The sequence below is a fragment of the Mycobacterium sp. IDUB_1 genome, assembly GCF_055419625.1.
In genome coordinates this window covers 1-114,384 of the sequence record NZ_JBVAYA010000005.1, presented here as the reverse complement: position 1 = coordinate 114,384, position 114,384 = coordinate 1, and the positions used below count along the sequence as shown (strand labels likewise).

General features: G+C 66.0%; 105 protein-coding genes and 1 tRNA gene (1 of these 106 only partly in view). 45 read left to right on the top strand and 61 right to left on the bottom strand.

Translation table 11 applies throughout. From position 1 onward, the window contains the following. The 5 genes from ACZYYX_RS24620 to ACZYYX_RS24600 form a co-directional block, all read right to left on the bottom strand. Positions 1-26, bottom strand: partial view of a DUF732 domain-containing protein gene (locus tag ACZYYX_RS24620; RefSeq protein ID WP_463817343.1) — the 5' end (the start) only. It extends 259 nt beyond the left edge of the window; only the first 26 of its 285 coding nucleotides appear in the window; its start codon is at positions 24-26; its stop codon lies beyond the left edge, outside the window. A 4-nt stretch (positions 27-30) separates the two neighbouring features. Then, positions 31-237: an excalibur calcium-binding domain-containing protein gene (locus ACZYYX_RS24615; protein ID WP_463817342.1), complete on the bottom strand. Its 207-nt coding sequence runs from the start codon at positions 235-237 to the stop codon at positions 31-33. Positions 238-494: 257 nt separating this feature from the next. After that, positions 495-1,073, bottom strand: coding sequence for a RipA family octameric membrane protein (locus tag ACZYYX_RS24610; protein ID WP_463817341.1), 579 nt, complete (start codon positions 1,071-1,073; stop codon positions 495-497). Beyond that, on the bottom strand, positions 1,070-1,384 hold the full coding sequence (locus ACZYYX_RS24605; RefSeq protein ID WP_463817340.1) for a DUF7701 domain-containing protein: 315 nt from the start codon (positions 1,382-1,384) through the stop codon (positions 1,070-1,072). The genes ACZYYX_RS24610 and ACZYYX_RS24605 overlap by 4 nt, the downstream gene beginning before the upstream one ends. Then, the gene (locus ACZYYX_RS24600; RefSeq protein ID WP_463817338.1) at positions 1,363-1,743 is read right to left on the bottom strand and encodes a TIR domain-containing protein; all 381 of its coding nucleotides are present in this window, start codon (positions 1,741-1,743) and stop codon (positions 1,363-1,365) included. Before ACZYYX_RS24600 ends, ACZYYX_RS24605 begins: the two co-directional genes overlap by 22 nt. 416 nt (positions 1,744-2,159) lie before the next feature. Here ACZYYX_RS24600 and ACZYYX_RS24595 point away from each other — a divergent pair, with 416 nt between their 5' ends. Next, positions 2,160-3,263 carry a hypothetical protein gene (locus ACZYYX_RS24595; RefSeq protein ID WP_463817337.1) on the top strand — a complete coding sequence of 368 codons (1,104 nt, stop codon included), beginning with the start codon at positions 2,160-2,162 and terminating at the stop codon, positions 3,261-3,263. A gap of 18 nt (positions 3,264-3,281) precedes the next feature. Then, complete coding sequence (locus ACZYYX_RS24590) at positions 3,282-3,623, top strand: hypothetical protein (protein ID WP_463817335.1); 342 nt, start codon at positions 3,282-3,284, stop codon at positions 3,621-3,623. Here ACZYYX_RS24590 and ACZYYX_RS24585 read toward each other — a convergent pair. From ACZYYX_RS24585 to ACZYYX_RS24560, 6 genes are read right to left on the bottom strand one after another with little or no spacing between them, the layout of a single operon-like run. Further along, on the bottom strand, positions 3,602-4,822 hold the full coding sequence (locus ACZYYX_RS24585; protein ID WP_463817334.1) for a cytochrome P450: 1,221 nt from the start codon (positions 4,820-4,822) through the stop codon (positions 3,602-3,604). The genes ACZYYX_RS24590 and ACZYYX_RS24585 overlap by 22 nt on opposite strands. A 16-nt stretch (positions 4,823-4,838) precedes the next feature. Continuing rightward, on the bottom strand, positions 4,839-5,579 hold the full coding sequence (locus ACZYYX_RS24580; protein WP_463817333.1) for an SDR family NAD(P)-dependent oxidoreductase: 741 nt from the start codon (positions 5,577-5,579) through the stop codon (positions 4,839-4,841). A gap of 22 nt (positions 5,580-5,601) precedes the next feature. Next, entirely contained in the window at positions 5,602-7,206 is a 1,605-nt protein-coding gene (locus ACZYYX_RS24575) for an ABC transporter ATP-binding protein (protein ID WP_463817332.1), read from the bottom strand. Further along, positions 7,203-8,081 (bottom strand): ABC transporter permease, encoded by an 879-nt coding sequence (locus ACZYYX_RS24570; protein ID WP_463817331.1) that lies wholly within the window; start codon positions 8,079-8,081, stop codon positions 7,203-7,205. Before ACZYYX_RS24570 ends, ACZYYX_RS24575 begins: the two co-directional genes overlap by 4 nt. Next, entirely contained in the window at positions 8,078-9,046 is a 969-nt protein-coding gene (locus tag ACZYYX_RS24565) for an ABC transporter permease (protein WP_463817330.1), read from the bottom strand. The genes ACZYYX_RS24570 and ACZYYX_RS24565 overlap by 4 nt, the downstream gene beginning before the upstream one ends. Continuing rightward, on the bottom strand, positions 9,043-10,584 hold the full coding sequence (locus tag ACZYYX_RS24560; protein ID WP_463817329.1) for an ABC transporter substrate-binding protein: 1,542 nt from the start codon (positions 10,582-10,584) through the stop codon (positions 9,043-9,045). Before ACZYYX_RS24560 ends, ACZYYX_RS24565 begins: the two co-directional genes overlap by 4 nt. A 101-nt stretch (positions 10,585-10,685) precedes the next feature. Between ACZYYX_RS24560 and ACZYYX_RS24555 the strand changes: the two genes are divergently transcribed. Further along, entirely contained in the window at positions 10,686-11,207 is a 522-nt protein-coding gene (locus ACZYYX_RS24555) for a hypothetical protein (RefSeq protein ID WP_463817328.1), read from the top strand. Positions 11,208-11,217: 10 nt separating this feature from the next. Beyond that, positions 11,218-12,303, top strand: a complete 1,086-nt coding sequence (locus ACZYYX_RS24550) for an NAD(P)H-dependent amine dehydrogenase family protein (protein ID WP_463817327.1) — start codon at positions 11,218-11,220, stop codon at positions 12,301-12,303. Positions 12,304-12,305: 2 nt separating this feature from the next. Here ACZYYX_RS24550 and ACZYYX_RS24545 read toward each other — a convergent pair whose 3' ends face one another. After that, the gene (locus ACZYYX_RS24545; protein WP_463817326.1) at positions 12,306-13,388 is read right to left on the bottom strand and encodes a class I SAM-dependent methyltransferase; all 1,083 of its coding nucleotides are present in this window, start codon (positions 13,386-13,388) and stop codon (positions 12,306-12,308) included. A gap of 79 nt (positions 13,389-13,467) precedes the next feature. Here ACZYYX_RS24545 and ACZYYX_RS24540 point away from each other — a divergent pair, with 79 nt between their 5' ends. Further along, complete coding sequence (locus ACZYYX_RS24540) at positions 13,468-14,208, top strand: SHOCT domain-containing protein (RefSeq protein WP_463817325.1); 741 nt, start codon at positions 13,468-13,470, stop codon at positions 14,206-14,208. 7 nt (positions 14,209-14,215) lie between these two features. Here ACZYYX_RS24540 and ACZYYX_RS24535 read toward each other — a convergent pair whose 3' ends face one another. Together ACZYYX_RS24535 and ACZYYX_RS24530 are read right to left on the bottom strand one after the other, a co-directional pair. Further along, positions 14,216-14,839 carry an MBL fold metallo-hydrolase gene (locus tag ACZYYX_RS24535; protein ID WP_463817324.1) on the bottom strand — a complete coding sequence of 208 codons (624 nt, stop codon included), beginning with the start codon at positions 14,837-14,839 and terminating at the stop codon, positions 14,216-14,218. Then, positions 14,836-15,921 (bottom strand): S-(hydroxymethyl)mycothiol dehydrogenase, encoded by a 1,086-nt coding sequence (locus tag ACZYYX_RS24530; protein ID WP_463817323.1) that lies wholly within the window; start codon positions 15,919-15,921, stop codon positions 14,836-14,838. Before ACZYYX_RS24530 ends, ACZYYX_RS24535 begins: the two co-directional genes overlap by 4 nt. Positions 15,922-15,956: 35 nt before the next feature. Here ACZYYX_RS24530 and ACZYYX_RS24525 point away from each other — a divergent pair, with 35 nt between their 5' ends. The 3 genes from ACZYYX_RS24525 (at position 15,957) to ACZYYX_RS24515 (ending at position 18,220) form a co-directional block, all read left to right on the top strand. After that, the gene (locus ACZYYX_RS24525; RefSeq protein WP_463817322.1) at positions 15,957-16,736 is read left to right on the top strand and encodes a dioxygenase family protein; all 780 of its coding nucleotides are present in this window, start codon (positions 15,957-15,959) and stop codon (positions 16,734-16,736) included. A gap of 27 nt (positions 16,737-16,763) precedes the next feature. Further along, the gene (locus tag ACZYYX_RS24520; protein ID WP_463817321.1) at positions 16,764-17,588 is read left to right on the top strand and encodes a serine hydrolase domain-containing protein; all 825 of its coding nucleotides are present in this window, start codon (positions 16,764-16,766) and stop codon (positions 17,586-17,588) included. 119 nt (positions 17,589-17,707) lie between these two features. Next, a complete protein-coding gene (locus ACZYYX_RS24515) occupies positions 17,708-18,220 on the top strand; it encodes a DUF3145 domain-containing protein (protein WP_463817320.1) in 513 nt (170 codons plus the stop codon). Here ACZYYX_RS24515 and ACZYYX_RS24510 read toward each other — a convergent pair. Then, the gene (locus tag ACZYYX_RS24510; protein ID WP_463817319.1) at positions 18,201-19,115 is read right to left on the bottom strand and encodes a diacylglycerol kinase; all 915 of its coding nucleotides are present in this window, start codon (positions 19,113-19,115) and stop codon (positions 18,201-18,203) included. The two genes, ACZYYX_RS24515 and ACZYYX_RS24510, sit on opposite strands and share 20 nt — an antisense overlap. Then, complete coding sequence (locus tag ACZYYX_RS24505; protein ID WP_463817757.1) at positions 19,112-20,692, bottom strand: FAD-binding oxidoreductase; 1,581 nt, start codon at positions 20,690-20,692, stop codon at positions 19,112-19,114. Before ACZYYX_RS24505 ends, ACZYYX_RS24510 begins: the two co-directional genes overlap by 4 nt. A gap of 53 nt (positions 20,693-20,745) precedes the next feature. Here ACZYYX_RS24505 and ACZYYX_RS24500 point away from each other — a divergent pair, with 53 nt between their 5' ends. Together ACZYYX_RS24500 and ACZYYX_RS24495 are read left to right on the top strand one after the other, a co-directional pair. Further along, entirely contained in the window at positions 20,746-21,324 is a 579-nt protein-coding gene (locus tag ACZYYX_RS24500; RefSeq protein ID WP_463817318.1) for a TetR/AcrR family transcriptional regulator, read from the top strand. Next, a complete protein-coding gene (locus ACZYYX_RS24495) occupies positions 21,321-22,865 on the top strand; it encodes a glycerol-3-phosphate dehydrogenase/oxidase (protein WP_463817317.1) in 1,545 nt (514 codons plus the stop codon). The genes ACZYYX_RS24500 and ACZYYX_RS24495 overlap by 4 nt, the downstream gene beginning before the upstream one ends. Before the next feature lies 1 nt (position 22,866). On the opposite strand, the gene ACZYYX_RS24490 is transcribed toward ACZYYX_RS24495, so the two are convergent. The 7 genes from ACZYYX_RS24490 to aceE all read right to left on the bottom strand — a co-directional run bounded on the left by ACZYYX_RS24490 (position 22,867) and on the right by aceE (position 32,436). Then, positions 22,867-24,297, bottom strand: a complete 1,431-nt coding sequence (locus ACZYYX_RS24490) for an acyl-CoA carboxylase subunit beta (RefSeq protein ID WP_463817316.1) — start codon at positions 24,295-24,297, stop codon at positions 22,867-22,869. 15 nt (positions 24,298-24,312) lie between these two features. After that, positions 24,313-25,566, bottom strand: a complete 1,254-nt coding sequence (gene kasB / locus ACZYYX_RS24485; RefSeq protein WP_463817315.1) for a 3-oxoacyl-ACP synthase KasB — start codon at positions 25,564-25,566, stop codon at positions 24,313-24,315. Positions 25,567-25,608: 42 nt separating this feature from the next. Then, positions 25,609-26,859 (bottom strand): 3-oxoacyl-ACP synthase KasA, encoded by a 1,251-nt coding sequence (kasA, locus tag ACZYYX_RS24480; RefSeq protein ID WP_463817314.1) that lies wholly within the window; start codon positions 26,857-26,859, stop codon positions 25,609-25,611. After that, positions 26,856-27,152 (bottom strand): meromycolate extension acyl carrier protein AcpM, encoded by a 297-nt coding sequence (gene acpM, locus ACZYYX_RS24475; protein ID WP_463817312.1) that lies wholly within the window; start codon positions 27,150-27,152, stop codon positions 26,856-26,858. Before acpM ends, kasA begins: the two co-directional genes overlap by 4 nt. Before the next feature lie 66 nt (positions 27,153-27,218). Next, on the bottom strand, positions 27,219-28,142 hold the full coding sequence (locus tag ACZYYX_RS24470; RefSeq protein ID WP_463817756.1) for an ACP S-malonyltransferase: 924 nt from the start codon (positions 28,140-28,142) through the stop codon (positions 27,219-27,221). 143 nt (positions 28,143-28,285) lie between these two features. Then, positions 28,286-29,575, bottom strand: a complete 1,290-nt coding sequence (locus tag ACZYYX_RS24465; protein WP_463817310.1) for a PucR family transcriptional regulator — start codon at positions 29,573-29,575, stop codon at positions 28,286-28,288. A gap of 71 nt (positions 29,576-29,646) precedes the next feature. Then, positions 29,647-32,436 carry a pyruvate dehydrogenase (acetyl-transferring), homodimeric type gene (aceE, locus tag ACZYYX_RS24460; protein ID WP_463817309.1) on the bottom strand — a complete coding sequence of 930 codons (2,790 nt, stop codon included), beginning with the start codon at positions 32,434-32,436 and terminating at the stop codon, positions 29,647-29,649. A 176-nt stretch (positions 32,437-32,612) separates the two neighbouring features. On the opposite strand from aceE, the gene ACZYYX_RS24455 reads away from it, so the two are divergent. The 6 genes from ACZYYX_RS24455 to ACZYYX_RS24430 all read left to right on the top strand — a co-directional run bounded on the left by ACZYYX_RS24455 (position 32,613) and on the right by ACZYYX_RS24430 (position 35,625). Continuing rightward, entirely contained in the window at positions 32,613-33,191 is a 579-nt protein-coding gene (locus ACZYYX_RS24455) for a hypothetical protein (RefSeq protein WP_463817307.1), read from the top strand. Between the two features lie 114 nt (positions 33,192-33,305). Continuing rightward, positions 33,306-33,734 (top strand): DUF3052 domain-containing protein, encoded by a 429-nt coding sequence (locus ACZYYX_RS24450; RefSeq protein WP_463817305.1) that lies wholly within the window; start codon positions 33,306-33,308, stop codon positions 33,732-33,734. A gap of 28 nt (positions 33,735-33,762) precedes the next feature. After that, a complete protein-coding gene (locus ACZYYX_RS24445) occupies positions 33,763-34,224 on the top strand; it encodes a peroxiredoxin (protein ID WP_463817304.1) in 462 nt (153 codons plus the stop codon). A gap of 47 nt (positions 34,225-34,271) precedes the next feature. Further along, positions 34,272-34,346 (top strand) — tRNA-Val (locus ACZYYX_RS24440). 203 nt (positions 34,347-34,549) lie between these two features. Continuing rightward, positions 34,550-35,407: a hypothetical protein gene (locus ACZYYX_RS24435; protein ID WP_463817303.1), complete on the top strand. Its 858-nt coding sequence runs from the start codon at positions 34,550-34,552 to the stop codon at positions 35,405-35,407. 65 nt (positions 35,408-35,472) lie between these two features. Continuing rightward, a complete protein-coding gene (locus ACZYYX_RS24430) occupies positions 35,473-35,625 on the top strand; it encodes a hypothetical protein (RefSeq protein WP_158013700.1) in 153 nt (50 codons plus the stop codon). 165 nt (positions 35,626-35,790) lie between these two features. Here the strand turns inward: ACZYYX_RS24430 and ACZYYX_RS24425 are convergent, their stop codons facing one another. The 3 genes from ACZYYX_RS24425 to ACZYYX_RS24415 all read right to left on the bottom strand — a co-directional run bounded on the left by ACZYYX_RS24425 (position 35,791) and on the right by ACZYYX_RS24415 (position 38,298). Continuing rightward, positions 35,791-37,167, bottom strand: a complete 1,377-nt coding sequence (locus tag ACZYYX_RS24425; protein WP_463817302.1) for a site-specific integrase — start codon at positions 37,165-37,167, stop codon at positions 35,791-35,793. A 133-nt stretch (positions 37,168-37,300) separates the two neighbouring features. Continuing rightward, positions 37,301-37,483: a helix-turn-helix domain-containing protein gene (locus ACZYYX_RS24420; RefSeq protein ID WP_049778127.1), complete on the bottom strand. Its 183-nt coding sequence runs from the start codon at positions 37,481-37,483 to the stop codon at positions 37,301-37,303. A 5-nt stretch (positions 37,484-37,488) separates the two neighbouring features. Next, entirely contained in the window at positions 37,489-38,298 is an 810-nt protein-coding gene (locus tag ACZYYX_RS24415) for a helix-turn-helix domain-containing protein (RefSeq protein ID WP_463817300.1), read from the bottom strand. A 707-nt stretch (positions 38,299-39,005) separates the two neighbouring features. Between ACZYYX_RS24415 and ACZYYX_RS24410 the strand changes: the two genes are divergently transcribed. Both ACZYYX_RS24410 and ACZYYX_RS24405 read left to right on the top strand, forming a co-directional pair. After that, entirely contained in the window at positions 39,006-39,734 is a 729-nt protein-coding gene (locus tag ACZYYX_RS24410; RefSeq protein ID WP_463817298.1) for a hypothetical protein, read from the top strand. Positions 39,735-40,256: 522 nt separating this feature from the next. Next, complete coding sequence (locus tag ACZYYX_RS24405) at positions 40,257-40,433, top strand: hypothetical protein (RefSeq protein ID WP_463817297.1); 177 nt, start codon at positions 40,257-40,259, stop codon at positions 40,431-40,433. Positions 40,434-40,646: 213 nt separating this feature from the next. Here ACZYYX_RS24405 and ACZYYX_RS24400 read toward each other — a convergent pair whose 3' ends face one another. Further along, positions 40,647-40,865 (bottom strand): hypothetical protein, encoded by a 219-nt coding sequence (locus ACZYYX_RS24400; protein ID WP_463817296.1) that lies wholly within the window; start codon positions 40,863-40,865, stop codon positions 40,647-40,649. Between the two features lie 282 nt (positions 40,866-41,147). Between ACZYYX_RS24400 and ACZYYX_RS24395 the strand changes: the two genes are divergently transcribed. The 3 genes from ACZYYX_RS24395 to ACZYYX_RS24385 all read left to right on the top strand — a co-directional run bounded on the left by ACZYYX_RS24395 (position 41,148) and on the right by ACZYYX_RS24385 (position 44,748). After that, the gene (locus ACZYYX_RS24395) at positions 41,148-41,678 is read left to right on the top strand and encodes a hypothetical protein (protein ID WP_463817294.1); all 531 of its coding nucleotides are present in this window, start codon (positions 41,148-41,150) and stop codon (positions 41,676-41,678) included. Next, positions 41,678-44,104, top strand: a complete 2,427-nt coding sequence (locus ACZYYX_RS24390) for a hypothetical protein (RefSeq protein ID WP_463817292.1) — start codon at positions 41,678-41,680, stop codon at positions 44,102-44,104. Before ACZYYX_RS24395 ends, ACZYYX_RS24390 begins: the two co-directional genes overlap by 1 nt. Before the next feature lie 62 nt (positions 44,105-44,166). Then, the gene (locus ACZYYX_RS24385; protein WP_463817290.1) at positions 44,167-44,748 is read left to right on the top strand and encodes a hypothetical protein; all 582 of its coding nucleotides are present in this window, start codon (positions 44,167-44,169) and stop codon (positions 44,746-44,748) included. 358 nt (positions 44,749-45,106) lie between these two features. Here ACZYYX_RS24385 and mobF read toward each other — a convergent pair whose 3' ends face one another. After that, positions 45,107-50,968, bottom strand: coding sequence for a MobF family relaxase (mobF, locus tag ACZYYX_RS24380; RefSeq protein WP_463817755.1), 5,862 nt, complete (start codon positions 50,966-50,968; stop codon positions 45,107-45,109). A gap of 322 nt (positions 50,969-51,290) precedes the next feature. Between mobF and ACZYYX_RS24375 the strand changes: the two genes are divergently transcribed. From ACZYYX_RS24375 to ACZYYX_RS24355, 5 genes are all read left to right on the top strand, one after another. Continuing rightward, positions 51,291-51,761 carry a hypothetical protein gene (locus tag ACZYYX_RS24375; RefSeq protein ID WP_463817289.1) on the top strand — a complete coding sequence of 157 codons (471 nt, stop codon included), beginning with the start codon at positions 51,291-51,293 and terminating at the stop codon, positions 51,759-51,761. A gap of 1,641 nt (positions 51,762-53,402) precedes the next feature. Then, a complete protein-coding gene (locus tag ACZYYX_RS24370; RefSeq protein WP_463817288.1) occupies positions 53,403-54,230 on the top strand; it encodes an RNA polymerase sigma factor in 828 nt (275 codons plus the stop codon). Continuing rightward, on the top strand, positions 54,227-54,667 hold the full coding sequence (locus tag ACZYYX_RS24365; RefSeq protein ID WP_463817287.1) for a hypothetical protein: 441 nt from the start codon (positions 54,227-54,229) through the stop codon (positions 54,665-54,667). Before ACZYYX_RS24370 ends, ACZYYX_RS24365 begins: the two co-directional genes overlap by 4 nt. Before the next feature lie 85 nt (positions 54,668-54,752). Continuing rightward, entirely contained in the window at positions 54,753-54,986 is a 234-nt protein-coding gene (locus ACZYYX_RS24360; RefSeq protein ID WP_463817286.1) for a type II toxin-antitoxin system prevent-host-death family antitoxin, read from the top strand. A 16-nt stretch (positions 54,987-55,002) separates the two neighbouring features. Then, entirely contained in the window at positions 55,003-55,278 is a 276-nt protein-coding gene (locus ACZYYX_RS24355) for a hypothetical protein (protein WP_463817285.1), read from the top strand. 212 nt (positions 55,279-55,490) lie between these two features. On the opposite strand, the gene ACZYYX_RS24350 is transcribed toward ACZYYX_RS24355, so the two are convergent. Both ACZYYX_RS24350 and ACZYYX_RS24345 read right to left on the bottom strand, forming a co-directional pair. After that, a complete protein-coding gene (locus ACZYYX_RS24350) occupies positions 55,491-56,525 on the bottom strand; it encodes an LLM class flavin-dependent oxidoreductase (protein ID WP_463817284.1) in 1,035 nt (344 codons plus the stop codon). Continuing rightward, positions 56,522-57,118: a TetR/AcrR family transcriptional regulator gene (locus ACZYYX_RS24345; RefSeq protein WP_463817282.1), complete on the bottom strand. Its 597-nt coding sequence runs from the start codon at positions 57,116-57,118 to the stop codon at positions 56,522-56,524. The genes ACZYYX_RS24350 and ACZYYX_RS24345 overlap by 4 nt, the downstream gene beginning before the upstream one ends. Positions 57,119-57,186: 68 nt before the next feature. Here ACZYYX_RS24345 and ACZYYX_RS24340 point away from each other — a divergent pair, with 68 nt between their 5' ends. From ACZYYX_RS24340 to ACZYYX_RS24320, 5 genes are read left to right on the top strand one after another with little or no spacing between them, the layout of a single operon-like run. Then, on the top strand, positions 57,187-58,383 hold the full coding sequence (locus tag ACZYYX_RS24340; RefSeq protein ID WP_463817281.1) for a cytochrome P450: 1,197 nt from the start codon (positions 57,187-57,189) through the stop codon (positions 58,381-58,383). Between the two features lie 42 nt (positions 58,384-58,425). After that, positions 58,426-60,003 carry an MFS transporter gene (locus ACZYYX_RS24335; RefSeq protein WP_463817279.1) on the top strand — a complete coding sequence of 526 codons (1,578 nt, stop codon included), beginning with the start codon at positions 58,426-58,428 and terminating at the stop codon, positions 60,001-60,003. A gap of 53 nt (positions 60,004-60,056) precedes the next feature. Continuing rightward, positions 60,057-60,524 (top strand): PaaI family thioesterase, encoded by a 468-nt coding sequence (locus ACZYYX_RS24330; protein WP_463817754.1) that lies wholly within the window; start codon positions 60,057-60,059, stop codon positions 60,522-60,524. A 6-nt stretch (positions 60,525-60,530) separates the two neighbouring features. Beyond that, positions 60,531-60,980 carry a PaaI family thioesterase gene (locus ACZYYX_RS24325; protein WP_276078137.1) on the top strand — a complete coding sequence of 150 codons (450 nt, stop codon included), beginning with the start codon at positions 60,531-60,533 and terminating at the stop codon, positions 60,978-60,980. Further along, positions 60,977-61,867 (top strand): alpha/beta fold hydrolase, encoded by an 891-nt coding sequence (locus ACZYYX_RS24320; RefSeq protein WP_463817278.1) that lies wholly within the window; start codon positions 60,977-60,979, stop codon positions 61,865-61,867. Before ACZYYX_RS24325 ends, ACZYYX_RS24320 begins: the two co-directional genes overlap by 4 nt. A gap of 174 nt (positions 61,868-62,041) precedes the next feature. Here the strand turns inward: ACZYYX_RS24320 and ACZYYX_RS24315 are convergent, their stop codons facing one another. Next, positions 62,042-62,749, bottom strand: a complete 708-nt coding sequence (locus ACZYYX_RS24315; protein ID WP_463817277.1) for a TetR/AcrR family transcriptional regulator — start codon at positions 62,747-62,749, stop codon at positions 62,042-62,044. Between the two features lie 77 nt (positions 62,750-62,826). On the opposite strand from ACZYYX_RS24315, the gene ACZYYX_RS24310 reads away from it, so the two are divergent. Beyond that, entirely contained in the window at positions 62,827-63,702 is an 876-nt protein-coding gene (locus ACZYYX_RS24310; RefSeq protein ID WP_463817275.1) for a metal-dependent hydrolase, read from the top strand. A 242-nt stretch (positions 63,703-63,944) separates the two neighbouring features. Continuing rightward, positions 63,945-64,868 carry a ferritin-like domain-containing protein gene (locus ACZYYX_RS24305; protein WP_463817274.1) on the top strand — a complete coding sequence of 308 codons (924 nt, stop codon included), beginning with the start codon at positions 63,945-63,947 and terminating at the stop codon, positions 64,866-64,868. 585 nt (positions 64,869-65,453) lie between these two features. Here the strand turns inward: ACZYYX_RS24305 and ACZYYX_RS24300 are convergent. From ACZYYX_RS24300 to ACZYYX_RS24290, 3 genes are all read right to left on the bottom strand, one after another. After that, on the bottom strand, positions 65,454-68,453 hold the full coding sequence (locus tag ACZYYX_RS24300) for an MMPL/RND family transporter (RefSeq protein WP_463817753.1): 3,000 nt from the start codon (positions 68,451-68,453) through the stop codon (positions 65,454-65,456). A gap of 62 nt (positions 68,454-68,515) precedes the next feature. Next, complete coding sequence (locus ACZYYX_RS24295) at positions 68,516-68,953, bottom strand: DUF6188 family protein (protein ID WP_463817272.1); 438 nt, start codon at positions 68,951-68,953, stop codon at positions 68,516-68,518. Between the two features lie 103 nt (positions 68,954-69,056). Next, entirely contained in the window at positions 69,057-69,650 is a 594-nt protein-coding gene (locus ACZYYX_RS24290; protein WP_463817271.1) for a TetR/AcrR family transcriptional regulator, read from the bottom strand. A 151-nt stretch (positions 69,651-69,801) separates the two neighbouring features. Between ACZYYX_RS24290 and ACZYYX_RS24285 the strand changes: the two genes are divergently transcribed. The 3 genes from ACZYYX_RS24285 (at position 69,802) to ACZYYX_RS24275 (ending at position 74,964) form a co-directional block, all read left to right on the top strand. Next, positions 69,802-70,422, top strand: a complete 621-nt coding sequence (locus tag ACZYYX_RS24285) for a TetR/AcrR family transcriptional regulator (RefSeq protein ID WP_463817269.1) — start codon at positions 69,802-69,804, stop codon at positions 70,420-70,422. Between the two features lie 978 nt (positions 70,423-71,400). Beyond that, on the top strand, positions 71,401-73,890 hold the full coding sequence (locus tag ACZYYX_RS24280) for an NACHT domain-containing protein (RefSeq protein WP_463817268.1): 2,490 nt from the start codon (positions 71,401-71,403) through the stop codon (positions 73,888-73,890). Between the two features lie 174 nt (positions 73,891-74,064). Beyond that, positions 74,065-74,964: a hypothetical protein gene (locus tag ACZYYX_RS24275; protein WP_463817267.1), complete on the top strand. Its 900-nt coding sequence runs from the start codon at positions 74,065-74,067 to the stop codon at positions 74,962-74,964. Between the two features lie 39 nt (positions 74,965-75,003). Here ACZYYX_RS24275 and ACZYYX_RS24270 read toward each other — a convergent pair whose 3' ends face one another. From ACZYYX_RS24270 to ACZYYX_RS24255, 4 genes are all read right to left on the bottom strand, one after another. Further along, a complete protein-coding gene (locus tag ACZYYX_RS24270) occupies positions 75,004-75,414 on the bottom strand; it encodes an XRE family transcriptional regulator (RefSeq protein ID WP_463817265.1) in 411 nt (136 codons plus the stop codon). Between the two features lie 2,827 nt (positions 75,415-78,241). Beyond that, positions 78,242-79,030 carry a hypothetical protein gene (locus ACZYYX_RS24265; protein ID WP_463817264.1) on the bottom strand — a complete coding sequence of 263 codons (789 nt, stop codon included), beginning with the start codon at positions 79,028-79,030 and terminating at the stop codon, positions 78,242-78,244. A gap of 611 nt (positions 79,031-79,641) precedes the next feature. Then, a complete protein-coding gene (locus ACZYYX_RS24260; protein WP_463817263.1) occupies positions 79,642-80,100 on the bottom strand; it encodes an HNH endonuclease in 459 nt (152 codons plus the stop codon). Positions 80,101-82,233: 2,133 nt separating this feature from the next. Next, positions 82,234-83,184 carry a sulfite exporter TauE/SafE family protein gene (locus tag ACZYYX_RS24255; RefSeq protein WP_463817262.1) on the bottom strand — a complete coding sequence of 317 codons (951 nt, stop codon included), beginning with the start codon at positions 83,182-83,184 and terminating at the stop codon, positions 82,234-82,236. 162 nt (positions 83,185-83,346) lie between these two features. On the opposite strand from ACZYYX_RS24255, the gene ACZYYX_RS24250 reads away from it, so the two are divergent. Continuing rightward, positions 83,347-84,411, top strand: a complete 1,065-nt coding sequence (locus ACZYYX_RS24250) for a sulfite oxidase (RefSeq protein WP_463817752.1) — start codon at positions 83,347-83,349, stop codon at positions 84,409-84,411. Then, the gene (locus ACZYYX_RS24245; RefSeq protein WP_463817261.1) at positions 84,402-85,739 is read left to right on the top strand and encodes an MBL fold metallo-hydrolase; all 1,338 of its coding nucleotides are present in this window, start codon (positions 84,402-84,404) and stop codon (positions 85,737-85,739) included. Before ACZYYX_RS24250 ends, ACZYYX_RS24245 begins: the two co-directional genes overlap by 10 nt. 7 nt (positions 85,740-85,746) lie before the next feature. On the opposite strand, the gene ACZYYX_RS24240 is transcribed toward ACZYYX_RS24245, so the two are convergent. The 14 genes from ACZYYX_RS24240 to ACZYYX_RS24175 form a co-directional block, all read right to left on the bottom strand. Next, the gene (locus ACZYYX_RS24240; protein ID WP_463817260.1) at positions 85,747-86,256 is read right to left on the bottom strand and encodes a CAP domain-containing protein; all 510 of its coding nucleotides are present in this window, start codon (positions 86,254-86,256) and stop codon (positions 85,747-85,749) included. Continuing rightward, positions 86,253-86,591, bottom strand: a complete 339-nt coding sequence (locus tag ACZYYX_RS24235) for a DUF732 domain-containing protein (protein ID WP_463817259.1) — start codon at positions 86,589-86,591, stop codon at positions 86,253-86,255. Before ACZYYX_RS24235 ends, ACZYYX_RS24240 begins: the two co-directional genes overlap by 4 nt. Next, a complete protein-coding gene (locus tag ACZYYX_RS24230) occupies positions 86,588-87,178 on the bottom strand; it encodes a hypothetical protein (RefSeq protein WP_463817258.1) in 591 nt (196 codons plus the stop codon). Before ACZYYX_RS24230 ends, ACZYYX_RS24235 begins: the two co-directional genes overlap by 4 nt. Before the next feature lie 29 nt (positions 87,179-87,207). Then, positions 87,208-87,804 carry an Mce protein gene (locus ACZYYX_RS24225; protein WP_463817256.1) on the bottom strand — a complete coding sequence of 199 codons (597 nt, stop codon included), beginning with the start codon at positions 87,802-87,804 and terminating at the stop codon, positions 87,208-87,210. Next, on the bottom strand, positions 87,771-89,270 hold the full coding sequence (locus ACZYYX_RS24220) for an MCE family protein (protein ID WP_463817255.1): 1,500 nt from the start codon (positions 89,268-89,270) through the stop codon (positions 87,771-87,773). Before ACZYYX_RS24220 ends, ACZYYX_RS24225 begins: the two co-directional genes overlap by 34 nt. Beyond that, positions 89,270-90,391, bottom strand: coding sequence for a virulence factor Mce family protein (locus ACZYYX_RS24215; RefSeq protein ID WP_463817254.1), 1,122 nt, complete (start codon positions 90,389-90,391; stop codon positions 89,270-89,272). The genes ACZYYX_RS24220 and ACZYYX_RS24215 overlap by 1 nt, the downstream gene beginning before the upstream one ends. Further along, positions 90,388-91,662, bottom strand: a complete 1,275-nt coding sequence (locus ACZYYX_RS24210; protein ID WP_463817253.1) for an MCE family protein — start codon at positions 91,660-91,662, stop codon at positions 90,388-90,390. Before ACZYYX_RS24210 ends, ACZYYX_RS24215 begins: the two co-directional genes overlap by 4 nt. After that, entirely contained in the window at positions 91,662-92,966 is a 1,305-nt protein-coding gene (locus tag ACZYYX_RS24205; RefSeq protein ID WP_463817252.1) for an MCE family protein, read from the bottom strand. Before ACZYYX_RS24205 ends, ACZYYX_RS24210 begins: the two co-directional genes overlap by 1 nt. After that, the gene (locus tag ACZYYX_RS24200; RefSeq protein ID WP_463817251.1) at positions 92,963-93,991 is read right to left on the bottom strand and encodes an MCE family protein; all 1,029 of its coding nucleotides are present in this window, start codon (positions 93,989-93,991) and stop codon (positions 92,963-92,965) included. Before ACZYYX_RS24200 ends, ACZYYX_RS24205 begins: the two co-directional genes overlap by 4 nt. After that, entirely contained in the window at positions 93,988-95,334 is a 1,347-nt protein-coding gene (locus tag ACZYYX_RS24195) for an MCE family protein (RefSeq protein ID WP_463817250.1), read from the bottom strand. The genes ACZYYX_RS24200 and ACZYYX_RS24195 overlap by 4 nt, the downstream gene beginning before the upstream one ends. Further along, on the bottom strand, positions 95,331-96,182 hold the full coding sequence (locus ACZYYX_RS24190; RefSeq protein WP_463817249.1) for an ABC transporter permease: 852 nt from the start codon (positions 96,180-96,182) through the stop codon (positions 95,331-95,333). Before ACZYYX_RS24190 ends, ACZYYX_RS24195 begins: the two co-directional genes overlap by 4 nt. After that, complete coding sequence (locus tag ACZYYX_RS24185) at positions 96,179-96,865, bottom strand: MlaE family ABC transporter permease (RefSeq protein WP_463817751.1); 687 nt, start codon at positions 96,863-96,865, stop codon at positions 96,179-96,181. The genes ACZYYX_RS24190 and ACZYYX_RS24185 overlap by 4 nt, the downstream gene beginning before the upstream one ends. A 254-nt stretch (positions 96,866-97,119) precedes the next feature. Further along, positions 97,120-97,686 (bottom strand): rhodanese-like domain-containing protein, encoded by a 567-nt coding sequence (locus ACZYYX_RS24180; RefSeq protein ID WP_463817248.1) that lies wholly within the window; start codon positions 97,684-97,686, stop codon positions 97,120-97,122. Positions 97,687-97,773: 87 nt separating this feature from the next. Beyond that, positions 97,774-98,352, bottom strand: coding sequence for a TetR/AcrR family transcriptional regulator (locus ACZYYX_RS24175; protein ID WP_463817247.1), 579 nt, complete (start codon positions 98,350-98,352; stop codon positions 97,774-97,776). An 84-nt stretch (positions 98,353-98,436) separates the two neighbouring features. Between ACZYYX_RS24175 and ACZYYX_RS24170 the strand changes: the two genes are divergently transcribed. Beyond that, entirely contained in the window at positions 98,437-99,336 is a 900-nt protein-coding gene (locus tag ACZYYX_RS24170; protein ID WP_463817245.1) for an SDR family oxidoreductase, read from the top strand. Between the two features lie 6 nt (positions 99,337-99,342). On the opposite strand, the gene ACZYYX_RS24165 is transcribed toward ACZYYX_RS24170, so the two are convergent. The 4 genes from ACZYYX_RS24165 to ACZYYX_RS24150 form a co-directional block, all read right to left on the bottom strand. Continuing rightward, the gene (locus ACZYYX_RS24165) at positions 99,343-102,156 is read right to left on the bottom strand and encodes a LuxR C-terminal-related transcriptional regulator (RefSeq protein WP_463817243.1); all 2,814 of its coding nucleotides are present in this window, start codon (positions 102,154-102,156) and stop codon (positions 99,343-99,345) included. 151 nt (positions 102,157-102,307) lie between these two features. Beyond that, the gene (locus tag ACZYYX_RS24160; protein ID WP_463817242.1) at positions 102,308-103,231 is read right to left on the bottom strand and encodes a hypothetical protein; all 924 of its coding nucleotides are present in this window, start codon (positions 103,229-103,231) and stop codon (positions 102,308-102,310) included. A gap of 131 nt (positions 103,232-103,362) precedes the next feature. After that, entirely contained in the window at positions 103,363-103,677 is a 315-nt protein-coding gene (locus ACZYYX_RS24155) for a DUF732 domain-containing protein (RefSeq protein WP_463817241.1), read from the bottom strand. A 152-nt stretch (positions 103,678-103,829) separates the two neighbouring features. Then, positions 103,830-105,539 (bottom strand): amidohydrolase, encoded by a 1,710-nt coding sequence (locus ACZYYX_RS24150; RefSeq protein WP_463817240.1) that lies wholly within the window; start codon positions 105,537-105,539, stop codon positions 103,830-103,832. A 36-nt stretch (positions 105,540-105,575) separates the two neighbouring features. Here ACZYYX_RS24150 and ACZYYX_RS24145 point away from each other — a divergent pair, with 36 nt between their 5' ends. Then, positions 105,576-106,544, top strand: coding sequence for a cobalamin biosynthesis protein (locus tag ACZYYX_RS24145; RefSeq protein WP_463817239.1), 969 nt, complete (start codon positions 105,576-105,578; stop codon positions 106,542-106,544). Here the strand turns inward: ACZYYX_RS24145 and ACZYYX_RS24140 are convergent. The 3 genes from ACZYYX_RS24140 to ACZYYX_RS24130 are packed head-to-tail and all read right to left on the bottom strand — an operon-like array spanning position 106,498 to position 108,472. Next, the gene (locus ACZYYX_RS24140; protein ID WP_463817238.1) at positions 106,498-107,304 is read right to left on the bottom strand and encodes an SURF1 family cytochrome oxidase biogenesis protein; all 807 of its coding nucleotides are present in this window, start codon (positions 107,302-107,304) and stop codon (positions 106,498-106,500) included. The two genes, ACZYYX_RS24145 and ACZYYX_RS24140, sit on opposite strands and share 47 nt — an antisense overlap. A 3-nt stretch (positions 107,305-107,307) precedes the next feature. After that, entirely contained in the window at positions 107,308-107,802 is a 495-nt protein-coding gene (locus ACZYYX_RS24135) for a low molecular weight protein-tyrosine-phosphatase (RefSeq protein ID WP_463817237.1), read from the bottom strand. Then, the gene (locus ACZYYX_RS24130; protein ID WP_463817750.1) at positions 107,795-108,472 is read right to left on the bottom strand and encodes an HAD-IA family hydrolase; all 678 of its coding nucleotides are present in this window, start codon (positions 108,470-108,472) and stop codon (positions 107,795-107,797) included. Before ACZYYX_RS24130 ends, ACZYYX_RS24135 begins: the two co-directional genes overlap by 8 nt. A gap of 88 nt (positions 108,473-108,560) precedes the next feature. Between ACZYYX_RS24130 and ACZYYX_RS24125 the strand changes: the two genes are divergently transcribed. From ACZYYX_RS24125 to ACZYYX_RS24115, 3 genes are read left to right on the top strand one after another with little or no spacing between them, the layout of a single operon-like run. Next, complete coding sequence (locus ACZYYX_RS24125; protein WP_463817236.1) at positions 108,561-109,691, top strand: Nif3-like dinuclear metal center hexameric protein; 1,131 nt, start codon at positions 108,561-108,563, stop codon at positions 109,689-109,691. Continuing rightward, entirely contained in the window at positions 109,681-110,418 is a 738-nt protein-coding gene (locus ACZYYX_RS24120; RefSeq protein WP_463817234.1) for a zinc ribbon domain-containing protein, read from the top strand. The genes ACZYYX_RS24125 and ACZYYX_RS24120 overlap by 11 nt, the downstream gene beginning before the upstream one ends. Continuing rightward, a complete protein-coding gene (locus tag ACZYYX_RS24115; protein ID WP_463817233.1) occupies positions 110,415-111,476 on the top strand; it encodes a bifunctional RNase H/acid phosphatase in 1,062 nt (353 codons plus the stop codon). The genes ACZYYX_RS24120 and ACZYYX_RS24115 overlap by 4 nt, the downstream gene beginning before the upstream one ends. Here the strand turns inward: ACZYYX_RS24115 and ACZYYX_RS24110 are convergent. After that, positions 111,467-112,051 (bottom strand): helix-turn-helix domain-containing protein, encoded by a 585-nt coding sequence (locus ACZYYX_RS24110; protein WP_463817232.1) that lies wholly within the window; start codon positions 112,049-112,051, stop codon positions 111,467-111,469. The two genes, ACZYYX_RS24115 and ACZYYX_RS24110, sit on opposite strands and share 10 nt — an antisense overlap. 47 nt (positions 112,052-112,098) lie before the next feature. On the opposite strand from ACZYYX_RS24110, the gene ACZYYX_RS24105 reads away from it, so the two are divergent. Together ACZYYX_RS24105 and ACZYYX_RS24100 are read left to right on the top strand one after the other, a co-directional pair. Further along, positions 112,099-113,016, top strand: a complete 918-nt coding sequence (locus tag ACZYYX_RS24105) for an NAD(P)/FAD-dependent oxidoreductase (RefSeq protein WP_463817230.1) — start codon at positions 112,099-112,101, stop codon at positions 113,014-113,016. Beyond that, a complete protein-coding gene (locus ACZYYX_RS24100) occupies positions 113,013-113,654 on the top strand; it encodes a class I SAM-dependent methyltransferase (protein WP_463817227.1) in 642 nt (213 codons plus the stop codon). Before ACZYYX_RS24105 ends, ACZYYX_RS24100 begins: the two co-directional genes overlap by 4 nt. Here the strand turns inward: ACZYYX_RS24100 and ACZYYX_RS24095 are convergent. Next, positions 113,632-114,255: a maleylpyruvate isomerase family mycothiol-dependent enzyme gene (locus ACZYYX_RS24095; protein ID WP_463817225.1), complete on the bottom strand. Its 624-nt coding sequence runs from the start codon at positions 114,253-114,255 to the stop codon at positions 113,632-113,634. The two genes, ACZYYX_RS24100 and ACZYYX_RS24095, sit on opposite strands and share 23 nt — an antisense overlap. Between the last annotated feature and the right edge of the window lie 129 nt (positions 114,256-114,384).

Here is a 114,384-nt window from a genome sequence, read left to right as displayed (position 1 = left end):
CCCGCGGCGAGCAGCCCGATCTGCACACGACTAGCTTTCACAGCCGATACCGTCGCTGTCCTTGTCCAGCCAGGGTCCGTAGTACGGCGATGAGGACGGGATGTCCTGATAGCCAGCGGCCCGCGCCGCGGTGCAGTTCTTGAACGGCGTAGACCCGGGCTGAGCGTTCGCCGCGGCGGCCCCTCCCAACGCAACCGCACCGATGAATGAGCCGACGATCAATGCGCGTAAAATCATTGTCCCCCCAAGTATTTCGTATGCTTTCCCCGCCCCGCAGGAGAGCTTAGCGCCGACCGAACGCCTTCGTGGCAGAATTTGCCATATTTGCGCTGAGCGGGCTCGATCGCGCAGCAGGTCTCGGCGACGCAGTGGCGATCAACCCCACCGCCCCTACCCGGGGGCGGGTCGGAACTTCCCGAGTTTGGACCGGGGAGACATGCTGTCGCCGGACTATTTCGCCGGGAGCGTTCGAACGACACATGTGCGCGCTTGACTCACCGACAAATCAGCGCTCGGACGATCGCGACAGCGTCAATGACGAACACGATTGAATAGATTGCGATGAATGCCGATGGAACCCAAGTCTCGCGCGAAGTAAAACTGCGGTACTTCTGCGGATTTTTTCCCTCGTCTAGCGCTTTCCACTCTGCCAAATATACGGCTACGGGCAGCAGCTCTTCGATCCGATTAATGACATCAAATTTTCCTTTGTTTAGCTGCCCAAAAGAATGTATGAGGCTCCGCCATGCGATTGCCAGCACTAATCCTGTGACAGTAAGAATGAGAAAACCCCATTTACGGAATTCGGCTGGCGTGCCATTGCCCAGCAATAATCCCGTGGCTGTGAGGACCGCACCGTTGGCAGTCAGAAAGAATGTATTTACGGTTTGTCGACGGTTGACCAAAGACTCCGAGCTCGCGACCATCAGTTTGTAGAGATCGATCGATCGCCCAAGGTCATCGGAAGCGGCCTTCTTTCCGAGCGGAAAGAGTGTTCCGTCAATGGGGTTGTCTCCGGGAGGTTTATCCTCACCGGCGCCGTCGGCCACCCCCGGATTCTCGCTGCCGGTCACTGATGGCAACCAAGCGTCGAGGAAATATGTCGTATTGCCTCCACATAAACGGCATCCTCGGCGGCAGTGGCCGTGTCAAGTTCCCTGTACGGTAGCAACGCGCCGTGTTCGGCATCGATGCCGAGCATCCACGCGACCCACGCATTGTGCACATCGGCCGCGTCCACGAGGTTGCCCTTGGCTAGAGCCAGGACTGCGTAGATTCGAAATAGCGTGTGCGTGTCTTCGTCAGGGAGGTCCGATTTTGGAACCCGCTCACGAATCTGGCGAGCGATTTCATCCAGATAATTTACCCCCATGTCGCCAACCACTTGATTATCTGGTCGAAGTCCCAGCGAATTACATTGCTCGAACTCAGTCCCGCTGGAATTTGATGAGTTTTGTCATGATGAATTTGGATGCCAAAGATTGCATTATTTTGACGAATGGTCTCAGCGATTTCCCACACCACTGCGTCGGACTGGTAGGTAGTCGGGCCGATTAGTACGATGGTGCCGGCGGTGAGCGCTATGCGCGCACTACACTTTGTTTTCCATGAAGAATCCCACGGATTCTGCACCGAGTAGTCAACGAATTCTATGTCGTTGCGTTCATCCTTAGCCTGCTGTACTAAGAATTTGCGTGCCCAATCGTCTTCCATCTGAAAACTTACAAAGGCCCGTGGTGCCATTACTGTGCCTCTCAATCGAGTAACATTTGACCGCTCTCGTTCATGAAGATGATTTGACGAGTTCCGTCGCGGGTTTGCACCCCAGTCATTCGAAACGATAGCGGTTAGAACTATCGTAGTCGCCGCGATGCCGGTCCGATGTACCCCGTCCCCGGAATAAAAGTGTGCTGAAGCCGCGGTTGACCATTGGGGGTAGGAGAGGCGCGAGCCGTAGGGGTCGACGCATCTATAGAGGCCATCAGGTGATGCCACATTTTGCATGTTGGCTCTCCTGCAGGTGCTGCCGCAGCGTTCTCACGATTCGTCTCCTTCCGACATGGCCGTCCGATAACCGTTCCGCACGCAGCAATGAACTTGCTGTCGCTTAACGACCGGGATCACCGGCGAAGGACAGTCTCCGTTGCGATGATGTTCTGGTGACAGAGACGTTGCGACCATTCGAAGGCCACTTCGTGGTCGGCGGTTCAGGCCTGTATGTGACTAACAACTGCTTAGGTCAGGTAATCGAGTCGCGCACGATGAGTCACGACCTCACCATCGGCCTACCGCAAGTCAATAAAAGACCGGACCCATTCCCGCCTGAGGTGCGGCGACATTTAGATACGCCACCCGCGGCGCCGCGAAACCTCCTGCCGCCGGATTGGACCTACGGTCCCCGGGACGCGTCGGAGCGCGCAGAGGAAGAACACATGATGTACCCCGTTTGGGGTGGAGTCCTGGACGACGGCCGGGCCACTGTGGTTTACCCCGAGACCGCACGAGACTGCGCCGTGGTTTTTCGCTGCCGATTTGCCACGAAACTAGCCGCGGTTGGCGACGATGAGTTCGAGACGACCGCACAGACGTTTCTTGGTGAGCTCGATGACTACTGGACCCGCTTTACGTCGTGGGTCGGCATTCTGACTGGGCAGGATTTCGTTGGTCTTGGTGGAGACTCCGGCGGCCTTACTCGCACGCGTCCGCTCTTCACGTGGACGGGTGATGAGGGTCGGCAGAGGATGGACGTCAAATGGCGATACTCTCCGCCACCCAGTGGGGGATTTCCCCAACGCCAGCTTCGGTTGGAGGAGCTGCAGACGTGCGCCTCAATCGCCAGCACTCATACACCTCCCGCCGAATGGCTGCTGATCCGCGATGCTCGTTCGCTCTTGAGGGCCGGGCAGAACCGCCGCGCGATTATTGATGCCGGCACTGCCGCGGAGGTAGCGATGACGACGCTGATCGACAGGTACCTCGTCGCCGACGGTGTCACGGAGCCGGTCAGGAAAGCACTGGCGAAGAAATATGGGGCGTTGGAAGGTCGCGAGTCGCTGATCCGGATATTGAGGCCCGGTGTTCTGTCAGACCAGCTAAAACGAGATTTGATCACCCCGCGCAACAGGGCAACTCATGCTGGCCGTGAATACACCGGTGCGGAGGCAGAGGCCGCGGTCGAGATGTCAACCACAATCGTCGAAGCGGCGCACCCGTTTGCCGGCTTGCTTTCAGGAGACGGCGCGATGGCTATGAAACGTTGTTAAGCAAGCCGTAGACATCATTTGATCAAGACGTTCTACACCGGTGTCAACGGCTGGACCGATGGGCAGCGCCCTGATGGGTCGATCGTGCTCAGGTCGCCGACGGGTCACGTGTACGTCACCGAGGCGTTCGGGGGCCTGTTGTTCCCCGGGCTGGCCACACCGACGGCGACGATCACTACCGCGACGCCGACCGAATCCACCGATCGCGCCGCGATGATGCCGATGCGCACCAGAACCCGCGAACAGGATCGCCGAGCACGCATCAGACAAGAACGGCAACAGCGCCTCGACCTCGACGCCGAACTCGAACGACAACGACAAGCCAGGCTCGCCGAAACCTATGAGCCGGCCCCGTTCTGAACGGACAAGGTCAGCGCCTCCAGGCGCCGCACGAGCAGGCTGGGCAGCCACCGAGCCTGCCCCATGGCGCGCACATCATCCGTGCGCCTGAGCAGGTGTTCGAGCACGAGTCGAGTCTCGAGGCGCGCCAGTGCGGCACCGACGCAGAAGTGTGCCCCGCGGCCGAATGCGAGGTGGCTCTTGCTGTCTTGACGATCGATGCGGAACTCGCCGGGCGATTCGACATGGGCCGGGTCGCGGTTGGCCGCGCCCCACAGCAGAACCAATCGCGCGCCGGCACGCAGCCGATAACCATGGAGTTCGCAGTCGCGTAGCACGTGCCGATAGTGGCCGCGGAATGGTGGCTCGACGCGCAGCACCTCTTCGATGAACGGCGTCATGAGCGCGGGATCGTCGCGGAGCCGCCGCTGCAAGTCGGGCCGGGTGGCCAGGATGTAGGTCGCCGAGCCGATCAATGACGCAGTCGATTCACCGCCCGCGCTGAACAACGTCACCATGATGACCTGTGCGGTGACGGCGTCGACATCGCCTGCCGCGCAGGCCGAAGCCAGGTCGGCCAGCAGCGTGCCCGCCGGTGCCGGCCGGTCGAGCAGGCCCGCGATGTACGTCGCGAGTTCGCCGACGGCTGCGCCGGCCGCGGCCAGTTCTTCGGGGCCGACCAGACCTTCCAGCAGCTGCGTGCTCGCATAGCCCCACGCCGTCAGCCGGTCGACGTCCGAGTCGGGGACTCCGATCAGCCGGCACACCACCATCATCGGTAACCGGTTGGCAATGGCCGACATCCACTCCATCCGGTCCCCGTCGAGCGCCGCATCCCACAACCGCGCGACCGTGGCAGTGACGAACGCTTCGAGCTCGCGGATGCGCTTGGCCGCCAGGTGGGGGACGAGCAGCTTGCGGTGGGCGGCGTGCACGGGATCGTCGGCGATCGCGAGCACCTGGGTCGGACCGCCGATCTCGTCCATGCCGAAGACGCCGACGGTCCCGTCCGGCTGATACAGCATCGTGCCGGTCAGATTCGACGAGAAGTCCTCGTGACGGCTCACCGCCTCGGTGACCGCGGCCCAGGAGCAGACGGCATGGAAGTCGGAGTTCCCGATGCGGTGCACCGGACCGGCGGCGTGCATCCGCGCATACAGCGAATACGGATCCTGGATCGCCTCCTCGCTGAACAGCTCCGCGCCGAGATCGCCGGTCACGACCGGAAACCCTGACTCAGCCCGCGCCCTTGCCGTTGTCGACGCGGTAGACCGCGCCGTGGATCGCGGCTGCGTCGTCGCTGGCCAGGAACGCGATCACCTTCGCGACGTCTTCGGTGGCCATGAATCCACGTGGCGACGCGATGCGCATGATGAGATCCCAGTCGGCGTTCTCGGGCGCCTCGAACTCAGTGGCCTGAGCGGTCGGCATGCCGCCGGGGCACACCGCGTTGACGCGCAGCTTCTCCTTGGTGAACTCGATCGCCAGCGCCCGCGTCAGACCGACCAGTCCGTGCTTGGCCGCACAGTAGCCGGCGGAGTACACCTCGCCCTCGACGCCGGCGATCGATGACACGTTGACGATGTTGCCGCCCGATGCGAGCAGGTGCGGCAGCGCAGCCCGGCACAGCGCGAACGGCGCCGTCAGGTTCACCGCGAGGTCGACGTCCCAGTCCTCGTCGGTCATCGACGCGGTGTGCCGCATCTTGTGAAATCCCGCGATGTTGGCGAGCACGTTGAGGCGGCCGAACCGCTCGACGCAGTTCGCGACCGCCGCCGCGCACGCCTCACGCGAGGAGATGTCCACCGAGGCGAACGCGCTGCCGGGCAGGTCGGCGAACACCTCGCCCATTCGCGTTGCGTCCCTGGCGATTCCGAACACCGTCGCACCCTGTTCGGCGAACAACCGGGCGGTCGTCGCGCCCAAGCCCGCTGACGCACCGGTGACCAACGCGACCTTGCCGCTGAGCTGACCCATGACTGCACCCTCTCACGAGCGCTCACACCGCAGCGCGCGGGCGCACCGGCGGCACCGCTGCCAGCAGCGCCCGGGTGTATTCGTGCTCGGGTTCGGTGAACAGCTGCTCGGCCGGTCGGTTCTCCACCACGGCGCCGCCCCGCATCACCGCGACGTCGTGGCTGAGCCTGCGGATGACCGCCAGGTCATGGCCGATCAGCAGATACGCCAGCCCCAGCTCCGCCTGCAGGCGGGCCAGTAGATCGAGCACACGCGCCTGCACCGACACGTCCAGGGCGGCGGTGGCCTCGTCGAGGATCAGCAGATCCGGTTCGGCGGCCAGCGCCCGGGCGATGCTCACCCGCTGCCGCTGCCCGCCGGACAGTTCGTGGGGATACCGCTGCGCGAACTCGGTCGGCAGTCCGACCAGGTCGAGCAGTTCGGCGACCCGCGTGCGCCGTGCCGCGGCACCGTCGACCAGGTGGTGCACCGTCAGTGGCTCGGCGATCGACGTGTCCACGCGGGCCCGGGGATTGAGCGACGAGAACGGATCCTGGAACACCAGTCCGATCCGCCGGCGCAGCGCCTTGGCCTCGGAACGCTTCACGTTCAGGATGTCGGTGCCTGCGAGCGTCGCCGTGCCGCCATCGGGTGTCACCAGGCCGGTCAGCGCCGCGGCGACGGTCGATTTGCCCGATCCGGACTCACCGACCAGCCCCAGCGTGGTGCCGCGTCGGATGCGCAGCGACACGTCGTCGACAGCATGCACGGTGGACTTGCCCACCGGCGTGGTGACGGTGAACGACACGTCGAGACCGTCGACTTCGAGCAGCGTTTCGGCGTCCGGATTCACCTGCGGCCCAGCGACATCGAGTACGGGGCGGGCGGCCAGCAGGTCCCGCGTGTAGTCGTTGCGCGGCCGATCGAAGATGTCGAGGATCGGCGCCTGCTCCACGACCGCGCCCTCGCGCAGCACCGTCACGTCGTCGGCCACCTGCCCGATGACGCCCAGGTCATGGCTGATCCACACCACCGCCGTGCCGAAGTCCCGCTGCAACGCGCGCACCAACTCGAGGATCTGCGCCTGCGTCGTGACATCGAGCGCGGTGGTCGGCTCGTCGGCGATCAGCAGTTCCGGGTCGCACGCCAGCGCGATCGCGATCATCACGCGCTGCTTCTGACCGCCGGAGAGCTGATGCGGATAGGCGTGCAGACGCGTCGCCGGGTCGGGTAGCCCCACCGCCTCGAGCAGCTCCAACGCCCGCGACCGCGCCTCCCGGCGTGTCACCCGGCGATGCGTCTCGAGTGACTCGGTGATTTGACGTTCCAGCGTGAGCAGGGGATTGAGCGACGTGCCGGGATCCTGGAACACGAACCCGATTCGCGAACCGTGGACGCGGCGAAGGTCTTTGGGCCGCGCACCGATGAGCTGCACCTCCGGATCGCCCGCCAGCGTGCTCGATCCCGACACGCGCGCTCCCGGTGCGTCGAGCAAGCCGGTGGCCGCCAGAACCGTCATGGTCTTGCCCGACCCGGATTCCCCGACGATGCCCACGGTCTGGTCCCGGGCCACGGAGAACGAGACGCCGTCGACGATGGTGCGCGCGCCGATGCGCACCCCGAGATCGTCCACCGCGAGCACGGTCATCGCGTCACCCCGCGGGCCTCGGCGCTGGTGCGCTGTTTCGGGTCCAGGACGTCGCGCAGCCCGTCGCCCACCAGATTGAACGCCAGCACGATCACCACGATCGCGGCGCCGGGGAACACGGCCATCCACCACGCCATCGTCACGAACCCCTGGGAGTCGAAGATCATCCGGCCCAGCGACGGCTGCGGCGGTTGGATGCCCAACCCGAGGAACGACAGCGCCGCCTCGGACAGGATGGCGAACGCCAGGGACAGCGAGGTCTGGACGATCAGTGGGCCGGCGATGTTGGGCAGGATGTGCCGGCGCAGGATCATGTGATCGGGGGTGCCCATCGCATGCGACACCGCGACATAGGGTTCGGTGCGCACACCGAGCGTGCTGGCCCGCGCGACCCGGGCGAAGATCGGGGTGTAGACGATGCCGATCGCAAGGATCGTCGTCGTCAGCCCGGGGCCGAGGATGGCGACCACCGCCAGCGCGAGCAGCAGCACCGGGAACGCGAACATCACGTCAACGACGCGCATCAGCACGGTGTCCAGCCAGCCGCCGCGGTATCCGGCCAACACTCCGACCGTCACCCCGACCACGACGGCGAACGTGACGCTGATGACTGCGACGCGCATCGACGCCTGCGTGGCCACCAGGACGCGCGAGAGCACGTCGCGACCCAGCTCGTCGGTGCCGAACCAGTGCGCCCCACTGGGCGGTTGCAGCGCGTCGGGCACGTCGACGTCGTTGACACCATGCGGCGCAATGGCATTCGCGAATACCGCGATGACGGCGACGGCCAGCAGAACGAGCGCGCTGATCGCGGTGACCGGGTTGCGCGCCAGGATGCGCCAGGACGAGACACGGGTGCTGTCGGTGGTCGTCATGCGAGCCGGATCCTCGGGTCGACCACCGCGTAGAGCACGTCGACGATCAGGTTGATCGCCAGGAAGAGCGCCGCGATCAGCAGGACCGCCCCCTGGATGACGGGATAGTCGCGCGCGGCGACGGCGTTGTAGACGAGCCGGCCAAGGCCCGGCCACGCGAAGACCACCTCGACGACGATGACACCGCCGAGCAGGGTGGCCAGCTGGATTCCGGTGATGGTCAGGATGGGCACCAGCGCGTTGCGCACCGTGTGCCTGAACGTGACGACGCGCGGGGACAGGCCCTTGGAGCGGGCGGTCCGCACGTAACCCATCGCGGCGACGTCCAGCACCGCGGCGCGCACGTACCGCGTCATGATGGCGGCCGCGACGACGCCGACCGTGAGACCCGGCAGGATGATGTGGCTCAACCAGCCCATCGGGTCGGTGAACAGGGGCCGGTAGCCCGAGGTGGGCAGCCAGCCCAGCGTGGTCGAGAACAGCCCGATCAGCAGGATGCCCAGCCAGAAGTCGGGGATCGACACACCGAACTGGCTGGTCACCCGCACGATGGCGTCGCTGAGCCGGCCCTCGCGCAGCGCCGAGTACGTGCCGGCGGGCAGTGCGATCAGCGCGGCGATGACGATGCCGGCCAGGCCCAGCGACAGCGTGGCGGGCAGCCGTTCCATCAGCGTGACGGTCACCGGGTCGCCGTTGCGGAAACTCACGCCGAGATCACCGGTGAGCGCGGAGCCGACATAGCCGAAGAACTGCGTGAAGATGGGCCGGTCCAACCCGCTGGCGCTGCGCAGCGCCTCGTACGCCTCGGGCGTGTAGCGGGTGCCGAGCGCGATGCGGACCGGGTCGCCGGGCACCAGGTGCACGAGCGCGAACACCACCACCGTGACGCCCAGCAGCACGATCAGCGAGTACAGCACCCGGCGGGCGACGAACCGGGTGATCGGGTGAGTCACGATGCTCGTCACGACGCATCCCCGCCTTTGTCCAGCGACGCGCCGCGGAACCGCACGGCGCCGTCACGGCGGGCCTCGTATCCCGTCAGCGCCGGATTCCACGCCTGGATCACCGACGAGTTGTACAGGTAGATGTAGCTGACCTTGTCGGCGATCACCGTTGCGGCACGGGCATAGTCGTCCTTGCGGGCGGCCGGGTCGGTTTCCACGCGGCCGGCGTCGAGCAGCCTGTCCACTTCCGGGTCGGAGAACTTCTGGGCGTTGCTCGAGCCGTCGGTGTGGTGCTGGGCGTAGTAGAAGTCGTCGGGGTCGATGTTGCCCAGCCAGCCGAGCATCAGCATGTCGAAGTTGCCCGAGTTCTGTTCGTCGAGCCAGGTCGCGAAGTCGACGGTGCGGATGTTGACCGTGAACCCGAGCGGCGCCAGGTTGTCGGCGATGATCTGCGCCGCGGTCACGGTCTCCGGATACTCGGTGGTCACCAGCATGTCGAGAGCGCCGGGCGTGACACCGGCTTCGGTCAGCAGCTCGCGCGCCTTGTCCAGCCCGCCGGTGCGATAGCGGTCGTAGGGGGTGTACCAGGGGTTGCCCTCGGGGATCGCCAGTTCGTTGACCTTCGCGGTGCCGTAGCTCGTCGCGGCGACGATCGCGTCGCGGTCGATCGCATAGGCGATCGCCTGGCGTACCCGCACGTCGTTCCACGGCGCCTTGGCCTCGTTGAGCGCCAGGTACCAGTAGTCATTACTCGGGGTGACCGCCAGACGTATCGAGTCGTCGTCGGAGAGTTGGCGGACACGTTGCGGTGGAATCGAATCCGTCCAGTCCACCTCGCCCGCCTGCAGTGCAGACAGCGCCGTCGACGGCTCTGAGATGAAGCGGAACGTCACCCCGGTCACGCCGGGCGGACCGCCCCAGTAATCGGGGTTGGCCACCAACGAGATCGAGTCACCACTCTTCTGGCCCGCGAAACGAAACGGGCCGGTGCCGATGGGATTCGTGGCGATCTGTCCGCTCTCCACGTTGCGCCGCGACACGATCGCCATGCCCTTGAAGCCGCCGATGTTGGTGAGCATGTTCGGCGTCGGCCGGCTGACGCGGATCACCACCGTCGCCGGATCGGGCGCCTCGACCGAGGTCACCGCGCTGAACTTGTCCGCATTGGCGAGCTTCTCGTCGATGATCCGACGATAGGAGAACACCACGTCGTCGGCGGTGAACGGGCTGCCGTCGTGGAACGTCACGCCGGGGCGCAGGTGGAACGTCCACGCCAGCTGATCGGGGGAGACCTCCCACGACGTCGCCAGAGCGGGGCGCATCTGCAGGTTCTCGTCGGGTTCGACGAGGGTGTCGAACACGTTTTCCAATACCTCGAAGGAGAAGTAGGCGGTCGTCTTGTGCGGGTCGAGTTGGTCCGGCTCTCCGGCGATCGCGGCGATCAGCGATCCGGCCGCACCCTCACCCAGATCCACCCGACTGCCCGTCGAACAGCCAGTCAGCGAGGCAACGAGCGCAAAGACGACGAGGACAGCGGTTGACACCGCCGTCCTCGCCATATTCACCACCCCGGTACTCGAGCCAGTAGTTTTGTCCTACCCGATGTCGCGAACGGGCAAACCCGTGACTTTGTCCGCGCCCGGCTGAAATACTCAGCGGCGTGACGATGATGCGCACCCTGGCCGCCCTCCTGCTCGGTGTCTGCGCAGCGGTGGGCGCCGCCGTCCCTGCCCACGCCGACCAGGTCATGGAGGGTGTCTTCACCGTCACTCAGGAGGGTGGCAAGTCCGGTACCTGGACAGTCTTCCCATCGTGCGTGCCGGTGGTCGGTGACCTGCGCGAGGCGTTGTACCTGCCCGTCGGCTGCCGGCTGCACGTGCAAGCAGGCGGGGACCTCGTCGGCGGCGACGCAGTGCTCACCGGCGGTCAGTGGGCCTTCACCACCCCCAAGGACCGGGGCATGCAGTGCCCGGACGGGTCGTGGGCGCCGACGGTGGAGGTCGTCAAGTTCGACGACGTGACGATGTCGGGTGTCCGCCAGACCCAGCACAACGGCAACTGCGGACTGCAGCCGGGCATCATCTACACGCCGTTCACGATGGCCTACAAGGGCCCGCTCTCGACACCGGTCGACCGATATCCGTTGATCTGCGAACCGGGTGGACTACGGCGCTGCTTCTAGGGGGATCGCCGTGACACGCACCGAAGCGAAGCGAATCGTCATCTGGGGCACCGGATTCGTCGGGAAGATGGTCATCGCCGAGGTCGTCGACCACCCCGGCTTCGATCTGGTCGGCGTCGGAGTCGGCAACCCCGACAAGGTGGGCCGCGACGTCGGGGAGATCTGCGGGCTGTCAGCTCCGCTGGGCATCACCGCCACCGACGACATCGAGGCCCTGATCGCGCTGAAACCCGACGCGCTGGTGCACTACGGGCCGACCGCCGCGCACGCCGACACCAACATCGAGGTGATCACCCGTTTCCTGCGCGCCGGCATCGACGTGTGCTCGACCGCGATGACACCGTGGATCTGGCCGACCATGCACCTCAATCCGCCCAACTGGATCGAACCCGTCACCGTCGCATGCGAACTGGGGGAGTCATCGTGCTTCACCACCGGCATCGACCCCGGCTTCGCGAACGACCTGTTCCCGATGACGTTGATGGGCTTGTGTTCTGACGTCCGCACGGTGCGTGCCTCGGAGCTGCTGGACTACACCAACTACACCGGTGACTACGACCGGGAGATGGGGATCGGGCGGCCACCGGAGTTCACGGCGATGCTGGAGAACTCCGACATCCTCGTGTTCGCCTGGGGTGCAACGGTTCCGATGATCGCCCACGCTGCGGGCATCATGCTCGACGAGATCACCACGACGTGGGAGAAGTGGGTGACCCCCGTCGACCGGCCGACCGCCAAGGGCGTCATCGAGGCGGGAAACGTTGCGGCGGTGCGGTTCACGATCAACGGCATCTACCGCGGCGAGACCCGCATCCAGCTGGAGCACGTCAATCGCATCGGCAACGACGCCGCACCGGAGTGGCCGTCGGGCACCCAGAACGACGTGTACCGCGTCGACATCGAGGGCACACCCAGCATCACTCAGGAGACGGCATTCCGGTTCACCGACGGGTCGGGCCGCGACGCCGCGGCTGCCGGATGCCTGGCCACCGGTTTGCGTGCGTTGAACGCAGTCCCCGCGGTCAACTCGCTGTCCCCCGGTTGGGTCACGGCGTTGGACCTGCCGCTGATCCCCGGGGTGGGCACGATCCGCTGACCTCAGCGGCGCTTCTCCAGCACGACATACGCGAGCGGGATCTGGGTGCGTTCCGGGGCGGCGGCCAGCCGTTCGGCGATGCCCTTCTCCAGCTGTTCGTGCAGTTCGGCGGCGCGAGGATTCGTCAGGCCGCCGTCCAACGCTGTCGTGAGCGCGGCGAAGATCGACGCTCGCGCGAAGCCGGCCCAGCGCGCCCCGAACTCGACGGCGTCCTTGTCGACCTGGTAGCGCTCCCAGAACCGGTCCTGCGCGTCGACGATCTCCAAATGCGCGATCTCGAGGCGCTCGAAGATCCCCGACGGCGCGAACGGAGCCGTGAAGTCGGCGGCGTGGCGCGCCACGGTCGGGATGCACATCTGCGCGGACTCCTCGGCGCTGATCACGCCGGCGGCCGTCACCTCGGCGAGCGCGTCGGCCATGGCTGCGAGCAGTGGCCGGAACCCCGCGTCGCCGTCGTCTCCGATGCCCATCGTCGTCACGACCAGCCGGCCGCCGGGACACAGCTCGCGGCCGCGGAACGCGACGAACTCGTGCCAGTCGCGCGCGGCCTGACTGGCGTAAGCCGCCTGCAGTTCCCGGTCGCCGCAGGTGGCGACCTGCAGGTGGGGGCCGAGCATCGGGCCGGGCACCCGGCTCAGCCACTGGATCGCCCACGCGCTCCAGCCCAGATTCACGCTGTTCGACGGCATGATCTGCGAATAGAACGAGCGGCCGACCGCGGAGGCGTAGGCCGCCCGATCCTTGGCCAGGTAGGTGTCCGGGTCTTCCTCGAGTGTCCGGAACAGCGCGGTGAAGTCGTTGTCCGGTCGGTCGGTGTGCGCGACGAACACCGAGTGTTCCGGCCGGGTTCTACTGCGCAGCACCGCGATCGCCGCGCCGATCGGTAACAGCGAATTGTGTCCGGTCGCGGCGCCGTAGTCGGCCAGCACGATCGGCTGCGGCGGGATGGGCAGCGGCACCGCGGCGGCGGCCTCGCTGAAGATCTCGGTCGCCCGCGTCAGCCCGGCAGCCTGCAGCCGCGACCCCGCGGTGTAGGTGCCGCTGTCGACCGGTTCCGGTCGCACCACGATGCTCGACTCGGGCATCTTCGAGACGGTAGTCGTTGGGCGCGGTCCGCGCCGACGAAAAGCGCGGGGTGCGACCCGGCATGCGACACTGTCGCACGTGTTGGGACGGGTCAGGCCCCGCATCGCGCTGATCAGTGCGGTGATGACGCTGATCGTCGGTGTGGCCGGCTTGATCGTCACGCTGGTGCTGAATGCGGTGGTGTTCGACGACTTCGACGCCTACGGCGAGATCCCGGTGCCCGGGTCAGGCCGGGTGGAGCTGCCCGCGGGGGAGGTGACGATCACGTTCCACACCGTGGTGACGGGAGGGATCGACGGCGGCTTCCCGGTGCCACCGCTGAAGCTGGGTGTCGACGCACCCGACGGCGTGGCCGATCCGGTGCTGACCGAAGTCATCAGCTCGACCACCTCGGTGAACAACGATGTGCGCGTGCGGATCTGGACCGCACAGATCGCCCAGGGCGGGGTGTACGACGTGCGCGCGGACGGTCAGGTGGGCGGCTACATCAACCCGCGGCTGGCGTTCGGGAAGGACAGTTCACCCGGCTGGGCGCTGTGGGTCAGCGGCGGCGTGATCGCGCTCGGGCTCCTCGAACTCGCGGTCGCGATCATGTGGTGGGTTCGGTCGGGGCGCCGGCCGCAACCGCTGCCCGGTCCGGTGATCCTCGACGACGCGGTGTGGCCGGGCCCCGTCCCGCCTCCGGCGCACAGTTACCAGCCCACCGACGAGGCGGTGCGCCTGCAGCAGCTCAAGACGCTGGCGGCGCTACGCGACTCGGGGGCGCTGTCGGAGGCCGAGTTCGAGGCGGAGAAGCGCCGCATCCTCGGCACGCTGTAGGCGTGGCTCAGCTGCCGCGGGAGACCCACTCGTCGTAGTGCACGAGCTCGTCGCCCACGGTCGTGGAGTCGCCGTGGCCGGTGTAGACGACCGTGTCGCCGGGCAGCGCGCCCAGGCGTCCCGAGATCGATTCCAGGATGGTGGGGAAGTCCGAGTACGACCGCCCGGTGGCGCCCGGCCCGCCGGAGAACAGCGTGTCGCCGCTGAACACAGCGGTCAGCTCCGGTGCGTGCCAGCAGACCGAGCCCGGGGAGTGACCGGGGGTGTGCAGTGCCCGCAGTTCGATACCGGCCACCTGGAGCGTGTCACCGTCGTTGACCGCGCGAAAGTCGCTGTCTGGGTGCGTCATCCGCCACAGGACGTCGTCGGCGGGGTGCATCAGCACCGGGGCGTCGAGAGCCTTGGCGAGCTCGGGTGCGACGGTGACGTGGTCGTTGTGGCCGTGGGTGCACACCACCGCGATGACGTTGCGGCCGCCCACCGCCTCGATGATCGGGGCCGCGCTGTGGGCGGCGTCGAACACCACCACGTCGGTGTCGTCGCCGACGAGCCAGATGTTGTTGTCGACATCCCAGCTGCCGCCGTCGAGCTCGAAGGTGCCGCTGGTGACGAGCCGCTGGATGGCGCTCACAGCACGACCACCGAACGCAGCACCTCGCCGGCGTGCATCTTGTGGAACGCGTCTTCGATCTGGTCGAGCCCGATGCGTTCGGAGACGAACTTGTCGAGCGGGAACCGGCCCTGCAGATACAGCGAGATCAGCGTCGGGAAGTCCCGTTCGGGCAGGCAGTCGCCGTACCAGGACGACTTCAACGACCCACCGCGGGAGAAGAAGTCGATGAGCGGCATCTCCAGCGTCATGTCCGGCGTCGGAACCCCGACCAGGACCACGGTGCCCGCGAGGTCGCGGGCGTAGAACGCCTGCTTCCACGTCTCGGGCCGCCCGACGGCGTCGATCACCACGTCGGCGCCGAAGCCGTCGGTGAGGTCCTGGATCGTCTCCACCGCATCCAGTTCCTTGGCGTTGATGGTGTGAGTGGCCCCGAAGTGCCTGGCCCACTCCAACTTCCGGTTGTCCATGTCCACGGCGATGATGCGCTTGGCGCCCACCAGCGCCGCGCCGGCGATCGCGGCATCACCGACGCCGCCGCACCCGATGACTGCCACGGTGTCGTCACGGTTGACCGCGCCGGTGTTGATGGCCGCACCCACGCCTGCCATCACGCCGCAGCCGAGCAGCCCTGCCGCGGCGGGGTCGGCGGCCGGATCGACTTTGGTGCACTGACCTTCGTGGACCAGGGTCTTGTCGGCGAACGCGCCGATGCCCAGCGCGGGGGTCAGCTCGGTGCCGTCGGTCAGCGTCATCTTCTGCGCGGCGTTGTGGGTGTCGAAGCACAGGTGCGGGCGGCCGCGTTTACAGGCCCGGCACTGGCCGCACACCGCGCGCCAGTTCAGGATCACGAAGTCACCGGGCTCGACGTTGGTGACACCCTCGCCGACCGTCTCGACGATGCCCGCGGCTTCGTGGCCGAGCAGGAACGGGAACTCGTCGTTGATGCCGCCCTCGCGGTAGTGCAGATCCGTGTGGCAGACCCCGCACGCCTGGATGTCGACGACGACCTCACCCGGCCCGGGGTCGGGGATGACGATGTCCACCACCTCGACCGGCTGGCCCTTCGAACGAGAGATCACTCCGCGCACCGTTTGAGTCATGCCTGAACCCTAATATGTCGTGCACACTTCCAGACATGGCCGATCCCATGCCTGCGGTGTTCCTCTCGCACGGCGCCCCGCCGCTCGTCGACGACGCGCTGTGGGTGTCCGAACTACAGACCTGGTCCGCGGACCTGCCGACCCCGACGGCCATCCTCATCGTCTCCGCCCACTGGGAGGCCGCGCCGCTGACCATCGGGTCCACGGACTCGCGCACTCCGCTGACCTACGACTTCTGGGGATTCCCCGAGCACTACTACGCCACCAGCTACGACGCCCCGGGAGCGCCGGAACTCGCTGTGGCCGTGCAGAAATCGGTGGCATCGCACACCCCCGTACACCATGACGCGGACCGGCGTCTCGACCACGGCGCCTACGTCCCGCTGACCGTGATGTACCCCGACGCGGCGATTCCCGTCCTGCAGATCTCTCTCCCCACACTGGATCCGGAGCAGCTGCTGTCCCTCGGCTCACGTCTGCGGCCGTTGCGCGACGAGGGTGTACTGATCATCGGGTCGGGGTTCACCACGCACGGGCTGCCCTTCCTCGAGGATCCCTCGCCGGGTGCGACCCCTCCCGCGTGGTCGGTCGAGTTCGACCTGTGGGCACACGAACGGCTGGCCGCGGGAGACGTGGACGCGCTCGTGGATTTCGGCCACCGCGCACCGGGCATGCCGTATGCGCATCCGACGGTCGAGCACTTCGCGCCCCTGTTCGTCGCACTCGGTGCCGCGACCGATCCGGCGCTCCCGCCGCGCCAGGTGATCGACGGCTACTGGATGGGCTTGGCCAAACGGTCCGTGCAGCTGACCTGAGCGCCGGCGTCGCTACGCTCATGACCGATGAGCGCACTCGACGCCCTGGCCGACTGGCCCGTCCCCACCGCGGCCGCTGCCGTCGTCGGCCGGGACGGGGCCCTGGCCCACCACGGCGACCAGACGCAGACGTTCCCCCTCGCCTCGGTGACCAAGCTGCTCGCCGCACGCGCCGCACAGATCGCGGTCGAAGAAGGGGTCTTCGAGCTCGACACCCCGGCCGGGCCGCCGGGGGCCACCGTGCGCCACCTGCTGGCGCACGCGGCGGGCTACGAGATGACCTCGGAGAAGGTGCTGGCCGCACCCGGTACCCGGCGGATCTACTCCAACCACGGCTTCGCCGTGTTGGCCGACGTGCTGGAGCGCGAGTCCGGCATCCCGTTCACCGAGTACCTGAGCGAATCGGTGTTCGCCCCCCTGGAGATGTCGGACACCACCCTGGACGGGGGTGCGGTGGCAGCCGGCTACGGCGCGACGTCGACGGTCGCCGACCTGACGGCATTCGCCGGCGAGCTTCTGACGCCCGCTCTGGTGTCGGACCAGATGCACGACTCGGCGATCTCGGTGCAGTTCCCCGGCCTCGACGGGGTGCTGCCCGGCTACGGCCGGCAGAAGCCCAACGACTGGGGGCTGGGCTTCGAACTGCGCGACGGCAAGACGCCGCACTGGACCGGGGCACACAACTCTGTGCGGACCTTCGGGCACTTCGGGCAGTCGGGGACGTTCCTGTGGGTCGATCCAGACGCCGCGCTCGCGCTGATCGTGCTCACCGATCGGCCGTTCGGTGACTGGGCCCATGACGTGATGCCGGCCCTGTCTGATGAAGTTCTGAGAGATTACAGGGCGGACTAGCGCAACACGCGCCTCACAAGGCACAATTGCACCTGAAGAAACAATTTCATCTGCTGACTCACTCGGAAACCACCAGGTCGTTGGGGAAGACGTCCCTCGTGGAGCCGAAGGAGCAACAGATGCGTGCAGCGAATCAATTCGCCGACACGACGACGGGTGTGGTGTACGTGCATGCCTCACCCGCGGCGGTGTGCCCGCATGTCGAGTGGGCGTTGTCGTCGACCCTCAACGCGAGGGCGAATTTGAAGTGGACGCCGCAACCGGCCATGCCCGGGCAGCTGCGTGCCGTGACGAACTGGGTGGGCCCCGTGGGCACCGGCGCCGCGCTGGCCAATGCCCTGCGGTCATGGTCGGTGCTGCGTTTCGAGGTGACCGAGGACCCGAGCCACGGCGTCGACGGGCACCGCTGGTGCCACACCCCCCAGCTCGGGCTGTGGAGCGGCGCGATGAGCGCGAACGGCGACGTGATGGTCGGGGAAATGCGGCTGCGCACGCTGATGGCCTCCGGCGCCGACACGCTCGCGGCAGAACTGGACTCTGTGCTGGGCACCGCGTGGGACGAGGCCCTGGAGGCCTACCGCGACGGCGGCGTGGGCGCCGAGGTCAGCTGGCTCAGCCGCGGCGTCGGATAGCGGGCCTGGTAGCCGGTCCTAGCACCCGCAACGCGCCCGGCACCACGGTGAGCTCCACGGGCAGCGGGCACACATACTCGCCGTCGGCGTAGGCGGTGATTCCCGGGGACTCGACGAGGATGGTCTTGGCTCTGCGCGTCGTCACCTCGTCGAGGTCGACGTGGGTGCCCTTGAACACGGTCGGGAACAGCCGGATCAGCCGCGTGCGTGACGCCGACGCCACCATCGTGACGTCGAACAGCCCGTCGGTCGGGTCCGCGCCAGGGCAGATGAGCATGCCGCCGCCGTAGCTGCGGGTGTTCCCGAACGCGGCCAGTGTGAGCTCGGTCTGCACCACGTCGCCGTCGAAGGTGAGCCGGAAGGGCAGCAACCGCAGCTGCGAGATCTCGGCCAGCATCGCGAAGTTGTAGCGCATCCGCCCGTGCGGCCAGCGCATCCGGTTGGTCCTGTCGGTGACCAGGGAATCGAAGCCCGCCGCCATCACCGTGCCGAACCACCGCCGGGTGCCGTCGGCGCCGGTGATCAACCCGAGGTCGTAGGTGCCGATCGCGCCGTCGACGACCGCGTCGGCGGCTGCCTCGGGCACGGTGGGGATGCCGAACGCGCGGGCGTGGTCGTTGCCGGTGCCCGCGGGGACGATGCCCAGCGGGGTCGATGTCTCGGCGAGAATCTGCAGCGCCAGCGAGACGATGCCGTCGCCGCCGACCACCACCAGCGCGTCCATCTCGCGCTCCAGTGCGGCCTCGACGAGCTCGCGGGCGTGTGTGGGATCACGGCCGACGAGGGCGACGACGTCGACGCCGCGGGCCTGGAAACGGCTGATCGCTCGTTCGGCGGCGTGGCGGGCGTTGCCGTGACCGGAGGCCGGATTGGTCAGGACGACGATCCGGTTCACGGAATCAGCTTGCCCGGGTTCATGATTCCTGTCGGATCGAGCGCCGACTTGACCGCGCGCAGCACGGCGACGCCGAGGTCGCCGACTTCGTCGCGCATCCAGGGGCGGTGGTCCGCACCCACTGCGTGGTGATGGGTGATCGTCGCGCCCACGCGCATCATCGCCTCCGAGGCGGCGGTCTTGGCGGCACGCCACTGCTCGATCGCGTTGCCGCGCTGGGCGGCCACGACGGTGAAGTAGAGCGACGCACCGGTGGGGTAGACGTGCGAGATGTGGCACAGCACCAGCGCCGGCGTTCCCGAATCGGCCAGCGAGCGCGTCAGGGCCTCGGTGACAGCTGCTTTCAGGGCCGAGACGTTCGACCAGGACGTCGCTGTCTCCAGCGTCTCGCACAGCGCGCCGGCCGACAGCAGCCCGTCCCGCAGATAGGGGGCGTTGAACCGACCGTGCTCCCACGCACGCGCCGGACCTTCGCCGAGTGAAGTTCCACCCTTGGCGCTCAACAGCTCTCGCGTCTCGGCGTGCCGGCTCGCGGCATGCGCCTCGGTGCCCTCGAAGGCGGTGATGGCCAGGCAGCCTCCGGTGATCTGGGATTCGCCGATGCTGTCGGTGGTGGCCAGGTTCACCCCGGTCTCCGCCTCGTCGGAGAGCCGGATCACCGTCGGTCCGGTCCCGGTCTGGGCGACGGCCCGCAATGCGGCTGCGCCGGTGGCGAAGTCGGGGAACGACCACGCCTCGTAGCGCGTGGTCTCGGGGACCGGATGGACACGCACCCGCACTTTGGTGATGATGCCGAAGACGCCCTCGGAGCCGAGCAGGACGTGCCGCAGGTCCGGTCCGGCGGCCGAGGCCGGCGCACGACCCACGTCGAGCACGCCCGCCGGGGTCACGGCGCGCAGACCGCGCACCATGTCGTCGAAGCGGCCGTAGCCGGCGGAATCCTGACCCGACGACCGGGTCGCGGCGAAGCCGCCGATCGTCGCGAAACAGAAGCTCTGCGGAAAGTGGCCGAGTGAGAAACCGCGCTGCACCAGCAGTTTCTCGGCCTCGGGCCCGGTCAGGCCCGCCCCCAGTTCGGCCTCCCAGGAGACCTCGTCGAGCGAATGCAGCTCGTCGAATCGGCGCAGATCCACCGACACCACGGCCTTGAAGTCTCCGCGCATCGGGTCCAGGCCGCCGACCACGCTGGTGCCACCGCCGAACGGGACGACGGCGATACTGTGGTCGGCGCAGAACCGCAGCAGCGTGGCGACCTCGTCGTCATCACCGGGCACCAGCACCGCGTCCGGACCGTCCTGCACGCCGAAGTCCCTGCGGCGCAACAGATCCAGGGTCGACTTCCCGCCCGCGCGCAGCAACCGGTCCCGGTCATCGACGAGGACGTGCTCGGCGCCGACGATCGCGGCCAGGCCGTCGCGGTCGCTCGGCGAGAGCGCCGACGGGCGCACCCTGACCTGCTCGAGGGTGGGCTCCGCCGCGGGCTGGGCGTCGATGCCCAGAGCCTGGGTGAGCAGCGACCGAATGCCGGGGGACAGGGGCGTCGCCGCGGCGGGATCACCCCAGGCGTTCCATGCCATCGGGGGTCGTGTGGGCTGGCCAGCGAGCGAAGACATGCGTTACAGTATTACAGATGGTGTCAATCCGTAACTCCGATTCGGGTGTCGAGAAGCGCATTCTCGATGCGGCAGCGGCGTGCATCCTCGCCTACGGCGTCGAACGGACGACGATGACCGAGATCGCGCGACGGGCCCGGGTCAGTCGGCCCACCATCTATCGTCGCTGGCCCGACATCCGCTGGGTGATCGCCGAGCTGCTGACCGTGCGTATCGCCGGCGTCCTCGAGCAGGTGCCCGACCGGGGCCCCGGCAGGGAGGCGACGGTCGAGCGCGTGGTGGCCGTCGCCGAACACCTTCGCAAGGACGAGATCGTGCAGTCGGTGATCCGCAACGCGCCCAACCTGGCCATGGTCTACATCGCCGAACGGCTGGGCACCAGCCAGCAGATCCTCATCGACGCGCTCGCCGCGGCGATCAAGGCCGGCCAGGCCCACGGCAGCGTGCGCCCCGGCGATCCCCACGAGCTGGGCGCGATGTGCCTGCTGATCACCCAATCGACGATCCAGTCCGCGCAGATGGTGGAGAAGCTGCTCGACGGCACGGCCATCAACGTCGAACTGGCCCGCGCGCTCAACGGGTACCTGGCACCGTGAGCCGCCCCGTGACCGCGGCCTTGAACGCCGGTCGACGCTCCGCAGAGCTGCAGGAGCTCGGCGACGGTGCGCCGCTGGACGTGCTGGTCATCGGTGGCGGCATCACCGGCGTCGGGATCGCGCTGGACGCGGCGACACGCGGGCTGTCGGTGGCCCTGGTCGAGAAACACGACCTCGCCTTCGGAACCAGCCGGTGGAGTTCCAAGCTGGTGCACGGCGGGCTGCGGTACCTCGCCAGCGGCAACGTCGGCATCGCCCGTCGTAGCGCCGTCGAGCGCGGAATCCTGATGACGCGCAACGCCCCTCACCTGGTTCACGCGATGCCGCAGCTGGTGCCGCTGCTGCCCGAGATGAACCGTGCCTCGCGCGCACTGATCCGATTCGGCTTCGTGGCCGGCGACGGGCTGCGGGCTCTCGCCGGCACGCCCGCATCGGTGCTGCCGCGGTCCCGTCGGATCGACGCCGCTGCGGCCATCGCGTTGGCGCCCACCGTGCGTCGCGACGGACTGGACGGTGCGCTGCTGGCCTACGATGGGCAGCTCGTCGACGACGCGCGCCTCGTCACCGCGGTCGCCCGCACGGCCGCCCAGCACGGCGCCCGCATCCTGACCCGGGTCGAGGCGAGCGCGGCGTCGCGCACATCGGTGACGCTGACCGACAAGCTGTCGGGCGAGACACTGGACGTATCGGCACGGGCGGTGGTGAACGCGACCGGCGTGTGGGCCGGTGAGGTCGACACGTCGTTGCGGCTGCGGCCCAGCCGCGGGACGCACCTGGTGTTCGATGCCGCGGCGTTCGGCAATCCGACTGCGGCGCTGACGATTCCGATACCGGGCGAGATCAACCGGTTCGTGTTCGCCATGCCCGAGCAGCTCGGTCGCGTCTACCTGGGCCTCACCGACGAAGACGCCCCGGGCGCGATCCCCGACGTGCCCGAAGCGACTCCGCAGGAGGTGCAGTTCCTGCTCGACACGGTCAACACGGCGCTCGCGACCTCGCTCGGACCGACGGATGTGGTCGGCAGCTACGCAGGACTGCGGCCGTTGATCGACACCGGCGCCGGCCGCACCGCAGACGTCTCACGAGAGCATGCGGTCACCGAGTCGCCGAGCGGCGTGCTCAGTGTGATCGGCGGCAAGCTGACCGAATACCGTTTCATGGCAGAGGATGTCGTCGACCGCGCGATCTCGTTGCGCGGACTGGCCGCCAAGCCGTGCCGCACCCGCAACCTCCCGCTGATCGGGGCGCCCTCGAATCCTGCTGCCGCGCAACAAGCGTCGGATCTGCCGGACTCGCTCGTGGCGCGCTTCGGCGCCGAGGCGCCCGACGTGATCGCCCGGGCGACGTGCCCGCGACCCACAGAGACTGTCGCCGAGGGCATCGATGTCACGCGCGCAGAACTCGAGTACGCCGTCACGCACGAAGGAGCGCTGAACGTCGACGACATCCTCGACCGGCGTACGCGCATCGGCCTGGTGGCCGCCGACCGCGAACGCGTCCTCGCCGCGGCGCAGGAGATGCTCGCCGGGAGAACCGGCTAGATCACAGCGGGATGTTCTTGTGGCGGCCGCGGCGCATCGGCGCCTCGGCGAGCGCCTGGGTCAGCTTCGAGCGCGTGTGCGCCGGGTCGATCTTCTCGTCCACCACGCCGATCTCGATGGCCGAATCCACGCCGCCGGCGATCTTCTCGTGCTCGATGGCCAGCGCCTCGTGCAGCGACTCCCGCTCCTCGGGGGCGGCGGCGGCCAGCTTCTTCTTGTGCAGGATGCCGACGGCTGCCTTGGCGCCCATGACGGCGACCTCGGCCTCGGGCCATGCGAACACCTTGGTGGCGTTCAGCGACCGCGAGTTCATCGCGATGTAGGCGCCGCCGTAGATCTTGCGGGTGACCAGCGTGACGCGCGGCACCGAGGACTCACCGAATGCGTGCAGCAGCTTGGCGCCGCGACGGACCACGCCGCCCCACTCCTGATCGACACCCGGCAGGTAGCCCGGCACGTCGACGACCACGACCAGCGGGATGCCGAACGCGTCGCACAGCCGCACGAAGCGGGCCGACTTCTCGGCGCTCTCGGAGTTCAGGCAGCCGCCCAGGCGCAGCGGGTTGTTCGCGATCACGCCGACGGTGCGGCCGGCCAGCCGGCCCAGGCCGACGACGATCGACGGGGCCCAGCGGGACTGGAACTCCTCGAACGGCACACCCTCGTCGAGGAGCGCCTCGATCAGCGGGTGCACGTCGTATGCGCGGCGCGCCGACTCGGGCAGCAGCGCCTTGAGGTCGGTGTCGCCTGCCTCGGCCTTGGTGCGGTCGAAGTGGCCCTGCTGGCAGAACAGGCCGACCAGGCGACGGCCGCGCTCGTAGGCGTCGAGCTCGTCGTCGGCGACGATGTGGCACACTCCCGACTTCTTGTGGTGCGCCTCGGGACCGCCGAGGGAGACCATGTCGACGTCCTCGCCGGTGACGCTACGGACCACGTCGGGACCGGTCACGAAGACCTTGCTGTCGGGCGCCATCACGATGACGTCGGTCAGCGCGGGACCGTAGGCGGCGCCGCCGGCGGCGAAGCCGACCACGACGGAGATCTGCGGGATGTACCCGGACGCGCGGATCATGGCCTCGAAGACCAGGCCGACGGCGTGCAGCGCCTTGACGCCCTCGGCCAGCCGGGCGCCGCCGGAGTGCCAGATGCCGATGATCGGGCTCTGCTCGTCGATGGCGACGTCGTAGGCGTCGACGATGTGCTTGCAGCCGTCGACACCCATCGCGCCGCCCATCACGGTGCCGTCGGTGCAGAACGCGATCGTGCGCACGCCGTTGACGGTGCCGGCAGCCGCCAGGACACCGGACTTGTCGCGCTCGTGCAGCAGCTCGACGCTGCCGTCATCGAAGAACGTGGCGAGCCGCAGCATCGGATCGCGCGGGTCGAGGGACTCGTTGACGTCGGTGGCGGGGCGATTCTCGATGGTGGTCATGGATGTCTCCTGCTTTCAGTATCTTCCGAAGGCGAGTGCGACGTTGTGCCCGCCGAAACCGAACGAATTGTTGATGGCGTACTCGTAGTCACCCGGCCGTGGGCCGCCCGCCACGACGTCGAGGTCGATCTCGGGATCGAGGTTCTTCAAATTGAGTGTGGGGGGAATGACGCCGCTGCGCAGCGCCTGGACTGTGAGAATGGACTCGACGGCGCCTACCGCACCGACCGAGTGGCCGAGCGCCGACTTGGGCGCGTAGACCGCGGGTCGGTGTCCGCCCATCGCGTTGTTGATCGCCTTGCCTTCGGCGACGTCACCGACGCTGGTGCCCGTGGCGTGGGCGTTGACGTGGTCGATGTCGCTCGGCGCAAGACCGGCCAGCTCGATCGCGCGGCTCATCGCGTAGCCGGCGCGCTCACCGTTGGGGTCGGGCGCGACCATGTGGAAACCGTCGGAGGTGATGCTGGCGCCCATCAGGCGCGCCAGGATGTTGGCTCCGCGCGCCTTGGCATGCTCTTCGGTCTCGATGACCATCAGTGCAGCCGCCTCGCCGAACACGAAACCGTCCCGATCCTTGTCGAACGGGCGGCAAGCGCCGGCCGGGTCGTCATTGTTGGTCGACATCACGATCCGCATCTGCGCGAAGCCCGCGATCGGCACGGCTTCGATGCGCTGTTCGACACCGCCGCAGATCGCGATGTCGGCCTCACCGAGCACGATGTTGCGCCACGCCTGGGCGATGCCCTCGGACCCGGACGCGCACGCCGAGACCGGGGTGACCACCCCGGCCTTGGCGCCACGATCCAGACCCACCACGGCCGACGGGCCGTTGGGCATGTACATCTGCACCGACAGCGGGGACACGGCCGAGGTGCCGTGGTCCCGCATGCCGTCGTAGGCGAACACCAGCGCCTCGGCACCGCCGAGGCCGGTCCCGATCGACACCAGCAGACGGCTGGTGTCGACGTCGGGTGACCCGGCGTTCTCCCAGACACGACGTCCGAGCACGGTGGCCATCTTCTGCGGGTAGGACATCCGACGGTTCTCGACCTCGGTCAGTTCCCCGACGAAGTCCTCCAGCAGATGGCCACCGATGCGCACCGGCAGGTCGAACTCCTCGACGAAGGGGTCTTCGAGACGGCGGATGCCGCTCTTGCCCTCCAGCAGCGCCTTCCAGGTGCCTTCGGCATCGGTGGCGACGCTCGTCGTCATGGCCATACCGGTCACGACGACGTCGGGGAGTCCGTTCCCTGTTGTCGGTGCAGCCATACTCAGACGCGTGTCCTCTCGGTTCTCGTGAACTCGTCAGGCCTAGTAACGACCGAAGGCCAGAGCCACATTGTGGCCGCCGAAACCGAACGAGTTGTTGATGGCGTACTGATAGTCGCCATACCGTGGCTCGCCCGCGACGACGTCGAGATCGATCTCCGGGTCCGGCGTCTCGTAGTTGAGCGTCGGAGGGATGACACCGTCACGCAGGGCCAGCACCGTCAGTGCCGACTCCAGCGCGCCCACAGCGCCGATCGAGTGGCCCAGCGCCGACTTCGGCGCGTAGACCGCGGCGTGCTCCACACCGGCGACGCGGAGGGCGTTGGCCTCCGCGGTGTCACCGATCGGCGTGGCCGTGGCGTGCGCGTTGACGTGCGAGATGTCCTTGGGGGACAGGCCCGCGGTCTCCATCGCCCGCTTCATGGCCGACCCGGCACGCTGGCCGTCGGCGGCCGGGGCCACCATGTGGAACGCGTCGGAGGTGATGCCGGCGCCCATCAGGCGGGCCAGCGGCTTGGCGCCGCGGGCCAGGGCGTGCTCCTCGGTCTCGATGATCATCATCGCGCCCGCTTCACCGAAGACGAAGCCGTCCCGGTTCTTGTCGAACGGACGCGACGCGCGCTCCGGCTCGTCGTTGCGGGTCGACATGGCGCGCATCATCGAGAACGCCGCGATGGGCAGTGCCTCGATGCCGCCTTCCACGCCACCCACGACGGCGAAGTCCGCGTCACCCATGACGAGCTGGCGCCAACCGTGGGCGATGGCCTCCGACCCCGACGAGCACGCCGACACCGGGGTGATGACCCCGGCGCGGGCGCCCAGTTCGAGACCGGCGACCGCCGCCGCACCGTTGGGCATGATCATCTGAACGGCGAGCGGGGACACCTTGCGGGGCCCGCCCTCGTTCATCGCGTCGTAGGTCTCGACGATCTTCTCGCCGCCACCCAGACCGGTGCCGATGATCACGGCGAACCGGTCCGGATCGACCTCCGGCGTGCCCGCGTTCTCCCAGAGTCGCTTCGACAGCAGCTTGGACATGCGCTGCACGTACGACATGCGACGCATGTCGATGCGGGTCATGTGGCTGTCGACGTCGTCGACCAGGTGACCGCCGATACGCACCGGAAGGTCCCACTTGGTGACGAACTCATCCTCGAGGACGCGGATGCCGCTCTCGCCCGCCAGCAGGCCCTTCCACGTGCTCTCGATGTCGCCTGCGAGTGACGTGGTGGCCTCGATGGCGGTCACCACGACACTCGGGAACCCGCCGTTAGCAGTGGAAGGACGTGTCATTCTGCGGCGAACTTCTCGCGCAGCGCGGCAGCAGCCTCGGGGTTCTCTTCCTCGAGCTTCTGGATGTAGGCGACGACGTCACCGACGGTGCGCAGACCCGCGAGGTCCTCGTCGGGGATCTTCACGCCGTACTTGTCCTCGGTCTGCACGGCGATCTCGACCATCGACAGCGAGTCGATGTCCAGGTCGTCGACGAAGCTCTTCTCCGGGGTGACCTCAGACGGCTCGATGCCGGTCACTTCTTCGATGATCTCGGCGAGACCGGAGATGATTTCTTCCTGAGAGGCGGGCACGGTGGCTCCTTCTATTTATCGGGTGTTACCTGGGGTGAAACGTTGGTTGTGTCGAGATGTGCCGGCTCAGACGGGGCGCAGTGCCTGCGCGAGTCCGTCCAGGTCGGCGGGGGTCTTGATGGGGTGGGTGGGGGTGCCCTTGAGCTCGCGCTTGGCGATCCCGGACAGCGTGCCTGCGGGCGGGAACTCCACGAGTGCCGTCACCCCGAGCTCACGCATGGTGGCGGTGCACAGATCCCAGCGCACGGGACGCGTCATCTGTGCGACGAGCTTGGTCAACGCGTCGTGCGCGGAGGCGACGGGCCGGCCGTCGGCGTTGGACAGCAGCGTGACCGACGGCTCCGACGGGGTGATCCGGTCGGCCACGGTCGTGTACTCGGCCAGCGCGGGCTCCATGTAGCGGGTGTGGAACGCGCCGGCGGTGGCCAGCGGGCGAACCCGAGCGCGGGCCGGCGGATCCTCGGCGAGCTTCTCCAGAGCACTGACCGCGCCGGCGGCGACGATCTGCCCGGCGGCGTTGCGGTTGGCCGGCACGAGGTCGAGCGCCTCCAGCCGGGCGAGCACCTCGGCTTCGTCGCCACCCAACAGGGCCGACATCCCCGTCGGCTCCACGGCGCAGGCCTTGGCCATCTCGCGGCCGCGGGTCGCGGCCAGGGAGACGGCCTCGTCGGCGGTGATCACTCCGGCGATCGCGTAGGCGGCGATCTCGCCGACGGAATGCCCGGCGGCGACGATGTCCTCGTCCCCGGTCAGCACGCCGCGGCGCGTCAGTTCCTCGTAGGCCAGCAGCGTGGCGGCGACGACGAGTGGCTGCGTGACCGCTGTATCGGTGATCTCCTGCGCGTCGGCGGTGGTGCCCAGGCGGGCCAGATCCAGGCCGCTGATCTCAGACCATGCTGCGATGCGCGCCGGCGCACCGGGCAGCTCCAGCCACTCGGCGAGCATGCCGGGAGTCTGGGAGCCCTGTCCGGGCGCGAGGAATGCAAGCACAGTCTTGTCGGGCACGTCTCTAAGAAAACATTGTGAAGGCGGTTTTGCGCCGTGTAAGAGACTATGAACTCTTTCTTAGGTTTTTGTTGACTCCCCACAAAACCGCATGTGATGGGACGTCATCGAGATGCAAGCGCAACATGTCACCTCGCAGGATGGCCCCACGGTGTGACTGACGCAACAGCACCAACCTGCCCGGATCCCGACGATGACGAGGGCCCGGACTGGCCCTGACGCCGCAAACGACCCACCGTGGAGGCGACCCGCAGCACATACGCGTCTCGCGGAACGGTGGCGTCACGTCCCGTGAAGTCGGCGACGCGTTTGAGCCGGTACCGGACCGTATTTGGATGAACGAACAATTTGCGGGCGCACGCTTCGATCGCGCCCCCGGAGTCCAGATACGCGTCCAGCGTCTCCATCAGCGTGGGGCCTGCATCAGCCAGCGGCCTCATCACCTCCGCTTCGAGGGCGGCCGCGGCCGAGGCGTCGCCCAGCAGAGCGCGCTCGGGCAGCAGCTCGCGGGCCGCCACCGGCCGTGGCGCACCGGCCCAGCCGGCAACGGCGTTCATCCCGGCGATGGCCTCGGTGGCACTCAGATGCGCCGCGCCGAGCGTGGGCGCCATCGGCCCGACTACCACGGGCCCGTCGGCGAAGACCGTCATCAGCTCCGACAGGAACCGGTCGGTGTGCGACAGTCCGCCGGACACCACCGTCACCAGCCAGGTTCCGTGGACGTCGCACAGCGCGGCGCGGCCGTTGCGGGCAGCGACGTCGTGCACGTCCTCCGACGTCAGATCCAGCCGGTCCTGGCGCGGCAGGCCCACGATCACCGTCGCCGCCGCAGTCGCGTCCCAGTTCAGAGCCGCGGCCTGCGACTGCAGATCGGGGCCGATGTCTCCGCGCACCACGGCGTCGATCAGATTCGCCTCCATGCGGGTGTCCCACGCCCCGCGCGCCTCGGCCTGATCCGCGTACGCCATGGCCGCCGCGAACGCCAGGTCGCGGCTGTAGCGCAGGATGCCGGCGGTCAGCGCGGCCAGCTGCTCCTCGTTGCGTGCGAGCAGCGGCACGACCTCTTCGAAGAACTCCATCGTTACGCGCACCATCTCCACCGACTGGCGTAGCGCGATGCGGCGCCGCAGATCCTGCGGCACCACCTCGAAGGCCTGGGCGGTGTAGCTGACATCGCTGTCGGGATGGCGCATCCACTCGACGAAGTTCACCACCGCGGTCTGCACGACCAGCTGCACGCTCGCGCGTTGAGACGCCTCGAGCTCGCCGAAGAAGGGCAGCCGTTCGCCCATTGCCTGGACGGCCTCGGTCGCCAGCCGGCCCGAATACTGACTGAGCCGGCGGAGCACCGAGTCGGGAACGTTCTCCAGCACCTCGACCGTCGACCGGGGCGGGATGAACCGATTGTTGTCGGCCATCCCTAAAATCTACGCCTCAGTTTGGAGAAGTCCTCTAAATCGTCAGGCCACGCTGTATCCGATGTCGTCGGCTACGCGACTCCGGGATCGCTCGTCTGCTCCGGCGCCGCCATCACGTCGTCGATCTCGTACTTGCGCGCCGCCTCGACCGCCACCGCCATGTCGATGTTGCCGTCGCGGGCCAGGCCCTCGAGCACGGCGACCGTGATCGACTCGGCGTCGGTGTTGTAGTACCGCCGCGCCGCCGGCCGGGTGTCGGAGAAGCCGAACCCGTCGGTGCCCAACGTGATGTAGGTGCCGGGCACCCACGGCCGGATCTGCTCGGGAACCGCCCGCATCCAGTCCGACACGGCCACCACCGGACCCTCGGCGTCGGCGAGTGCCTGCGTCACGTACGGCGTGCCGGCAGGCCGGTCCGGATGGCGCAGCGCCTCCTTCTCGATGGCCACGCCGTCGCGGTTGAGCTCACCCCAGCTGGTCACCGACCACACGTCGGCGGCCACGTCCCACTCGTTGGCGAGCATCTCGGCCGCCTTGAGTGCCGACGGCATGCCGACACCGGAGACCAGGATCTGGGCCTTGTTACTGCGCTTCTCCGACGCCTGCTGGTAGCGGTAGATGCCGCGCAGTAGCCCCTCGACGTCCAGGTTCTCCGGCTCGGCCGGCTGGACGTAGGGCTCGTTGTAGATCGTGACGTAGAAGTAGATGTTCTCCGGGTTCTCGCCGTACATGCGGTGCAGACCGCTTTCGATGATGTAGGCGATCTCGTAGGCGAACGACGGGTCGTAGGCCACGACGGCGGGGTTGGTCGCGGCGAGCAGCAGCGAGTGCCCGTCGGCGTGCTGCAGACCCTCGCCGACGAGCGTGGTGCGCCCGGCCGTCGCGCCCAGCACGAAGCCACGGGCCATCTGATCGGCCGCCGCCCACAGGCCGTCGCCGGTGCGCTGGAACCCGAACATCGAATAGAAGATGTAGATCGGGATCATCGGCTCGTTGTGGGTGGCATAGGACGTGCCGACGGCGGTGAACGAGGCCGTCGAGCCCGCCTCGTTGATGCCCTCGTGCAGGATCTGGCCGATTTCGCTCTCCTTGTAGGCGAGCATCAGCTCCGCGTCGACCGAGGTGTAGAGCTGGCCGTTGCGGTTGTAGATCTTCAGGCTCGGGAACCACGAGTCCATGCCGAACGTGCGCGCCTCGTCGGGGATGATCGGCACGATCCGCTTGCCGATCTCCTTGTCCCGCAACAGTTCCTTGAACGTGCGGACCGTCGCCATCGTCGTGGCGACCTCCTGCTTGCCCGACCCCTTCTTCAGGGCCTTGTAGGTGTCGCGGCCGGGCAGCGTGAGCGCCTTTGTCTTGGTGCGGCGTTCGGGCAGGAACCCGCCCAGGGCGCGGCGCCGGTCGAGCATGTAGCGGATCTCCGGCGCGTCCGACCCGGGGTGGTAGTAGGGCGGCAGGTACGGGTCGTTCTCCAGCTGCTCGTCGGAGATCGGGATGCGCTGGGCGTCGCGGAAGTCCTTGAGGTCTTGCAGCGCAAGCTTTTTCATCTGATGCGTGGCATTGCGGCCCTCGAAGTGCTTGCCCAGCGTGTAGCCCTTGATGGTCTTGGCCAGGATCACCGTCGGCTGACCCTTGTGCTCCATCGCCGCGTGGTAGGCCGCGTACACCTTGCGGTAGTCGTGGCCGCCGCGCTTGAGGTTCCAGATCTCGCGGTCCGACATCGGCTCGACGAGCGCCTTGGTCCGCGGGTCACGACCGAAGAAGTGGTCGCGCACGTAGCCGCCGTCGTTGGCCTTGTAGGTCTGGTAGTCACCATCAGGGGTGGTGTTCATCAGGTTCACCAGCGCGCCGTCACGGTCGGCGTGCAGCAGTGCATCCCACTCGCGGCCCCACACCACCTTGATGACGTTCCAGCCCGCGCCGCGGAAGAACGACTCCAGCTCCTGGATGATCTTGCCGTTGCCGCGCACGGGGCCGTCGAGGCGCTGCAGGTTGCAGTTCACCACGAACGTGAGGTTGTCGAGCGCCTCGTTGGCGGCGACCTGGATCAGGCCGCGGCTTTCGGGTTCGTCCATCTCCCCGTCGCCGAGAAACGCCCACACGTGCTGGTTCGAGGTGTCCTTGATGCCGCGGTCGTTCAGGTAGTGGTTGAAGCGAGCCTGGTAGATCGCGTTCATCGGACCGATGCCCATCGACACCGTGGGGAACTCCCAGAAGTCCGGCATGAGCCGCGGATGCGGGTAGGACGGCAGGCCGCCGCCGGCGTGGCTGTGCTCCTGCCGGAACCCGTCGAGCTGCTCGGAGCTGAGCCGGCCTTCGAGGAAGGCGCGCGCGTAGATGCCGGGGGAGGCGTGGCCCTGGATGAAGACCTGATCACCGCCGCCCGGGTGGGCCTTGCCGCGGAAGAAATGGTTGAAGCCGACCTCGTAGAGGGCTGCTGACGACGCATAGGTCGAGATGTGGCCGCCGACGCCGACGCCGGGCCGCTGCGCGCGGTGCACCATGATCGCCGCGTTCCAGCGGATCCAGGCGCGGTAGCGGCGCTCGACGTCCTCGTCGCCGGGGAACCACGGCTCGAGTTCGGTCGGGATGGTGTTGACGTAGTCGGTCGACGTCAGCGACGGGATGGCCACCCGCTGCTCCCCGGCCCGCTCGAGCAGACGCAGCATCAGGTAGCGCGCCCGCGCGGGACCCGACCGCTCAACCAACTGGTCGAACGACTCCAGCCACTCGGCGGTCTCGTCGGAATCGATGTCGGGCAGATAGGACGCGACCCCCTCCCGAATGACGCGAACGCGATCGTGTTCGCCTGTGCTGCTGGAGTTTTGGGCCAGATCCTGGCGCACGAACTCGGTGGTCAACTTCCGCTCCTTGTCAGGCGGTGAAGCACACGCGGTCCGTCGAGTGGGTCTGCTCGCTTCGCGCAGTGCACGGTGGGTTACATCCTCGTCCCATCCTGCCGCAAGTGCAGTGCCGCACGCGAACGGTTGCATTTAGTACACCCGGTGTCGGGGTCGGCCGGTAACGTCTGCAGACCGTGCGTATCGGTGGGCGACGGGCTGCGCCGTTGCGGCTGTCCGCCTTCGCGGCCGGCTCCGCCGCGGTGTTGGCGATGATCGTCGTCGGCTGCACCAACGTCACCGCGGGAGAGGCATCGGCGCCCCCGGGGGAGGCGCCGCAGTACCGCGCGTCGGTGTCGGCGTCCCTGCACGAGTCCGCGGCGAGTTCGTCAGCGCGCGAGTCCGAACGTCAGACGTCGATGACGGTGGAGGCGGTGCACACGTCGTGCGAGGCGATGAGCACCAGCAGCGCCGACGCGATCGCCGCGGTCAACACCTACGTCGATGCGTTCAACACCGACCCGGTGGGCGCAGAGGGTGGGGCGCAGGCGGCGGTCGATGCGCTCAACCAGAGCGCGGACCTGGTGTCGGGCAGCATGACCGACACGCTGCCCGCCGAGCTTCGCGATGCGCTGGGCAGCTGGGTCGACGCTGCTCGCGGGGTTGCGACGGCGATTGCGGGGAACTATCCGGCCGAGGATTTCAACTCCGCGATCGCGGAGTTGAACGACTCGAAGACCACCGCGCTGGACCGTTGCGATGCGGCTTATCGGTGACGGCTCGGGGGCGGATGTTGCCGGGTGGGTTGCCGTGACCCCCAGGCGTGCGACGATAGTGGTCGAACGTGGCACAGCGCACAGCGTGCCGACTAGGCGCAAGGAGGACTGACCGTGGTGTCGGCGGGTGACCCCCCGAACTACGCCCGCATGCTGGGCATCCAAAAAGATCAGGTTGTGCAGGAACTGGGCTGGGACTCCGACGTCGACGACGACATCCGCGCCGACATCGAAGACGAGTGCGGTGGTGAGCTCCTCGACGAGGACTCCGACGAGGTTGTCGACGTGGTGTTGCTGTGGTGGCGCGACGACGACGGCGACCTGGTGGACGCGCTGATGGACGCGATCACCCCGCTGGCCGACGACGGCGTCATCTGGGTGGTGACCCCCAAGACCGGCAAGCCCGGTCACGTCCAGCCCGCTGAGATCGCCGAGTCCGCGCCGACGGCCGGGCTGATGCAGACCTCCTCGGCGAACCTGGGGGACTGGATCGCGAGCAGGCTGGTGCAACCGAAGGCCAAAGCGATCACGAAGCAGCGATGAGCGCTCGCGCGAAGAGCCGACAGCAGCGATGATTGGGGTCGGTGACCCAGCGCCGGACTTCACGCTTGCCGATCAGAACAACCAGCGGCTGACGCTGAGTGCGTTCCGGGGTGCCAAGAACGTGCTGCTGGTGTTCTTCCCGCTCGCGTTCACCGGGATCTGTCAGAAGGAACTCGACGAGATCCGCGACCACCTCGACGAATTCGTCAACGAGGCGACGGCCACGCTGGCGATCTCGGTGGGCCCGTCGCCGACACACAAGGTGTGGGCCGCTCAGCGCGGATTCACGTTTCCGGTGCTGTCGGACTTCTGGCCGCACGGTGCGGTGAGTCAGGCCTACGGCGTCTTCAACGACGTGTCCGGTTTCTCGAACCGGGGCACCTTCGCGGTCGACCGCGCCGGGGTGGTGCGCTTCGCGGACTGCAAGGAGCCGGGGGAGGCACGCGATCAGGCGGTGTGGAACGCAGCATTGGCCGCTGTCCGCGACTGAGAGCGGATTTCGAGTTCGTCACGGTCGCCGATATGCTGCCCGGGATCGGGCGCGTAGCTCAGTGGTAGAGCTCTGGTTTTACACACCAGCGGTCGGCGGTTCGAAACCGTCCGCGCCCACCATCAAAATTCCTGGTCAGAGAGTTACGGCCAAGTTTTTCTCTCGATTTCAAACCCCCGTTGTGCCAAGAGTGTGCCAAGAGCTTTGAACAGGCGCCGGCGCGCCGGCGCCAGGGCGCCGAGGAGGGGTGGCGGAACCGTTTTAAGACTGCGCGAGTAGGGATTCATTATTCGGTTACGTCGACCCTGTGTGAGATGCTGCCGCGGTGGGGGCGGAGAAGACGAAGGCTGTCAAGGATCAGGCGGTCGCCTTCAACTTCGCGCTGACGGCGCTGGCTGTTCTGACCGCGGCGGCCACCTTTGCGGTCAGCCTCGTTCCGCCGGGCAATTGGCTCGTCGCGATCCGCATTCTGGCCGGCTGCCTCGCGGTGGCGACCGCTGTTGTCGGTTTCTTCAAGTTCCGCAACGAGCGCACGTTCAAGCGCCAACAGGAGGAGGAGCGGGTCTCGCTCGACCAAGCCCTCAAGGCAAAGTCTCGTCGCACTTCATTGCTTATCAACGGGGCCATGCTCGGCACTGCCGACAAGCTGCGCCGGCTCTCCGTGTTGGATCAGGCGACGAAGGATGTGGAGATCAGCGGGTTTCGCACGTCAATCGTTAGCAAGGTCTGCGATCTCGTCCAGAGCGAAGCGCCGAGGGCTGCCTACTTTCGGGTGCAAGACCTAGGTGCTCAATCCAGGGTGATGCAGTCGGGCACCTACAGTGACTCCCGAAATCGCGAAGACTCCTTCACCAGCCAGTTCGTCGAGGGCCACGGCAGTGATCAGGGGGTATGGGACCTGATAGATAGTGGCGATGTCGAGTGGAGTAATGACACGAACGCCGCTGTTCCCGCCTCATGGGACGTCTCTAGGAATCGGCAGTACAGGGCGTTTGTGTCGGTCGCCGTCCGCGCGGACAGGCTCGCTTTCGGGATGCTGACAGCCAACACGCTCGAGGCTGACGGTTTCTCGCACTCGGACGTCGCATCCATCAAAGTTCTGGCACACCTGCTTGCCGCCGCCGAAGCGACGACGATGACGCCCGCCCGCATCGCCAAGGCCTCCCAGCAGCGAGGGAACTAGAATGTGCCTAACGGGTTTTGTCGGGGAGCGCAGGTATGCTGGCGTCGTCCGAAAAGGGGTGAGTGATGGCGAAGACTGTGGAGTTCCACGACGCCGATATGCGTCGCGCCTGGGCGGAAGCCGATGCCGCCGAGCGTGACGCCGAGCAGAATCCCGAGCGCATCGCAGAACGCCGTCGCCGCTTGATTAAGTGGGTTGAGGCACGCGCGAGCGCGTAGCGTGCCGGCCTGAGCTTGTTGGGCCAACATCACAAATCCTCAATTGAATTAGGTGATTTGATCGCAGGGCCGCGTCCGGCGTGACTGCGCCAAGGCGGCTATTACAGCGGTTCGCGCTGTTGAGACGGCTCCTTGCGCTGATCGCTCGGCGCCCTGGCGCGAGAATTAGTGGCCCCGAAGCAGTGTGTCGCCCGCCGCCGCAAGTGCGCTGTCATATACGTGCCCGTATACCCGAAGCGTAATCGCTGGGTCATGGCCGAGCCATTTTGCAGTAGCCGAGGGTGTTGTTCCGCGATCGAGCAGCATGGTGGCTGCGGTATGTCGAACGTCGTGTAACCGAATTGAAGGCACACCAGCGTCTTTCGCGTGCCGCATGAATTCGCCTGAATACGTCTCCGGTCGGATAGGGAGGCCAATCACGTTGACGGCGACCAACCCGGTGTCGGGATACTCCGAGCCGATGGCGAGGCGTTCTTCAGACTGGCGGAGCCTAAAGACGCGCAGTGCGGTGAGCACTTCGGCGGGCATCGGTAGTGCCCTGCGAGACCGCTTGGACTTCGGGTCTCCGGTGATAGTGCCTTGGCCTTCTGCAACAACACGACCCTGAGCGATGGTGACCGTTCCGCCATCGAGGTCAACATCGGACCAACGTAGTCCTAGAACTTCCGACCGGCGAAGCCCTGCCAGGGTCAGCAGCCAACATGCGGCGAGCCGATCGCCGCGCACATGCTCGCGAAACCGAACCGCTTGTTCTGCTGTCCAAGTGGCCATTTCGTGATGCTCCACCGCGGGCCTCTTCACTAAACGCGCTACGTTTCGGGCTACAAGGCCCTCCCTCATAGCGTCGTCGAGGGCGGACGACAGCACCACGAGCATTGTCACGACAGTCCGGGAACTAACGTTGCCTGGAATCTTGGACTGCACGGGATCGCTGTCCCGAACGGCAACATATCGGCCGCGGCTAGGCCGTATCACCTCGCCCGAGGCGACCAGCCGATCTAAGGCCTTGACGCCAGGATTGCCGAGTTCGTCACGAACTTCCGCATATTGGGCACCGCCGGATCTTGACCGCAAGTACGCCAATACCTCAGCAGCGCGCCGTCCGCGCCTCTCACGCTGGGAAATGGGCGTGCCATTCAGCCGCAGTGTTACCAGGGCGTCGATGTCGGACGTTCGTAGTTGTTGCAAACCCAAGCCGCCAAGATTGTCGATAACGGGCTTTAACGAATGTCGGTAACCTGCAAGGGTATTAGCCCTGACGTCGCGTCTTCCGTCGAGCCACCTTGCCAAATATTCGGCGACGGTGGTGAGGTCTCTTTTTACGAACGTCCCCGCTGCAACCTCCGTCGAGATTTTTCGGTACTCACGGCGGGCTTCCGCGAACGTGGAGAAAGTGAACCGCTGTCTGTCGCGGGTGCCGTCAGCGTGGGTCCCGACGTCCACTTGGAATGTGTAGCTCACTGCGCCGTTCTTGGCGCTGCGCCGCGTAATTGGCTCAGTGCGGCGGGTGCGCTTAGGGGGTGGTTCTTCGGTCGTCGTCATCCACGCTCCTGCTGGTGTTAGTACTGTGGTCGCTTGCACGCTGTGCCGGGCCGGCGAAAAGACCTGCCGTCAGGGATAACCCGGCGAATACGATAAGCGTGCACGAAACTGCCGTCTCGACTTGGAGAGTTTCTTACGAGGCGATCAGTTGCTGTAGCTCTGAGGTGACGATGTAGACGCGCCCTCCCAATCTGCGTACGGGAAGTTCGCCAGACGCCGCGAGACGGTACGCCGCAGCACGACTGATTCCTAAAATCGCCGCCGCGCGTGGTACGGCTAAGAGGAGCGGAAGCTCATCGAATACGTTCGAATCCATTTGATTCACCTCCCTCCGCGAGCCGTCGATCTGTTGCTGGCCTGAAACTGCTTTTGTGGGCTGCATCGTGGACAGAACTCCGCTGCTTCTGTGCCGTCCGACTTTGTGACTGTGATCGTGCGAGACAAGGGGTCTTCGCACTCGCCACACCACGGTGTCTTTTGTCGTATGGAAAAGGTCGGTGGAGCTGGCAGCTCAGATAGACGCGAGGCGAGAACGGCAGCGGGATTACGGACTCCCTCAGGCCGGGATGAAAGGTGGGCCACCAACGTTTGCGATGTCCAGCCCGCCGCAAAAGCCTCCTCGATTGCCGGTGACAACCTTCTCGCTTCGCTGCTGCTAATTCGCCACGGTGTGGGAAGAGACTCCAGCACGGAGGCCGATGATGGTTCGGATGGTGGTTCTCTTGAAGGGTTCAAGGGGTCCGTGAATTGGACCTCCGGCGGTCCGGGAGGTGAACCTTCCCGGTCTGGAGACTGGACGGGCCCGGTCGCGTTGGCGGACTGGGGGAGTCCGACATCAAGACTGGGGCGCGAGTGCATCGCATCGGGAAGATTGAGATGGTAGTGACTTGGTCGTCTGGCTCCGGATTTGTGGTACTGGGCAACTCGTACAACGAGCCCGGCCTCTTCCAGCTTGCTCAGCGCCTTTAGGACCGTGCTTCGCGCAGCACGAGATTCCGACACGAGCGTACCGAGGGACGGGTAGCAGGAGAGGCTCTCGTCTGCGCGGTTCGCTAGCAGCACGAGGATAAGTCGCTCGATCGGAGTCGAGACCTCGATACTTATTGCCCAGTTGAGTGCCTTCCAACTCATCTATCGCCCCCACTTACCAATGTCATTGCGTCGATCATTCACTTTCCAAACTCTCTCGAACGGCCAAAGGCGAACGCTCGGACGGACGGGGTGCAAGCTCACTCCGGCTGTCACGAGCTGTAGCAATCTCGGTTAACCGGAACGTAGTTGAACAGATGAAACGGCGTCCACCACCTTGGGCGACTTCACCCATATTTCGACGCTTGTCCTCATCCTGCCCGGACAAGGGGTGATTCCGGAACGGCGCGGGGCGCTCCGCCCCGACCGGCCATGTCGTCTGCGCAAAGGGGCATCAGATTGATCTGCGCAAGGACCGCAGATATGCGTCCTCTGTGGTCTACCCGAGCGGACCTGGCAACCCGAAAATGACTCTGCAGCAGCATTGTTGAGCACTAGTTGAGCACTAGTTGAGCACTAGTTGACTAATAGTTTGTGACTTATTGTGCACCGGTAGAACATTCGTTATTCCATGAATATATGCCTCTTGACAGTCGGCTGGGTGCCGACCAGTGCTGTTGTTAGGTAATACCTTTGGATTAGTGGTCAACCACCGCGCTGTACCGGTAGCCTGGGGGTGTGTACCGCACCAGGTCGGCTGCAGGCTTGTGGCGATGGCCAGCTGGCGCCCTTCGGGCGCGCGCGCCTCATCGTTGCGGCGACGGCGACAACAGGTCCGAGAGGCTTCTCCGAAGTCACGGAGGCATCTTGTGAACGATGAACTGAGTCAGGCAAACAGCCGCGGATTCGAGCTCGGCAGGAGACATGCTGCACTTGCGGATGTCATTGGGCAAGCAGCACTCTGGGCACGCTCCTTCGGGGTTTCAACCGCCGAGGTCCTACCTGATGGGTCGGTGTTCATGACATACCCGCTCACGCAGCATGGTGACTACCTGATGGAGCTCTGGAGGCTTCTTGGGGGCGCGTGCGTCGACCTGGCTTCCTCTTTTCAAGGCCGCACGAGCGCCCAGGATGTGTCAGTAATGTCACTCAGTCATGGGGCTGCGATCCAGTCACCGACGTACGTGATCGGCGCAGACTTTGTACACGTCCTTCAATCAAGAAGCGCGCATGGCTCAACTCTGCAGGACCTTTGGCGTAATGAAGTGACAAACGCGGCACTGTATCTCAGTGTTTGCGGTATTCGCACTGACGACCTGGAGCGGTATGCCTCGATCTCACAAGCACTCTTCGACGACGCTTCGACAGTGGTTCGTGAAGCCTACGCACATTCGGTGGCGGTCACGTATGGGCGGATTTGGGCTCGTGCTTCTCAGGCCAATGAGGGGCGGGCACTCATCGCATGGATGAAGGCACTGGCTGACGGAGGGTTCAGCTTCGAGGAGTGCGTCTTGGAACTGCGCGACCTAAGAGTTGCATCGCCCAAGGCCGTGTCCTGTTGCCTCGAAAGCAAGAGTGCTTGGCTGCACGAAGAATGAGCGGCCTGACTCTGGCGGGCATTCATAGTGCGGAGTTTAATGTCCGAGGGTGCTAGCGGCCGCCGCCGTAACTGGCGCTATCGCGAAAAGCGTTTGAACACAGCAATTCTAGCGAAGCGCGTTAGTAAAGAGGATCATGATCTCGTAGTTGCATACGCTAAAAGCCTGGGTATCACAGTCGCAGAGCTCCTGGATCCAGCGGTGACAGAACTCATCGGTCGAGCTACTGCCTACATGGCGAGGGTAACCGTGGACTCGTCTGAACTCGGGGATCGTGAATAAGCCTGTGCCGTCGGGTGTTCAAGGGGGTACCTGACTTCCTCGTAGGGTGGGTGCCGCCGACAGCGTCATCGACTAGCGGACATGGGCGCGCGGGGATATCGACGAGGAGCCGAATAGAGCGGGAGCCGACCGAGTTGTTTGATTTCAGATATCAAGGATGGTGTTGTGTGCGCTGCAGGTAAGGACATTGGAGTTGGTCGGAGCGTCCCTAGTCGAAAGTCTGTCGATATCTTGCTCTCGGTGCCTGAAGAATTGAAAGAGCGCATGGTCAACACCATCGCGTGGACGCGGCCCCATACCGGCATCAGTACTCAACAACAGTTCATTCGCAAAGCAATGGCTGATCTGTGTGACCAGCTCGAACAAGATTACAACGGCAGCAGACCATTTGAACCCCGAGTAGTTCTCGACGAGTGACGGCATTCCTGCAGAATCGACCGCCTGGCTCCCTCGAAGGTGCGCGGTGAGGTCGCCGCAGTCGATGACCGCGGCGCGTTAGTCCGTCATCTGTCCCCTGCGAGACATAGATAGTGGGAATCTCATCCGTTAGAGTCTGACCGCGGTATGCCGTAGCGGGCGCGGATCTCCTCCTCGCTGAGCGTGCTGTCGGCTTCTGACTCTCGCAGCGCCTTACAGGTCTGCCTCATCGATAGGCCAGTCATCGTCGTCGAGTGCAGCGTTGGTGTCCTCGTCGGCCGGGTCTGGCCCTTCCCACACCGCGGCTTCGGTAGGGGGTAGCGGCTCGTCGAAGTCGTCTGGGACAGCAAGGTCGGGCAGTTGACCGAAGCGGCGCGGGGGAGTGGGGGGCGGAGGAAGCTCTGATCCGGCGTCACCGTCCTCGCTTGTCATGCCTCCAGGATAGGGAATTTGGGACTTCTGGCGCGGAACGGACTGGCTCACCGAGTGGGCGACGCGCTCAGGCGCTCGCTTCTGGCTTCCGCCTCGCGGCCGTCGAACCTCGATTCGACGCGCGAGGCTTTTTTCATGCCAAATCTCGACCAGTTCAGGCACACCTCCACCAGCGCTGAATTGCCGAGTGTTATCTATAGGCAACAGAACTGCGTGAAGTCGCTCTTTCGAATGTGCCCGCGGCGGTGGCCCGGTGTCACTCGCTCGCGATACCGTCGTGTCATGACGATGAGGGGCCTGTGGCGACGCCGCACCGGGATCACCGCTTCGACGGCGGCGTTCGCGGTCGCATTAGGTGCCGTGGTGACGAGCGGCCTGGCCCTCGCCTGTCCGATCGAAGCGGCACGGCACACAGTGAACGTGGTTCCGCCGGCCCCACTGACGTACAGCAGGAGCGACACCCAGGCCGCTAAGGCGGCCGCCTGTACGGCGTGGGATCGGGCTGCCCGAGTCATCACTTCGGCTGGAAAACAGCGTGCGTCGATTGCCGCAACAACCGGCAGGTCCAGCGGTGAAACCTACGAAGCGCGAACCGTCGAAAAGCGCACTATGACTTCGCAGGTCGCGTTCCTGCGGACGCAGATAGGCTCGGCGACACCCTTAGAAGTTAGGGCGCCGATCATCGCCTGGATTGGGACTCAGATCGACAGCATGCATGGGGTCAACATGCGCGACTGGAACGCGGCGAATTACGCCATCACGCAGGGCAATGATTTGGTCGACGTGATTGATGCAAAGTGCGGGTTCAGCTGATGCCTGCTGCCGGAGGGTCTGCGGGATCGTATGGGCGACTGATCGTTACGCCGGATTTGGAGCCGCCGGACGCTGAGCATTGGGATGCCCAGGAGCAGACGTACCGGGCTGGTGCAACGTCGTGGGACGGGATCCACCAGCAGATCGTGACTGACAGCGCGAGATTCCGCGATGCGGCCGATTCGCAGGGCTTTGACGAGGTTCACCGGGTGAACGCGGTGTTGGCCGAGGAAGCCAAGACGATCGCCGAATGGCATGCCAAATTGGCTGACAAGTGTGCCGATATCGCCACCGTGCTGCGCGAGACACGGTCAGGTCAGGAGCAGCTTGTCCGTGAGGCGGATGCCAAGATCGCGAGCGCGAAACTTCCAGGCGAAGCCGAAGCCCTGGTGACCCAGTATCACGGCATCGCCCGGTACCGGACCGAGGCGGGAGTAACCGCTGCAATGGCGTCGCACACCTCGTTCAAGAAGAGCACTGAAAATACCAGGGCGCTATATCTTTTGACGAAGTGGGGCGACGCCCCCTCGGCCCCGCCAGTGCAACCGCTCGATAGTCCGTCACCCGGCATCACACAGGGGGACGACAACCCCAAGAAAGCACTTCCCCAGGAGGACGACAGCTCAAAGTCGACACCACTTCAAGAAGGCAGTGATCAATCACCGCCAGCGATGTCGCCAACGGATTCAGCGGGAACGTCCACGACGCAACCCGGGATCAAACCGGCAACCGGTGATGAGGGGATCAAGGTCGTGACGGGACCGGTGCAGCCGACGCCGGGTGTGGCTTCTCCGGCGGCAGGGGCCGCACCTCTGAGTGGTGGCGGTGTGCCGTCGATGGGCGGCATGAGCGGCGGCGGGATGGGTTCCGGTGGTGCGCCGAAGATGCCTGGCGCCCTGGGAAGTGGCGGAATGCCCGGGATGGGCTCTAATCCTCTGGGTAGCGGTGTGGGCCAAACGCCCGATGCTGGAATCGGATTGCCGAGTGCAAGTGGGGTGCCGGGCGCTGGCTCAGGTGCGGGGTCACCCGCTGCAGCCTTTACCCAAGGGATGTCGACCGGCGGGGCTATCGGTGGGGGAATGCCCGCTGCGCCCCCGCCAGCTCCAGCGAGTCCGTCACCGGCCCTGTCGGCTGGCGGGCAGGCGACGCCGGTCTCGGCGACAGCGGGCGGTGGCGTGCCAGCGGCCGCCGCTCATTCAGGCATGGTGGCCGCCGCCGCAGCTCCAGCCTGGGCGGGTATGGGTACCGCCGGCGGCGCGTCGATGATGCTTCCGCCTGGCTCGATGGGACCCCCTGCCGGGGCTGTTCCGCCTCCTGCGGCGACGGTGCCGGCAGGCGCTCTCGGCGCTGGTAGCAATGCCCCATCGGCAGCGCCGGCGGCAGCGGCCGCCGGTGCTGGGCCGACCCTGATTCCGGCGAGCGTGGTGGCCGCGGGCCAGACGGCGGCCGCGCGGGAGCGGCGCGAGTCAGCGGATGCGGCGGCGGCGAAGGAGTTGGTCTGGAAGTTGCAGCATGCCTCCTACATGGCGGGCAATTACCTGACGGGGTGGGCGGTCGGGGTTTTCCGCTCCCCGAGCGGGACCGAAACCGTCATCACGTCCAACGACGGAGCCAGCTATATCCCGGCGGGCGTTTTCGTTCCGCGCTCGGTGCGGGTATTAGCGACAGATCCGTTGATAGACGACAGCTTTCGGCAATTGTGGTTCGGTTGGTCCGATCCAGCACGCGTGCTCGTGGAGTACGCCCAGCGGCGTGCCGAGTGGGGCTGGCGCCTGGTCGCGGCTGCGAGCACACTCCCGACGCCCGTGCTCCGGGACGCGGGGGTGGAACATCCGCCAGCGTGCACGCGAGAAACCAATCCGTTGCTGCAGCCTGGCGTCCAGGTGCCTGCTCCGGTGCTCGACGATATGCACGTGCACCGGCTGGCGGTGCTGTGGCCCGAGGTTTATACGCGTCTTCTGCGGGTCATGGGCGCTGATCCGATCTGTCCGGACAGGATCGTCTCGGGAGTGAGCGCCGCACTGATGGCCGCGGCGACTACTCAGGCCCAAGCTATCGACGGCGGTGTCCCTGATGCGCTGCGCCACATTTGGGTTGCCCGCGGCGGTGACCATGAGCCCAGCACGCAGCAGTGGACCAAATACAACGAGGAAGCTCAAACCTTCAACGGCACCACCGCCATGTCCAGACCCGCGTTCATGATCGGCGGGGCAGGCCACCCCCGCGACAGCAGTGAAGAGCTGGCCAACTATCGGGCGCACTGGCTGATAGCCCGTACCGCCGAACATATTGGCGGCTGGGCTAACCGACCGCTACCGCTACCTGACATGTGTTACGCCGCGGCCGTCACCGGCGACCCTGACGTGCACGACATGATCGTCAAGGCTCTAGTGAGCGTCGAAGACGACCTGGCGGACGGCTCATGAGTTCATACATATGGGAGCTTCAACAACAGGGCGCACGCCACCAGTACGGGTGGGCTCGTTACGTGCTGCTCAAGCCGATACTCATGGACGCGCGTATTGGAACCCTGGATCCAAACTGGCGACACGGCCTGTCGCCAGCAATAGTTGGCGATACCTCAGGCGCGGCCCTTGAGTGCAGCAATAACCTGGCGGTGCATGATATTTTGACCCTCGACGTACAGCCCTGGGAGCCGCAAACCGGATCAGGCTGGAGGGTGGCGCTGGACGCCTGGTACGCGGCGGTGGCCGAGGTGAACGAGACCCGCGAGCGGACAGAACAGTTGATGCCAGGGGCTGACGCCGATGAACCCGAGGTGGTAAGGGAGTTCACCGAGGCCGCCTCGCAGAACCCCGTACTTCGAAGCTTCGCTGAGCGGGCGACTGAAGGCCGCCGTCGATGGCGCGATTGGGAAGGTGCCTGGTACCACGCCGGGTTGGCCGCTGGTGGGCTCGATGTCGATTGGCGTGGCTGGTACCGCGGCCGAATCGCGACCTGGACGAACGGACTCTCGTCCCTCGAAGGGCCCTCGGCCATAGCTGAATTGACCGCGCTGGAGCACGGCGATAAAGACCACATGCAGTCACTGCCCGCCTACTGGACCTAGCGGCCGCTTGGTTCTCCGCGTCGAAACACGCCGGGACAGAGGACGTCCGGCGTGTTGCGCCTGGCACTAACTTCGTTAGGTGACAGTCGTGCGGGGATGGCGCGCGGCGGTGGCGGACACGGATGCGCGGTTTCGGCCGCTTCCGACCGCCGCCGGCGCTAGCAGACGCCGGGTCTTTCCCGTCCGGGTGGGGGCGCTAATCGCCACAAGCGTTGCGCATTGCACCTTCTCGTACTGTTCGTCTTCATTGACTATGAGCCCGCAATAGGGGCTATAGGGCTCGGGGCGCGTGCTTATGGGGTCATCGTCGCGGGAGCGCCCGCCGGCGTCCGCCACCAGAGCCGCATTCGCGGGCTGTTTAGTCGTCGATCCCGGCGCCCAGGGTGCGGTCGCGGTCCTTTGAGGCCGCCAGGTCGGTGCTGCGCCATCCCCGGGCGAGTTGACGACGGTGTGCGGAGCGGACCGCGCGGGTCGCGGTGTCGTAGTGGGTGAGCAGTTGCTGCCATGGTTCGCTGAGGCGCTTGCGGCCGAGGCGGTCGGCCAGCGTGACCGCCGGCGTCGAGGCCAGGAGCGGATCGTCGGGCGCTGACGTGGTGATCGTGAGTGTGTTGTTCCAGGGCAGCGAGTGCGTGAGCAGCTGCACCGCCGACGAGCTGGGCCCGCGGCTGGTGCCGGGATCGAGAAGGACGAGTCGGGCGTCTGCGGCGGCAGCGTGGCGGGCGAGGTCGACGAGCTGGTCGGGCTCAGCCGCCGCGGGGTCCTCGATGACGACGACGGCGCCGGGCGGCAGTGCCCACTGCTGCTCACTGACCTGCTGGTGGGCGTCATCGACGGTGGTGATGGTGTCAGCCAGCTCGGCGTCGTGAGCCGGGGTCGCGCTGGCCTCGGTGGGCGACGCGAGCCAGAGCACCTTGCGGTCTTCGGCGTTGGCAGCGTTGCGCAGGGTGTAGAGCGCGGCGGCGGTTTCGCGGTCGGTGATGTCGGCGCGGATGACGGCGAGCCGATAGGGCTGTGCCGCCAGGGATTTGATGCGGTCGGCGGTCTGGGGTTCGAGACCGGACAGTGCGGCGTCGGGGATGAGCAGCGGAGTGCACTTGGCGTCTAGGTGGCCGGCGACCTGCAGGAGAGCGACTTCCGAACGTGCCGACTCAAGGAGCTGTTCGAGGGTGTCGGAGGTGGCGGTCTGGGCAGCCGCGAACGCGGTGGCAATGTCGCGCTCGGCACGTTCGAGTTCGCGGCGCAGCACCGGGCGCCGTACCCGCAGCGCGTTGAGGGCGGCGATGTCGGCGCGGTCAGCGTCGCCGCGTGCGGCGGCGATGTCCCGCTCGGTGACGATCTTGTCTGCGCCGCCGGCGGCCGCCGCGCGGGCAGCCTGGGCGTCGGCGAGGGCCTGCTGGAACTGCAATGACGGCGGCTGTTCGGGGAGCAGGTCGGTGTAGAAGGCGATCGTTTGGCGGGCCGAGATAATGTCGAGTTCCTCGGCGTCGGGAGTGGCCAGCAGGATATCGAGCTGGCTGCGTGAGTGCTCGATGAGGCCCAAGGTGTCGTTGTAGGCCCTATCGGCGTCGGACCACTGTTCCATCACGTCGGTGATGGCGTGACTGTAGGGACGGTCGGCGTCGACCTGGCGGCGCATGCGCAGCAAGTCGTCGGCGGCGGCGCGCAGCGCCGGGCCATTTCCGGCGCGGATATCGGCGGCCAGAGTTTTGATTTCGTCGCAGACATTCCGGTACTCGGCGCGCCGCGCGATGAATGCCCCCATAGTGATGCCCAATTCGGGTGTAGGGCGATTTGCTGAGAGGTCTTCAAGTTGCAGACCGGCATATTCCTCTGCCCAGTTTTGGAAGGGGTCGATTTCTTCGGGCGGGGCAATGTCGACAGAGTCATCGAAAGGTGAATGCTCCTCGACTTGCGCGTAGGGTCCTTGCGGGTCGGGCGGGAACAGTGCTTCATCGGCGGGATCGATCGGTGCGTGCTCCGGTGTGGGCAGGTCCTCGATGTCCACGCCGAGGCGGGCTTGTAGGCGATGGGTGAAGGCATCGACGGTGTATGTGATCAGCCGGGCGTAATCGCCGGGCGGGATCGGATGGTCTTCGTCGGTGGCGTCGGCGAGCTGCTCGGCGGCGACGTGCAGCAGATCCCGCGGCGTCCACTTCTGCGGATCCGCCGCGCTGATCGCGGCGACCAGCCCAGGCCAGGCGGGATCGGAGGTGATGATTTCGGCAAGCGCGGTCCCGAACACGACGTCGATATCGGTGACCCAGGGCGGGCGCAGCCGCGAATGGGTCGTGGCCAGGGTCGCGGTCGGGGACAGCGCGCCGCAGATGCGCCACCACAGTGCTGCCGCGGGCAGCTCGTCGGGCAGCGGTCCTTGCCGTGCTGCGGTCGTAATGATGTGGCGCAGTTGCGGAGTGATGCGGGCGGCCTTGACCAGCTGGTCGGCCAGCTGTGGCCAGTAGGCGTCCGCGCGTAGGCGGGGGTCGATGGCGTCGATGAGGTCGTTCCAGCGGGTGGTGTCGGCGCTGCGGCGGCCGATGTCGGCGGCGGCCTGGCGTCGCAGTGCGGCCTGGACACCGCGGGTGCGCACGGGGAATTGGCGGGCACCGGTGATGCGGGTGTCGGCTTCGGAGACCCCGATGCTGGCGCGGAACACCGCGATTTCTGCGGTCAGGATCGGGTTCACCGTGATCAGCGGGCGTGCCCAGGCGGGTGAGGTGGCGTTGGTCCAGCCGCGTGCGCGTTCGCGGATCTCCTCGGCCAGGTCCTCGACCAGCTTTTCGCGGCGGGCCAGATAGGCGCCCCATTGCGGGTCATCGGTCAACGCCTGCGGAACGGCGGGTAGCCAGCGCAGCACCCCGATACCGGTGGAATGCGTGCCGGCGGGGTCGATGCGGTGATCGAGCACCGCGGCGGGGTCCGCGGCGTCGGAGACGCTGCCCTTGGCCAGGGCCTTGGTCAGCAGCTCGCGCGGGTCCGCCCCGCGCAGAGCCAGGACAGACAGGTTGCGGCGCAGCACTGGCCAGGCCTCACGCTGGCTCAACTGCGGGATCACCTCGTCGGCGATCGCATCGAGGCGGTCTCGGGCACCGGCCCCGAGGCGGTTCTCGGCCGCCATACCCAGCGCGTCGTAGTACATATCGGCCGCTGCCTGCAGGCGGGCGGCCGGATCGGCGGCCTGGCGGGCTGCGGTGGTCGCCGAGACCTGCGCGCCGTCGCGGGCCAAGATCCTGGTCAGCACATCGACCGCGGTATCGGGGTGGGTGGCCTTGGGGGACAGCAGCCGGTGCGGGTCGCCCTCAGCGGTCGACAGGTAGAGGTGGTTCTCGTCGGTGCCGCGGGTCAACGCGACGTAAAGGTGCTGGCGGGTCAGCATGTCCGAGCCGACGATGTGGCAGGTGCCTCTGGTGTCGCGGCCGCCCGCGGTCAAACCCTGTGCGGAGTCGATGGTGGCCGCATAGCCCAGCGTGACGTGTTCGGCGATGTAGTCCGCCGGCAGCGTCACGATGCGCCCGCTGCGCAGATGGCGGGCTTTCACGCCGCCATCGGCAAGGACTTCGGTGATGGTGTAGCGGTAGCCGTTGCGCACGAAATCGTTGCGCCCGATCGTGATTCGGCGGTTGTTCTTGCGGGTGCGGATGGTGTCTCCGGCGCTGGCGTGGAGCTGGTCGGCCAGCACCACGGTGGGCGCCTTGGCGGCCTCGGGGTCGGTGGCCAGCCGGTCGAGTCGAGCGCGGGCGTTGAGCTCGTTGATGACATCGTTGGTCGGGGCGAGCAGGATCGAATCCCCGCCCGCAGCGAGGTCGGCGCGCCACGCCTGATAGGCCATGTCGGCGGCGGTCTCGTCGGTGCCGACATGGATGCGGTGATGGTCGATGTAGAAGCCGATTCCGGCCGGGTCGGCATCGTGCAGCGCGAGCCCGGCGGCGGCCTCGGCCGGGGACTTGAACCGCACCACTTCGCTCAAGGTGAGGGCGTCGGTGGCCTCGGCGATGTCACGCAGAATGCCGCCGGCCGAGATCGACGAGAGCTGTCCGTCATCACCGACCAGACGCACGCTGGCGCCCTTCTTGAGGGCGTCGCGGATCATCGCGTCCAGCCCGGCGGTGGCCGCTTTTCCGGCCTCGTCGACCACGATCAGGGTGTCGGGTCCGACACGGCTGAACCACTCGGGCACATGTGATGTCGCGGCCTTGGCGGGATTGGCGGACCACACGTACTTGTCCAGGGTGTCGGTGGTGGCGCCCAGGTCCTCACCGAGCACGATCGCCGCGTCGGCGGTGGGGGCCAATCCGATGACGTGTCCGCCTGAGCTGCGCCACGCGTGCGCCAGCGCTGCCATGGCCGTGGTTTTGCCGGTTCCGGCCGGGGCGAGTGCGAGTGCGACACGACGCCCCGCGGTGGCCATTTCGGTGACCAGCGCGGCCTGGCCGGGGTTGAGTGTGCGCCCTCGCGCCGTCGAATCCGCCAGTGCCATTTCGACGTCGGCGGCGCTTGCGACACGGCCGTCGCCGCGGTGCACCGCGTCCAGGATCCGGCGCTCGGCGGCCAGTGTTTCCTGGCTGGTGTAGAGCGCGACGCCATGGCGGCGGTAGACGCTGGCACCGTCGCGGCGACGCAATGCGACAGGCTCACCCAACTCGGCGTCTTCGACGCGGGCGTGCGGCACCGAGAAGCCCTCTCCGAGGGCGGTATCGGTGAGTCTTTCGACCAATGCGACATCGTGCGCCACGTCGTGGCCGCGAGCCATCCGCAGCGCTTCAGCGCGCACATGGTGGCGCTGCCACGTCGAGCGTGTTTCGGCCACCGTGGCGATGAGTTCGCCAGCGCGCGACGCGATCCATTCCTCGTCGATCGTCACGGCCTCGCGGGTGGTCTGCGGTGCGGCCAAGGTGTCGGCCAGCATCTGATTCACGCCGCGTGCTCCAAGGACCTCGACGGCCTGGGTGTGCCACTCCTGGCGCTGCTCGCCCAGCGAACGCGGCTCGTGCTTGGCCTCGCGCGATTCCAGGGTTGCCTTCTGGGCCAGCGCGATGATCTCAACGTTGGTCGGTTCGCGTCCGTGATCGGCCTGAAACTGCTTGGCCAGCTCGGCGGTGCGGGCCTTGATCGCCGCACGGCGACTTGACCACCGCTCCATCAATTTCCCTGACATTCCGACGATTTCACGCACCGCGCGTTTGCCGCGCCCACGGGACTGTTCGGCGAAGCGCACACCCAGCCTGGAGATCAAATGGGCTTCCAGTCGGGTGTTGTACAACTCCGAGGCCGCGACGGTGAGGCGGTGCAGGGGTTGGCCGTCCAGGGCGAGCCAGCGGCGCACGCCGTTGGCGTCGACATAGGACACCTTGTTGGAGATCACGACGTGGGTGTGCAGGTCTGGATCCCCGGCGCGGGAATCGCGGTGGGTGAACACCGCGGCGATGAGCCCTTCGGTGTCGACCTGGGCCACTCCGCCGGCGCCGGTGCGGGTAAACGCGGCCTGTTCTTGCAGCCATTCCAGGACGTCGGCCACGGCCGCATCGTGAGCGGCTTCGATCTGCTCGGACACCGGTAGCGGGGCGATGGCCCACAGTGCCGATACGGATTTCACCGGCGAGAACGTCAGGTCGTAGCCGGCCACAGCGGTGGTCTTTGCGCGGGTGTTCCGGGCGATGAATCCGGACAGTTCGCGATCATCGGCGGGCGGGCGACCGTACTCCTCGCCGAACAGCTCGACTGCGACCCGAGTGCGGATCTGCGAGCGGATCTCGGGGTCGATGGTGGCGTTCCCATGTGCGCCGACATCGGCGTTGTGGTCGCGGAAGGCTACGGCCAAGCGGCGCGCGAACTCTGGCTCGCCGTCGCGGACCTGGAACTCGCGTCCCAGGCGAGTGGCCGCGCGCTGGTTGCCCATATTGCGGCCGGTGACGTAGGTCTGAATGCGCTCTGCGTTGGGGTGCAGACCCACGCCGTACAGGGCACGCATCTGGGCTTCGTTGACCCCCGACCCTTCCTCGACGGTCCAAATCTCTTCGCGGGCAGACGGAGTGACTTCGCATCGGCCGGTGTCGGACAGGGCGGCCAGGCCGCGTCCCATCCAGCGGCCCGGCGATTCACCCTTGGCGGAGTAGTAGTCGGCCAGGGTGGAGCGGCCCCGCTCGGTGCTGTCGGAGGCAGCGACCTGCCGCACCAGGTACAGGTATCCGTCCCCGGCGGTCAGCTTGTGCAGCGTCATCACCATGACGCGCACGCCGGTCTCCGCATGCGCCGCACGCTACGAACTCCGGGGTTGGCGAAGCCACCACCAAACCGGAGGTTCTTAGAAAACTCTTAGACTGCCGGGTTTCCTGAGTGCAAGAGGTGTGTGGTCTGTCGTTGGGCCGTGGAAGGGGGTTGTGAGGGAGTGAGCTGAGTGGGCGGTGCGGCGGCGGTGAGGGAATGGGCTACACGGCGCGTGAGTGAGGTGCGGTGGTGCGGTAGGGGCGGCGGCTGAAAAATTGGTGGATGGCGAATGTGGCTGTGGTGGTGGTAAGTCCGGCGCGGCCCGCTTTAGTGTCTCGGTCATGACAGCAGCAGGAACGTCCAAGTTGGAAGCCCGTCGACGGGCTGTGGAAGCGACCCGGCGCGCCAACGAAGCGCGCGCTGCGCGGGACAAGGCGAACATAGACGACGCCACGAACTTCCTCTACGAAGTCGGCAAGGTCGCCGAAGTCGAGGTCTGGAAGAAGGAGCGCCTGGCCCAGCTCCGCGAGCAGGTCGACGCCGAAGCTGCGAAGCGAGTAGCCACGCACCGGGGGAAGGCAGGCGCGTCGGTTGCGCGCATGCAAGGCCGTGGTGAGACGCTGACGACCATCGCCGCACGGACAGACGTCGGAATCGGAATTGTTCGGACCATGCTGCGGCACGCTCCGAAAGCTGAGAAGGCCACGCCCAGCAACGGTTCGCACGTAGTGGGCGGTGGCGGTGAGGTAGGTGTCGCGCCTGGCGGTGTCGCCTACCCAGGGGCCGCCGAGCCCGACGCGGCCTCGGCCTGATGCAGGGGACGACAGGTGAGCGGCGCAGAGGATGTGACGAACACAGGGTGTTGCGCGACGCGCAGAACTCCGACGACCTCGGCCGCCGGGGATCCGCCGGCCCTCTCGCATCGCGACGATGCGCTGCTGCAGCTGCGCACGGACCCGGCGCTGTTGAGCGCATGGGGATCGCGACTCAGGTGGAGTTGTAGCGGCGCAGAGCGTTGTTCGGCCGTGTCTCAGATGGCACAGCGCAGTGGTGGCTCCTCGAACGCCGTTGCGGCCCTGTCAGTCGGGACGCTGCAGGCGGCTCTGGACAGGCCCTGTGTCAGTGCACGGACGTAGGGTTGGCGGCCATGAGAAGAGCGGGACAGCTGATCGTTGATCGGCTGTTGCACGCCGCTGAGATTGCCCGGTTCTACAGCCACGTCGTCTGTGGGCCAACGCCTTCGGATTAGAACATCTGGACCGGGGCGATCGGTGCCGATGGTTACGGCCGTTTCTATCTCACGCGCGACAGTGTGGGGTTCTCTGTGTGTGTCCGCATCGCTGCGCGTAGGCGATCGCAGGCGGAAGTGTGGCGGCGGGCGTGTTGGGTTTGCACGAATGCGATGACCCGGTGTGCGTGAAGATCGTGGCCGAGGAAGACGTTCAACAGCACGTGGTGTCGGGCTCCCAGGGCGATGCGGTGCGGCACGGCTGGGACGCCGCCGCGGTGCAGGCGGCGCTGCTTGGCGATCGGCCACGCTGTGGTGATCCTGGCGCGGGCGGAGCTGGCGGTGGCTGGTGTCGCGCCAGAGACTCTTGGACGGCGGGTTCGTCGCCCTGGCGGGCGGTGTCGCAGCGTCGAGCTGGACGGGCCAAAGGAGCGGCCGAGAGGGCGCCTTAGCCGCGCTGCAGGAACACCGCGTCGCGCGGCGCGGGCACCTTGTGGCGTCGAACCAAACGGGCAGCGCGCAGACGCCGGCTGTGCGGGCCCAGCAGATGCGGCGCTGGCCGATCGTTTCGCGCTGGCCTTGACCGTTGGCGTAAACGCGCAGCGAGTCGCTGTAGCTCAGCAGCGCCAGCGTTAGTCGGCGGTCCGCCACAGCGAGGTCAACCAACGGCGCATGGCTGCGCGGCGCGGGCGATGGAAGGACTCGTCGAGAAAGGCCGTGACTGCGGGCAGCACCACGGCCCAGTTTCCGGCGTGGACGTCGCCGGGCCGCCGGCCTTAAGACGGGCGAAAGCCAGATCCGAGTGCGTGTGGGCCTCGTTGCTCGGTACCGCCGAGTGCAGCGCGGCGAACGAAGCTTGGTCGGTCCAATAGGAATCGCCAGGTAGGCACTCATCAGTGGTCCTTGCGACCGACCCGGGCTCTTTGCTTTCAAAAGCGTTGCCCGCGGCTGAAAATTACCCTCCTTTCTTGACAGCTGGATGTCGACGACGAGCGACCGCGCCCAGAGAATCCGCGTACGACGCTATTGGCCGACTAGTAGCCCCCTTCTTTCCATGCCGGGGCTTGTCGGCTCGACCTGGGACAATGGTGGCAGCACGGAGCGCGACCGCTCGCCTGGAAAAAACTTTTTCCCGGATTCAGGGGTTCGCGGTGCGCGCGCACTTAAGAGGAAGCGACAACCGTAGGGATCGGTTGTCTCTTTCTCGCCTCCTGGAGATGTAGCCATGGATCGACCGGCACGCCGCCCCGGCCCGCCCGTTGATGCCGCGCGCTTACAACCGGACAACCAGGCCGACACCCAGCACGTCGACCAGCCCATCGACGAAGGCTTGGTCGCTGCCTGGCTCGACGACCCCGACCTCGCCGCCGAACTCGCTGACGAACTGGAACGACTCCGGCGTCTTCAAGCAGACGAGGACCTGCTCCTGACCCTGCAGCTGCACCAGTTCACCGGCCGACCGTGGGACCGGTTCTCCCGCGAGCTGGCCCGCTACGGCCTCGGCGTGCTGCGCGCCTGGATCCGCTACGGAACCATCTACGGCAAGGCCAAAGCGCTGACCGGCTACGGCCTGGGCCGCATCGAGGGCTGGCCCAACGACGAGGTCGTCGAGGACATCGCCGCTGACACCGTGGTCGCCGCGCTGATCTACTTCCGCGACAAGGTGCTCATGACCCACCGTTGGCAGTCCTCGGGAGGCGCGTCGCTAGGTACCTTCTTCGTCGGCCAGTGCCTCTATCAGTTCGCCAACATCTACCGCAGCGCACTGCGCGCCGAACTGGAACGCATCGACCAGGCCACCACTCCGATGGCCGAGCTGCCCGAAGACCGGTTCGACATCATCAAGGGCATCGAGTCCACCATCGTCGCCAACGACACGGTCGCCGAAGCGATGGCGCTGCTGAGCACCGACCGGGCACGTCGAGCGCTGTTCATGCAGGAGCATGGCTTCTCCCAGCGCGAGATTGCCGACGAGCTGGGCCTGCCTGATGCCAAGAGCGTGGAAAACCTCCTCGGCTACCAACTCCGCCAACTCCGAAAGAGGACGTCGTGACCACCATCAAGCACCTCACCGCGCTCATCGACGCCAGCTCGTTGGGCACCCGCTCCGCGCGGGCAGCACGCACGTCGGTGACCGCCGCCGAAGGCGACGCACTGGCCCGGCGCGCCGCTGAGGGTGTGCACGGGCAGGACATCTCGGAGAAATTCAGGGGTCGGGCCGACACGCGCACTTATAGACCGGTATCCGGCTCAATACCGGGCCGGAAAAAACGAGAGGACAAAACAATGGCCAAGGGACATCACCGCAGCGCGGTCAGCGGCAAGTTCGTCAAGGCGTCGACCGCGGCGCGCAACCCCAAGACCACGGTCACCGAACGGGGCGCCAACCACAGCAGTGGAACCCATCACCGCAGCGCCGTCACCGGCAAGTTCGTGAAGGGTTCCACCGCGGCGCGTCACCCCAACACCACGGTCACCGAACGCGGTTGAGCATCAACCGGATTCGGCGGTGTCCTCTCGGTTCGGCAAGCGGGCCGAGAGGACATCAGACCTATCACCTCTGAAAGGCAGTCCAATGATCCGTACCACCGTGGAAGCCCTCGGCGGCGCGCAAGCCGTCCCCAGTGAGCTGATCCCGGCCCGCGAACTGCACCAGCACCTGATCAATCAGGTGGCCACCGGCGCAGGCAACGTCGTCCTGACCGACACCGGCGGAAAGCCCGCGGCCGTCGTCGTGTCCATTCAGCGCTACGAGCAGCTGGTCGACGAGCTGAACACGCTGCGACGCAACAATTCCGACAACACCTGACGGGGAAGGCGATCGCGTGCTGACCGACGACGACGTGCAAGCTCTCGACCGACGAGCCCGTGAGGTCGGCCGCCACATCGGCTGGGATCTGCAGTTCGTCGTTGCCGGCAACCCCGAGTTCGTCGGCCTGGCGGCCGGCGGTGGCGCTGATCAAGCTGAGCACATCATCGTCCTCGGCCCCAGCCGCATAGCCGATCTCGCCGTCCACGAAATTGACCTTGCGCTTGACGCGCTCCAGCGCGGCGATCGGCACATCGTGCTCGACGAAGACGGCGACCCCCGCCTGATCTGAATGCGGGCTCGTCCTCGCGGGACGGTCACCGAGGTTCGGCGACGCGTCCGCCGCCTGCGTCTGGCCTCGTCAAGCCGTAGCGAGCGGGGATCTCTTCCTCACCGAACGTGTGGCCTGCTGCGAGGTCGGCCTCTGACTCCTGCAGCCAAGTGCTTCAGGGGAAGCGGGCCGTTGTGAACCTCGAAGGCGCGACGACGTGCGTCGAGTGTGCACTATTGCGCGGCTTGAGCAATCCCGTGTGGTGAGCATTCTCGGATGAGGCTTTCGAGGTTCTGCTGCACGCGTTTTGGAGTGATGCCGACCGACGGCGAGTACAGCATGATGTGGTCGAGAACGCCTTCGTAGCGGGTGATTCCATCGCGGACTTGTTCTGCCGTGCCGGCTACACCCATGGTGTCGATCATCTCGTCGGACACCGCGGCGAACATCGCTGGGAAATCGCGCCGGCCGAATGCGTCCCGGATTGTTCTGCCCTCGGCGGCGAAGCCGTTAACGTCGAGCACCATCTCATAGGACTTGACCGAAGAGTAGAACGCTATCTGTTGCGCAAGTTCACGTCTCGCGATCTCGGCGTCTTCGTGGATCGAGCACATGACCATGGAGATGACTTCGATGTCGCTGGGGTCGCGGTCGGCGTGCGCGGCGCCTTTGGCGATGGCGGGCCTGACAACTTCCTGGACATAGGTGGTGGTGAAAAGGGGGTGTCCTGCCAGACCGTCGGCGACTCTGCCGGCCGCCTCGCACATTCGGGGGCGCACACCGGCGGTGATGATCGGGATCGGGCGGCTAGGAGGTGACATGTCGCCGGTCGGGGTGAGGTTCATCGTGTAAAAGCGACCCTCGTGGTGGATCGGACCTTCGTGCAGGTTCCAGATGCGGCGCACCAGTGGAACGAGTTCTTCCATGCGCAGAGCGGGTGCGGAGGTGTCGGGCACGCCGTGCCAGTCGCTCATCATCCGTCTGGTGCCGTTGCCGATGCCGAGGACCAGTCGTCCCTGGGAGAGTTCGTCGAGGTCGCGTGCTTCGGTGGCCAGCACCAAGGGGCTCCGTCCCACGCCGTAGAGAATCGAGGAACCGATCCGGCAGTGCTCGGTGCTGGTGGCCATCGCGGCCATCGAGATCGACCCGGATCGGCTGTAGAACTCCGAGGCCCACACCGCATCGAAGCCGGCCGCATCGGCGGCCTGGGCGGTCTTGGCCAGCGATTGCAGGTCCTCGCCGAGAACCGACAGACCGTAGGTGCTCATGTTGCGTCTCCTTCACGAGGGCGCAGCCCGTCGAAAATGACGGCGTAGAGGGTGCTGGCGACCACCGTCTCGTCGAGACGGTGGTCGGTGACCAGGTACATCAGTGCGTTGATGGTGACGGCACCGAACAGTGCGATGGACGTCGATCGCGCGTCGGGCTGCGCGACGAGGGACCCGTCGCGCGCTCCTGCGAGGAGCAGGGCTTCGACGGGTTGCTGGTAGGCGGTATTGACCATCTCGGCGATGACCGGCATCCGAGCTGCGCGCCCGAGTTCGCCGATGAGGGCACGGCAGACCGCGGGCCGCTGGGCCATCGCCCGCAGTTGTGCGCGGATGACGAGTTCGAGGCGTTCGGCGCCGGTGCCGTCGGCGTGCACGATCGCGGTCACGGAATCGGAGATGTCCTTGAGGAGGTCTTCGAGCAGGTAGGCGAGGATTTCTTCTTTGCCGGCGAAGTAGTAGTACAGCGTGCCCTTGGGCACCCCGGTCACCGCGGCGACGTCTTCGATCTTGGAGTCGTTGAGCCCCTTTTCGGCGAACAAGTCCGCCGCTGCGGAGAGTCTTTCAGAGATCTGACGTGGAATTTTGCGCATTGCCCTACCCCATTCTCCGCGTTTAGACTCCCAGTCTAGATCGTCATCATTCGCGGTAGGAGCTCTTTATGGTCGCGGTGCAGATCCGTTATGACCCGTTCGATGCCTCGATCCTCAGCGATCCCTATCCGACGTACCGGTTGTTGCGCGACACGGCTCCGGTGTACCGCGCCGAGGAATCGCATACCTGGGTATTGAGTCGGCATGCAGACGTTCAGGCCGCGGCACTGGATCACGGCACGTACTCCTCGGTGGACGGGATTTTTCCCACCCCGCCGGGGTCGAATTTCATCGGTTCTTTCCTGCCGATGATGATCGTGATGGACCCACCTCGACACGACCAGTTGCGCGCCCTGGTGAGCCGAGCGTTCACTCCGCGCAGGGTTGCTGACCTGGAGGACGCCATCACCAAGATGGCGGCGGAGTTGTTCGAGCGCCTCGACGAGGGGTCGGGGTGGGCGGACTTTGTGACCGACTTCGCCGCCATCTTGCCGGCGGCGGTGATCGCCGATTTGTTGGGTGTTCCCGCCACGGATCGTGATCAGTTCCGAGTTTGGTCGAGCCAGGTGGTGCAGGTCGACGTCAACCACGGACAAACCTCCGACGCTCTGGCCGCCGCCGCGGCGATTTACGCCTACTTCACCGACTTCCTCGCCGACCGCCGCAAGAATCCTCGCGAGGATCTGATGTCGGCGTTGGCGAACGCCGCGGTCGACGGTGTCGTGCTGACCGATGAGGAGGTCCTTGGGTTCTGCGCGCTGCTGCTCGTCGCCGGCTACGAGACCACCACGAATCTGCTGGGGAACTCCGCGGTCGTGCTGGCCCAGCATCGGCAGATCCGTCGGCGCCTGGGCGCCGATCGAACGCTGTTGGGGCCGGCGGTGGAGGAGTTGTTGCGTTACGACTCACCCGCTCAGGGTCTTTCACGAACCCTGACCCGTGATGTCACGCTGCACGGCACGACCATGCGCCAGGGCGAAAAGGTACTGCTGCTGTTCGGGTCGGCCAATCGTGACGAGCGTGCCTTCCCCGAGCCGGACGTCTTCGACATCGAGCGCCGCAGCGAGCACCAGGTGGCCTTCGGTCGCGGCATTCACTTCTGTCTGGGTGCGTCGCTAGCGCGGATGGAGACTCGGATCGCCCTGAATGCGTTGCTGGACAAGGTGCCTGACTGGGAGGTCGACCTGGACTCCGCGCGGCGGCTGCGGTCTGGGCCGATTCGTGGCTACACCTCGCTGCCCATCACATGGGCCACTGCGGTCTAGCCCGTGCCCGTCTTCGACGACATCGACAATGCGTCATATCCCATGCAGGCCGCCCGGAATCTCACGGGAGGCCAGAGATGGACGCTTGTGGTGTCGTGCCTGTCGGTGGCACTGGTCATCGGCTCAATGGCGGCCCTGTACACCTCGCTGCCCGACATCGCAGAGCAAACCGGCGCGACGCAAAGTCAATTGACGTGGGTCGTGGACGGCTACACCCTGGTCTTAGCGGGCTTGGTCCTCCCTGCGGGCGCCGTCGGTGACCGGTACGGTCGCCGGCTGGTTCTGATTCTCGGACTGCTCGTCTTTTCCGCGGCGTCGGTCATTCCGCTGCTCATGGCAGATCCGTGGTGGCTGATTTCGGCGCGAGCCATCGCAGGGCTGGGTGCTGCGTTCGTGATGCCCTCGACGCTGTCGCTGTTGACCGCGGGATTCCCCGAGCATCAACGCGGCCGCGCCGTGGGGATCTGGGCGGGTGTCGCCGCATCGGGCGCCGTCGTCGGCGTCTTGTGCTCCGGGGCGCTGCTGGAGGTATGGACGTGGAAATCGATCTTCGTCGGTCTCACCGTCGCCGGTCTGGCATTGATGATTGCCGCCCTCACCCTGCCTAAGACCGCCCAGGAAACCCATCCACCCCTGGACTACATCGGGTCGCTGTGCATCGCCGCGGCAATCGGTTTCATCGTCATCGCCGTCACCGAAGCGCCTATGCGCGGGTGGACCGACGGGTGGGTGCTCGCACTATTCGCCGCCGGCATCGCCGGGTTGGCAGTGTTCGTACTCGTCGGTCTTCGACGCGAGTACCCGCTGCTGGACCTTCGACTCTTCGCTGACCGAGGCTTCGGCAGCGGCGCGCTCTCACTGGTCCTCCAGTTTCTGGTTATGTTCGGGGCTTTCTTCCTTTTGGTGCAGTATCTCCAGCTCGTGGTCGGCTACGCGCCGTTGCAGTCGGCGCTGGCCCTCACGCCGCTGATCGTCCCGATCGTGGTCATCTCGCTGATCGCGCCGATGCTGGCCGAGCGGTACGGCCTGCGCGTGGTTACCGCCCCTGGCATGCTGCTCATCGCCGTTGGCCTTTACTTGGTTAGCCGCCTCGGCGTTGATGCGACTTACCCCGATTTCCTATGGCCTCTGCTGGCCATGGGCGCCGGGCTGGGTCTAGTCACCGCGCCAGCGACCACAGCGATCGTTGCCGCGACGCCGGTGGAGAAACACGGCGTGGCCGCCGCAGTCAACGATGCCAGCCGCGAGATCGGTGCCGCCATCGGTGTGGCGATCGCCGGCAGCGTGCTGGCCGCCGGATACACCAATCGCATCCAACCCGTGCTTCCCACAGTTCCGCCGCCCGCGCGCGAAGCATTCGCGGACTCGCTGGCCGCAGCACTGCCAATCTCCGAGCAGTCCGGTCCCTCTGCTGCGCATCTCGCTGACATCGCCAAAGAAGCGTTCGCACACGGCAACAGCCAAGCCGCCCTTGCGCTTTCGGCAATCACGGCCATCAGTGCGGTCATCCTCGCGATCTGGGCGCCGGGCCGCCCACCTGCAACCCCACGGCGCCGACCGTCGACCGAGACCAGCACCGGATCGCAGACCGACACCTCTACAGAATCGAGCTCCGCGTGAGTGAGGCGCCAACCCTTGAGCCAGAGCAGTTGCCGCCGCACACCCCCACGTGCATGGGATGCGGCCCCGACAACCCCAACGGCTTGCAGATGACGGTGTTTCGATCTGGACAACACGTCTACACCGACCTGGTCTTCGACGAAAGGCACGGCGGAGCACCAGGTCTCGCGCACGGCGGTGCTATCTCCGCCGCCTGCGACGACCTGTTCGGCTTCACCCTGTGGATCGCGGGCACCCCGGCAGTCACCCGCAATCTGGCTATCTCCTACATCCAACCGGTGCCATTGCATCAACCCCACCGCATCGTTGCGCGCGTCGACAACCGCGAAGGTCGAGCACTGCATGTCAGCGCAACCGGAACGGGAGAGGACGGTGTCGTGCGCTTCACCGCCACCGCGATGTTTGTCGCCGTGGATGTCAAGCACTTCGCCGCACACGGCGACCTCGGCGCGTTCGGCGACATGCTCGAGCGGTTCGCCGGCTCACGGCGGTCAACCGATGACGACGAAAGCGAGGGGTGACACGCCATGGTGACCGTGAAGTATGCGCAGTTCGATGAGCAGATCGCAACGCAGTTGCTGAAAACGGCGAACACAGCCGGAGGACTGTCGACGTTTCTGAACTTTCGGCATACCGAACTGACCGCCGGTCGGCTGGTGGCGGAGATGGAGACCCGCGACGATCTGCTGACACCGTTCGGCAACCTGCACGGCGGGTGTTTGTCCGCGATGGTCGACCACTGCCTCGGGGTGGTGTTCTATCCCGTCATTCCGGCAGGATCATGGGTCGCCACCACCGAGTTCAAGCTGAACTTACTCAGACCTGTATCCAGCGGAGTGTGTGTCGCGGTCGCCGACATCGTGTCACTGGGCAAGCGCAGCGGGGTGGCGAGGATCGACATCACCAACGGCGACAAAGCCGTTTGCGCCGCGCAGGGCACCGTCACGATCGTGAACACCATGGGCAACGCGTCGTGACCTCCGCCGTGCAGCATCGGGTACGCACCGGAGACGGGATCACCCTGGCCGCCGACTACTACCACTACGACGGCAACCGTCCCGTCGTGCTGCTCCTGCACGGCGGCGGCCAGAACCGGCACGCCTGGAGCACTTCGGCGCGTCGGCTCCATTCGTGCGGGTACTCGGTGGTCGCCTATGACACCCGCGGTCACGGTGATAGCGACTGGGACCCCGCCGGCCGCTACGACGTTGACCGGCTCGCGAGCGACCTCATCGCCGTCCGTGAACACTTCAGCGCCGATACTCCGCCCGCCGTCGTGGGCGCCTCCCTTGGCGGCATGACTGTCTTGGGTGCGCATCTGCTTGCACCCGCGGACTTGTGGGGGGCAGTAGTCCTGGTCGACGTCACGCCGCGGTTGGAGTTTGCGGGCGCTCGTCGTGTCGTGTCGTTCATGGCCGCCCGCCCCGAGGGCTTCGGCACCCTCGATGAGGCCGCCGAGGTGATCGCCGCCTACAACCCGCATCGCGCGAGACCCGACAACATCGAGGGCCTGCGCAAAGTACTACGTCAGCGCCACGATGGCCGCTGGGTCTGGCGATGGGACCCGGCATTCATCCATTCCAACTTTGACTTCCTCCACGATGATTCGGCCGAGGGAACCGAGCAGTTCGACGCGATCAGCAATCTGCTGATCGATGGTGCCCGACGCGTCACCGCGCCAACACTTCTCGTCCGCGGCCTCTTGTCCGATGTAGTCTCCCAGGCCACCGTCGAGGAGTTCACACACCTGGTACCTCATGCCGAGACCGTCGACGTATCCGGTGCCGGTCACATGATCGCCGGTGACGACAACGACGCCTTCACCGCCGCCGTCACCGATTTCCTCGACCGCAACACGCCGTGAAGACCCGACTGACTGTTGCGATGGGGTTAGCCAGGCGCAGTTGGCCCGAGGCTTTGAAAGTAGACGTTGCTACCGCCACCAGTGCTGTCGGCATCCCACCATGAACCCGCGCGGTCGAGTCGGATGAAGGGTCACCGGTTCCGATCAATCGTGCAGCACTAGTCAGGCGATACGTTAAATTTCTTTGGCGCGATCTGCGGTTCGACCTGCGCCACTGGCGGTCGTCGCCGCGACAGGGGTGTGCGCCTCCGCTGCATTCTGCAACAACACGTAACCTCCGAGGCTGCCCAGAAACCCTGCACAGTGCCCGACGAGTTCGTCAGTAGTGAAACTCAGCTCGCCGTCGAGTCGGCGGCGCAGAATTTCGAACAGCCCTCCAACCCCCAGTGTGGAGGCCAAGTGGGCAACGCCCACTGCCGAGTCGGCAATGTCGAGGTGGAGTCTGGCCTCGCGCAACACGAGGTCAGTGAATCCGGCCAACATCTCACTGCGCAACTCCCTGAGCAGTGGCTCGGTCGCGGATTCAACGAACAGTATCCGGGCAAGCCCAGGGTCGTCGTCGATCATCCGGATTAGGGCGCTGATCGGGCCATACGCCAAGACTGCGGGTTCGGCGTCGGAGTCGGGAATTGCTTGCTCTATGACGTCGTAAAACGTGCCGTAGACCTGCCGATAGACCGCCCGCAACACCGCGTTTCGGTCGGAGAAGTGTTGATAGAAGTAGCGTGACGTGACGCCGGACTTTGCGCAGATGGCAGTGACGGTGGCGGCTGCAACACCACGTGTGCCGATTAAGTCAACAGCCGCATCGATGAGACGTCCTCGCCTGTCTTGGCGCCGCTCGTCAGCAGACATCCCGCTGTACACCCGCTCGGAACGCATGAGTCAAAGCTTGCCATCCCAATCTGACTAGGCATAAAGTCACATGGTCAGGCTGTCCATGACGACGGGAGCTATCAATGAGCAGTGAGCCGAATGCACGACCACCGGCGCGGGTGCTACCGAAGCCTCGACGCGTCCGTTTCGCGATGCCCGTAGCGACCAAACGTCAGCACTTCGTCGACGGCGACTTGGTGATGAGTCATTTCGTATCGACCTTGTCGGCGACATTCCCGGAGGGGGAGGATTTCTTTATCCGGTCAGTGCGCGAGTTCCGGGACCAACTCAGCGATGCCGATCTACGTGAAGCGGTGAAGGGATTCATCGCGCAGGAGGCGACCCATCGGCATCAGCATCGACTTCTGAACGATCGACTCCAAGCGATGGGCTACCCAACAGGCGGGATCGACCGTCACACCAAGAAGTTGGTCGGCCGACTTGAGAAGCGCTTCTCTCCTGCGATGCGGCTGAGCGTGACCGCGGCCCTGGAGCACTACACCGCCACGTTTGCCGAGATCATCCTCACCAGTGACGAGGCTCAGGGACTGATCGGCCACACCGAAGTCCGGCCGATTCTGCTCTGGCACGCATTCGAAGAATGCGAGCACAAGGCAGTCGCTTTCGATGTCTACACGGCCATCGGAGGAAGCGAACGCACCAGAGTCTGGGGAATGCGGCTCGCCACCGTAATCCTGTTCGCGGAGTTGGTTGTCCAGACGATTCGCTCGTTGGTGGGTGACCCAGCCGCATACAACCCGAGACGCATCCTGACCAGCCTTCGAGCTTTCCGTCGTTCTCCACTTTTCAGCTCGGCCGCCATTGAACGTTTTCGTTCGTACACCCGCGCCGGATTCCACCCCGACGACTGGGACAGCACCGAAATTCTCGAACGCTGGACCAGAGAACTATTCGACGCCGACGGAACGCAGCGAGTGACCACCGGCGCAGGCCCGTAGCCCGTCAATGGCTGAATGAATTCCCCGCTGCGGACGCCATGGTGACCTTTTCGGCCAGCCGATTCCGGGCATTGGTGCGTCATCGGATTCTTTGGCGCGCAGGCTATTTCGTGTCTTTTTCTGATCGGCGCCAAGATCCCGTCGTTCTTCAAACGCGCGGTGTCTGCAAGTTGTACCGCGCACTCGGGCTGGGCGAGCGTATCGCCAGCTAAGCCTTTCCACGAGTCAAGGAGACATGTCCAATGGCATTCAAGTACAGCGACATGCTGGAGACGATCAAGAATCGGCAGTGGGCGCTGGCCGACATCGATTGGGATGCGCCGGGCGCCGATATGATCACCGACGAGCAGCGGCCCACCCTGAAGCAGTTCATGTCTGACGTGGTGTGGATAGAACACGTCGGAGCACGCGCTTTCGCCGCTATGGCGCCGAAGGCGCCGTTCGATGCCCTAGGTGACATTTACAAGTACTTTCACGCGGAGGAGCAGCGGCACGCTAACGCGGAGCTCGCCCTCATGAAACGTTGGGGAATGCTTGACCATGGCGAAACTCCTCAGCCGAATAAAAATATTCGCCTCGTCATCGAGTGGCTCGACAGATACGCCGAGGCCCTTCCGCTGACAGTGATCGGAGCGGCGATTCCCGCGTTGGAGACTGCGCTTGACGGAGCACTGCTCAAGTTCCTGCTCGACGAGGTGGAGGATCCGCTGTGCGCCGAGGTCTTCAACAAGGTCAACAGCGACGAATCGCGACACCTAGCAGTCGGATTTCAAGTCCTGAACGACCTCGGCGCCAGCCCTCTGCGCATTCATGCGATTCAGACAATAGGGGCGCTTGTCGACCCCAGAGTTCTTGTCGGCGGCGTCCTGTACGTGCCGCTGCTTACTAGGATGCTGACGAATCTCAACGCCATGGGACTGTCGGAGGAGAAGTTGTACAGCGCGGTGATGCGGTACGAGAACGTAGGGGACCGTAGTGAGTACACGCGCCGCGTTCCCGGCTACCACATCCTAAAGGCCCACATGTCCGCGAGCATAAAGCGTTCCCAGCCATTGCATTACATTTCACAGCGATTGGGCACCGCGATCGACCACTTCCCCACGGCGGTGCTCGGTAAGCCTCCATCGTGGACCGAAGAGCTGACCTATGAACCGGTGGCTAGATGACGACACCACGACCGTGGCGATAGTCGTTTGCGGGTTTCGACGGCTTGGGTACCGCAATTCGCCTGCTAGAGCCAGGCATTGAGGTTTCGTTCTACTCGAGCCTGCGGGCCTGGCGGGACGCCACATATCCCGGCGCTGCGTGTGATATCCCATCGCGCGCGCTTCAGAGTACGGGCGATGTGCCGGTAGTAGTTTCTGGTCAAAAAGCCGTTGGACGCGTATGGATGTCGCCAGCACCATCAATGGCGCCAAGGTTCCACCGCCGTTGGGCCGTCGCGCGTGGGTCCGGTAACCGTAAAGTGCAGACCTTTTCGTGTCGCCACGAACTGTTACTTTGCCCCCAGTCGTGTCGCTATACAGCGCCGTTCGCAATTCGCTGCCCGCCAAAGCCAAATGTGCAATCGTCCGCTTTCGGCACCTGGCCATCGGGGCGTTGCAACCACACCTCGCACGCTCGCGCGGCCGTCCTGTGGGTGGGTTTGGACCCGAGGTGTCCTTGTAGTCCGTTCACCAGCTACAAGGGCGGATGCGACGGCGGGGTAAGAACACATCTACTGTCAGCGGCCGGATTTCCGATTGTAGGCGCTAGTGGGATCGTGTGGCGGTGCGGCGTTGCGGCCACCAGCTGGCCTCGCGGAGCAGGACGGCGATGGCGGGAACGGTGAGCGTGCGCACGACGAAAGTGTCGAGCAGCAGTCCACAGCCGATGATGAATCCGGCTTGGATCATGATGGCGATGGAGCCGACCATCAACCCGAACATGCTGACCGCGAAGATGATGCCAGCTGAGGTGATCACCGATCCGGTGCTGGCCACGGTGCGAAGGACCCCGACGCGGATGTTGCGGGTGGACTCCTCCTTGAGACGCGAGACCAGGAGCATGTTGTAGTCAGCTCCTACGGCAACCAGAATGATGAACGCTAATAGGGGTACGGGCCAGGCGATTTCGTAGCCCAGGCCCCACTGGAAGACCAGCACCCCGATGCCCAGCGATGCGGTGTAGTTGAGTACGACGGTACCCAGCAGGTAGAGCGGGGCGAGCAGTGCGCGCAGCAGCAGCACCAGGATCAGGCCCACGATGAGTAGGGTCGCGGCGGCCAGCTGGATGAAGTCGGCGGTCAGGAGGCGCTGAATGTCGGAGTTGACCGCGGGAAATCCGGCGACCGAGATGCGGGCTTGCGCCAGGGTGGTGTTAGGTCGGGCGGCCTCGGCTACGGCGACGATCTGGTGGGACAAGTCCATGGCTGCTGCGCTGTAGGGGTCGTTGCTGGATTCAATGAGGAACCGGGCGGTCTTGCCGTCGCGGGAGAGGAATTGTTTGGCGACGTCGGCGAACTGGCGGTTCTCGAAGGCGTTGGGGGGCAGAAAGAAGCCGCTGGAGGTGTCGGAGCCGGTGCTGGCGCGCGCCGAGTTTTGCAGTTGGGTGGCGATCTGGCTCATCCCGCTGAGCATTTCGATGTTGCTGTCGGCCAGGGTGTGCACACCGGTGGCCAGTGCTTGTGCGCCGGAAGCGAGTTGGCGGATGCCGTCTTGGAGTCGGCGGACGTTACCGGCCAGGTTGGCGGGGTCACCGAGCGCACCGAACGCCTTGTCCAGTGAGGTGACAGCGGTTTGGACGTCGGCCAGAGTGTCGGCCACGGATGCGTTCTGGCCGACGGTGTCGCCGAGCCCGGCGACTTGGGTGAAGAACCCGGCGTTGCGCAGCGTCGTGAGGACTTGGACTTGGTCGCGGATCTGTGCGCACTGCGGTGTGGTCGAGCACCACGGCGAGGTGTTCAGGGCGCCCACCAGGGGGTCGATGGTGGCGATGGCACCGTCGGCCTGCTCGGCGAGTGGGCGCAGCCCAGGGCCAGAACGCAGCGCCTGGTCGACGGCAGGTGCGGTGGCCGAGAGTTGCTTCAATAGGGGCCGGAACTGGTCCACCTGTTGTCCGGCGGTCTGGGCTTGGTCGAGGATTCCCGTCAGTGGTGTCAGGGCGGTCCGCAGGGTGGTGTCGAGTTGGGCGAGGCCGCCGGCGAGTTGGTCCGCGCCGCCGGTGAGCTTGGCCAGGTCGTCCTTGCGGGCGTTGCCGTCGTCCACTGCGCCGGCCATTTTGTCGCCGATTTGTCCGTTCTGCCAACCCAATTGGGCTTGCTCCAGGCGTGCTCCCGCGGGGCGGGTGACGCCGGAGACCTTCGTCACGCCGGGGACTTGCGCGATGCGCGAGGCCATCTCGTCGAGGTCGGCCAGTCCCTTGCCGGTGCGCATGTCGGTGGGGGACTCCACGACGAGGAATTCGGAGATGACGATGTCCTTGCGGAAGTGCCGGTCCAACAGTTGGTAGCCCTGGTTGCTGGCGGTGGTGTCGGGTTGTCCTTTGCGGTCGTCGTAGCTCAACGTGATCGTCGTGGCGACCGCTGAGAATGCCAGCAGGATGGCCAGGCTGACGAGCAGCAGCGGCACTGGCTTGCGCACTACCGCCACGGCTACCGAGTTCCAGTAGCGGCGCGTGCGGTCGGACTTGGGTTCACCGATACCGCGTTTTGCGGCCAGGGACAGCACCGGCGGCAATAGTGTCACGGTCGCCACGAACCCGACAAGCACAGCCACCGCGCAGGCCGGTCCCATCCCGGCGAACACGCTCAAGTTAGCGAACACCATGGCGGCGAACGCCAACGCGACCGTGGCGGCCGAGGCCAGGATGACGCGTCCGATGCTGGCGGTGGCGTGCTCCACCGCCTGATCGGGGGCGACCTGCGCCCTGCGCTGTTCGTGGTAGCGGCTGATCAGGAAGACGGTGTAATCGGTGCCAGCGCCCAGCAGGATCGCCGTCATGAAGGCCACGGTGAACTGCGACACCGGCATACCCAGCTCGCCCAGTACGGACAGCACCCCGCGCCCAACAGCCAGACTGATGCCGATCACCAGCAGAGGCAGCAGCGCGGTGAACACCGACCGGTAGACAATGAGCAGGATCAGCGCGATCAACCCGGCGGTGGCGATGGAGATGAACAGCAGATCGTGTTCGGCCTCGGCGATCTGATCGCTGAACGTCGACGGCGGACCGGTCACCTTTGCCGTCGTCGACGAACCGTCGAAGGCCTGGGCGACGATGGCGCGGACCGCGGTGACCGACTCGGCGGCAGCGGGATCACCAAGGGTGCCGGCCACCCCCACCGGCAGATACCAGGCCTTGCCGTCCTCGCTGAGCGCCTGAGCGGCGGTCACCGGATCGGCCAGCAGGTCCTGAACGAGAAGCACATGGTCGGTGTCGGCGCGCAATTGCGACACCAGGTCGGTATACCGTTGCCGCGCAGAGGGTGTCATGCCCGCCGGGTCTTCCATCGCCACGAACAACATGGTCTTGGAGCCCTGCTCGCCGAAGGCCTCGCTCATCCGGTCGATGGTCTGGAAGGACCCGACGTCGCGCGGGATCAGCTGCACCGACTGCTTCTGGACCACCGTCTCCAGTTGCGGAAACAGCAGGGCCAGAATCACTGCCAGTCCGACCCAAGCGCCAATCACTAACGCCTTGTGCCGCACCGTGAAACGGGCCAATGCCCCGAGACGCTCGCTGTACTCCCCGGAAGTCCTCGCAGCCGAAATGGCGCGTTCGCGGACCCGAGTAGCAGCGGCGTCGTGCGGGTCCGCCTCGTTGCCGTCGACGCTCAAGGGCGCACCACGGGGCGCTCGGAAACCAGGTCATCCTCGGGTAGATCATGACGCACGACGCGAACCCGGCCACCAGGTAGACAGGCCATATAACCGTGGCGCTTGCCGTATAACTCCCACGCCGTGAAGCGCTCATCGGCGGCCACAGTGAAGCCATAGCCGTTGGAGAACTCGACACGCAGAGTGCCGTCGTCGTCGTCGCAGCTGGCGAGCGTGCACACGCTACCGGCAAAGTTGAGCAACGGACGCTGATGATTCGGCACGTCATTCGGATCGACGATCACGTCTTCTGCCGGATACGCCCCCGCCGGAGGTAGTGACAAGCGTAGTGGTCGTGTAATGACCAACTCGTTGTAGTCCTCCAGATTGAGCACCAGACCGCCGACCAAGCTGACGCGCTGGACCTCGCAGGCTTCGATCCACTGGGTGATCATGAGACCTCTCTCCGCCGAGCCGATTGCCCAACGATACCATTAGTATCGCTGCGCTACCGATAGTAGCGTTCTGCAGGAATCGTCCTTATCGATCGAGCCGCGGCTAGTCCTCGTCGCTGACGATCAACCCGATGCTGCGCACCAGTCGTGCGGCAATATCGTCGGCGGAAGTGTTGTGCCGGACCCATGCGATCAGGCTGGCCAGCCAGATATCAGAGACAAGGGCGGCGAGCCGCAGTTGCCTCGAACTCGGTTCGCCGCCGGCGATCGCCAGCCCGATCAGGTGCTCGATGACCGCCGCCGCGCGCTCGACCTCTGCGCTCGCGCTGCCATCAGCGAACGCGAATGCGCGGGTCACGGCCTCGGTCAGCGCAGGTCTGGCACGCCACTCCTGGTAGAGGCGGGTGTTCAAGTGCTCCAGCCGCAGGCGCGGAGATCCCGCCGAGGTGGACCAATCTCGTTCAGCGCCAATACGTTCGAATTCACGCGCGAGGACGGCTACCAGCGCGTGCGGCTTGGACGGGAAGTAACGATAGAGAGTGCCGACCGCAATGCCCGCGCTATCGGCAACTGTGCGCATCTTCACCGCGTCGTAGCCGCCGCGCGTGGCGATCGTTGCGGTGCAGTCAAGAATGATCTCGCGCCTGCAAACCGCCTCGGCGGCGCAATCTGCGCTGATCGATCCGGTTGTCAACATCAGCGATCCTCAGCCTTGGGGGATAGGCCAGTCAGAAGCGGGGCACTGCCTGAGCCAAGTCTCGGCACACGGTACGCACAGTATCGCTACGCTACTGTTGGTACCATATCGTGATGAGCGTGGGAATGGCCAGACAATCCGGTTCGCGGATATGGCGTTGAGCGAATACCCATCGCCCGACAGTGACGACGCCGATCCGCGTCGGGCGCGATCACGAACGCGACTCCTCGACGCCGCCGCCCATCTGCTGAGCACGGGCGGAGTCGAGGCGGTCACGATCGACGCGGTCACCAAGGCCTCGAAGGTCGCACGAACCACCCTCTACCGCCATTTCAGCAGTTCCTCTCACCTTCTGGCCGCCACCTTCGAGCGACTCCTGCCCCAAGTGACCCCACCGCCGCCGAGCTCAGTTCCCCTGCGAGAGCAGCTGATTGAACTACTCACCCGTCAGGCGTCCTTATTCGCCGAGGCGCCCCTGCACCTCACCACGCTGGCCTGGCTCTCACTAGGACCTACGTCGCCCGATGGTGACGACACCGGCCACACACAGTCACTGCGAACGAGGGTGGTCGACCAATACCGACAGCCGTTCGACGCCATCCTGCAGAGCCCCCTGGCTTGCAACGAGCTTGACCACTTCGACGTCGAGCTCGCCATGTGTCAACTCGTCGGCCCCCTAGCGTTCGCACGCATGACCGGACTCCGCACGATGAGCCGTCACCAATGCGAAACCATCGTCGACGACTTCCTCAAGGCCCACCGAATAGTGTGAAGAGCCGTTTCTTAGGTTTTGACGACGGGAACACTGTCGTGGCGCCGTCTAACGGGCGTCCAGATCCCCCACGGATCCAGGTGGCATTCAAGGCAAGCCGCCGTCTAAAACCTTCTGGCCGTCCCATCGCTGCTCTGCTGATGCATATCGCAAGACTCAGCGCTACTTACCAGAATTTGCAGCGGCCCGTACCAGGAAGGCGCAACCCCAGTCGCTGACGCGAGACCGGCGGCCCGGGCCTGAGAGGACAATGCGCAGTCTGCATCCTTGGGACTGCGGGAAACCGGCGTGCCCGCGAACCGTCTCTCCATCGACGTCTAACCGTGTACTGCTCTGCTTGTGAACGGATCTGTGAACGAAACAGAGTGAAACGTGTGGGATCCTGCGCAACGCGACGCAGCGCCGAAGACTGCTGTTGGCCCCTGACCTGCACGTTAGCGACGCAGGCAGATGTGTAAGACCGCAACCGGCCGGCTCATAACCAGAGGTCGCAGGTTCGAATCCTGTCCCCACTACCAGGTAAAACGGCCCTCGGAGCTAACTCCGGGGGCCGTTTTCATGGGCTTTGGGAACACTTTGGGAACATTAGCTCAACTAAGGAGTCCGTCGTCCGCGCTCCGCCGCCTATGATGCCAGCGAGACCGCGCCGTGGCAGGTCGTGCAGGCGTTAAGAATGGGTCGAGTGAAGAGCTAATGCGCCACTGCTTTTTTCGACGGTCTGTTGCGCGGAGGCCGAATTGATCGCGCTCTAGGTTGAGCGCCTGCCTGTATTTGGCACGCCGACTGCGGACTGCGGGAAGCGTCGCTCGTCGGAGGAATTAGGAGGACCAGGGCTCCGACGCGACTCGCCAAGTCCCTGCACGTTCCAGCTGCTCTGGGTTGTCGTCTCTATTTGGTAAGGATGAGAGCGTGTCAGGATGGGGTAATCAGTCCGGGATTCTGTACCAGCAGGCCCGTGCAGTCCTTACTTGTCTCAGCATGCTGGACGGGGGGCAGCCCGATCTCTTCGGTGTCCACGTTGAGAGTCGGCAAGATTTGTTTGATCTGGAACTGCTAGACAACAGCTTGAATGTCATTGCCGCCATACAGATTAAGAACCGGCAGCTAGAGAATGTGTGGGCCCCGAGCGACATTTACCCGCTCTTGGTGGAATGGGCCGAGCTGACAGAACGCCCTCCAGGGGGCCTTGAACTGTTGCTCGGTGGCCGCTTGGGTCCAGCTGGTTTGAAGCTGCAGCACGCCCTTCGTTCCGCTCATATCGGAGATCTCACGAGCCTACGAGACCTTGCGGGCGATCGGCTCAATTCGGTTCAGTTGGAGGCCGCGACCGGCGTTCGCTTGGTGGTCGATCCGACACAGGTCGCCAGTTTGATGACAGCCGGCATTCAACAAGGGATGGCGCTCCTCCCTGACCCGCGAACTGGGCCAGATGCCCGAGCTGAGGCCGACGCCATTCTTGGCAGCCTCAATCTCTTAGTGCAACGACGGGCAAGTCTGAGTGAGGATTCAGAGCGTGTCGTAACGCGCCTAGAAGTAGCTGAATTATTCGGAATTGATCCTCAGAGATTCAAGGACATTTGGGACGCTTCGCTGCGGAGCGACTACAGAGAGCGGGTCCTGAATCTGGGTGAGCCGAAGACTGTCAGCGAGGACATCCGCAGTCAGGTATCGCCTATTCAGCGAGCTGCTGGTCACAGCGATGGGCAGGAGACCCAGTTGGCCGACCTGCTAGCGCGTCGAGAGCACATCTTGCTCTCCGGGCAGTCGGGAACGGGCAAGTCCACTGCAGCAGTCAAGCTTCGGTATGAAGCTTGCACCGTCGACAAGCTGGTCGTGATCGCGAATGCAGAAGCGTTCATTCCGGGCCGGCTAGCTGCTCTCATAAGCAATGCCCTCGCTATCATCCTGAACCGCCCGATTGGCGTGTCCGCTGGTCGGGCTGTCCTCGCAGATCCATCGGTGACGGTTGTGTTCGATGGTGCGTCAGAAATGACAGTCGATCAGCGCCGGTCCTTCGTAGATGAGCTTTCCTCAAGGATTCAGTCCCCAAGTGCGTGCCGAGCTGTGCTCGTAGGTCGCGATCCTGCCGTGCTCAATTCCCTTCTACCGCGTGAGGTTTCGCGATCCGCATTCGTGCTGCGAGGGATCCTGGCTGATCAGCGTGAGCGGCTAGTGCTGGAGACCCTTACGTCGAAGGGACGCCCCACGGCGGATGCGAGCGGAATTGCGGCCAGGGCGGCACATGCCCTAAAGGATGCGGCCTCAGTGCCCTATCTACTTTCGATGGCTGCAGAGCTCATCTCATACGGATTCGATATCAAGAGTCGAGCGCAAATGTATTACGCGTTCACCGAGCAGATGGCCGAGCGTCAAGGAATCGTGCGACTGCAGTTCTGCACTCTTGCCTTGGGGATTGCCTTCAGTGAGCTCTTAAATGGAGGACGGCGCCAATGCGACCAATTTGAGTGGGCGCAGTTGTTGGCGAAGTCGAGTGGCTCGCTATCCCTTGCCAACGTGCACATGGACGCGGACGAAATCGAGAGCACTGCGCGCCAAGGCGGGTTCGTGTCCTACGAGAACTACGATCAGACTGTCCGACCTGTCCACGACTCTGTGGCGGACTATTTTTCAGCCCTCGCCATGAGCAAAGATTTGACGTCCATTCCCGCAGAAGTAACCGAGAATGACGCGCTTCGACTGCGGTTTCTTGCTGAACTGGTTGGCGTATCCCAGCCGCTGGCGCACCTGGTCACTTCCGGCATCCCATTCGCGAGTGTGGGAATCTCTCAGTTCGATCAGAGCTCGCTTTCAACCGCCACCCCAGCGTCTGTGCAGCGTTTGGTGGAGAACGTACTTGTTGGAACAGCTGTCGCGCCGCCCTCCGTGCAGATTGGATCTACCACCGACGAGCGAGTCTTTGTCTTTCGGAATGCGGGTGACGCCTCTCGTCTCCTGGATCCCCCCGATGTCGCTCAGTTGATCCTCAGGCACGGAGCACGGGAGACGCGACCAGGCGCGTTGCAAATAGCAGTGACTCTTTGGCGTCAGATCCTAGAAGAGCTGTTGCAGCCTGACCGGGTTAGCGGGCGCATTCCAGCCACCGAGTCCGAAGCTGTCGCAGCTGTGAAGGAACATAACCAGGAGACTGAGTTAGCAGTGAGATCACTTGCGGCACATATTTTTCCACCGACATGCCACCCGCACATCTTGCAAGTCGCACTGCCTGAGCCTCTCGATATCGCAATCCGGCCCGCTGGCCGTGCCGAGGAGCCGTACTGGCCCATGATCTGGCGAAGTTCTGATGTATGGAGAATCCGCGCCATCGAGTTCGAAACTTGGAAGGCCGATGGGAAGCATTCTGGTTGGGGGAGCGTGGATTCAATTGTCCGAAAGTCACCGACGGACACAGCAAAGGAGTCGATTATCAAGGCTGTCAACGAACTTGTCGACATGCCGTGGCTAAACTAGCGAGCTGGAGGTTGGCCGAACGTGAGTACGCATGAACTCTGGGCAGCGACGCGGGCCTTGGCGGATTGTTGGAGCAGTTCGCCAATCGTCGTTGGCGTTCGTAAAGAACTCAAATTGATCGTTAGAGATCTAGATAACCCAGCAGCGCTGCCAGGTCTCCTTCGTATAACTCGCATGGGCTCTCACGAATTCTATTCGCGACCAATACATCTGTACAAGGCGTTCCCGCACATGGAAGTGAACTTGACTGCACGAGAGCGTGACTTCTCACACAATTCGGCGAACATTGAGCGATCTGTGTCGTACCTAACGTGGTGGATAAGGTCGAGACTGCCCGGATTCCCGACCATTCCTGCGCCTCAGCTGGCCAAGGACTCTTATCACTCCAAGTTCGACCCCGAAATGCCGTGGACGAGAGACGGCTTGTCGGCCGGGCTGCAGTATTCGCGTCGGCCCGCTCAGTGTGACTACTTCATGGGAGTGGAGTCTGGTTCCAGGCCAGACGAATTGGCTCAAGCCTTCATGAGTCTGCCATCATGGCTCGAGTTCGCGGCTATCAGTCAACAGCTCTATGATGCCACGCGTAGCGAACTGCTGGCGGCAAAGCGCACGCTAGCTGATCGGGCGGCAGCTGCTGGGACGGAGAGCGGTAATGACTTCGGTGACCCACGGGTCCAATGGGGCAGAGCGCGCGCCATGACATCCGCGGTCGTTGCCGACCTATCACCGTTCGCGGCGAAATTCGCGGCGGCGTTTGAGTCGGTAAATGCGGAGATAAATCGGGCGTTGCAATGTGTACTTGTCCAGCTCATTGCGTTTGGTCCACCCCGTCGTTTAAGCGGCGTGACAGACCTTGACGTAAGAGCCACGGACCCGCCGACCATCTCGTTCCAGGTGACTTCAGGTGCCAACACAGGCTGCCTTTACTGGACGGACGATAGTCTGATCAAAGACGCGGTATTGATTGAATCCTTTGGTTTCGGAGGCAGTCAGGTTCATGGCAATCGCGCTAACGGAAGTGCCGTCGTGCTGCTCGGAAGTTCGACTGCTTGGTCCGAGTGGCTGCATGCTTGAAGCCGTGCGGAAGCCCGAATACCTTTGAGAGCGCGTGGCTCACGCATCAAGGTCTACTCTGTGTTCGTCGAATTGGGCGGTAATGCGAAGCTGTCCACCCAGCGCGGCAACATATGACTGCAGCGTCCCGATCTCGGTGTGCGACAGATCGCCGCTTTCCAACTTTGACACCCGAGCCTGCCAGACGCCCATCAGGGCGGCGATGTCTGACTGCCGCTGACCGTGCGCCTTGCGAATGTCGGCAAGTCGCTGAGCCCGGACGGCCTCGAAGCACTGCAACAGGTGGGCAGCTCCGCTCGCGGGCCAAAGTGGTCCGCATTTGCCGCGGAGTAGATCGGCGACACTTGCAGTTCGGCGGCGATCAGGTCGCCGGTCCGCCGGATCCGCCGCACCGCCGAAAGCGAACAGTAATGCCAGGACGAACTCATGCAGGGTCTCCGTGCCAACCATCCCTCCGACCGTGCGCCGACGACACCGACACCGACACTAGAGGGCCACGTGAGTATCTGTAGGGGAATGGCTGCCCAACCCGCAGATGGTACGCAGCCGCGGTGGTTGTCCCGTTGGCCATGACTCATTACCTATCGCTACTCGCATCGCTTCGACTGTGGATGTGTCCCAGCTTATTTGTGTTGTGCCCAACAGAATTTCGTCAACACAAAGAACCTTCGCTGCAAAGACGCGTTTACGCGCAGTGGCGGATCGTTCTCTTCGACCGCCGAAGTGATTCGAGGATTTCGCCTCGGCAAGGATAAGCTGCCTATCCACCAGGGCGAGTAAGTCGTTCTCAGTGACCGGATTACGACCCTCGTCAAGAAGTTGAAACTCGGACGCATCCGTGTAGCTAAGCTTCGCCGTCCGACGCAGGTACTCCGCGAGAAGCAGTGGAACGTCGCCGTTTTCGCGAACCAGCCCTCTAGCAATCGGGTGGAGATCGTAATACCAAGTCGGTTCATCCAGGGGCAGTCGCCACAAACGCTGCTCGAACGGATGTGAGGCAAGGCACCGCTGACAACTGATCGTCGAGCCAATTCTGTTTATGTGAACGAATGAGGAATGCTGACAAGTAGGACACTTGAGAAGAAGCCCCCGGCTCAAAACCTCCGTTTTCAATAGCTCGTCGACGCCCCCTCGCGCGTGCAAACCTTCTTCCATCTCAGAGACCATGCATATACCCCGGAAAGAGAGGAAGCCTTCGCCGTTAACTACGCAGCCCTCGTTCTGCGGGTATGCATCTGCTGTCGATCCAGTGCGTAGGAAAGCTTTGAGGACGGAGTGCATTTCTCCTGCAACAAGATTCGCCAAAAATTTCCGACCGCCGAGCATGGTTGCGAGTACGTCCGTCTGCTTACCTGCAGGCGACAGTTGAGCCGACAATCTGTGCGTACTCGCCCGCGCCGACGCCCAGTCGAACAACGATGGGAAGTTCAAGAGTGGCCGTGTCAAAGACTGGGCAGGTGACGCACCCGCGGGGACGAACCATGTCTGTTGCGCTTGATAGGACAGGCCGCTTCTTCCAACTCGTATTCGAGTTGACTTGGTATCGCTAGCTTGAGCAAGCAGCGCAGCATCTGGCACTGTGACAGTCGCGGGAAGCTCGTGGCCTTCAAGGCTTACGTCTACGTACCAGCACCCATTCCGCTCAAGCTGGTCTAGATCGCGCGCGCCGACTGAAGGCAGCGGGGGCAGCATCGCGAATGCGGCACTCCCACCGCTTAGGTTCACCGCTGTTGACCACTCATTCGATATGTGATCGCCGACGACGTGATGTGTCTTCCAATACCGCGAAAAATGTAGGTCACTAGCTTCGACGATTTTCCACCGCACTCTGCTAGGCGATGTAGTCCCGAGGGGTGATTTCGACCACCAATCGTCGACGCGTCCGCGCAACTCGTCGGTGCTCATAGATGCGGACGTGAAGAGCATTGTCCGCAAGTTGCTTTCGGCAGCACGAGCTAACCGATCTAACCCTAGCCTGACGTAAGCAGATAGTGTGTTGTCTTGCCACCACTCGTCAGGAAGCCAGCGGCCGAATCGATAGGTCTTGTCCCATAACGTCGACAGTGCAAAGTCTGCTGGAGAGTCACCCCAAACTACGAGTGCATTCGCGCGGTCGACCCCGAAAGAGGAAACTTCACTCAACCCGAAGAGGGTTCGGGAGAGGCAGGTTCCCAGTTGGGGGTCCGCTTCGTCGGTGATTCCAGGTAAAGCGGTTGGGTCGCGAGGCGGTGGCGAGAGCAGGCGGTGGACGGCCATCCGTCTGGCCTCGTCTGAGACGGGCGCGACTAGTTTGCTTGCGGCCGGAGTTTCACTGAGCCCCCAATGAGTTGCCGCGGCCAGGCCCAACGTGCCGTCAAGTCCGGGGTTTGCCCCGATGTGGCCTGCCTGGTCGGCAGCGAGTGACAGAGCGGATAAAGGCGTTGGCTGTCCTGAGCTAGGGACTGGTGAGTCCTCAGGTGAAAAGCTGAAGTTCCACAGCTCGGCGTGGCTCGGAGTGGCGACACTTGTTGGATCCAACCCCGGACTGCGAAAGTTGGCACATGCCGCTGAGATTGCAGCCTGCGCATTCCGAAGTGCATCGAAATCGGCGTCAATGGTTGCTGGATCTGTAAGTTCAGTTGAAAGGATTGAGTCGGGGTCGTACTCACGTGAGGCACGCAGCACCGTTGGGTGCAGTCCTGCCGAATCGACAGGTATTACGGCAAAACCGGCACCTGCCCATACGTTTGATACGTGATGCATGATGTTTTGGGCTCGATGATGCCAATCGGCGCAGGCGGCCACCAGGAGTATCACCCGAGGCGCGCGCAGCTGCATGTGTGCAACAACATGACTTGGTGGCTGTGAATTGGTCATCAAGACCACACCGTAATACTCGGACGACAAGGTAGAGCGGCACTTGGGCCATCAGTCGTCAAGCGCAGCACTCACGTCGAGTTCGTCGATCCCTTCCACGGTCTGTTTAGCGGAGGGCTGATTACGCGGAGCTGGCTTCGAAATCGGCCTGATCGACAGTTATGTGCCTCGGGGTCCGGCGCCGCAGTCCAACACGGTCGAGGCGTTGTGGCCGAGGGAACACGCCAGGAATTGCAAACGCGGCCAACGCATCTTGGCCGAGGCCCCTCGGTCGACAGAGACCCCGTTACGTGATCGATGGCCGGCGCCCAAGGCGACTCAGCACTGACCGCACGGCGGCTCAGCCAGATCTCTGACCAGTTTCACAATAGCCAGGCATCGCTGCTCGAAGACAGCACGCAGCACCACCTTCCATCCGGGATCAGTAATGATCACCCAGATCCACTGCCCACTCCTGCTGTGAACGCAGAATGCCCGTCACCATCATCACCGACTTCAACGCGTTCAACGGGTTCAGGTGATCGTTAGTAGGCGCATGAGCGACCACATTGCGTGACAGATGCTCAGGTTCCACCCCGCCCGGGTTGAACCCCACAAAGAACGCGTGCAGCGGCGCAATCAACACCAAGTGCGGGAACTCCCAAGCCTGCCCAAGCCTGCCAGCCACCTGCGCGAGCCTCTCGTGCTTCTTGTTCTCCCTATCCCACCGGGACTTCCACTGCTCGTAGTCGTATTGTGATGAGAAGCCGATCACCCGTGGCTCGATCGCCCACATCGCCAACTTTTCGCCGACTGCGACCGCCAACGACATCCCTGCGGCGTGATGACCGTCTTTGACCGCGCGCACCGCGGCTCCGACCAACGTGCGCGACTCAGCCACGCCGGGATGATCACACTCTTCGACGACGGCGATGCACGCTTCGAGAATGGCGTCTCGCGCGCCGAGCAGCATCGACTTCCGCTCAGCGGCGCTAGTTGCCGCATCGAGCCGGCGTATGACATCGGCCGGTGGAACCCAGGCGAGGGGAAGCGCTTCGGCCTTGGCGGCGTCCAGCAGCGCGGTGGAAGCGCCGGTGCCCTGCCAGTTCCGCGGCCGGCACATGTCCAAGGCGATCCGCAGGGCCGTGTCGGTCTGGGCAGCGACGAGTACGTTCGCGTCGTCGACACGAAGGATCGCCGCGTTGATATCGGCGAAGCTGGTGGTCGTCACCGGTGGCAGTTTACAAGCTGGTCCGGAGGTCGATCCACACATTTTTAGTGGCGCTGACGAGGGCGGTGTGCCGAGAAAGCGGTGGGGCGAGTGCGACAAGGGGGCTAGGGCGACGTCCAGGGCCGTGGAATCCGCGCCGGGCCACGTCGTGGCCTGCGTGAGCGGAGGTCAGCAGATCGCCGCCGCGTCGCAGCTTTGATCTGATCTCTGTCGGCGGCCGGCGCATCGAGGGGTAGATAGGTTCCCGGGTGATGCGAGCGAATCCGCCGGCGTACGCGCCGCGGCAGAGCCCCGGCGGGGCATCGTGCCCCGAACCCAATCATTCTTTGATGCCTAGGAATCCGCTGTCCGAAGCCAGCGAGCGCGACACAAATGCGGACGCGTTCGGATTGTCGGAATTCATGCATCTGACGTAGAACGGGGAGCTTGTCGGTCCGGACTTGTCGGTGTTCGGCTCCGGTGAGAGACCTACATACGTGCCGCTTCGCGTCAACGAATATTCAACATCAATGATCGAGAACTGACCGGAATCGGTGGAATCGGCCGAGGTCTTATATCAACAAAAGCCACTGCGTCACGGCAGGGGTGCTCGGGTCACGACGGTGGACACGTCAGGCGCAGGGGTCACCGGGATCGGGCCCATCGGACATCCACTCATCGACCAGCTTGTTGTTCTTGCGAACATTGCACTGCCAGCAGGCAAGTCGGCAATTATCCCAGTCGTGGGCGCCCCCAATCGACAGCGGGATGACGTGTTCAATCGTCGCTTTCTCGGGAAGGAACTTCCGCCCTACGGCAGTCTCGAAACTCATTGCGACGCCGCAGTAGCAGCACTGGTCGCCGTGGAGCTTGCGAAGCGCGCGGACGGTGATACCACGTACCGGCGTGCCGAGTTTCGCGAATCGTTGGCGCCGCGCATGTGTGGCCTCGACTGCGAGTGCGATTCGCTTGTCACGGTCGCGTTCGTAGCGCTCGCGATCCCGCTGGCGGAGCGCCTCGGCATCGTCCAGACGGTACTTCTTCATGCGGGCGTTGATGCGTTCTCGGTTGTTCGCGTGGAATTGCTTCATTTGCGTACTGCGACACGCTTTACACCGGGACTTACGGCCGCCAGAAGCATTCGGGTCACGGTCAAACTGATCAAGGGGGAACCGTCCGCCGCATCCTCGGCACAGCCGGGTGTCATCGTCATAGTCCACTGCAAGGTCATGCCGCAACTTCGGGGTAACCGGATCACCGTTCGCTCGCCAGCGTTGCCAATGACGCCTACACCACCCCCGAGCTACAGCCGACTCCCCGCAACCTTCGACAGCGCATGCTGTCGCGCCAGCCTTGGGCCGCACCCAATTGACGTCTCCGAATTGCTTGAGCCGCTTATGGTGCTGTCCGCAAAGCCCCGCGTGATGTACTCGGGTCTCACAGTTGTCGACCGAGCATTTTGGTCGTTCGAATTCGGGATCGCCGGTCTTCTTCCAGCGGCGGTAATGTCGATCGCACCACCCGCGCGCTATGACGGATCGATCGCATTCCTTCATCGAACACTCGACGCCGTTCATGGTCGGCGTCGCACCTTCCGTCGCGGTCGAGTCGCCGCACTCCTTCCAGCGCCTGTAATGCGAGGCGCACCACCCGCGCTTCTCGGCTATGTTGTCGCAACCTTCGACTGAGCAGGCAATCTCGGGATGGCATTGAGCTTTCGGGCGGACATACTCGGGATCACCATGGAGTCGCCACCGCGAGTAGTGAGTTTTGCACCAGCCGCGGGTGCGAGCGACCGCCTCACAACTGGGCACAGCACACACAACGGAAGTCCGAGGGGGTGGTGGGGATTTGGGCGGGGATACGCCTTCGGGATCGCCAAATCGCCGCCAGCGATCATAGTGATGGGAGCACCACCCACGGGCGATAATCTTTCCGCTGCACTCGTCGACTGAACATCGCGATTTACGGGGCGGTCGGACCCATAAGGGATCACCGTGCGTCTGCCAGCGGTTGTAATGCGTGCTGCACCATCCCCGCGCGATCGGAGGCTTGCCGCAGCTGTCGATGGCACAGTCGCTACGCGGTGGCCGTGGGGGAGCGACATACTCGGCATCGCCGTTGACGCGCCAATTTTGGTAGTGGGTGTTGCACCAGCCCCGCGCGTAAACGAACCTGCTGCACCCAACGATGTTGCACGTCGCTCGCTCGCCGAGCGTACCGTCCGTGAGTTGTCGACGGTAATGCCTGCCGCAGAGTCTCCGCGCATGCACCTGATCTGTGCAACCCTCGGTGGCGCACGTGCCTGTCCCCACAGACGGAAACTACTCCAAGGCTCCGACAACCGGGCCAGGCCACGGCGCCTGGGTCAAGCGGACCGCTCGATACCAAATTGCCTCAGCCATCTCCTTTACCTAGCCCTCGTAACGCGGTTACGACGTCACCGTGCTCATGCGCGCAGCGGTGAATGTGGTGATGCACATCCGCAATGTCAGGGTCGGGCCGATTGGGCGAAAGAATTTCCCACGGTCGCAGCGGACCCGATATTTGGGAACAAATTTGGGAACAAAACTCTGCGAAACGGGCCCAAACGGGTGCAATCAGACGGAACCGCTCGGAGGGCAAACCGGCACTGAGCTGCACAAATGGGAAATAGGGGGTACCCCGAAACTCCGGATTTCTGTCTCATAACCCTGAGGTCGCAGGTAGCGCCAGCGCACGGCAAGGTCGGCTCCATGGGCCGTGACGACAACCAGCAGGTTGACGCCGATCGTCCAGCAGCCCCTCGCAGGTATTCGTGGATAACAACGGTTATCGATGAAGTGTGTCGGCTGCAGGCCGAGCGGGGAAGTGCCCCTGCGTTCCGGAACTTACCCTGTGATGTGGATAGTGATCTGCGCGTAGTCGATCACCGCTGGGAACCCACCCGCGACTCCCGCCATCCGGCCATCGCCCATTGATGACGGGGACATCGCTCATCCTGAGCGAGCGTGTCATGCAGGCACCGACAGGCGGCTAATTCGGGTCTAAACCGAAGCCCCCGCTGTGCCAGGACTGTGCCAAGACGCGCGAAAACGGGCGAGATGCGAGCGATGCGGTGAGACGCGTGGGATCCGCTGACCCGGACATATACGTACGGAATAGACGTACGGAGACGCTGCAACAGCAGGTGAAAGGCATTTACACACCAGCGGTCGGCGGTTCGATACCGTCCGCGCCCACTGCTACGACGCCGCGGCGGCTCTGTCCTCGCCGGCCTGCTCCTTCCCTGTCTCGGCGATGGAGGAGACGTAGTCCGCGGATTCCCGCTCGCGGTCTTTGAGGTACTCGCGCAGTGAGTACGCGAACGCCGCCGCCCATGCGGTGATGATGACCGCGTAGGTGACGTTGCGGAGCAGCGCGCCAGCGTCGATCAGATCGCTGCGGAGCAAGGTCCTGGCGTTGGTGAGCACGATGATGCCGCCGACGGAAGCGCCCAGAAGCCGCGGCGGGAAATGGCGGACCAGCCAGGCGGCCAGCGGCGCAGCCACCATGCCCCCGGCGAGAATGGCGAGCACCCAGCCGACGTTGATGCCTTGCGAGCCAAGGCTGACCAGGAAGCCGAGGCTCGCCGCGATGGCGATCACGATCTCGCTGGTGTCGATCGAGCCGATGACCTTTCGCGGTTCGATGCGGCCGCTGGCCAGGATCGCCGGAGTGCCGACCGGGCCCCAGCCGCCACCGCCCGTCGCGTCGACGAAACCGGCGAGCAGGCCGAGCGGTGCGAGGAACCGCCTGCGCAGCGGCTTGCCGAGATTGTGGCGCGGGATGCCTTGGAAGGTGAACCGGCCCAGCACGTAGAGGCCGAGGGCGAGCAGGATCAGCGACATTACGGGTGCGGCGGCCTCGGTCGACAACTTCGACAGCACCGTCGCTCCCAGGAATGCGCCGACAGCTCCGGGCACGGCGATCCTGCGGACCACCTGCCAGTCGACATTGCCGAAGCGCCAATGGGAGAACCCGGAGATCAGGGTGGTGCCGATCTCGGCGAGGTGGACGGTGGCCGATGCCGCCGCAGGATTGGTCCCGATGGCCAGCAACAGCGTGGTGGTGGTGACGCCATAGGCCATACCGAGGCTGCCGTCGACGAGCTGCGCGGCCAGGCCCACCAGAGCGATCAGGACGATGGTCTTCACGATGTTTTCTCCCACAGGCAGAGCGCAGTGACATGAAGGGGATTCCCCGCTCGTACCATCGCGTCGGCTTTGCGATCACCGTGAGGTGAACTCAGGGTGCCAGCGCCGCGGTTGGCTACATTTGCCGCCGTGGGAGGCCTGCCCTGGGGTAAACGCGCCGACATGGTCGTTCACGGTCTGTCTCCGTTCAATGCCGAACCGCCACCGACAGCACTGGCCGGCGCCGACATCACACCCATCGACACGTTCTACAGCCGCAACCACGGCGAGGTGCCCCAGCTGGCGCCGCAGGACTGGCGCGTGGATATCTCCGGACTGGTCGACCGGCCGCTGACTCTCGGCATGCACGAGTTGCGCGACTTTCCGGCGCACACGGTCGAAGCGACCCTGCAGTGCGCAGGCAACCGGCGCGCGGGCCTCGTCGATGTCCGCCCGATCGCGGGAGAGGATCCCTGGGGGCCGTGCGCGACGTCGACGGCGGTGTGGGGCGGCGTTCGCCTGGCCGACGTCCTGGCCCACGCCGGGGTGCAGGGCGAACCCGGCCGGCATGTCGAATTTCTGGGACCCGACATCACGGACCTGGCCGAGCCGCCGCAGGCCTACGGGAGTTCGATTCCGCTGCACAAGGCCCTGTCGGCCGAGGTGCTTCTGGCGTGGGAGATGAACGGCGAACCGCTGCCGCCGGTGCACGGGGGGCCCGTGCGCGCTGTCGTGCCCGGCTACATCGGCGCGCGCAGCGTCAAGTGGGTGCGGTCGATCACGGTCCGGGATTCACCGTCGGACAACTACTTTCAGGCGGTTGCCTACCACCTGCTGCCTGCCGACGTCGACCCTGACACCGTGCCACCGCGGACGGGTATCTCACTGGGTCCCGTCGCTCTCAACGGTGACATCCTCAACCCCGCTGACGGTGACCGGGTACCAGCGGGCACGCTCGCGGTCGCCGGTTACGCCTACGCGGGTGACGACCGGACAGTGGCGCGGGTCGACGTCTCGGCCGACGGTGGAACCACTTGGCAGCAGGCCGTTCTCGACCCCCAGACAAGTCCGTGGACGTGGCGGCTGTGGCGAACGACGATCGAGGCCCGGCCCGGGCCCCTGCACCTGCTGGCCCGAGCGTGGGACAGCACCGGGGCTCTGCAACCGGAATCGGCGTCGTCGGTGTGGAATCCCAAGGGTTACGCGAACAACTCGTGGGCGCGGATCTCGGTGACGGTATGCGAGTAGACATCATCGAGACGTCGAGCCTGGGCGATCGCAGCTATGTCGTGAGCGCCGACGGCGTCGCCGTCGTGATCGACCCGCAGCGCGATGTCGACCGAGTCCTCGCTGTGGTAAGGGAGCGCGGTGCCCGCATCACCCACGTCCTGGAAACCCACCTGCACAACGACTACGTCACCGGCGGACTCGAACTCGCCCGCACCGTCGGGGCGCAGTACGTGGTGCCCGGCGGCGAGGAACTGGGGTATCAGCCGCACCGGGTCGGTGACGGTGACCTCGTCGATGCCGGACCTTTCACACTGCGGGTGCTGCACACACCCGGCCACACTCTGGAGCACGTCAGCTATGCCCTCGACGACGCGTCCGGTCGTACGGTCGGCGTCTTCACCGGCGGCTCGATGCTGTTCGATGCAACGGGCCGCACGGATCTGCTCGGTGACGAACACACCCGCGGCCTGAGCGCGGCGCAGTTCCGGTCCATCCGACGGCTGGCTGACGAACTGCCCGACGACGCACAGGTGTATCCCACCCACGGATTCGGCAGCTTCTGCTCGGCGACCGCCGTCGACCGTGACGAGTCGACGGTCGGCGAGCAACGGCAGAGCAATCCGGCGCTGACGCGCGACGAGCAGACGTTCGTCGATGAGCTGCTCGCCGGGCTGTCCGACTATCCGGCCTACTACGCCCACATGGGCGTCATCAACCGAGAGGGCCCCGCACCGGTTGATCTGTCACCGCCGCGCCGCACCGACGTCGACGAGCTGCGGCGGCGGATCGAGGCCGGCGAGTGGGTCGTCGACCTGCGTCACCGGACCGCCTTCGCTGCCGGGCATCTCAACGGCAGCTTCGGCTTCGAACTGTCGGACTCGTTCGTCAACTACCTCGGCTGGCTCTACGGCCGGGGCACTCCGCTCTCGGTCATCGGTGACGACGAGGAGCAGATAGCCACGGCGCAAAGGGAATTGGCCCGCATCGGTGTCGACCGCGTCGAAGGCGCCGCCCCGTTCGACGGCACAGGGCCCGTGCGGTCGTACCCGGTCGCTGACTTCGCGGAATTGGCGCCCCGTCTGGGTGACGACGGTGTCGTCGTGCTCGACGTGCGGCGCACCGACGAATACGACGACAGCCACATCCCCGGCGCGGTCAACATCCCACTGCACGATCTCACCGATCGACTGAACGATCTGCCTGACAAGCAGATCTGGGTGCACTGCGTGAGCGGGTACCGCGCCGCGGTGGCCGCATCGATTCTCGATCGCGGCGAGCGGTCCGTCGTGTTGATCGACGACACCTACGGTCACGCAACGGAACTCGGTCTCACGACGTCGACGTGAGGTTGGCTCATTCCGGCCGGCCGTACACCGCCACGACGACGCTGCGGTCCAGACTGTTGGCCGACCAGACGCCGATGGCGGTGTTGGCGCAGTCCGACATGGTCGACCATGCCTGCGGGTCAGCGTGCCACAGCCGCAGGACCTCGAGACCGCTGATCGCCAGCGCCGGGTTGATCGCGACCGTTTCGGCGACCGGTCCGTGAAATCCGGCAGCGTCGGCGCGGCTCTGCGGAGTGGAGCCGTCGGAGCCGAGGTGCCCGTCGAGCGCGCGGTCGGCGAGCAGGTTCTCGGTGTGCCACTGCGCTGCCAGCCTCAGTTTCGGGTCGATCCGGATATCTGTGCGGCATCCCGTGTCGTAGCGGGCGGCGTAGGCGTTGGCCACGACACTGTCGTTCAGCCGGGAGTTGTCGGCACGCGCGACGGCGCAGGCGCCCGTCGGGAGGGCGCACAGGACCGTGAACACCGCCCACAGGGTGAGCAGGTTCCGCGTCGTCGTGAGGTCGCGGGCGGCGGTCATGGCGGTGGGGGGCGGTAGCCCGCAGCCGAGTTCCGGAGTTGCCAGATCTGAGCGGGGCACAGTTCGTTGACCGCCTGGGTGATGAGGTAGGACGCTTGATAGTCGTCAGGATTGGCGAAGTCGGTCTTGACGTCCCCCATCAACTGGGGATAGGTCCGACCTGCCGTGACGGCGTCGCACAGGCGTCGCCCGTAGGCCAGGGCGTCGTCGGCGTTGGCGAAGTGATACCCCGGCCGCACGGTGACGTTGACGAGATAGGCGACGGCGTCAGCACCCGCCGATGGCGAGAGCACCAGCGCGGCAGCGACAGTCAGCGCGGCCGCGCCCCCTCTCACACCGGTTCGAAGTTGGAGACCAGCCACCGGTCACCGACCCTGTCGAGCGTCACCCGAACACTGGACGCGGTGTTGGTCGGCGCCGCACCGTCGATCGTCAATGCCTGGTTCACCGCCAGCAGGACCACCGCGTGGCCTTCAGAGGCAGACACAGATGCCGCTGCCGGTACCGTCGCCACCGCGGTGATCTTCTGTTGCTTGGCGCCCGGCGCGACGACGTCGGTGACCAGCTTCGTGTACTCGTCGCGGAAGTTGCCGGTGAGCCGATCGGCGGCGGCGCCGAGATCCGCGTCGACGGTGTCCGGTCGGTACGACAGCATCGCGACGGCGCTGTCGGTGGCGGCGCGCACCGATTCGGTCGTGGCCGTCTCCGCCGATCGGACCGTGTGGTCCTGCCACTTGAGGAAGGCAGCCGCCAGGGTCAACAGCAGCGCCAGAGCGGGTAGGAGGCCGTAGGCGAGGAGCCGTGGCCACCGGCGCGATCTGCCTTCTGCGGCAACGGTTTCCGCTGTGTCTCGCCCGTCATCGGTAGTGGCTCCGGTGTCGTCGGTGTCGTCGGCCACCTGCTCGACGATATCCAGGGTCATGGGCGGCTCCTCGCTGATCAGTCGGGTGCTCACGGCACGAACTCGACGTTGGACACCTTGGTGGTGTGATCGACGTCCTGCAGGCTGATGCGCAGTCGCCAGCCCCGGGGTGGCTGCTGCGGCGCGGCGGCAGTCGACGTCTTCATCGACACCGTGACCAGGACCTCGGCGTGATCGTCGGATGCCGAGAGCAGACCGGCTTCTGTGACGGTGCCTTCCGACGACGACTGGACCTTCTTCACGACGTCGACGAAGGGCTGCGACCGCTGCTGGAAGTCGTCGCGGAACGTCCCTGTCGCGGAGTCGAGGATCCGTTGCACATCGGCCTCGGCCTGGGTGTAGCTGATGGTGGTGAAATTGATCGCGGCCTGCCGAGCCACCTGAACGTAGTCATCCCGTCGCGTCTGGGATTCGTGTGCCCGGTGATCCCGGAAGCCGAACCACCCCACCAGAGCACCGGTCGCAGCGACGACGACGATGCCTGCGGCGACGGCGGTCCGGAGGCCGAGCCATCCGGCGCGGGGTCCACCGGTCTCCTGAGGCGGGGAGTCGTCGCGGTCCTCGCCGGGTGCGGTGTCGGCGGCGGTCTCGGTCACGGTGTCGGGGGGATCAGCATGTTCTGCCATGTCTTGCCTTTCGGGCCTTCTGCGAGGTCGGACTGGGTATGGGGCCGGCCATCCGGACCGATGTAGGTCCCGGTGGCCGGGTCGTAGGGCACCAGGGCGACCGGCGGTGCGGACGTCTGCGGTGGCGCGGCCGGTGGCGCACCTGCGGGTGGCGGCGCGTCGGTGCCCGGCCAGGGCACGCCGGGCGCGTACTGCGGCACGCCCTGTCCGGTGATGGTGGCGTTCGGGTCACCCTTCCAGTTGAACCCGTCGTTGAGCGGCACGTACTGTTCGTCGCTCTCGCACATCTCGACCGTCGGGGCGCGCTTGGCGGGATTGTTCTCGCACGGAATGTTGCGCACGCCACGGACATTCAGCGACGAGTCCTGGGGAACGCGGCAGTACAGTTCGCCGGCCGGCCTTTCCGGATAGTCCTGTTCGGCCGGGGAGCGTTGCTGCTGCACCGGCAGGAATCCGGTGTTGCACGGTGGCGGCAGGTTCAGGTTCAGATTGAAGTCCAGATAGATTCCGCGGTAGTCCTGTTTGGTTCCCGAGTTGGGCAGCGCGATCGCCGACATGACCGCCGTCCCCTGCGGATAGAGCACCAGGAGCTGCTCGATGTCGGCCCGATAGGTGACCGCGATCTCGCCGAGACTGACCATGTTGGCCAGCAGCACGGGAAGAGCGGGTGCGACGCGGTCGAACAGCGCCTTGCCCTCGGCCAGCGCCGGACCGCCGACGGTGAGCAGGTCGGCGAACGCGGTGTCCTGGGCCCGCAGCTGCCCGGTGATGGACCGGACCCGCTGGGCCCAGGTCGCGATCGAATCGGCGGTGCGCGCCTGGGAGTTGAGCACCGGGGGTGACTGATCGATCAGCGCGGTGATCGGCTCGACGTTCTTGCCCGCCTCGATCGCCAACGCGCTCGATCCGTCCACGATTCGCGACAGCTCGGGGCCGAGGCCGGCGACCGCGGTGGCGGCCTCGTCGACGACAGTCTTCAGATTGTCGGGCGGAATCGCCCTCAGCGCGGTGTTGGTCGCATCGAGTAGCTGACCGATGTCGGGGGGAACCTGCACCTGCGCGGCGGGGATGACATCACCGTCGCGCAACGTCGCCGGTGCCGCGCCGCCCCCGTCGGAGCGCGGGGTCAATTCGACGAACTGCTCCCCGATGGCCGACCGGCTGTGCACGGCGGCGGACACATCCGCGGGCACGGCCGTGCTGGAATCGAGTGTGAGCACTGCGCGCACTCCGCCAGGGGTCACGTCGATCGAGGTCACCCGCCCGATCTCGGAGCCGCGATACGTCACGACCGACGACTCGTAGAGTCCTCCGGTGGCGGGCATGTCGAGGGTCACTTCGTATCGGCCGACACCGAGCAACGCCGGCACCTGCACGACACCGAAAGCCATGATGCTGCCCGCGACGACGGTGATCGTCGCGAGAATGGTCAGCTGGATCCATACGGTGCGGGGCAGACGGATCATCAGTACGCCCCCCACCGGTACGGAGCGACGAGCGGGTTACCGGCGGTGTAAGGGCTCGGCATCTGACCGATCGTGCGGCCCCACTGCATCTCGAGTTCGGTGAGGTTTCCCTCCCACCTCGTTCCGGTGAACAGGCCGCTGTCCAACCGGCTCAGCGTCAGATCTATGACGAGGGTGATGTTGGCGAAATCGCCCCGAAACCAGTTGGCCACAGTGCTTTTCACCCACGGATACGTCGACAGGAAATCCAGACCCCTGGTCAGGGCAGGGCCTGCATCGGCCAGCTCGCGAAAGACCGGCGCGATACTGCGGAGGTTGGCGACCAGGTCCTCCCGGGTCTGGGTGATCGTGGAGGTGGCGATCGCGCTGAACTTGCCCACGGCGTCGATGGCGTCCACGAGATGGGCGCGCTGCTCGGCGAGGACGGCCAACGCCTGCGGAATGGTGGTCAGCGCACGCTCGACGGTCGGATCCTTCTCGGCGACCTGGCCGGCCAGCGCGTTCAACCGCTCGGTGGCGTGGATGATGTCGTCGGTCTGCGCGTTGAGGCGGGTGACGAAGGTGTCGAGCTGAGTCAGCAGGCTGCGCATCTCGTCCTCGCGGCCGGCGAGCGCCGTGGCGAAGGCCTGGTTGATCTCCTGCAGCTGCCCGATTCCGCCGCCGTTGAGCAGGATCGACACCGAGGCCAGGGTCTGTTCTGTGGTCGGGTACGTGGCCGCCGCGGACAGCGGGATGACCGACCCGTCCTTCAGTTCTCCCTCCGGCCGTGCGTCGGTGGGTGGGGCCAGCTCGATGTGCATGGAGCCCAGCAGGCTCGTCTGCCCGACCTTCGCTGTCGCATTGGCAGGCAGGTGGACGTCACCGTTGATGCGCATTGTCACCAGTGCATGCCAGTCCTGCACCTCGATCTTGGTGACGTTTCCGACGTTGACGTCCGCGACCCGCACGCGGGTGTTCTGCTGGATCACCACGACGTCAGGCAGCTGCGCCTGGATCGTGTAGGTGTTCGCCCCGTCGCCTTCGGTACCCGGCAGGCTCAGCGAGTTCAGTCCGCGCCATTGGCAGCCCGGCACCGCCAGCAGCACCGCGGTGGCGGCCAGAGCCACCAGCACACGGCTCACGGCGATCCGCCCGGGGGGGCGGGTACCGCGAACAGACCCGGCAGGCCGAGCGCCGGATCGGTGGAGATGGCGGGGCCGGGCACCGGCTGCGGGGGTGCATCCGGTCTGAGCCGGTCCTCGCTGTAGGTGATCTCGTTCGGGCGCGCTGCGGCGCCGACGAAGGGGTTCACTCCCAGCGGCGGGAAGTTGTACTGACGGTTCTTGATGATCGGCGCCAGGTACTGCACGCACAGCTTCGACGATTGTTCCCAGCCCCTGCGCGACGCGGCTTCGATTGCGCTGCAGATGAACTGAACTGTGTCGGCGAAATTGACCGGTGCGAGGATGCCGGTGACGGCGCTCTGCGCCGGCTGGTAGATGTTCATGAAGTTCTGGAACACCGTCGGCGCGATGTGCAGGACCTGTTTGACGTCACCGCGGCTGTCGTTGAGAGCGGTGGTGATGGCGGCCAAACGATCGACGGTGACGCCGAGGTTCTCCCGGTTGTCGGCGACGAAGCTTCGTAGGTCGTTGACGGCACCGTCGAGACTGTGGGTCGCGTCGGCGAACTCGTTGGGCGAATTGGACAGCAACGTCGACACCTCGGCGAGATTGGTGTTGAACGCGGCGAGCAGGTCACTGCTCGACGTCAGGGCGGACACCAGTAGTTGCAGGTTGCGTACGGTGCTGAAGATGTCGGTGCTGTGATCCCCCAGGGCCGAGATCGCCTGCGACAGCTTGATGATGGTGTCTCGTGCGGTGGCACCCTGACCGCGCAGGTTGGCCGCCGCGGTGTTGACGAACTCGCCGACCGCGCTGGGGCCTCCCGGGGTCGTGGGCTGCAGCGCGGCGGTCAGCTTCTCCAACTGGTCACGGAAGTCGTCCCATTCGACGGGCACGGCCGTGCGGTCGAGGGGGATCGTCGAACCGGGCGACAAGGTCGGTCCACCTGAATACGCGGGAACCAGTTGGATCGCGCGCGCGGTCACCAGCGATGGCGACAGGATCGCCGCCTTGGCATCCTCGGGCACCGGATAGTCGGAATCGACAGAAAAGGTGACCTTCGTCTGCGTGGGCTGCGGTTCGATGCGGTCGATGGTGCCGACGGCAACACCGAGGATGCGAACCTCGTCGCCGGTGTAGAGACCGTTGGCGTTCGCGAACAACGCGGTGAAGGTGTTCTCGCTGACGCGGTTCCACCACGGCGTGGCCACGACGGTCACTGCGACGGTGAGGATGAGCACCAGGGTGGCCGCGAGCGCGATGCGCGCGGCGCGCATGTGCTTGGTCATCAGTTGCCCCCATCGGGCGCCGGCGGGGGAATCGTCGGTGCCGGTGCGGGACCGGACGCCGCGGGCGGCCCGGGTGGCGGACCGCCAGGAGCCGGTGCGGGTAGCGGCTCGCGATAGGGATAGCGCGGGTCGCCGGGCTTGCCGGTGATCGCGTCGGGCAGGGTGAGATTGGGGTCGCCGCCCTGCCCGGTCCGGGGATACGGCACCGGCAACGGCGGGGTGCCCGGCTGACCGATCGGCGGGTCGACCAGCTGAGACGGGGCGAGCACATTCGGGTCGAGACCGAGGTCGGAGAACGCGGCGTCGATGAAGGGTTGGGCGAACTGGCCGGGCGCGAGGTTGACCACCGAAGCCTTGAAAAACGGGCCCGACCCGAGAACCTCGCCGAACGACATGGCGTAGCGGCGGAGCAGGTAAAGGGTGCGCTGCAATTCCTGCTTGCGATTGTCGAGGATGCCCAGCACGCCGTTGAGCTTGTCGGTGGCGGGCTTGAGCGCCTCCCGGTTGTCGGCGACCAGCCCTGAGATCTCGTGCGAGGCGGCTGTCACGTTCGTCATGAGCGCGTCGATCGAATTCCGCTGGGACAGCAGCTCGGCGAGAAGCGAATTCGTGTTGGCGACGAGTGCGGCGATCTGATCGCTGCGCTTGGCGAGTACGCCGGTGACCGCGTTGGCGTTGGCCAGCAGACTCCGCAACTGAGCGTCCCGGGCGTTGAGGGTCTCGGAGAACCGGGCGATACCGTCGAGCGCCATGCGCAGTTCCGGTGGCGTATAGGCGAAGGTCTGCGCAAGTGTGCTCAGCGACGCCGACAGCTGGGTGGTGTCCAGCCCACTAATGGCGGTGGTGAGGTCACCGAGCGCGGTGGGTAGATCGTAGGGAGACACCGTGCGCTCCACCGGGATCGGACCCGTCAGCGTGCCCTCACCGCGCGGTGTCACCTCGAGCATCTTCGTGCCGAGCACCGTCTCGGTCTTGATGGCGGCTTCTGTGCGGTCACCGAGTTCGACATCGTCGCGAACGGTGAAGTCCACGCGTACCCGCGTCCCGTCGAGCGCGACATCGGACACGTCGCCGACCTGCAGACCAGACACCTGGACCTTGCTGCCCGGCTTGATACCGCCGGCTTCGGCGAAGTAGGCGGTGTAGTCAGATGTGCCCTTGATGAAGGGCAATTTGTCGTAGGAGAAGGTCGCGATCACCGCGGCGACCAGAATCAGAACGCCGACGGCGCCGACGACGTGCCGGTTGCGGTCGGCGAGTGGCTTGAGCCGGGGGACCCTGAGAAGCACTTTCAGACGCGTCATTTCGGTGTGCACCGTCCCGAGACCTGGTCGGCGAGCTTGACGTAGACCGGTTCGCCGCCCTTGCCGTTCACCTTCAGGACCGCGTCGCACAGATAGAAGCCGAAGTAGTCGCCGTAGAGGCCGTTGCGAGCCAGTACCTGGTAGGCGTCGGGCAGGGTCTTGACCAGGTCGTCGACATAGTCGTGATCGGCCATGATCTGGCCGGAGAACCGATCCGTCTGGGTGACCGCCTCCTTGATCGGCGGCCGGGCTTCGGCGAAGAAATCGGCGACGGTGCCGGCGGCGGCGTTGACGTAGGCCGTTCCCGTCACGATGTCGGACCGCCGCTCGGCAAGGGCCTGGGTGAGTTCGGCAAGCTTGCCCAGCCCTTCGGAGAACTGGTCGTCGTGCGCGGCGAACGTATCGAGGACGGTGTTGAGGTTGGTGATCACCTGACCGATCAGCTCATCGCGACCGGCCAAGGTCGACGTGAGCGCCGAGGTCTGCGCCAGCACCGAGGCGATCGTGCCGCCCTGGCCTTGAAAAACCTTGAGTAGCTCGCCGGAGAGGGCGTTGACCTGGTCAGGGTCCAGTGCGCGGAACAGCGGCCGGAATCCGCCGATCAAGGCGTCGACGTCGAGGGCGGGCGATGTGCGGGACAGCGGAATCTGCTGTCCCGCTGACAATGTCCGCGGCGATCCGGGTCCTTCCTCGAGCGCCAGGTACCGGTCTCCGATCAGGTTCTCGTAGCGCACCGCGGCCCGGGTGCCTTCGGTGAGTGTCAGCTTGTCGTCGATCGCGAAATCGACGGTGACGGTGCCGTCTTTGTGCAGGGTCAGGTTCTTCACCTTGCCGACCTCCACACCGGCGATGCGCACGAAGTTGCCGCCTTTGAGGCCTGACACATTGGTGAACACCGCGCTGTAGGTGGTGCGCGGATCGAACCGGAACTGACCGAAGACGGTGACCAACGCGAACATGAAGGCCAGGCACAGCGCGATGAAGAGCGCCACGCGTTTGAGGCCGCGCGGTGTCCTGCGTGTCATGGCTGGCTCCCGTCGGGTGGCGGTGCGGTGGCAGGCGGAGGTGGGGGTGGGCCCGGCGGTGGCAGGGGCCCCGGCGCGGGGCCGCCGGGGTACCGGATGCGCGGTGGTTCGGGGATGGCCTTGGTCACCGGGAAGTAGTTCGCGATACCCGGGAAGCCGATGCCGGGATTCGGTCGCACATCCAGGCCGGTACCGAATCCCGTGTCGGTCACCAGATACTTGACCGGAAAGTTCTTGCTGACGTCTGGCAGCGATCCGCAGCTGGGCCGTCCGCCCGGTCCGCCCGTCGCGTTGACCCGCGGGAGGTTGTCGGGGTAGCGGTAGGGGTCGTCGCCGGCCAGCAGCGCCGCATCCATGACAACGGATTTGCCGTTGCCGCCCAACGCGTCTCGGCCGCCGTTCTCGAGGAACCACTGGGCGCCCTCGAACAGGCAGGTGTAGGTCGCCGAATACTTATCAAGGAGCCCGGTGGTCGGTACGAGCAGGTTCAGCATGCGCACCAGGTTCGGCTGGTTGCCGGCGAGCAGGCTGGTGCCCGACTGTGAGAAGCCGACGGCAGACAACAGCAGGTCGTCGAGGGCCTTCGCGTTCGCGCTGATCGTCGTGCTGGTGGTGGAGAACGAGTCGAGTGCTGCCAGGATGTCCTGTGCTGCACCGGAATAGGCGTCGGCTGTGGCGCCGAACAGCTGCCAGTCCCGCTGGACGGTGGGCATCCGCGGGTTCATTGCGAGCAGCACCCTGTTGGTGTCGGTGATCGCTTGCCCGATCGTGGCGCCCTTGCCGCGCACGGCTTCGCCGACCGCGGAGAGCACCGCGTTGAGCTTCGCGGGATCGATCGCCTGCATCACCGATTGCAGATTCTGGAAGACCGTGTTGACCTCGACCGTCACGTTGCGGGAGTGCAGAACGGAATTGCGCTTCAGGGTCTGGGCGCTGGCTCCTTGAGGCGGCACGATCAAATCGACGTACTTGGCTCCGAATGCTGTGCTGGCCTTGATTTCGGCCTCGATGTTGGCCGGCATGAGCGCAAACGGCTCGGGATCGATCTTCAACGTGAGTGTGGACAGATCCGTGCCGTGCGGGTCGGTGCGAACTCCGATGGCGTCGACGACCCCCACCTGCACGCCGCGCATCTTGACCTTCGCGCCGTTCTCCATCACCAAGCCGGACCGGTCGGAGACCAGGGTGAGTGGGACGGTGTCGCGCAGGGTGCCGTTGAACAGCAGGACGGTCACCGCGACGAGCGCCGTGATCACCACGAGGAGGATGGGCGCAAACCAGATGGGATCGACGGCGTTCCCGCGGCGGGGGGAATTGGTGCGCTCGGTGTTCACGGTCGTCATCCCGACAGATGGAAATTGCCGGACTGTCCGTACACGGACAGCGTGATGGTCAGGAGGATGAACACCCCGGCGGTGATGGAGGTGCGCACGGCCCGTCCGACCGCTTCGCCCACCCCGGCGGGGCCGCCCGAGGCTGTGAACCCGTAGTAGGTGTGTATCGCCATGACCGCCGCCGCCATCGCCAGTGCCTCGGTGAACGACCACAGGAGATCAGTGGGGTGCAGGAACGTCGTGAAGTAATGGTCGTACACGCCGCGTGACTGTCCGTAGATCATGGTCGTGCCGAATCGCGTGGCCAGGAACGACATCAGCACGGCAACGGTGTAAATCGGGATCACCGCGCAGATTCCCGCGACGATGCGCGTCGAGGCGAGATAGGTCACGGAGCGGATCCCCATCACCTCCAGCGCGTCGATCTCCTCGTTGATCCGCATGGCGCCGAGCTGAGCCGTTGCTCCAGCGCCGATCGTCGCGGCCAGCGCGACCCCCGCGGTGGCGGGCGCGATGAATCGGACGTTGAGGAAGGCGCCGAGGAATCCGGTCAGGGCCTCGATTCCGACATTGGACAGGGTGTTGTAGCCCTGGACGGCGATGAGGGCTCCGGTGGTCAGTGTGAGGAAGCCGACGATCACGACGGTGCCGCCGATGACTGCCAATGCCCCGGTGCCCATCCCCATGACCGCGATCAGTCGCAGGACCTCGCCCGGGTAGCGGCGCACGGCGTCCACTGTCGAAACGAGCGCGGTCCCGTAGAACGCGGTCTGCTCACCCAGCCGGCGGGTGGCGCCGACCGTCCTGCCTGCGAGGTCGCCGACGATCGAGGGGTCCCGGTCCTCGACGGCGGTCATGGCGCGACCTTCACGCCGAACGCAGTGGACACGATGTTGATCAGGAACAGTGCCATGAACGCGAAGACGACCGTCTCGTTGACCGCGTTGCCCACGGCGGTGGGCCCGCCCCCGACGGAAAGGCCTTTGTAGCAGGCGATCAACCCCGCCGAGAGGCCGAACAGCAGCGCCTTGACCAGTGACACGATCACCTGCGGAAGGCCGGTCAGCAGGGTCATGCCCGCAACGAAGGCGCCGGGTGTGACGTCCTGGACGAACACGACGAAGAAATAGCTGCCCGCGAGTCCGATGACGGCGACCACCGAATACAGCATCAGCGCAACGAATGTCGCGGCGATCACCCGGGGCACCACGAGCGCTTGGATCGGATTGACACCGATGACCTTCAGCGCGTCGATCTCTTCGCGGATCGTGCGCGCCCCCAGATCCGCGCACATCGCGGTCGCGCCCGCTCCGGACACCACGATCGCCGTGACCACGGGTCCCACCTGTGTGACGGACGCGAGCGCCGCGCCCGCGCCGGACAGATCGCCCGCTCCGACCTCGATGAGCACGATGTTGAGCGTGAAGACGATCAGCACCGTGTAGGGGATCGACAGCACGACTGTGGGGACGATCGACACGCGAGCGACAAACCAGATCTGTTCGATCAACTCCCGTGACGCGAACGGGCGACGGAACATCGAGGCGATCGTCTCCCCGGCGAGCACGAAGAAATCTCCAAGGGCGAGCGTCGGTTTGGACCAGGCCGCTTCAAGTCCCACGTTCACCCCTTCCTGGCCGATCCCGGGGCTCGGACGTTAGGAAGGGGTGAATTAGCTGTCAACCACAGTGGCGCGGTGAACGCCAACGTCAATAGGGTGAACAGCCAGGTCGGCGGGTTAACAAGAGTTCACGTCAGCTCGATCGGATCACGGTGAGCCGAACTGTCGAGTGTTCAGTCGGAGAGCTGGGATATCCATTCCGCCGGATTGCGCCGCGCGCCGCGGTTGTACGGCAACCGGGCCAAGACGTTGGCCATTGCGCACGTGTTGCTCACCGCCGCGAAGGTCAGCCCGCCCCCGATGGCGGCCGCCACCCACTTGAGCTGCGGGACGACCACGCTGCCGAGAACCGATGACAGCACGATCGAACCGGCGACCAGCCGCACCTGCCGCTCGAGTTCCCATCGCTGGCGGCCCCGATCCACCGCGAAACCCTGCTTTTCCCAGCCGAGAAGGCCGTCGCGAACCACGCGGCCGTCGGCGAGCCCCCCGGCCTTCAGGACGTCGGCCGCCTGGGCTGCCCGCTGCCCGGAACGGCAGACGAGGGCGACCTGGCCGTCGAGTGCGGCGACCACCTCGTCACGGTGGGCTCTGAGGACGTCGAGCGGCACGTTGACCGAACCGGGTATGTGCGCTGTCTCGAACTCGGCCGGGGTCCTCACGTCGATGATCCGTGGCGCAGACGGTGTCTGCAGAAGGTCGGACAACTCTGCTGTGCTCCACTCGGTCGGTGCGCTCATGGGTCAGTCCCTCCGAGGTGTCGGTTCAGGTCGTGTTGGGGCGGTACCCGCCCGTCGCGACGCGACAAGCCCCTACGCTCACCGTGATCAGAAGTCCTCGAGTTCGGCGGCGGTGGCGCCCACTGCGCGCACCACGTCCGTCGTGACCTCGGCGAACGACCGCTGTTCGCCCTCGGTGATCCACTGCGCGAACGCGATACCGAACGCCATCACCGCGAGATGGGCTGCGACGTCGGCTGCCAGCGGTTCGACGCCGCGGGACCGGAGCTCGTCGGCGAGGGTGCGGCCGAGGTAGGCGAGCTTGAGCGCTTCGCGTTCCTGCAGCGCGGGATTGTCGTCGATCACCGACTGCCGCAGCCGGGAGTGGGAGCGGCGTTCGTCGTCGAAGAACCCTGCAGAGGACCGCAGCGCGCGGACTGCCAAGTCTGTGGCCGACGCATCCGCTGGCGCGTCAGTGAGCCCTGCGATGAAGGCGTCGGTCAACGCCTGCTGCCCGTGGAACAGCACTTCGCGTTTGTCGGTGAAGTGGCGGAAGAACGTCCGCTCGGTGAGGCCGACGGCCTGCGCGATGTCACCTGCCGTCGTCTGCTCGTACCCGCGGGCCGCGAACAACTCCAGCGCGGCGTCCTGTAGCCGCTCCGCAGTGCCCGGCTCCCACCTCGCCATATGCCGCAGTCTAGTGATGACAGTGACTGACTTCGAGTGTACGGTCGAAGTCAGTAACTGACATCACTCGAACAAGGGGTCACCATGCACGTGTTCATCACCGGAGCGTCCGGGTGGATCGGCAGCGCCGTCGTCGACGAACTGCTGGCCACCGGCCACACCGTCAGCGGCCTGGCCCGCTCCGATGCCTCCGCCGCCGCACTCGACGCGCAAGGGGTGGCCGTCGTACGCGGCGACCTCGACGACCTCGACGCCATCGGGACCGCCGCTCGCACCGCCGACGCCGTCATCCACCTCGCCAACAAGCACGACTGGGCGAACATGGCCGCCACCAACGCCACCGAACGCGCGGCGACACAGGCCATCGGCGACGCGCTCGTCGACACCGGCAAGGCGTTCCTGCTTGCGTCCGGCCTGATGGGCCTCACCGACGGCAGGCCCGCCACGGAAGACGACCCCTCGCCGTTCCTCGGCGCCCAGTCGCCCCGCGGGGGCAGTGAGAACCTGCTGCTCGACTTCGCCGAGCGTGGAGTCCGCTCCGTCGCGCTGCGGTTCTCGCCCACCACGCACGGCACCGGCGACCACGGCTTCATCAACCGGCTGTGCGAGATCGCGCGCGAGCGTGGGGTGTCGGCATATCCAGCTGACGGGGGCAATCGGTGGGCGGCCGTACACGTCTCCGACGCGGCCCGGATGGTGGTCCTCGGTCTCGAGAAAGCGCCGGCCGGCGCTCGCCTGCATGCCGTGGCCGAAGAGGGCGTGCCCACCACGGTGATCGCCGAGGCGATCGGAGCGGCCTTCGGCCTTCCTGTCGCCGCCATCCCGCCGGACCGCATCGCCGAGCATTACGGCTGGATCGGTGGATTCTTCAGCGCCGATATGGCCGGGACAAGCGTTGCGACACAACATCTTCTGGGCTGGACGCCGACCGGTCCGACGTTGGTCGAGGACATCTCCGGTGGTGCCTACGCGCCGTCCGCCTAGTCGCGACTAGTCGGGGACGGGACGTGACGGTGACGTCTCATCGCGTCTCCCACGATCGGACGCACCCGCCGCCGATTCCGGCCGCGACAGCCGATGCACCAGCTCGCTGCGGGAGTGGACGCCGAGCTTGCGGTAGATGCTGCGGAGGTGCGAGTCGACCGTTTTGGGGCTGACGAAAAGGGCATCGGCGATGGCGCGCTGGGTGATTCCGGTGGCCGCCAGCTCGACGACGCGGTATTCGGCGCTGGTGAGATCGCCCTGGGCCGACAGCACCGGCGCGGCCCTCAACTCGGCGCGGGCGCGGCGGGCCCACAGCGGCGACCCGACTGTGTCGAAAATCCGCACGGCCTCGCGGAAGTCATGCTGCGCCAGCGCCCGTCGGCGACGCCGACGGTGGATCTGGCCGCGGGCGAACAGAGTTCGTGCACGCTCGAACGGCATCGGCAGCCGATCGTGCTGGATCATGGCGTCGGCCAACGCGTTCTCGGCGCCGTGGAGGTCGCCGGTCGCCGCCAGCAGCAGGGCCCGCCCGCGCAGCGCGACGACGAGCATCCAGGCGCGATCCAGCCGACGACCGTTGCGCTCCATCAGGTCGACCAGCGCAGCGGCCTCGGCGGTGCGGCCCAGCCCCACCGTGGCCTCGATGGCGTCGGGGACTCCGCCGGCTATCAAGATCTCCGTAAAATCCGGTTCCGCGAGCAGATGATCGGCATAGGGCTGGAGGGCGTCGATCGCGGCCGCGTAATCACCTAGGGAGACCTCCAGGAAGCCGAGGCTGGCCAGCGCCATCTGGCTCGCCTGCACCGCCCCTGCCCGCTGGCCCACCTCGTAGGCCTCGGAGGCAAGGCGCCGGCATGTGTCGGCGGCACCGGTCTGGGCCGCGTGGTACGCCCTGGTGAGGAGGGCGTTGAACGCGATGAATCCGTCGTCGAGGTGCTGTGCGCCCGTGGCCAACTCGGCGCAGATGTCGGCGGCTGCCTCGTGGTTGCCCCGCCACATCTCGACGAAGGCGAGATGGAAGTCGATGTAGTACAGCTCGCCTTCCTCGCCGAATTCCTGGCACCCCTGCCGGATGTGTTGTAGTCCGGCGAAGGCCTCGTCGAGCTCCCCGGTCCAGGACTGGGCGACCGCGAGCAGGGCCGAAGAGCGGAAGGCCAGCGGGATCGACCGGCTGTCGGCGCCCTCCATCGCCGCCACCTCGCGCAGTGCCCCGAGGTCAACGCCGAGCCCGCACACGCAGTCGATCATCATTCGAAGGCCCAGCGCCTCGACCAACAGCACGGCGCTGCCGAGCAGCTGTGCCTCGTCGGCGGCGGCGCGGACGCAGGCCTGGGCCTCCTGCGGGCGACCCGTGTTGTACAGGCAGTAGGCCAGCAGCACCCGCATCCGGACCGACAATTCGGGATCGTCGTCTGCTTCGGGCGCGTAGCGGACCAGAACGTCACGCGCCTCGCCGAAACCGTTGCCGTAGATCTGGATTCGCGCCAACACCATGGCGGCGCCCGCGCGCTCGGGACCGGCCTTCGCCACGCCCAGCACATCTTGGAGCACCGCCTCGGCGCGAGCGGAATCGCCGGCATCGAAATGTGCTGCCGCCGCACGGATGCGCACAGCCGGATCGTCGTAGCCCAGCGACTCCGCCAAGTCGAGCAGTTCGGCCGCCTCGGCGGGCGCTCCGCGACTCAGTGCGATGTCGGCGGCATCGCTGAGCGCCCGGGTGGTGGCGGCGTCGCCGACGATGGAACCCAGCGCGAGATGGCGCGCCCGCGACTCGAATTCAGGTACCACCTCGGCCAGTCGCCGATGTACCGCGCGCCGGTCCGCGGGGCCGGCGCCGGTGTAGACCGCGTGCGCGAGCAGCGGGTGGACGAATCGGACCCAGTGGCCGGCCAGCGTCACAATGTGCAGCGATTCTGCCCTTTCCAGCAGTGTCGCAGTGTGCGTCCTCGGGATGTCGAGGGCCTCGGCCACCAGCTCGACCGTCGCCCTCGTCGCCGCCGCGACGACGAGCAGAACCCGGCGCACCTCTTCGTCGAGAAGGGCGACCCTCGTCCCGACCAGGTCGACCAGTGACGTCGGAACCTGGAGCTGACCGTCGTCGGTCAAGGTCCGGGTGAGTTCGAGCGCGTAAAACGGGTTTCCCCGCGACAATTCGTGAATGCGTGTGAGGGCGCGGCGCGGCACCCGTCGGTGCAGCGCGCTCCCCACGAGGGCGTCGACATCGTCGACCGTGAAGCGTGGCAACGACATGTCGGCCGACCACGCCGTGGTGGCATCGCGCAGCCATGCCGCAGACGGTGAATCCCGATGTCCCGAGCGTACTGTCGCGAGCACACCCATGCCGAGGTCGAGGCGCCGCAGCACGAAGCCGAGCACGAACCCGGTCGAGGCGTCGAGCCACTGGGCGTCATCGACAGCCAGCAGCACCGGATTCTGCCGGGCCAGCGCGGCGAGCACAGTCAGGGTGCCGGAGGCCACGGCGCGGGCGGACACCGGCTCGGCTTGCGCGCTGCCGCGCAGCAGGACGTGGTCGAGCGCGGCTCGCTGCGGAGGGGCCAGGCTGTCGAGCAGAGGTGCGTCGACGTCGTGGAGCAGGTCACCGAGGCCGGCGTAGGCGACCGCCGTCTCGGCCGGCGACGGCCGAGTCCGGAGCAGACGGAAGCCGGAACGCTGCGCTTCGTCGATGATCTCGCGCCACGCAGTGGTCTTGCCGATCCCCGGTTCGCCCTCGATCACCAATAGCGCCGACCGGTCGGCTGCGGCGGACAGAAAGTCCGCGGCGATGCGTTCCTCGGTCGGCCGCTCGACCAATCCCCACACGGCAGCAGAATGGCAGCATTGGTGGCAACTTGCCAGTCGAATGAAGGAAAATGCCGAGCTGCTACTTGGGTGTCACACACGCATGCCGGCAAAGGTCGACGATGACAGCCGACACGGCCCGAGCGAACGTCGGGCCGTGTCGGATGTTGTGTCACGACCCGATCGAGACGTCCTGTTCGTCGTGCCCGAACTCGACCGACTTGCCCGCGTAGGTACCCGTGCACGAGGTCACCACGTGGTAGGAGGTCAGGAGCAACGGTGCCGGGACGGTGAAGTCGGCGGTGCCTTTCGCGGCTATCGCGAAATTCCTTGACGCACCGGGTGTTCCGTTGTCGCTGGTGGCGTTGTAGGTGCACTGACCGCTGATGTCCGCGGAGTTCGCGACGTTGACCTTCCAGACGCCGAGGCCCTTGCTGAACGACACGCGTACGGCGTTGGTCGGTGCCGGGCACTCAGCCCCAGCCGGGACGGTCTTGCCGTCGGGGCACTGGACGTCGGGCTTGGGTGCGGCGGTGCACTGCTGGCCCGCGGGCACTGTGGGGCTGGTCGACCCCGGCGGGCACTGCACCGGCGGAGCCGCCGTGCACTGCTGACCGGCCGGTACCGTCGGCGACGCCGATCCCGGAGGGCACTGCACGGGTGCTGCGGGGGTCGGCGGAGCGCCGAGGGCGACGGCAACGGTGTCGTCCTCTTTGTCCTCGTCGCGGATGAAGCCGACGCCGAACTCGGTGTAGGCGCAGTCGCGAACCGCGGCGCCCGCTGCCCCGCTCATCATCGCCCCGATCGCCTGGCCTTGCGGATCACCGTAGCCCTTGTACGTGGCGACGCGGCCGTTGTATTGCCCCGCGGGCGGGACACCCGGCGCCCGGTTGCCGACTGCTGCCTGCGCTTCGCCTTCGAGGGCGATGTTGTACTTGAGCGGGCCACAGGCTGAGCCCTGGCGGGCGTTGTTGACCGCGGCCCTGACCGGGTCGAGCGGATCGGCGTGGGCCGCGGGCGCACCGACGAGCACATGCCCCGTCAGTAGGATCGCGGCGCACGCGAGAATCGCTGCGAGCCAGCGTTGTCGTGTCACGGTGATCTCCCCAGAATCGGCGACACGATCGGTTGGACCGCGTCGGATGACTGCCCACTCCAGATGGCGGACCCACAAAAAGATGGCACGCCACGCCGGCGGTGACATCGGGCGAACACCTGAAATCTTCGTCAGCCGGCGAAGTCGGGACACAGGTTGGTGGTGGCGGCGCTGACGAACAGCGTGCCTTGCCCAGGTGGCAGCATGTAGTCGTGTTCGGCCGCGTCCATCGCATCGAGAACCGTTGTGCCGCTTCGTAACAGATCACAGGTGTGATAACCGTCGCCGACGGTGTCGGCGACGGTGGCGCCCGGCAGCACGATGTTCAGGGTCGCCAGCTCGTCGAGGAAGCCGTCACGCGGCTCGGCCGAGGCCACAGGAGCCGCCACGGTGGCGAGGGCGGCGGCCGCCGCCGCAGCAGCAGAGGAGACAGCGATCGACCACATGGGTGGTCCTTTCGTGAAGCCGCGGGGATTTCGCGGCGGAGCAAGTGAGGACGTCTGCCGCATCCGGGCAGATCACGCGAACGTTAACGCCGGCGGTCACCGCCCGATATCGGGTGTTGACCTGATTTTCCGGGCCGGATTCGTCCCCGCGATCAGCAGCAGCCGGTGGCCTTGCGCTCGGCCAGGTGTGCGTGCTCGGCGTTGTCGCCGGCGCGCACCGCGCTCAGGAACTCGTCGAGGTCGATGCGACGTCCGCCCAACCAGGTCCCGGCCACCTGCACGGTGTCGATCAGCGCTGCGGGGTCGACCTGCCACGGATCGGCGGTCAGCTCCACGAAATCGGCGAGCTTGCCGGGGCTGATGGATCCGACGAGGTGCTCGCGGCGCAGCGTGCGGGCCGCGTCGATCGTCTGTGCGCGCCACGCCTGATCCAGCGAGATCGACTGCTCGGGGCAGTGCACCGTGCCCTTGCGGGTGCGCCGAGTCACCGTGGTGGCGATGTTGACGATCGGCGTCGGCGGCGAGACCGATCCGTCGTTGTGCAGCGAGACGCACGCGCCCGAGGCGACGGCATCCGCGAAGGCCGCCCACCGCGCACCGTACCGGGGGTCGAACATCGCGCCGTCGAGCAGTTCGCCCCAGTAGTAGTACTGAAACGGCGCCATCGACACGTGCACCCCGAGCCGGGCCGCGCGATCGAAATGCTCTCGCGTTCCGGCCCCGCAGTGCTCCAACCGCCAGCGGTGGTCGGTGCCCAGCAGGTTGTGCTTCTTCAGTGCGTCCTCGTAGGCGTCCAACGCGAGATCCAGTGCCAGGTCGCCGTTGGCGTGGAACGCCATCTGCCAGCCCGCCGGTGCCGCCTTGTCGAGGATGGTATCGAGCTGTTCGCGACTGTAGTTCATCGAACGCGCCCCGCCCGCCACTGCGGGATCGATGCCTGCGGTACGGGTGGCCTCGGTGTCGAGGTAGGGGAACGAGATCGCGATGTTGCCCACCCACGGGGATCCATCGGTCCACAGCTTGACCCCGGACTTGGTCAGCCACTCCTCGCCGGCCGTGAACGTCATTGGCTCCCAATAGGTATCGGTGACCGACATCTCCCACATGCTCACACGCAGCGGGCACGAGGGAGCCGCCGCCAGCGCCTCGTATCCGGCGGCGAACTTGGGGTCGTAGGTCATGTCCGACGTCGAGGTGTAGCCGCCGCGCGCCATCAGCGCGTAGTAGCTCGCTGCCGACACCAGCGGGTCGCCCATCTGCGTGAGCAACGGCATCGTCACCGCAGTCACGACGGGCAGCTCGAAACCCTGCCCGTTCAGCGATCCGTCGGCGTTGCGGCCGAACCGGCTGGCGACGGGATCGGCCGGCGGATCGGTGTCCCAGCCGCGGGCGCGGATCAGTGCGGAGTTGAAATAGACGCCGTGCCCGGAGTTGTCGGTCACGACCGTGATGCGATCACCGAAGATGTCGTCGAGTTCCTCGGCTTTGGGCGACGGATGACCCTGCAGCAGTGCGTCGTAACCGGCGAACCACAGCGGAGTTCCGGGATCGGTGTTCGCCAGCGCGTCGGCGAAGATCTCCTGCACCTCGGCCCACGACGTCGCGACCCACGGTGCGATCGAGCGGGCCGGGGCCTCGGTGGCGATCCCGCTGATCAACGGATGACTGTGCGGCTCAACGAATCCCGGGGCCAAGACCGTGGCTCCGCTGTCGACCTCCTCGGCACCCGGCAGCGCGGTCCGGCACTCGTCGAGGCTGCCCACCGCGACGATGCGACCGCCGGACACCGCGACGGCCTGTGCGCGCGGCACGGCCTCGTCCATCGTGATGACGGTCCCTGCGGTCACGATCACGTCGGCCATGGCCACAGTCTGACATCGATGTGACAAGCTGCCGTGGTGTTCGCAGCAGTTTGCCGGAGCCGTGCCGCCGGGATCGCGCTGGGTGTACTCGCCGACGCGGCGTTCGGCGACCCGCGGCGAGGTCATCCGGTGGCGGTGTTCGGTAGCGGGGCGGCCGCGCTCGAGCGCCGCTGCTACGCCGACAAGCGGGAGGCGGGCGTGGCGTACGCGGGCGCCTTGCTCGGTGCGGTGACGCTGACGGCCGCCGGTGTGGGGTGGCTGAGCCGGCGCACCGCGGGTGCTGCCGACGTGGCCTGGGTGGCGGCGGCGACATTCACTGCCCTGGGCGGAACCTCGCTGGCCCGCACCGGTGACCGGATGGCCGACCTGGTCGGCCACGGAGACCTGGCCGCGGCGCGGGAGCTGCTGCCGTCGCTGTGCGGCCGTGACCCGTCGGTGCTCGACGGGGCGGGACTCACCCGTGCCGCGCTCGAGTCGATCGCGGAGAACACCTCGGACGCGCAGGTGGGGCCGCTGCTGTGGGCTGCCGTCGGCGGTGCTCCCGGTGTGCTGCTGTACCGCGCGGCCAACACCCTGGATGCGATGGTGGGCAACAAGTCGTCGCGGTACCGCCGATTCGGCTGGGCGGCAGCTCGATTCGACGATCTGCTGAATCTCGTCGCGGCCCGGCTGACGGGTCTGCTCGTCGTGGCGTGCGCCCCGCTGGTGGGTGGCTCGCCGCTGGGGGCGATCCGGGCGTGGCGCAGCGATGCCGCCCGGCATCCCAGCCCCAACGCCGGAGTCGCCGAAGCGTCCTTCGCGGGGGCGCTCGGAATCCAGCTGGGCGGACCCACGCAGTACGCCCACGAACTGGAGATCCGCCCCACCCTCGGCACCGGACGGGCACCTGAGACAGGTGACCTCCGGCGGGCCGTCCGACTGTCGCGGGCCGTTCAGGTCGCGGCCGCCGCCGCTGCCGTCAGCGTCGCCTGCCGTAGCGGTCGGCCAGCTTGTCTTCGCGCGTGACCGGCTCGGCCGGTGCGCCCCTTTCGCGGCGGCGAGCCTGCACCTCGGCGTAGACGAAATAACCCACCCCGATGGGGGCGATGATGCCGAACGCGATCCACTGGATGCCGTAGGACAGGAACGGCCCGGCCTCCAGGCGCGGCAGCGGGACGACGCCGAGCCCGCCCGGTTGATCCTCGACCAGCTGCAGGTACGACCCCGCCAGCGGAACACCGACCAGCGCGGAGATCTGACCGGGATTGATCGAATACACCTGCTGCACACCGGCGTCGCGGAACGGGTCCTTGCCGACGGCGACGGGTTCGGGGTCGCGCAGCCGGGCGGTGATCGTGACCGGATCGGTGGGGGCGGGGCTGATCTCGGGCACCGCGGAGCCGGTAACCGGCTTCACATAACCGCGGTCGACGAGCACGGTCGGGCCGCCGTCGACGGCGAAGGGCACCAGCACCTCGAACGCGGGATCGCCGTCGATCACCCGCAGCCGGGCCACGACATGGGCGCCGGTCAGATATCGCCCGGTGGCCGTCACGCGTTTCCACTGCTGCTCCGGTGCCGACGAATCCTGTTGCGGCAGAAGCGTCGTCAACGGCACCGGATCGGCATTCAGCGATGCAGAGATCTGGGCGTTCTCCCGCGACGTCTTGGTGTTCTTGTGCAGCTGCCACGGTGCGAGCACGGTGAAGCACAGGTAGGCGAACGCGATCACCACGACGTAGAGCGCGAGCCACTGCGGGCGCAGGAGGAAGGCGAGTCGGCGCACTCCTCAGCCCGCCTGCCGCCGCTCGGCCAGCTGCTCGTCGACCCAGGCGTGCAACCCGGGCAGGGCGGCGTCGATGACCGCGAACACGGCCTCGAAGTCGTCCTGGGTGCCGTAGTACGGGTCGTCGACGTCCAGGGCGTGCTTGCCCGATCGGGGATCAAACGATCGCAGCATCCGCAGCCGGTCGGTGGGCACACCGCGTTCGGAGAGCATGCGCAGGTGGTTACGGCCCAGCGCCACCACCAGATCGGCGTCTAGGTGGTCCTCGGTCATCTGCGCAGCACGGTGGGCGCTCGGATAACCGTGGTCGCGCAGCGTGACGCCGGCCCGGCGATCGGCCGGTTCGCCTTCGTGCCAGTGGCCGGTACCCGCGCTGGTGACGCGGACCGCGTCGGACAATCCGCGCTCACGGAGTTGGTGGGCGAACATCTTCTCGGCCATCGGGCTGCGGCAGATGTTGCCCGAGCAGATGAAGGTCACGTGCAGCTGATCAGACACCCAGCACCTCACGCAGCGCCGCGACGTCGGCGACATGGGCCAGGGCGGGACTGTCCGACCCCGTGAAGTCGGCGCGACCGTAGCCCCAGTCGACGACGATCGTGCCGATCCCGTGTGCCGCGGCACCCTCGACGTCATGCGAACGGTCGCCGATCATCACGACGCGCTCGGGGAGCGGCGCCAGCTGGGCGAGCGCATGCGCGACCACGTCGGCCTTGCCGGCCCGGCTGCCGTCCACGCTGGCCCCGGCGATGACCTCGAAGAAGTCGTCGAGCCCGAAGTGCTCCAGAATGCGCTGCGCCGTGGGTTCGGCCTTCGAGGTCGCCACTGCCAGCCGCACGCCCGCGCGGGTCAGGTCGGTGAGCAGGTCAGGAATGCCCGCGAACGGGCGGTTCATCGACCAGCCGCGGGTCGTGTAGTCGGCGCGGTAGGCGGCCATCGCCTCGCCGGCCTGCTCGCCGAGGCCCATCGATTCCAAGGTGTGGCGCATCGGGGGTCCGACGATTCGACTCACGAGGTCACCCTCGGGAACCGGCGCGCCGATAGCGGCCAGGGCGTGGTGGAAGCTGGCGACGATGCCCTCGGCGGAGTCGGTCAGCGTGCCGTCCAGGTCGAAGATCACCAGATCGCCGCGGCGCACCTGGGTCACCCCGGCTGCGCTGTCCACCATGTCCGTCACGCGACCCATTGTCCCTGATGCCGGGAGTGGCTGGACCCGCGCACTACTGTCGTGATGTGGCAAGTCCCGAGGTGATGCGATGACGGTGCGTCTCGCCGACGTCATCGAGGTGCTCGACGCGGCCTATCCGCCGCGGCTCGCGCAGAGCTGGGACTCCGTCGGTCTGGTGTGCGGAGACCCGGCAGAACCTGTCGAGTCCGTCACGATCGCCGTCGACGCGACGCCCGAGGTGGTCGCCACGGTGCCGGAACGCGGACTGCTGCTCGCCCACCACCCGCTGCTGCTGCGCGGTGTGGACACGGTGGCCGCCGACACCGCCAAGGGGTCGCTGCTGCACGCCATGATCCGCACCGGTCGCGCCTTGTTCACCGCGCACACCAACGCCGACAGCGCCGCACCCGGTGTCTCGGACGCCCTCGCCGAGGCTCTCGGGTTGACGGTCACTGACGTCCTGTCACCCGAGCCGGCGACCCCGGCACTCGACAAGTGGGGCGTGTACGCACCGCGAGACAGTGTTGCGGCGGTGCGCGCCGCGATGTTCGACGCGGGAGCCGGTCAGATCGGTGACTATGCGCAGTGCAGCTGGAGCGTGACCGGGGTCGGCCAATTCCTGCCGCTCTCGGGAGCGTCACCCGCGATCGGCGCGGTCGGCACCGTCGAACAGGTCGACGAGGACCGCGTGGAGATGGTGGCGCCGCGATCCCGACGCGCGGCGGTGCTCGCCGCTCTGCGCGCCGCACATCCCTACGAGGAGCCCGCGTTCGACGTCGTCGCCGTCGAACCGGCACCCGGCGGCACCGGGTTGGGCCGCATTGCGGCGCTGACCGATCCGGAACCGTTGCGCGCCTTCGTCGCCCGAGTGCGTCGCGGACTGCCCGCCACCACGTGGGGGGTACGTGCATCCGGCGACCCGGACGCGATGGTGTCGCGGGTGGCGCTGTGCGGCGGGGCGGGGGACTCTCTGCTCGCCGAGGTCGCCCGCGTGGGCGTGCAGGCGTACGTGACCGCCGACCTGCGCCACCACCCCGCCGACGAGCATCGGCGCGCATCCGGTGTCGCGCTCGTCGACGTCGCGCACTGGGCCAGTGAACACCCGTGGTGCGGCCAGGCGGCCGCACTCCTGCGTCGGCACTTCGCCGACGTGCCTGTCACCGTCTCCACGGTGCGCACCGATCCATGGAATGTCGAGGAATGTTCGCATGAAAGCTGATGTGGCGCAGCAACGTCTGGTGCTCGAGCTCGCCGATCTCGACGCCGAGATCGGTCGGCTCGACCACCGGCTGAACAACCTGCCCGAGCAGGTGAAGCTGGAGGCTGCCCAGAGCGCGCACCACGAGGCGAACGACCGGCTGGCCGTCGTCCAGCTCGCTCTCGCCGACATCGACGCGCAGATCGCCAAGTTCGAGAGCGAGATCGACGGGGTGCGTCAGCGGGAGGACCGCGACCGGCGCCTGCTCGAGGGCGGCACCGTGGATGCCAAGCAGCTCACCGAGATCCAGCACGAACTCGACACACTGGAGCGCAGGCAGGCCAGCCTCGAGGATTCGCTGCTGGAAGTCATGGAGCGGCGTGAGGAGCTGGCCGCCGACCAGGATCGGGAACTGGCCGGTATCGACGACCTGCAGAGCGCGATGACCGATGCCCAGCGCAACTGCGATTCGGCGCGCACGCACCTCGCCCAGCTCGCCCACCAAGCGCGTTCGCGGCGTGAGGAACTCGTCGCCACGATCGACGAATCCCTGGTCTCCATGTACGAGCGTCAGCGCGCTCGTGGCGGGACGGGTGCGGCCACGCTGCAGGGCCGGCGGTGCGGGGCGTGCCGACTGGAGATCGACAGAGGCGAGCTGGCGCGCATTGCCGCCGCGCCTGACGACGAGGTGCTGCGGTGCCCTGAGTGCTCGGCAATCCTGCTGCGGGTCAAGGGCACTGGCGCGTGAAAGTGCTGATCGAGGCTGACGGGGGGTCGCGCGGTAACCCCGGTCCGGCCGGGTACGGTGCCGTCGTGTGGTCGCCAGATCGCGCCGAAGTCCTCGCAGAGGCCAAGGAGTCGATCGGCCGGGCCACCAACAACGTAGCCGAATACCGCGGCCTGATCGCAGGTCTCGAGGCTGCTGCACAGGTCGGTGCCACCGACGTCGAGGTCCGGATGGACTCGAAGTTGGTCGTGGAACAGATGTCTGGGCGCTGGCGTGTCAAACATCCCGATCTGGCTGCGCTGCACCGGCAGGCTCAGGAGCGTGCGGCCGCATTCGAGAGTGTCAGCTACACCTGGATTCCTCGCGAGCAGAACAGCGCTGCTGACGCGTTGGCCAACCAGGCCATGGATGCCGCCGCGGAATCCGAAGCGGTGAGAGTGAATCCGGCGGGATGGACAGGGGCGAAAGGTGCGCCGACGCGACTGATCCTGCTGCGGCACGGGCAGACGCCGTTGTCGGTGGAACGCCGCTACTCTGGGCGCGGAAACCCGGATCTGACCGAACTCGGTGTGCGGCAAGCCCGTGCCGCGGCCGCCTACCTGTCGCAGGTGGGTGGGATCGACGCTGTGGTGTCGTCGCCTCTGCAGCGGGCGCGAGACACAGCCGCCGCAGCGGCCGGTGCACTCGGGCTGGACGTCGAGGTCGACGACGATCTGATCGAAACCGATTTCGGCGCATGGGAAGGGCTGACGTTCCTGGAGGCCTCCGAGCGGGACCCCGAGCTGCACCGACGCTGGCTGGCGGACACCGCCGTCGCGCCGCCGGGTGGGGAGAGCTTCGATGCGGTGGCGCGCAGGATCACCCGCGTGCAGCAGCGTCTGCTCGCCGAACGAGCCGGCCATACAGTGCTGGTCGTCTCCCACGTGACACCGATCAAGACGCTTCTGCGAATGGCTCTGGATGCCGGTCCGGCGATTCTGTACCGGCTCCACCTGGATCTGGCATCGCTGTCGATCGCCGAGTTCTACCCCGACGGTGCCGCGTCGGTGCGACTGGTGAATCAGACCGCCTATTTGTGATCGGTGTGCAGGTGCACGCGCTCGCCGTGGAGGCCGAACAGGGCGATCGCTTCGACAGGTCCGTCGACGGCGCCGAACCAGTGCGGAGTCCAGGTCGAGAACTCCACGGCCTCACCGGGTTTGATGGTGAAGTCGCGGTCGCCCAGCAGTAGTCGCATGCGGCCGGAGAGCACGTACATCCAGTCGTGGCCCTCGTGTACCGGGAGCTGCTCGGGCGGGGTGCGCCTGCGTGCGCTGACGCGAATCTTGTAGGCGTGCAGTCCGCCGGCCGGACCCTGGCCGGTCAAGGGCCAGAACGTGATCTGGTTTTTAGTGTGCGCACCGCCGCGCACCCGCGGATCTTCGACGTCGGGTTCTCGCAGCAGTTCATCGGTGCTGACCGACAGCGCACGGGCCAGCCGCGGCAGGTGATCCAACGCGAGCCTGCGTTTGCCCGACTCCAGTCGGCTCAGCGTCGAGACGTCGATGTTGGATCGGGTCGCCACATCGTCGAGCGTCATGCCTCGTTGAGTACGTAGATCGCGCAGCCTGCGCCGCACCCGAGCGTCGACCCCGTCGTCGTCATTTGCCTGCATGGCAAGAAAGCTTGGCAGATCGTGCAGGCCGCGAGCAAGGTGGTGGCATGGCTAAGCGATGGGATTGTGTGGTGATCGGCGGCGGAGCAGCCGGCCTGAGTGCCGCGCTGGTGCTGGGCCGCGCTCGGATGCGCACGCTGCTGGTAGATGCCGGCGCGCAGAGCAACCGGGCCGCGCACGGCATCGGCGGCCTCCTCGGTTTCGACGGCGTGCCACCGGTGCAGCTGTACGCCAGGGGCCGCGAGGAGTTGTCTCGGTACCCCTCGGTAGAGGTGCTCGACGGCGAGATCACTTCGGTGACAGCGCACGAGGGCGGCTTCACGATCGGACTCGCCGGCGGCGGCACGGAAGAGGCCCGGCGTGTGCTGCTGGCGGGAGGCATGCGTTATCAGATGCCGGATGTCGCCGGCCTTGACGGATTCTGGGGTGATTCGGTGTTCCACTGCCCGTTCTGCCACGGCTGGGAGGTGCGGGATCAGCCGCTCGGGGTGCTCGCGCAGGGGGAGCGCGCGGTCCACATGGCGGTGCTGCTGAGACGCTGGAGCAACGACGTGGTGGTGCTGTCCGACGGTCCTGCCGAGGTGAGCGGCGCCGGTCGCACGCAGCTGGCGGCACACGGCATCGCGATCGATGAGCGCCCGATAACACGCGTGTCAGGCTCTGACGGGCACGTGGACGCGGTGGTCTTCGAGGACGGGACCGCGCTGACCCGGCGCGGGTTGCTGGTCGCGAGCACGTTGCATCAGCGCAACGGGCTGGCGCGGGCGCTCGGTGTGGCGTTCGCGCCGCCGGGCCCGATTTCCGAGGAAACCATTGCAGTGGACGCGATGTGGCAGACCTCGGTGCCCGGTGTGTTCGCCGCGGGGGATGTGAGCGCCCAGATGCCGCAGGTGGCGGCTGCGGTGGCCTCGGGTTCGGCTGCTGCGGCCTCGATTGTTCGCAGTGTTGTGGAGGAGGAAGCATGAGTACGGACGCCGATCAGGACACGAAGTCGCACTGGGAAGCCAGATATGCTGAGCGAGAACGTATCTGGAGTGGACGGGTCAACCCCTGGGTTGGGGAGGTGTCGGGTTCCCTCTCGCCGGGCCGGGCCCTCGATCTCGGCTGCGGCGAAGGCGCCGACGTGCTGTGGTTGGCCGAGAAGGGTTGGGATGTCGTCGGGGTGGACATCTCCGAGACGGCCTTGGGCCGTGCCGCCGAGGAGGCAGCGCGGCGAGGGGCCGTGCTGCAACGGGTGACGTTGCGGCAGATGGACCTCTCCGACGACTTCCCGGAGGGGACGTTCGATCTGGTGTCGGCGCAGTTCCTGCAGTCGATGGTGCGGCTGGACCGGGAGCACATCTTCACCGCGGCTGCTCGTGCCGTCGCGCCGGGCGGGGTGTTGATCATCGTCGACCACGGCGCGGCGCCGCCCTGGGCGAACCTGCATCACGACCACGAGTTCCCGACAGTCGACGGTGTTCTGGCCCAGATCGACCTAGTTGCGGAGGAATGGGAGCAGCTGCGCGCCGAGCCTGTCGAGCGGGATGCGATCGGGCCGGACGGGCAGGAGGCGGTGTTGATCGACAACCTGATCGTGCTCAGGCGCCGAGCCGACGCCTGAGCTCGGCGACGCCCGGACCGCTGAGTTGCGGCAGCGCGTCGGGGCGGCCCGCCATCGCCATGAGCAGGGCCTCACCAGGGCCGCTCACGTCAGGGCCACGCCCAGCCGACCAGTCGAGATCCGTGGCGCCCATGTGGAGGCCACGCGTTCGGAGCGCACCGCGAATCAGCGGAGCGATGCGCGCGAAGTCAAGAGCGGCTCGCAGGGGACCGGCGGCGATGGTGCGAGGCAGATCCAGCGGTCGGCGGACGTCCTGGTGGTGGGTCATGCACTCTGTCAACGCAATACGGCCGCCGAACCCTGAACTGACACCGCGGGGCTCGGCGTTGGTGTGGACGGCGGTGGTGATGTGTTCGCGCGACCATGTCGACAGGCGCGCGACATCTGCGGTGTTGAGCCGATCGACCCGACCGAGGTGCAGCGCCATCTCTGCGAAGAAGCCCGCCCTGCTGCGATCGAGGTAGGCCACCACGTGCGCCCCGACGTCGCGGACCCGCCAGTCGCCGCACAGGCTCGGCGCGTTCCACTGCTCATCGTCGAGGCTGGCGAGTAGCTCGGCGAAACTCTGCCGCTCTGTGATCGCCCAGTCCGTCACATCCATTGTTGTTCACTATGGCAGTCCTGCCTGTCGGTGGAGCGCGCTAGTGTCGTGGCATGTTCGCACAGGTGTTCGATATCGACGGGTCGGCCTCGGAGGTTGAGCTGCGCGAGGTTGTCGCCCACTGCGAAC

Coding starts and splice junctions, on each gene's coding strand:
- ACZYYX_RS24615 (WP_463817342.1), bottom strand. CDS start 237: ATGATTTTACGCGCATTGATCGTCGGCTCATTCATCGGTGCGGTTGCG.
- ACZYYX_RS24600 (WP_463817338.1), bottom strand. CDS start 1,743: ATGGCACCACGGGCCTTTGTAAGTTTTCAGATGGAAGACGATTGGGCA.
- ACZYYX_RS24580 (WP_463817333.1), bottom strand. CDS start 5,579: ATGGGTCAGCTCAGCGGCAAGGTCGCGTTGGTCACCGGTGCGTCAGCG.
- ACZYYX_RS24575 (WP_463817332.1), bottom strand. CDS start 7,206: ATGACCGTGCTCGCGGTGGACGATCTCGGGGTGCGCATCGGCGCGCGC.
- ACZYYX_RS24570 (WP_463817331.1), bottom strand. CDS start 8,081: ATGACGACCACCGACAGCACCCGTGTCTCGTCCTGGCGCATCCTGGCG.
- ACZYYX_RS24560 (WP_463817329.1), bottom strand. CDS start 10,584: ATGGCGAGGACGGCGGTGTCAACCGCTGTCCTCGTCGTCTTTGCGCTC.
- ACZYYX_RS24545 (WP_463817326.1), bottom strand. CDS start 13,388: ATGCCCGAGTCGAGCATCGTGGTGCGACCGGAACCGGTCGACAGCGGC.
- ACZYYX_RS24530 (WP_463817323.1), bottom strand. CDS start 15,921: ATGACTCAAACGGTGCGCGGAGTGATCTCTCGTTCGAAGGGCCAGCCG.
- ACZYYX_RS24525 (WP_463817322.1), top strand. CDS start 15,957: ATGGCCGATCCCATGCCTGCGGTGTTCCTCTCGCACGGCGCCCCGCCG.
- ACZYYX_RS24520 (WP_463817321.1), top strand. CDS start 16,764: ATGAGCGCACTCGACGCCCTGGCCGACTGGCCCGTCCCCACCGCGGCC.
- ACZYYX_RS24515 (WP_463817320.1), top strand. CDS start 17,708: ATGCGTGCAGCGAATCAATTCGCCGACACGACGACGGGTGTGGTGTAC.
- ACZYYX_RS24505 (WP_463817757.1), bottom strand. CDS start 20,692: ATGGCATGGAACGCCTGGGGTGATCCCGCCGCGGCGACGCCCCTGTCC.
- ACZYYX_RS24500 (WP_463817318.1), top strand. CDS start 20,746: ATGGTGTCAATCCGTAACTCCGATTCGGGTGTCGAGAAGCGCATTCTC.
- ACZYYX_RS24490 (WP_463817316.1), bottom strand. CDS start 24,297: ATGACCACCATCGAGAATCGCCCCGCCACCGACGTCAACGAGTCCCTC.
- kasB (WP_463817315.1), bottom strand. CDS start 25,566: ATGGCTGCACCGACAACAGGGAACGGACTCCCCGACGTCGTCGTGACC.
- kasA (WP_463817314.1), bottom strand. CDS start 26,859: ATGACACGTCCTTCCACTGCTAACGGCGGGTTCCCGAGTGTCGTGGTG.
- ACZYYX_RS24465 (WP_463817310.1), bottom strand. CDS start 29,575: ATGGCCGACAACAATCGGTTCATCCCGCCCCGGTCGACGGTCGAGGTG.
- ACZYYX_RS24445 (WP_463817304.1), top strand. CDS start 33,763: ATGATTGGGGTCGGTGACCCAGCGCCGGACTTCACGCTTGCCGATCAG.
- ACZYYX_RS24430 (WP_158013700.1), top strand. CDS start 35,473: ATGGCGAAGACTGTGGAGTTCCACGACGCCGATATGCGTCGCGCCTGG.
- ACZYYX_RS24425 (WP_463817302.1), bottom strand. CDS start 37,167: ATGACGACGACCGAAGAACCACCCCCTAAGCGCACCCGCCGCACTGAG.
- ACZYYX_RS24420 (WP_049778127.1), bottom strand. CDS start 37,483: ATGGATTCGAACGTATTCGATGAGCTTCCGCTCCTCTTAGCCGTACCA.
- ACZYYX_RS24415 (WP_463817300.1), bottom strand. CDS start 38,298: ATGAGTTGGAAGGCACTCAACTGGGCAATAAGTATCGAGGTCTCGACT.
- ACZYYX_RS24400 (WP_463817296.1), bottom strand. CDS start 40,865: ATGACAAGCGAGGACGGTGACGCCGGATCAGAGCTTCCTCCGCCCCCC.
- ACZYYX_RS24395 (WP_463817294.1), top strand. CDS start 41,148: ATGACGATGAGGGGCCTGTGGCGACGCCGCACCGGGATCACCGCTTCG.
- ACZYYX_RS24390 (WP_463817292.1), top strand. CDS start 41,678: ATGCCTGCTGCCGGAGGGTCTGCGGGATCGTATGGGCGACTGATCGTT.
- mobF (WP_463817755.1), bottom strand. CDS start 50,968: ATGGTGATGACGCTGCACAAGCTGACCGCCGGGGACGGATACCTGTAC.
- ACZYYX_RS24375 (WP_463817289.1), top strand. CDS start 51,291: ATGACAGCAGCAGGAACGTCCAAGTTGGAAGCCCGTCGACGGGCTGTG.
- ACZYYX_RS24370 (WP_463817288.1), top strand. CDS start 53,403: ATGGATCGACCGGCACGCCGCCCCGGCCCGCCCGTTGATGCCGCGCGC.
- ACZYYX_RS24360 (WP_463817286.1), top strand. CDS start 54,753: ATGATCCGTACCACCGTGGAAGCCCTCGGCGGCGCGCAAGCCGTCCCC.
- ACZYYX_RS24350 (WP_463817284.1), bottom strand. CDS start 56,525: ATGAGCACCTACGGTCTGTCGGTTCTCGGCGAGGACCTGCAATCGCTG.
- ACZYYX_RS24345 (WP_463817282.1), bottom strand. CDS start 57,118: ATGCGCAAAATTCCACGTCAGATCTCTGAAAGACTCTCCGCAGCGGCG.
- ACZYYX_RS24340 (WP_463817281.1), top strand. CDS start 57,187: ATGGTCGCGGTGCAGATCCGTTATGACCCGTTCGATGCCTCGATCCTC.
- ACZYYX_RS24335 (WP_463817279.1), top strand. CDS start 58,426: ATGCAGGCCGCCCGGAATCTCACGGGAGGCCAGAGATGGACGCTTGTG.
- ACZYYX_RS24330 (WP_463817754.1), top strand. CDS start 60,057: ATGGGATGCGGCCCCGACAACCCCAACGGCTTGCAGATGACGGTGTTT.
- ACZYYX_RS24325 (WP_276078137.1), top strand. CDS start 60,531: ATGGTGACCGTGAAGTATGCGCAGTTCGATGAGCAGATCGCAACGCAG.
- ACZYYX_RS24315 (WP_463817277.1), bottom strand. CDS start 62,749: ATGCGTTCCGAGCGGGTGTACAGCGGGATGTCTGCTGACGAGCGGCGC.
- ACZYYX_RS24310 (WP_463817275.1), top strand. CDS start 62,827: ATGAGCAGTGAGCCGAATGCACGACCACCGGCGCGGGTGCTACCGAAG.
- ACZYYX_RS24305 (WP_463817274.1), top strand. CDS start 63,945: ATGGCATTCAAGTACAGCGACATGCTGGAGACGATCAAGAATCGGCAG.
- ACZYYX_RS24295 (WP_463817272.1), bottom strand. CDS start 68,953: ATGATCACCCAGTGGATCGAAGCCTGCGAGGTCCAGCGCGTCAGCTTG.
- ACZYYX_RS24290 (WP_463817271.1), bottom strand. CDS start 69,650: ATGTTGACAACCGGATCGATCAGCGCAGATTGCGCCGCCGAGGCGGTT.
- ACZYYX_RS24285 (WP_463817269.1), top strand. CDS start 69,802: ATGGCGTTGAGCGAATACCCATCGCCCGACAGTGACGACGCCGATCCG.
- ACZYYX_RS24280 (WP_463817268.1), top strand. CDS start 71,401: ATGCTGGACGGGGGGCAGCCCGATCTCTTCGGTGTCCACGTTGAGAGT.
- ACZYYX_RS24275 (WP_463817267.1), top strand. CDS start 74,065: ATGGGCTCTCACGAATTCTATTCGCGACCAATACATCTGTACAAGGCG.
- ACZYYX_RS24270 (WP_463817265.1), bottom strand. CDS start 75,414: ATGGTTGGCACGGAGACCCTGCATGAGTTCGTCCTGGCATTACTGTTC.
- ACZYYX_RS24260 (WP_463817263.1), bottom strand. CDS start 80,100: ATGAAGCAATTCCACGCGAACAACCGAGAACGCATCAACGCCCGCATG.
- ACZYYX_RS24250 (WP_463817752.1), top strand. CDS start 83,347: ATGGTCGTTCACGGTCTGTCTCCGTTCAATGCCGAACCGCCACCGACA.
- ACZYYX_RS24245 (WP_463817261.1), top strand. CDS start 84,402: ATGCGAGTAGACATCATCGAGACGTCGAGCCTGGGCGATCGCAGCTAT.
- ACZYYX_RS24240 (WP_463817260.1), bottom strand. CDS start 86,256: ATGACCGCCGCCCGCGACCTCACGACGACGCGGAACCTGCTCACCCTG.
- ACZYYX_RS24230 (WP_463817258.1), bottom strand. CDS start 87,178: ATGACCCTGGATATCGTCGAGCAGGTGGCCGACGACACCGACGACACC.
- ACZYYX_RS24225 (WP_463817256.1), bottom strand. CDS start 87,804: ATGGCAGAACATGCTGATCCCCCCGACACCGTGACCGAGACCGCCGCC.
- ACZYYX_RS24220 (WP_463817255.1), bottom strand. CDS start 89,270: ATGATCCGTCTGCCCCGCACCGTATGGATCCAGCTGACCATTCTCGCG.
- ACZYYX_RS24210 (WP_463817253.1), bottom strand. CDS start 91,662: ATGACCAAGCACATGCGCGCCGCGCGCATCGCGCTCGCGGCCACCCTG.
- ACZYYX_RS24205 (WP_463817252.1), bottom strand. CDS start 92,966: ATGACGCGTCTGAAAGTGCTTCTCAGGGTCCCCCGGCTCAAGCCACTC.
- ACZYYX_RS24200 (WP_463817251.1), bottom strand. CDS start 93,991: ATGACACGCAGGACACCGCGCGGCCTCAAACGCGTGGCGCTCTTCATC.
- ACZYYX_RS24195 (WP_463817250.1), bottom strand. CDS start 95,334: ATGACGACCGTGAACACCGAGCGCACCAATTCCCCCCGCCGCGGGAAC.
- ACZYYX_RS24190 (WP_463817249.1), bottom strand. CDS start 96,182: ATGACCGCCGTCGAGGACCGGGACCCCTCGATCGTCGGCGACCTCGCA.
- ACZYYX_RS24185 (WP_463817751.1), bottom strand. CDS start 96,865: ATGTTCCGTCGCCCGTTCGCGTCACGGGAGTTGATCGAACAGATCTGG.
- ACZYYX_RS24180 (WP_463817248.1), bottom strand. CDS start 97,686: ATGAGCGCACCGACCGAGTGGAGCACAGCAGAGTTGTCCGACCTTCTG.
- ACZYYX_RS24175 (WP_463817247.1), bottom strand. CDS start 98,352: ATGGCGAGGTGGGAGCCGGGCACTGCGGAGCGGCTACAGGACGCCGCG.
- ACZYYX_RS24170 (WP_463817245.1), top strand. CDS start 98,437: ATGCACGTGTTCATCACCGGAGCGTCCGGGTGGATCGGCAGCGCCGTC.
- ACZYYX_RS24155 (WP_463817241.1), bottom strand. CDS start 103,677: ATGTGGTCGATCGCTGTCTCCTCTGCTGCTGCGGCGGCGGCCGCCGCC.
- ACZYYX_RS24150 (WP_463817240.1), bottom strand. CDS start 105,539: ATGGCCGACGTGATCGTGACCGCAGGGACCGTCATCACGATGGACGAG.
- ACZYYX_RS24130 (WP_463817750.1), bottom strand. CDS start 108,472: ATGGTGGACAGCGCAGCCGGGGTGACCCAGGTGCGCCGCGGCGATCTG.
- ACZYYX_RS24125 (WP_463817236.1), top strand. CDS start 108,561: ATGACGGTGCGTCTCGCCGACGTCATCGAGGTGCTCGACGCGGCCTAT.
- ACZYYX_RS24120 (WP_463817234.1), top strand. CDS start 109,681: ATGAAAGCTGATGTGGCGCAGCAACGTCTGGTGCTCGAGCTCGCCGAT.
- ACZYYX_RS24110 (WP_463817232.1), bottom strand. CDS start 112,051: ATGCAGGCAAATGACGACGACGGGGTCGACGCTCGGGTGCGGCGCAGG.
- ACZYYX_RS24105 (WP_463817230.1), top strand. CDS start 112,099: ATGGCTAAGCGATGGGATTGTGTGGTGATCGGCGGCGGAGCAGCCGGC.
- ACZYYX_RS24100 (WP_463817227.1), top strand. CDS start 113,013: ATGAGTACGGACGCCGATCAGGACACGAAGTCGCACTGGGAAGCCAGA.
- ACZYYX_RS24095 (WP_463817225.1), bottom strand. CDS start 114,255: ATGGATGTGACGGACTGGGCGATCACAGAGCGGCAGAGTTTCGCCGAG.